General features: G+C 72.6%; 79 protein-coding genes and 3 rRNA genes (2 of these 82 only partly in view). 18 read left to right on the top strand and 64 right to left on the bottom strand.

The features are described from left to right. Nucleotides 1–714 carry the beginning of a DUF4192 domain-containing protein gene (locus ACF9IK_RS11475; protein WP_395294134.1) on the bottom strand. It extends 1,011 nt beyond the left edge of the window, so 714 of the gene's 1,725 nt are visible here — the first part of the coding sequence; its start codon is at nucleotides 712–714; its stop codon lies beyond the left edge, outside the window. Between the two features lie 240 nt (nucleotides 715–954). Here ACF9IK_RS11475 and ACF9IK_RS11480 point away from each other — a divergent pair, with 240 nt between their 5' ends. Together ACF9IK_RS11480 and ACF9IK_RS11485 are read left to right on the top strand one after the other, a co-directional pair. After that, a complete protein-coding gene (locus tag ACF9IK_RS11480; RefSeq protein ID WP_395294135.1) occupies nucleotides 955–3,204 on the top strand; it encodes a RecQ family ATP-dependent DNA helicase in 2,250 nt (749 codons plus the stop codon). Between the two features lie 468 nt (nucleotides 3,205–3,672). After that, a complete protein-coding gene (locus ACF9IK_RS11485; RefSeq protein WP_395298543.1) occupies nucleotides 3,673–4,305 on the top strand; it encodes a hypothetical protein in 633 nt (210 codons plus the stop codon). A 269-nt stretch (nucleotides 4,306–4,574) separates the two neighbouring features. Here the strand turns inward: ACF9IK_RS11485 and ACF9IK_RS11490 are convergent, their stop codons facing one another. The 3 genes from ACF9IK_RS11490 to ACF9IK_RS11500 form a co-directional block, all read right to left on the bottom strand. Beyond that, on the bottom strand, nucleotides 4,575–5,018 hold the full coding sequence (locus ACF9IK_RS11490; RefSeq protein WP_395294136.1) for a hypothetical protein: 444 nt from the start codon (nucleotides 5,016–5,018) through the stop codon (nucleotides 4,575–4,577). A gap of 344 nt (nucleotides 5,019–5,362) precedes the next feature. After that, nucleotides 5,363–6,073: a ribonuclease HII gene (locus ACF9IK_RS11495; protein WP_395294137.1), complete on the bottom strand. Its 711-nt coding sequence runs from the start codon at nucleotides 6,071–6,073 to the stop codon at nucleotides 5,363–5,365. Between the two features lie 177 nt (nucleotides 6,074–6,250). Then, nucleotides 6,251–7,072, bottom strand: coding sequence for a TetR-like C-terminal domain-containing protein (locus ACF9IK_RS11500; protein WP_395294138.1), 822 nt, complete (start codon nucleotides 7,070–7,072; stop codon nucleotides 6,251–6,253). 195 nt (nucleotides 7,073–7,267) lie between these two features. On the opposite strand from ACF9IK_RS11500, the gene ACF9IK_RS11505 reads away from it, so the two are divergent. After that, nucleotides 7,268–8,815 (top strand): MFS transporter, encoded by a 1,548-nt coding sequence (locus ACF9IK_RS11505; RefSeq protein WP_395294139.1) that lies wholly within the window; start codon nucleotides 7,268–7,270, stop codon nucleotides 8,813–8,815. Between the two features lie 137 nt (nucleotides 8,816–8,952). On the opposite strand, the gene ACF9IK_RS11510 is transcribed toward ACF9IK_RS11505, so the two are convergent. The 13 genes from ACF9IK_RS11510 to ACF9IK_RS11570 all read right to left on the bottom strand — a co-directional run bounded on the left by ACF9IK_RS11510 (nucleotide 8,953) and on the right by ACF9IK_RS11570 (nucleotide 25,083). Continuing rightward, complete coding sequence (locus tag ACF9IK_RS11510; protein ID WP_395294140.1) at nucleotides 8,953–10,752, bottom strand: DUF4153 domain-containing protein; 1,800 nt, start codon at nucleotides 10,750–10,752, stop codon at nucleotides 8,953–8,955. Between the two features lie 197 nt (nucleotides 10,753–10,949). Beyond that, nucleotides 10,950–14,096, bottom strand: coding sequence for an Ig-like domain-containing protein (locus ACF9IK_RS11515; protein WP_395294141.1), 3,147 nt, complete (start codon nucleotides 14,094–14,096; stop codon nucleotides 10,950–10,952). A 97-nt stretch (nucleotides 14,097–14,193) separates the two neighbouring features. Next, complete coding sequence (locus ACF9IK_RS11520) at nucleotides 14,194–15,129, bottom strand: carbohydrate ABC transporter permease (protein WP_395294142.1); 936 nt, start codon at nucleotides 15,127–15,129, stop codon at nucleotides 14,194–14,196. Next, entirely contained in the window at nucleotides 15,126–16,244 is a 1,119-nt protein-coding gene (locus ACF9IK_RS11525) for a carbohydrate ABC transporter permease (RefSeq protein ID WP_395294143.1), read from the bottom strand. Before ACF9IK_RS11525 ends, ACF9IK_RS11520 begins: the two co-directional genes overlap by 4 nt. A 206-nt stretch (nucleotides 16,245–16,450) precedes the next feature. Further along, the gene (locus ACF9IK_RS11530; RefSeq protein WP_395294144.1) at nucleotides 16,451–17,839 is read right to left on the bottom strand and encodes an ABC transporter substrate-binding protein; all 1,389 of its coding nucleotides are present in this window, start codon (nucleotides 17,837–17,839) and stop codon (nucleotides 16,451–16,453) included. 348 nt (nucleotides 17,840–18,187) lie between these two features. Then, nucleotides 18,188–19,393: a cytochrome P450 family protein gene (locus tag ACF9IK_RS11535; RefSeq protein ID WP_395294145.1), complete on the bottom strand. Its 1,206-nt coding sequence runs from the start codon at nucleotides 19,391–19,393 to the stop codon at nucleotides 18,188–18,190. Nucleotides 19,394–19,483: 90 nt separating this feature from the next. Next, nucleotides 19,484–20,728, bottom strand: a complete 1,245-nt coding sequence (locus ACF9IK_RS11540) for a cytochrome P450 (RefSeq protein WP_395294146.1) — start codon at nucleotides 20,726–20,728, stop codon at nucleotides 19,484–19,486. Then, nucleotides 20,725–21,414 (bottom strand): GTP-binding protein, encoded by a 690-nt coding sequence (locus tag ACF9IK_RS11545; RefSeq protein WP_395294147.1) that lies wholly within the window; start codon nucleotides 21,412–21,414, stop codon nucleotides 20,725–20,727. Before ACF9IK_RS11545 ends, ACF9IK_RS11540 begins: the two co-directional genes overlap by 4 nt. Beyond that, a complete protein-coding gene (locus ACF9IK_RS11550) occupies nucleotides 21,395–21,763 on the bottom strand; it encodes a DUF742 domain-containing protein (protein ID WP_395294148.1) in 369 nt (122 codons plus the stop codon). Before ACF9IK_RS11550 ends, ACF9IK_RS11545 begins: the two co-directional genes overlap by 20 nt. After that, nucleotides 21,760–22,230, bottom strand: a complete 471-nt coding sequence (locus tag ACF9IK_RS11555) for a roadblock/LC7 domain-containing protein (RefSeq protein ID WP_395294149.1) — start codon at nucleotides 22,228–22,230, stop codon at nucleotides 21,760–21,762. The genes ACF9IK_RS11550 and ACF9IK_RS11555 overlap by 4 nt, the downstream gene beginning before the upstream one ends. Nucleotides 22,231–22,240: 10 nt before the next feature. Then, the gene (locus tag ACF9IK_RS11560; protein ID WP_395294150.1) at nucleotides 22,241–24,040 is read right to left on the bottom strand and encodes a sensor histidine kinase; all 1,800 of its coding nucleotides are present in this window, start codon (nucleotides 24,038–24,040) and stop codon (nucleotides 22,241–22,243) included. Nucleotides 24,041–24,267: 227 nt separating this feature from the next. Continuing rightward, nucleotides 24,268–24,834, bottom strand: coding sequence for a Clp protease N-terminal domain-containing protein (locus tag ACF9IK_RS11565; RefSeq protein WP_395294151.1), 567 nt, complete (start codon nucleotides 24,832–24,834; stop codon nucleotides 24,268–24,270). 3 nt (nucleotides 24,835–24,837) lie between these two features. Continuing rightward, nucleotides 24,838–25,083 carry an RNA polymerase subunit sigma-70 gene (locus ACF9IK_RS11570; protein ID WP_395294152.1) on the bottom strand — a complete coding sequence of 82 codons (246 nt, stop codon included), beginning with the start codon at nucleotides 25,081–25,083 and terminating at the stop codon, nucleotides 24,838–24,840. Between the two features lie 380 nt (nucleotides 25,084–25,463). On the opposite strand from ACF9IK_RS11570, the gene ACF9IK_RS11575 reads away from it, so the two are divergent. Further along, nucleotides 25,464–26,030, top strand: a complete 567-nt coding sequence (locus tag ACF9IK_RS11575) for an SMI1/KNR4 family protein (protein ID WP_395294153.1) — start codon at nucleotides 25,464–25,466, stop codon at nucleotides 26,028–26,030. 227 nt (nucleotides 26,031–26,257) lie between these two features. Here ACF9IK_RS11575 and ACF9IK_RS11580 read toward each other — a convergent pair whose 3' ends face one another. Both ACF9IK_RS11580 and nrdR read right to left on the bottom strand, forming a co-directional pair. Further along, nucleotides 26,258–29,137, bottom strand: coding sequence for a vitamin B12-dependent ribonucleotide reductase (locus tag ACF9IK_RS11580; RefSeq protein WP_395294154.1), 2,880 nt, complete (start codon nucleotides 29,135–29,137; stop codon nucleotides 26,258–26,260). A gap of 237 nt (nucleotides 29,138–29,374) precedes the next feature. Next, a complete protein-coding gene (gene nrdR / locus ACF9IK_RS11585) occupies nucleotides 29,375–29,872 on the bottom strand; it encodes a transcriptional regulator NrdR (RefSeq protein WP_395294155.1) in 498 nt (165 codons plus the stop codon). A 562-nt stretch (nucleotides 29,873–30,434) separates the two neighbouring features. Between nrdR and lexA the strand changes: the two genes are divergently transcribed. Then, on the top strand, nucleotides 30,435–31,097 hold the full coding sequence (gene lexA, locus ACF9IK_RS11590) for a transcriptional repressor LexA (protein WP_395298544.1): 663 nt from the start codon (nucleotides 30,435–30,437) through the stop codon (nucleotides 31,095–31,097). A gap of 190 nt (nucleotides 31,098–31,287) precedes the next feature. Here the strand turns inward: lexA and ACF9IK_RS11595 are convergent, their stop codons facing one another. Genes ACF9IK_RS11595 through ACF9IK_RS11615 form a run of 5 tightly spaced genes read right to left on the bottom strand, consistent with a single transcriptional unit; the run spans nucleotide 31,288 to nucleotide 39,222 of the window. After that, entirely contained in the window at nucleotides 31,288–33,411 is a 2,124-nt protein-coding gene (locus ACF9IK_RS11595) for an ATP-dependent DNA helicase (protein WP_395294156.1), read from the bottom strand. 12 nt (nucleotides 33,412–33,423) lie between these two features. Beyond that, the gene (locus tag ACF9IK_RS11600) at nucleotides 33,424–35,250 is read right to left on the bottom strand and encodes an IucA/IucC family protein (RefSeq protein ID WP_395294157.1); all 1,827 of its coding nucleotides are present in this window, start codon (nucleotides 35,248–35,250) and stop codon (nucleotides 33,424–33,426) included. Next, entirely contained in the window at nucleotides 35,228–36,739 is a 1,512-nt protein-coding gene (locus tag ACF9IK_RS11605; RefSeq protein ID WP_395294158.1) for a lysine N(6)-hydroxylase/L-ornithine N(5)-oxygenase family protein, read from the bottom strand. The genes ACF9IK_RS11600 and ACF9IK_RS11605 overlap by 23 nt, the downstream gene beginning before the upstream one ends. Before the next feature lie 15 nt (nucleotides 36,740–36,754). Then, nucleotides 36,755–37,405 (bottom strand): GNAT family N-acetyltransferase, encoded by a 651-nt coding sequence (locus tag ACF9IK_RS11610; RefSeq protein WP_395294159.1) that lies wholly within the window; start codon nucleotides 37,403–37,405, stop codon nucleotides 36,755–36,757. Further along, a complete protein-coding gene (locus ACF9IK_RS11615) occupies nucleotides 37,402–39,222 on the bottom strand; it encodes an IucA/IucC family protein (protein WP_395294160.1) in 1,821 nt (606 codons plus the stop codon). The genes ACF9IK_RS11610 and ACF9IK_RS11615 overlap by 4 nt, the downstream gene beginning before the upstream one ends. A 349-nt stretch (nucleotides 39,223–39,571) precedes the next feature. Between ACF9IK_RS11615 and ACF9IK_RS11620 the strand changes: the two genes are divergently transcribed. Together ACF9IK_RS11620 and ACF9IK_RS11625 are read left to right on the top strand one after the other, a co-directional pair. Next, entirely contained in the window at nucleotides 39,572–40,762 is a 1,191-nt protein-coding gene (locus tag ACF9IK_RS11620; protein WP_395294161.1) for a hypothetical protein, read from the top strand. Nucleotides 40,763–40,809: 47 nt separating this feature from the next. Beyond that, nucleotides 40,810–42,018 (top strand): trypsin-like serine peptidase, encoded by a 1,209-nt coding sequence (locus tag ACF9IK_RS11625; protein ID WP_395294162.1) that lies wholly within the window; start codon nucleotides 40,810–40,812, stop codon nucleotides 42,016–42,018. A gap of 86 nt (nucleotides 42,019–42,104) precedes the next feature. Here ACF9IK_RS11625 and hflX read toward each other — a convergent pair whose 3' ends face one another. The 5 genes from hflX to miaA form a co-directional block, all read right to left on the bottom strand. After that, on the bottom strand, nucleotides 42,105–43,604 hold the full coding sequence (gene hflX / locus ACF9IK_RS11630; RefSeq protein WP_395294163.1) for a GTPase HflX: 1,500 nt from the start codon (nucleotides 43,602–43,604) through the stop codon (nucleotides 42,105–42,107). A 109-nt stretch (nucleotides 43,605–43,713) separates the two neighbouring features. Continuing rightward, nucleotides 43,714–46,104 (bottom strand): RelA/SpoT family protein, encoded by a 2,391-nt coding sequence (locus tag ACF9IK_RS11635; RefSeq protein ID WP_395294164.1) that lies wholly within the window; start codon nucleotides 46,102–46,104, stop codon nucleotides 43,714–43,716. Between the two features lie 174 nt (nucleotides 46,105–46,278). Further along, the gene (gene dapF, locus ACF9IK_RS11640; protein WP_395294165.1) at nucleotides 46,279–47,187 is read right to left on the bottom strand and encodes a diaminopimelate epimerase; all 909 of its coding nucleotides are present in this window, start codon (nucleotides 47,185–47,187) and stop codon (nucleotides 46,279–46,281) included. Nucleotides 47,188–47,293: 106 nt separating this feature from the next. After that, a complete protein-coding gene (locus ACF9IK_RS11645; RefSeq protein ID WP_395294166.1) occupies nucleotides 47,294–47,815 on the bottom strand; it encodes a hypothetical protein in 522 nt (173 codons plus the stop codon). A 228-nt stretch (nucleotides 47,816–48,043) separates the two neighbouring features. Continuing rightward, the gene (miaA, locus tag ACF9IK_RS11650) at nucleotides 48,044–49,012 is read right to left on the bottom strand and encodes a tRNA (adenosine(37)-N6)-dimethylallyltransferase MiaA (protein ID WP_395294167.1); all 969 of its coding nucleotides are present in this window, start codon (nucleotides 49,010–49,012) and stop codon (nucleotides 48,044–48,046) included. A gap of 173 nt (nucleotides 49,013–49,185) precedes the next feature. Between miaA and ACF9IK_RS11655 the strand changes: the two genes are divergently transcribed. After that, entirely contained in the window at nucleotides 49,186–49,455 is a 270-nt protein-coding gene (locus tag ACF9IK_RS11655) for an antitoxin (protein ID WP_395294168.1), read from the top strand. A gap of 16 nt (nucleotides 49,456–49,471) precedes the next feature. Here the strand turns inward: ACF9IK_RS11655 and ACF9IK_RS11660 are convergent, their stop codons facing one another. Beyond that, a complete protein-coding gene (locus ACF9IK_RS11660) occupies nucleotides 49,472–50,170 on the bottom strand; it encodes a hypothetical protein (protein ID WP_395294169.1) in 699 nt (232 codons plus the stop codon). Between the two features lie 159 nt (nucleotides 50,171–50,329). After that, on the bottom strand, nucleotides 50,330–51,829 hold the full coding sequence (gene miaB, locus ACF9IK_RS11665; RefSeq protein ID WP_395294170.1) for a tRNA (N6-isopentenyl adenosine(37)-C2)-methylthiotransferase MiaB: 1,500 nt from the start codon (nucleotides 51,827–51,829) through the stop codon (nucleotides 50,330–50,332). 150 nt (nucleotides 51,830–51,979) lie between these two features. Between miaB and ACF9IK_RS11670 the strand changes: the two genes are divergently transcribed. After that, nucleotides 51,980–52,996: a TAXI family TRAP transporter solute-binding subunit gene (locus ACF9IK_RS11670; RefSeq protein WP_395294171.1), complete on the top strand. Its 1,017-nt coding sequence runs from the start codon at nucleotides 51,980–51,982 to the stop codon at nucleotides 52,994–52,996. Nucleotides 52,997–53,037: 41 nt separating this feature from the next. Here ACF9IK_RS11670 and ACF9IK_RS11675 read toward each other — a convergent pair whose 3' ends face one another. Both ACF9IK_RS11675 and ACF9IK_RS11680 read right to left on the bottom strand, forming a co-directional pair. Next, complete coding sequence (locus tag ACF9IK_RS11675) at nucleotides 53,038–54,480, bottom strand: sensor histidine kinase (protein ID WP_395294172.1); 1,443 nt, start codon at nucleotides 54,478–54,480, stop codon at nucleotides 53,038–53,040. 6 nt (nucleotides 54,481–54,486) lie between these two features. Continuing rightward, nucleotides 54,487–55,239, bottom strand: a complete 753-nt coding sequence (locus tag ACF9IK_RS11680) for a response regulator transcription factor (RefSeq protein ID WP_238863978.1) — start codon at nucleotides 55,237–55,239, stop codon at nucleotides 54,487–54,489. Between the two features lie 410 nt (nucleotides 55,240–55,649). On the opposite strand from ACF9IK_RS11680, the gene ACF9IK_RS11685 reads away from it, so the two are divergent. The 5 genes from ACF9IK_RS11685 (at nucleotide 55,650) to ACF9IK_RS11705 (ending at nucleotide 61,038) form a co-directional block, all read left to right on the top strand. After that, the gene (locus ACF9IK_RS11685) at nucleotides 55,650–56,423 is read left to right on the top strand and encodes an amino acid ABC transporter ATP-binding protein (protein ID WP_395294173.1); all 774 of its coding nucleotides are present in this window, start codon (nucleotides 55,650–55,652) and stop codon (nucleotides 56,421–56,423) included. Between the two features lie 133 nt (nucleotides 56,424–56,556). Then, on the top strand, nucleotides 56,557–57,468 hold the full coding sequence (locus ACF9IK_RS11690; RefSeq protein WP_395294174.1) for a glutamate ABC transporter substrate-binding protein: 912 nt from the start codon (nucleotides 56,557–56,559) through the stop codon (nucleotides 57,466–57,468). 69 nt (nucleotides 57,469–57,537) lie between these two features. After that, on the top strand, nucleotides 57,538–58,188 hold the full coding sequence (locus ACF9IK_RS11695; RefSeq protein ID WP_238863980.1) for an amino acid ABC transporter permease: 651 nt from the start codon (nucleotides 57,538–57,540) through the stop codon (nucleotides 58,186–58,188). 73 nt (nucleotides 58,189–58,261) lie between these two features. Beyond that, nucleotides 58,262–59,113: an amino acid ABC transporter permease gene (locus ACF9IK_RS11700; RefSeq protein ID WP_395294175.1), complete on the top strand. Its 852-nt coding sequence runs from the start codon at nucleotides 58,262–58,264 to the stop codon at nucleotides 59,111–59,113. 146 nt (nucleotides 59,114–59,259) lie between these two features. Continuing rightward, on the top strand, nucleotides 59,260–61,038 hold the full coding sequence (locus ACF9IK_RS11705; RefSeq protein ID WP_395294176.1) for an FAD-dependent monooxygenase: 1,779 nt from the start codon (nucleotides 59,260–59,262) through the stop codon (nucleotides 61,036–61,038). On the opposite strand, the gene rny is transcribed toward ACF9IK_RS11705, so the two are convergent. The 7 genes from rny to ACF9IK_RS11740 form a co-directional block, all read right to left on the bottom strand. Further along, complete coding sequence (rny, locus tag ACF9IK_RS11710; RefSeq protein WP_395294177.1) at nucleotides 61,019–62,473, bottom strand: ribonuclease Y; 1,455 nt, start codon at nucleotides 62,471–62,473, stop codon at nucleotides 61,019–61,021. The two genes, ACF9IK_RS11705 and rny, sit on opposite strands and share 20 nt — an antisense overlap. 186 nt (nucleotides 62,474–62,659) lie before the next feature. Continuing rightward, the gene (locus ACF9IK_RS11715) at nucleotides 62,660–63,877 is read right to left on the bottom strand and encodes a RecX family transcriptional regulator (protein ID WP_395294178.1); all 1,218 of its coding nucleotides are present in this window, start codon (nucleotides 63,875–63,877) and stop codon (nucleotides 62,660–62,662) included. Between the two features lie 4 nt (nucleotides 63,878–63,881). Beyond that, nucleotides 63,882–64,994 (bottom strand): recombinase RecA, encoded by a 1,113-nt coding sequence (gene recA, locus ACF9IK_RS11720; protein WP_395294179.1) that lies wholly within the window; start codon nucleotides 64,992–64,994, stop codon nucleotides 63,882–63,884. A gap of 215 nt (nucleotides 64,995–65,209) precedes the next feature. After that, the gene (locus ACF9IK_RS11725) at nucleotides 65,210–66,562 is read right to left on the bottom strand and encodes an AI-2E family transporter (RefSeq protein WP_395294180.1); all 1,353 of its coding nucleotides are present in this window, start codon (nucleotides 66,560–66,562) and stop codon (nucleotides 65,210–65,212) included. 85 nt (nucleotides 66,563–66,647) lie between these two features. Continuing rightward, the gene (locus ACF9IK_RS11730; RefSeq protein WP_395294181.1) at nucleotides 66,648–66,842 is read right to left on the bottom strand and encodes a DUF3046 domain-containing protein; all 195 of its coding nucleotides are present in this window, start codon (nucleotides 66,840–66,842) and stop codon (nucleotides 66,648–66,650) included. After that, nucleotides 66,839–67,429 carry a GNAT family N-acetyltransferase gene (locus ACF9IK_RS11735; RefSeq protein WP_395294182.1) on the bottom strand — a complete coding sequence of 197 codons (591 nt, stop codon included), beginning with the start codon at nucleotides 67,427–67,429 and terminating at the stop codon, nucleotides 66,839–66,841. The genes ACF9IK_RS11730 and ACF9IK_RS11735 overlap by 4 nt, the downstream gene beginning before the upstream one ends. 107 nt (nucleotides 67,430–67,536) lie before the next feature. After that, nucleotides 67,537–69,183, bottom strand: coding sequence for a S8 family serine peptidase (locus ACF9IK_RS11740; RefSeq protein ID WP_395294183.1), 1,647 nt, complete (start codon nucleotides 69,181–69,183; stop codon nucleotides 67,537–67,539). 214 nt (nucleotides 69,184–69,397) lie between these two features. Between ACF9IK_RS11740 and ACF9IK_RS11745 the strand changes: the two genes are divergently transcribed. Further along, nucleotides 69,398–74,125 carry an ATP-dependent helicase gene (locus ACF9IK_RS11745; RefSeq protein WP_395294184.1) on the top strand — a complete coding sequence of 1,576 codons (4,728 nt, stop codon included), beginning with the start codon at nucleotides 69,398–69,400 and terminating at the stop codon, nucleotides 74,123–74,125. A gap of 485 nt (nucleotides 74,126–74,610) precedes the next feature. On the opposite strand, the gene ACF9IK_RS11750 is transcribed toward ACF9IK_RS11745, so the two are convergent. From ACF9IK_RS11750 to ACF9IK_RS11785, 8 genes are all read right to left on the bottom strand, one after another. Beyond that, entirely contained in the window at nucleotides 74,611–74,979 is a 369-nt protein-coding gene (locus ACF9IK_RS11750; RefSeq protein WP_313765720.1) for a helix-turn-helix domain-containing protein, read from the bottom strand. 402 nt (nucleotides 74,980–75,381) lie between these two features. Further along, nucleotides 75,382–75,858, bottom strand: a complete 477-nt coding sequence (locus ACF9IK_RS11755) for a CinA family protein (RefSeq protein ID WP_395298545.1) — start codon at nucleotides 75,856–75,858, stop codon at nucleotides 75,382–75,384. A gap of 35 nt (nucleotides 75,859–75,893) precedes the next feature. Beyond that, nucleotides 75,894–76,532 carry a CDP-diacylglycerol--glycerol-3-phosphate 3-phosphatidyltransferase gene (gene pgsA, locus ACF9IK_RS11760; RefSeq protein ID WP_238863990.1) on the bottom strand — a complete coding sequence of 213 codons (639 nt, stop codon included), beginning with the start codon at nucleotides 76,530–76,532 and terminating at the stop codon, nucleotides 75,894–75,896. Continuing rightward, nucleotides 76,529–78,034: a 30S ribosomal protein S12 methylthiotransferase RimO gene (rimO, locus tag ACF9IK_RS11765; protein WP_395294185.1), complete on the bottom strand. Its 1,506-nt coding sequence runs from the start codon at nucleotides 78,032–78,034 to the stop codon at nucleotides 76,529–76,531. The genes pgsA and rimO overlap by 4 nt, the downstream gene beginning before the upstream one ends. Before the next feature lie 97 nt (nucleotides 78,035–78,131). Next, on the bottom strand, nucleotides 78,132–78,995 hold the full coding sequence (locus ACF9IK_RS11770; protein WP_395294186.1) for a helix-turn-helix domain-containing protein: 864 nt from the start codon (nucleotides 78,993–78,995) through the stop codon (nucleotides 78,132–78,134). 262 nt (nucleotides 78,996–79,257) lie between these two features. After that, nucleotides 79,258–81,963, bottom strand: a complete 2,706-nt coding sequence (locus tag ACF9IK_RS11775; protein WP_395294187.1) for a DNA translocase FtsK — start codon at nucleotides 81,961–81,963, stop codon at nucleotides 79,258–79,260. A 122-nt stretch (nucleotides 81,964–82,085) separates the two neighbouring features. Further along, the gene (locus ACF9IK_RS11780; RefSeq protein ID WP_395294188.1) at nucleotides 82,086–82,721 is read right to left on the bottom strand and encodes a response regulator; all 636 of its coding nucleotides are present in this window, start codon (nucleotides 82,719–82,721) and stop codon (nucleotides 82,086–82,088) included. Nucleotides 82,722–83,014: 293 nt separating this feature from the next. After that, nucleotides 83,015–87,532 carry a hybrid sensor histidine kinase/response regulator gene (locus ACF9IK_RS11785; protein WP_395298546.1) on the bottom strand — a complete coding sequence of 1,506 codons (4,518 nt, stop codon included), beginning with the start codon at nucleotides 87,530–87,532 and terminating at the stop codon, nucleotides 83,015–83,017. Nucleotides 87,533–88,103: 571 nt separating this feature from the next. Between ACF9IK_RS11785 and ACF9IK_RS11790 the strand changes: the two genes are divergently transcribed. Further along, nucleotides 88,104–90,671 carry a SpoIIE family protein phosphatase gene (locus ACF9IK_RS11790; RefSeq protein ID WP_395294189.1) on the top strand — a complete coding sequence of 856 codons (2,568 nt, stop codon included), beginning with the start codon at nucleotides 88,104–88,106 and terminating at the stop codon, nucleotides 90,669–90,671. 329 nt (nucleotides 90,672–91,000) lie between these two features. After that, a complete protein-coding gene (locus ACF9IK_RS11795; RefSeq protein WP_395294190.1) occupies nucleotides 91,001–91,564 on the top strand; it encodes an acetate uptake transporter in 564 nt (187 codons plus the stop codon). Nucleotides 91,565–91,635: 71 nt separating this feature from the next. Here ACF9IK_RS11795 and ACF9IK_RS11800 read toward each other — a convergent pair whose 3' ends face one another. The 13 genes from ACF9IK_RS11800 to ACF9IK_RS11860 all read right to left on the bottom strand — a co-directional run bounded on the left by ACF9IK_RS11800 (nucleotide 91,636) and on the right by ACF9IK_RS11860 (nucleotide 108,904). Next, entirely contained in the window at nucleotides 91,636–92,487 is an 852-nt protein-coding gene (locus tag ACF9IK_RS11800) for a phosphatase PAP2 family protein (protein ID WP_395294191.1), read from the bottom strand. A 96-nt stretch (nucleotides 92,488–92,583) separates the two neighbouring features. Further along, a 5S ribosomal RNA gene (gene rrf / locus ACF9IK_RS11805) occupies nucleotides 92,584–92,700 on the bottom strand. Nucleotides 92,701–92,779: 79 nt separating this feature from the next. Next, nucleotides 92,780–95,897, bottom strand: a 23S ribosomal RNA gene (locus ACF9IK_RS11810). A gap of 279 nt (nucleotides 95,898–96,176) precedes the next feature. Beyond that, a 16S ribosomal RNA gene (locus ACF9IK_RS11815) occupies nucleotides 96,177–97,692 on the bottom strand. The 16S, 23S and 5S rRNA genes sit together here, the layout of an rRNA operon. Nucleotides 97,693–98,346: 654 nt before the next feature. Then, a complete protein-coding gene (locus ACF9IK_RS11820) occupies nucleotides 98,347–99,870 on the bottom strand; it encodes a CoA-acylating methylmalonate-semialdehyde dehydrogenase (protein ID WP_395294192.1) in 1,524 nt (507 codons plus the stop codon). 102 nt (nucleotides 99,871–99,972) lie between these two features. Then, complete coding sequence (locus tag ACF9IK_RS11825) at nucleotides 99,973–100,917, bottom strand: nucleotidyl transferase AbiEii/AbiGii toxin family protein (protein WP_395294193.1); 945 nt, start codon at nucleotides 100,915–100,917, stop codon at nucleotides 99,973–99,975. A gap of 85 nt (nucleotides 100,918–101,002) precedes the next feature. Then, nucleotides 101,003–101,455, bottom strand: a complete 453-nt coding sequence (locus tag ACF9IK_RS11830) for a hypothetical protein (protein WP_395294194.1) — start codon at nucleotides 101,453–101,455, stop codon at nucleotides 101,003–101,005. Between the two features lie 225 nt (nucleotides 101,456–101,680). Beyond that, nucleotides 101,681–103,075, bottom strand: a complete 1,395-nt coding sequence (locus ACF9IK_RS11835; RefSeq protein ID WP_395294195.1) for an NAD(P)/FAD-dependent oxidoreductase — start codon at nucleotides 103,073–103,075, stop codon at nucleotides 101,681–101,683. A gap of 82 nt (nucleotides 103,076–103,157) precedes the next feature. Further along, complete coding sequence (locus ACF9IK_RS11840) at nucleotides 103,158–103,961, bottom strand: ABC transporter permease (RefSeq protein WP_395294196.1); 804 nt, start codon at nucleotides 103,959–103,961, stop codon at nucleotides 103,158–103,160. After that, nucleotides 103,961–104,905, bottom strand: a complete 945-nt coding sequence (locus ACF9IK_RS11845) for an ABC transporter permease (RefSeq protein WP_395294197.1) — start codon at nucleotides 104,903–104,905, stop codon at nucleotides 103,961–103,963. The genes ACF9IK_RS11840 and ACF9IK_RS11845 overlap by 1 nt, the downstream gene beginning before the upstream one ends. After that, nucleotides 104,902–106,044 carry an ABC transporter ATP-binding protein gene (locus ACF9IK_RS11850; protein WP_395294198.1) on the bottom strand — a complete coding sequence of 381 codons (1,143 nt, stop codon included), beginning with the start codon at nucleotides 106,042–106,044 and terminating at the stop codon, nucleotides 104,902–104,904. Before ACF9IK_RS11850 ends, ACF9IK_RS11845 begins: the two co-directional genes overlap by 4 nt. 38 nt (nucleotides 106,045–106,082) lie before the next feature. Next, nucleotides 106,083–107,339, bottom strand: a complete 1,257-nt coding sequence (locus tag ACF9IK_RS11855) for an ABC transporter substrate-binding protein (RefSeq protein WP_395294199.1) — start codon at nucleotides 107,337–107,339, stop codon at nucleotides 106,083–106,085. 53 nt (nucleotides 107,340–107,392) lie between these two features. Next, nucleotides 107,393–108,904 carry a gamma-aminobutyraldehyde dehydrogenase gene (locus ACF9IK_RS11860; protein WP_395294200.1) on the bottom strand — a complete coding sequence of 504 codons (1,512 nt, stop codon included), beginning with the start codon at nucleotides 108,902–108,904 and terminating at the stop codon, nucleotides 107,393–107,395. A gap of 425 nt (nucleotides 108,905–109,329) precedes the next feature. Between ACF9IK_RS11860 and ACF9IK_RS11865 the strand changes: the two genes are divergently transcribed. Further along, the gene (locus ACF9IK_RS11865; RefSeq protein WP_395294201.1) at nucleotides 109,330–110,982 is read left to right on the top strand and encodes a PucR family transcriptional regulator; all 1,653 of its coding nucleotides are present in this window, start codon (nucleotides 109,330–109,332) and stop codon (nucleotides 110,980–110,982) included. A gap of 84 nt (nucleotides 110,983–111,066) precedes the next feature. On the opposite strand, the gene ACF9IK_RS11870 is transcribed toward ACF9IK_RS11865, so the two are convergent. The 3 genes from ACF9IK_RS11870 to ACF9IK_RS11880 all read right to left on the bottom strand — a co-directional run. Further along, on the bottom strand, nucleotides 111,067–112,266 hold the full coding sequence (locus ACF9IK_RS11870) for a polyamine ABC transporter substrate-binding protein (protein WP_395298547.1): 1,200 nt from the start codon (nucleotides 112,264–112,266) through the stop codon (nucleotides 111,067–111,069). 82 nt (nucleotides 112,267–112,348) lie between these two features. Beyond that, nucleotides 112,349–113,707, bottom strand: coding sequence for an aspartate aminotransferase family protein (locus tag ACF9IK_RS11875; RefSeq protein ID WP_395294202.1), 1,359 nt, complete (start codon nucleotides 113,705–113,707; stop codon nucleotides 112,349–112,351). Between the two features lie 182 nt (nucleotides 113,708–113,889). Further along, on the bottom strand, nucleotides 113,890–115,343 hold the 3' portion of the coding sequence (locus tag ACF9IK_RS11880; RefSeq protein WP_395294203.1) for a gamma-aminobutyraldehyde dehydrogenase. Its footprint extends 22 nt past the window's final position; only the last 1,454 of its 1,476 coding nucleotides appear in the window; its start codon lies off the right edge, out of view; it ends in the stop codon at nucleotides 113,890–113,892.

The following is a 115,343-nucleotide window of genomic DNA, read 5'->3' on the forward strand; positions in this document are numbered from 1 at the left end:
GGCCTGGTCGACCAGCGCGGCGCCCCGCTGCTCGGCCCGCTGCCGCCCGCGCGCAGCGCCCATGGCGCGCTCCGCCCGGGCGAGCGCGCGCCGCTGGACGTCCGAGCCGGGCGGGCCGATCGGAGCCAGCCCGGCGACGATCGACTTGCGGCTGCCGCGCGGCGCCAGGCCCGCGACGGTGGCCGCCACGGCGGCCGGGCCCGGGCCGGGGGTGTGCCGGACCGGGTGGCCGGCCGGATCGCAGCACCCCTGGCGGCGGCAGAGGAACGACCACCAGCGGCCGCCAGAGACGCAGAGCGACTCCTTCACCGCCACCCCCCTGGTCTCGAAGGCCGTCTGCAGCTCCGCCGCCAGCGGGCCGAGCCGCTCGCGGACGGGCGGGCCGTGCGTGGTGCCCGGATCGGGGCCGGGATCCTGGCAGAGGTAGAGGAGCACCTGGGCCGGGCGGTGGTCACGCCGCTCGGACAGGCCGACCAGCAGGGCGGCCGTCTCGGCGGCGGCGGCGGGCCACTCCCCGGGCGAGTCGGGGAGATCCAGCCGGATCACCCCGCCCTGGTGGAGGTCCGGCCCCTGGAGACCGACGGCGACGATGCTGTCGTCGGGGTGGAACCCCAGCAGGTAGGGCAGCAGCTCGGCCATGTCGGCCGGGCCCCGCATGGTGACCGTTCGCGGCCCGGCGGGGCCGAAGGGCAGCGGAATGCGTGCGTCGTTCATGGCGGGAAGAGTGCAGCCATTTCGCGAACGGTCCCGAATCTTTCGGATTCCCTGTGGACAACTCCCGCCTGTGGATAAAACGTCCTCCTTTCGAGCCACCCTTCGCCACTCTCCCGAGGGATATCTGACGCCGATTCAGCTGGAGAGCGGATGAAATGATGCGGTGCTCCGCCCGGCCGTGAACCGCCGTGGCCCCTCGCCGTTCGCCCGTTGTCGGCACCTCGGGGTTTCATGGACGGCATGAAGCAGCCGCAGACCCACAGCACCGACAGCGCGGCCCCCGCCACGGCCGGTACCGGTCCGACCGACGCCGGGGGCGCGACGGACGCCGACCGCACCGAGGTCCGAGGGCGGGCCGAGGCCGTCCTGCGCGAGCTCGCCGGCCCCTCCGCCACGCTCCGCGAGGACCAGTGGACGGCCATCGAGGCGCTGGTCGTCGACCACCGCCGCGCCCTCGTGGTGCAGCGCACCGGGTGGGGGAAGTCCGCCGTCTACTTCATCGCGACCGCCCTGCTGCGTGCCCGCGGGGCCGGGCCGACGGTGATCGTCTCGCCGCTGCTCGCCCTCATGCGCAACCAGGTGGAGTCGGCGGCCCGGGCCGGCATCCACGCCCGCACCATCAACTCGGCCAACACCAACGAGTGGGACGCGATCCAGGCCGAGGTGGCGGCCGGCGCGGTGGACATCCTGCTGGTCAGCCCCGAGCGGCTGAACAACCCCGACTTCCGCGACCAGGTGCTGCCCAAGCTCGCCGCCTCCACCGGCCTGCTGGTGGTCGACGAGGCCCACTGCATCTCAGACTGGGGCCACGACTTCCGCCCCGACTACCGCCGGCTGCGGACCATGCTCGCCGACCTCTCGCCGGGCGTCCCGGTGCTCGCCACCACCGCCACGGCGAACGCCCGGGTCACCGCCGACGTCGCCGAGCAGCTCGGCACGGGCGGCACCGACGAGCGCGCCCTGGTGCTGCGCGGCCCGCTGGACCGCGAGAGCCTCACCCTCGGCGTCCTCGGCCTGCCCGATCCGGCCCACCGGCTGGCCTGGCTTGCCGACCACCTCGACCGGCTCCCCGGCTCCGGCATCGTCTACACCCTGACGGTCGCCGCGGCCGACGAGGTGACGGCCTTCCTGCGCGAGCGCGGCTTCGCGGTGGCCTCCTACTCGGGCCGCACCGAGGACGCCGAGCGCCGGACGGCCGAGGCCGACCTGCTGGCCAACCGGGTCAAGGCGCTGGTCGCGACGTCCGCGCTCGGCATGGGCTTCGACAAGCCCGACCTCGGCTTCGTGGTCCACCTGGGCTCGCCCAGCTCGCCGATCGCCTACTACCAGCAGGTGGGCCGGGCCGGCCGCGGCGTCGACCGGGCCGAGGTCCTGCTCCTCCCCGGGCGGGAGGACGAGGCGATCTGGCGCTACTTCGCCTCGCTGGCCTTCCCCCCGGAGGAGCAGGTGCGCCGTACCATCGACGCGCTCGCCGAGGCCGGCCGGCCGCTCTCCACGGCCGCGCTTGAGCCCCGGGTGGATCTGCGCCGCGCCCGGCTGGAGACCATGCTCAAGGTGCTCGACGTGGACGGGGCGGTCCGCCGGGTCAAGGGCGGCTGGACGGCCACCGGGCAGAGCTGGGAGTACGACACCGCGCGCTACGCCAAGGTCGCCGCCTCCCGCGAGGCCGAGCAGCGGGCCATGCGCGAGTACGCGGCGGCCACCGGCTGCCGGATGGAGTTCCTGCGGCGGCAGCTCGACGACGAGCAGGCCGCGCCGTGCGGCCGCTGCGACAACTGCGCCGGGCCGCTGCACACCCCGGAGGTCTCCGCCGAGGCCCTGGAGGCGGCCCGGGCGGCGCTCGGCCGACCGGGCGTGAGCTTCGAGCCGCGCCGGCTCTGGCCCACGGGCATGGACGCGCTCGGAGTGCCGCTCAAGGGCCGCATCCCGGCCGGCGAGCAGGCCGAGACCGGGCGCGCCCTCGGCCGGCTCTCCGACATCGGCTGGGGCAACCGGCTGCGCACCCTGCTGGCCGGCCAGGCCCCCGACGTGCCCGTGCCCGGCGAGGCCGTGGACGCACTGGTGGCCGTGCTGGCCGACTGGGCGCGCGGCCCCGGCGGCTGGGCCGGGACCGAGACGGCCGAGGGCACCCGACTGGACCGGCCGGTCGGCGTGGTGACCATGGCCTCGGCCACCCGCCCCCGGCTGGTCGGCAGCCTCGGCGCCCGGATCGCCGAGATCGGCCGCCTGCCGCTGCTCGGGCGGATCGAGTACGCGACCGGCCAGCCCCCGCACGGCGCGCGCAGCAACAGCGCCCAGCGGCTGCACTCGCTGGCCGGCACGCTCGTGCTGCCCCCGGAGCTGGCGGACGCAGTGACGGCGGCGGGCGGGCCCGTGCTGCTGGTGGACGACCTGGTCGACTCGGGGTGGACGGTCACCGTGGCCGCACGGCTGCTGCGCAGGGCCGGGGCGAGCGCCGTCCTGCCGCTGGTGCTGGCCGTGCAGGGCTGAGCTGGCCCGGCACCGAGGGGAAACAGCGGGCGGCACGGTCCCGCGGAAAGATCTGGAGGTGGCGCCATCACCCGAATGGAGTAATGGCGTCCGGCACTGTACTGCGGCGGCCACACGGCCGAACGGAACGCAAGGCGATCCACGAATGGGAGGAAGAGCCCGTGCTCCAGGCACTTCGCGGTGCCCTTCAGGTCGCCGGGACCACAATCCCGTGCCGCCCGAGTGGTTTCCGCCCAAGCGTGGAATATATCCGGCAGAACGATGACTTTCGGGCGGCGTTCATCATTTCATCGTTGCCGCTCCGCCCCGTCTGCCCTGAGAATTGGACGGTACCCGTAACCCGGTCCGACGGACCAGGCCTTTGGCGTACGTGCGCACCAGCGCGCCCGTGGGTCGGGAAGGAGGATCGTGATCAACGGTATCGGCCGAGGTCAGTATCCCCTCGCCCGGAGCTCGTCGCCCAGACGGGTGCTGGATCTGGAGGCGTGGGCGACCGCGGGGACCCCGTTGCTCCGCGATCCGCACGAGTTCGTCCTGGAGCTCCACCAGCGGCACCTGCCACAGCCGGGCACAGTCGTGATCGCCGTCCTGGACGCCTCGCACCGGCTGACCGCCTCGGCCTCGTTCGCGCCCTGGCCCCACGACACCGACGGCTGGCAGCACCGCAACGCGCTCCTCGGACACCTGCGCCAGGTCACCCCGCACGACCTGCGACAGCCGGCGCCGAGCCGGACGGCCGTCCTCCTGCGCTGCCGGGAGGGTGCGGCCGGCTGGACGGAGCAGGACGGCGCCTGGATGTGGGCGCTGCAGGACGCGGCCGTCCTGCACGGCCTGCGCTGCGGCTCCTACATCACGCTGACGCCGGCGGGCTGGCAGATCCTCGGCGACGGGCGGAGCGGGCGCAACCCGCACGCGGGCTCCTGGGCGGACGGGCCGGTCCACACCGTGACGGAGCTGGCGCCACGGTCGGCACTGCGCCAGACCTCGGAGCGGGCGGCCCAGCACGGGGACCGCTCGCAGCGCTCCCGGCCGGCCGAGCTGCCCTGGACGCCGGCCCGGGTTGCGGCGATCGAGCCGGCCCGGCGCACCGGCACCCGCTGACCCGACCGGCGGGCACACCGGGGAGCACACCGGGGGGCGCTGCAACCTCGCCACGGCCCACACCGCGGCACGCACGGCGGGGCGACCAGGGCGGCCGGCCGAGCAGCGCGGCCGCGGCGCCGCCGCCCGGGACGGACGGCCCGGAAGCGCGCCGCGCGCGATCCGGGCCCGGTGCCACTCGGCACCGGGCCCGGGCGGCCGGCAGGACTCGTGTGCTCAACCGGCGCTCGGCCGGTCGCCGGCACCGGACGTCAGGCGCGCACCGGACGTCAGGCGCGCACCGGACGTCCGGCGGGCGCACCGGCGGCGGCCGCGGCGGCCGGACCGGCGTCGCCACAGACCACCAGGAGGCCCACGGCGTGGCCGAGCGCCTTGGTGAACGCCTCGGCGGCACGGCGGGCGGTACCGCCGTTGACGGCCAGCACGACGACCTCGCGGCGGGCCGGGCGGGTCAGCGCGGCGTCGGCGTAGAACACGTCACCGCCCTCCGCGAGCTGCGCCCAGTAGCGCTCCTCACCGAAGGTCAGCTCGTGCTGCTGCCAGGGGTGCGCATCACCCACGGTCAGGACCAGGATGTCGCCCGGCTCGCGGCCGGCGTCCAGCAACAGGTCTACCGCCTCGTCGGCGCGCTCCACGGCCTCGGCCGCGGCGGCGGCCACGAGCCGGACCGCGACCTGCGGAGCGGCGGGCGCGGTACGGCGCGGGCCGGGCATGGGGATCTGGCCCGGGCGCGGCGGCGGAGCGGACCGGGCGGCACGTGGCGGAGCCGGCCGGGGAACCCCGGGACGGGGGCCCGGTACCGGGGCCGGCGCGGCCGCGACGGCCGACGGTGCGGAAGGGGTCGAGCTGCCGGCGGCAGCCGTGCGGAGGGCTTGTGCGTCCGACTCTCGGGGGAAGGGAACGCCGGGGCCCGGGAGGCTCTCGTGAATCTCCGGCTCCTCGGGGAAGACAGGCATACCCGGATATCTATCAAATGCCGGTCGGACGCGCACGGGCGCCCCACCTATTGGGCCCCACGAACCTTCCGCCCCCACCCCGGGCAATTCCCGACGGACCGTCAGAAACCGAGCGTCAACTGCTCGCCCGCCGGAGCCTCCGGACCGGCACCGCCGCCCCCCTCGACGACCCGGATCCGCTTCAGGTGGCGCCACTTGGGGAGGCCGTCCATGAAGGCCCAGGAGACCCGGTGCTGCTCGGTGGGCCCGAACTCCTCCAGCGCCGCCCGGTGGACGGGGGACGGGTAGCCGGCGTTGTCACCGAAGCCGTACTCGGGGTGGAGCTCGCCCAGATCGGCCATCAGACCGTCGCGGTGCACCTTGGCGAGCACCGAGGCGGCGGAGACGCAGATGCAGGACTGGTCGCCCTTGATCACGGTGCGCACCCGCCAAGGGCCGCCCAGGTAGTCGTGCTTGCCGTCGAGTATCACCGCGTCGGGCTCCACCGGCAGCGCCTCCAGGGCGCGGACGGCGGCCAGCCGGAGGGCCGCGGTCATCCCCAGCTCGTCGCACTCCGGAGCCGTGGCGTGACCGAGCGCGTACGCGGTGACCCAGTCGGCCAGCACCGGGGCCAGCGCCTCGCGGCGCAGCTCGGTGAGCAGCTTGGAGTCGGTCAGGCCCTCCGGGGGCCGGCGGAGCCCGGTGACGGCCGCACCCACGGTGACGGGGCCGGCCCAGGCTCCGCGCCCGACCTCGTCCAGGCCTACGACGATCTTGGCGCCGGCTCGGCGGAGCGAGCGTTCGACGGAGTGGGTCGGCGGGACGATGGGCATCTCGGTGTCCGTTCAGCGGTGGCGACACCAGCCTAAGCCCCGCCCGAGGCCGCCCCGACCGCCTTCCGGCGACGGCGACGGCGACGGCGGCGGCAGGCCCGGGCGATCCGGGCGACCGACAACGCCCGCCCCGCGAACCCCACGACACCCCGGGCCCCGGCGCGAGCCCTCAGGCCTTCAGGGCCGGATCATCGGGACCAGCACGTCGTCCACCAGCTCCACCGCGAACTCCGGGCCGAACTGCCGGCCACAGGTCTTCACCCGGTACATCAGCATCGCCGGGGCCACGTCGACGGCCATCGAGGTGTCCGCGCCGGGCCGGACCTCCCCGCGCTCGACGCCCCGCCGGAGGATGTCCACGATGGTGCCCCGGGTCGGCACGATCACCCGCTGGATGATGAAGTCCTTGAACAGCTCGGCCTGTTCGTGGTCCAGCTCACCCATCAGCGCCTGCATCGCACCGCCCGCCCTGGAGTTGATCGCCCCGGCGAAACCCTCGATGAGCAGCAGCAATTCACGACGGGTGGACCCGAGGTCGGGGGTGTCCGTGGGCCGTGGGAGAGTGGAGTCCAGGGCGTCGATGACCAGTTCGACCTTGGACGCCCAACGCCGGTACAGCGCGGCCTTCCCGGTCCGCGCGGCAGCGGCGACGCCTTCCATCGTCAGCCGCGCAAATCCGCCGGAGGTGAGCTGGTCGAGCGCAGCCTCGAAGATCGCCCGCTCCAACTCCTTCCCCCGGCGGCGCACCGGCCGGGACAGCACCTCGGCCGCCTTCTGCACCGCGCAGCGCGCGACGGGCACGGCGGCGGCCGCGACGGGCACGGCGGCGGCCGCGGCGGGCACGGCGGCGGCCGCGGCGGGCCCCGACCCGGGCCCGTCGACCCTCGGCCCGGGTGCGGCCGCAGGTCCGGCCGGGGACTCGGCGACTCTCCCCGCGGCCTGCTCCGCCGCCCGACCGCCCGTCCGGTCCGCCGCCTGGCGCCGCACCAACTGATCCATGCTCACCAACCTTAAGGAACGCTTGCGTTCACAATCTCGCCCAGGATATCGTCCAGAGTAGTGAACGATCCCGTTCCTTCCTAGCTCGCGGGACGCCGCAGGGACCGCGCCGGGCCCCGGGTCCACAGCACACGAAGCAACCCGGGCCGACGGCATACGCAGCACACGTAGCAATAGCCAGCAGGGGGCATCAACTTGGCTATCTCCGACACGCTCAGCAAGAACTCTCCACCGCAGGGCAGCCAGGGCCGGAACAAGGGCATCACCCTGGCCGTCATCGCGGCCACGCAGCTGATGGTGGTGCTCGACGCCACCATCGTGAACATCGCGTTGCCGCAGATCAGGGACGCGCTGGAGTTCTCGACCACCAATCTGTCGTGGGTGATCAACGCCTACACGCTGACCTTCGGCGGCCTGCTGCTGCTCGGTGGCCGCGCGGGCGACATCCTCGGCCGCCGCCGGGTCTTCATCGCCGGCACGCTGCTCTTCGGGCTGGCCTCGCTGCTGGGCGGCTTCGCACAGGACGGCGGCATGCTGCTGGCCGCCCGTGCGCTCCAGGGCATCGGCGGGGCGATCTGCTCGCCCACGGCGTTCGCCCTGATCGCGACCAACTTCGACGAGGGCCCCGAGCGCAACAGGGCCTTCGGCGTCTTCTCCGCGGTGGCGGGTTCGGGTGCGGCGATCGGCCTGCTGGCCGGCGGTCTGCTCACCGAGTACCTGGACTGGCGCTGGGTGTTCTTCGTCAACGTGCCGATCGCGGTCCTGATCGCCGTGGCCGCGCCGCGCTACATCGCCGAGTCGGAGCGCCACCCGGGCCGCTTCGACCTGCCCGGCGCGCTCACCTCCACGCTCGGCCTGGTCGGGCTGGTCTACGGGTTCATCCGGGCGGCCTCGGACGGCTGGACGGACCCCGTGACGCTCGGCTCCTTCGCCGCCGGCATCGTGCTGGTGGCCGCGTTCGTGGTGATCGAGAACCGAACCGCGCAGCCGATCACCCCGCTCCACCTCTTCGCCGACCGGAACCGCACCGGCGGCCTGGTGATGATGCTCTGCCTGGCCGCGGCCATGTTCGGCATCTTCTTCTACATCACGCTGTTCGTGCAGGGACCGCTCGACTACAGCCCGCTGAAGGCCGGCTTCGCCTTCCTGCCGATCAGCGTGTCGATCATCATCGCCGCGCAGATCGCGTCGACCCTTCAGGCCAAGTACGGCCCCAAGCCGTTCATGGCCGGAGGCTCGGTGCTGGTCACCATCGGCCTGAGCTGGCTGACCCTGATGGACGCCGACAGCGGCTACCTGGACGGGGTCCTCGGCCCCACGGTGGTGTTCGGCTTCGGCATGGGTCTGGTCTTCGTCCCGGTGATGCTCCTCGCCGTCGCGGGCGTCGCCGGCGAGGACACCGGAGCGGCCTCCGGCCTGCTCAACTCGATGCAGCAGATCGGCGGTTCGCTGGGCCTGTCGATCCTGACCACCGTCTTCGCGCACTACGCGACGGCGGAGGCCAAGGTGCAGCTGCCCGGCTTCCTGGCCACGGCCACGCCGGAACAGAAGGCCGCGTTCCTGGAGAAGCACGAGTTCCCCAAGGGCACCGGAGCGGCGAACGAGGTGCTCGCCCAGGGCATCTCGCACGGCTTCATCGTCGGCGCGGTGCTGGCCGCCCTGGCCGCCGTGATCGCGCTCGTCGTGGTCAGGGCCAAGGCCGAGGACCTGGCCTCGAACACCTCGGGCGTCGCGCTGCACTGACCGCGCGTCCCGACCTGCCGGCCCGGCGTCGGACGCCGGGCCGGGTACGACCGGCGAGGGCCGGCCGGGAGCACCCGCTCCCAGCCGGCCCTCACGGCCCTCACGGCCCTCCGGACCGGAGGCACCCCGGCCGGCCGTCAGTACCGGTCGAAGACGGAGCTCTCCCGCAGCCCCGCCTTGTCGCAGGCGTTGCGCGCCGCGAGCGAACCGGCGGGCAGCGGGCGCTCGGCGACGATGCCCCGGGCCCGTGCGGCGGCGCGGCTGGTCGCGTACCACGGGGTCGAGTCGTCGGCGAGCTCCACCCGCATCAGGTCCAGCGCACAGGTGCGGTAGTCCTCGGGCAGCCGGTCCAGGGCCGGAACGGCGTCGAGGGAGAGGTCGCGGACGTTGCGCAGGTCGATCTGGTGGGTGCGCTCGAAGCGGGCCACGTTCTGCTCGGCGACGATCGCGTCCGGGCCCATCAGACCGTAGACGGCGGCGGTGAGCATCCCGCTCAGGACGACGGCGCGCGGCAGCCAGGCCACCGAGCGGACCAGCCCGGCCGTGATCAGCATCAGGAAGACGACGCCCAGCCAGACCTCGACGACCAGCACCCAGAGCCGCAGCCTGGTCAGCCCGGAGGCGTCGACGTAGAACCACATCCGGCCGAGCGCCGAGGCGACCACGACCAGGGTGAGCAGGCAGAGGACGCCGAGCAGGATGCGCGCCAGCCGGCGGTCGGCCTCCGAGCTGCGCGGGGCCCAGCGCTTGGCCACGCCGACCACCACCAGGGTCAGCACGGTGACGGCCATCAGCTGCCAGAAGCCCTGCCGGGCGTACTCGGAGCGGCTCATCCCGGTGTTCTCCATGATCGAGTCCCGGCCGCCGAGCACGACCACGGCCTGGACCAGCGCGAAGGCACCGAACATCAGGTTGAGCGCGCCCAGCGGCAGCGCCCACTCCAGGCGCCCGCGCTCGCGGCCCGGCCGGACGACGGTGCGGTCCCAGCGGCGCGGACCGGCTGCGATATGGGCGAAGCCCAGGGCGGTGAGCAGGCCCAGCAGGAAGAGCACGAGGCGCAGCGGGAGTTCACCGGCCTCCAGGCTCGGGGCGAGGCTCGTCATGACGTCCGCCATCGCTGCGTCGGCGCTGGCGAAGAGCCAGCCGAAGACGGTCAGCAGCACGGCCGTCACCGCCACCGCCTTGAGCACCGGCACCGCCTTGCCCCGGCCTGGCAGACTGAGCCGGCGCAGGCCGTCCCGGGCCCAGAGCAGGCCGGGGCCGAGCTGCCAGAGGATGCCCGGCAGGGCGAGCAGCACCCCGGCCCAGCGTCGGCCGCCGTGCAGGGCGAGCGAGGCCAGGCCCAGCGCGCAGGCGGTGGCGAGGGCTACCGGCCAACCGGCCTCGAAGAGTGCGGGCACGGTGAGCAGGGCCAGTGCGAGGACGCTCCACACCAGCGTCCAGGCGCGCGGCTTCCGGCCTGCCGACCGGGCGGCCAGGCCGGCCCCGGCGGAGGTGACCGCGCCGCAGATCAGCAGGTTGACGCCGAGGCCGTCGCCGAGCAGCCAGGCCGTCAGCAGGCCGGTCAGCAGGGCGGCGAGCAGGGCGCGGGGCCCGGCCGGGGCCTTGGCGGGCGGGTCGCTCGGCCGCAGCCACTGGTGGGGCTTCGGCGGCGGTCCGACCGGTGGCCGGTACGGGTTGGCGGGATCAGCCGGACCGCGGTACGGGTCGAACCCGGCGGCCGCTCCGGGCGCGGCGAAGGAGTCGCTGCCGGACGTACCCGCGGCCCCGCGCGGACCCGCACCGCCGGGCCCGGGCACGGCCGCCTTCGGCCCGGCCGGACCGGACGCCTCCGGAGCAACCTCCTCGGGCGCCCCGGGCCCGCCCGGCCCGGAAGCCTCGGATACCGCCGGTTCGGACGGCTCGTCGGCTGGAGCGGGCGTGGAGAGGCCGGACATGGGTTCCCCCTCGGAGGTTGGGTGGGCATGCGGAAGCCGCCCCGGGGGCAGTCCGCTGAAGTCGCCTCGGGCACCGCGGCTGCAGCCGACTGTAGACCATTCTGAACAAGTTCAAAAACGTCGAGGCGCCTCCGTCACGCGGCTGTGACGGAGGCGCCCCGCGCCGTTCGCCCCGTTCCTGAGGTCGGGTCAGCGGCTCAGTAGGATCCGTAGAGCGAGTACAGCAGCGTGTCCTTCACCGCCGGCCCGAAGTCCGTCGGCCACGTTCCGAAGGGCACCACCGCATTGCTGTAGGCGCCGGAGCCGGCCGGGCCGGTGGAACAGTTCATGTTGTTGACCGTGGCGCCCGTGCCGTTGCTGTTGTAGACGAACCAGTAAGCGGTGTTGGCGCTCAGCGTGGTGGTGACCGGCAGCGAGTTCCAGGCGTTGGGAGTGAGCGTGCCGACCGCCGCGGTCGTCACCAGGGTGCCGGGCGAGCCGCCCGCGTCGGTGTAGACGGCCAGCTGGTACTGGTTGTTGGGGGCCGCGCTGACCGGCCCGACGTGAACGCTGAGCGCCGTGAGCGGCACCGGGCTCGACCCCGTGGTGACCCGGCTGCCGTTGAGGTGGTTCGAGTCGGTGTCGTCGACCAGCGAGCCCACCACCGTGCTGCCGAGGGTCCGCGGCGGCGCTCCCCCGGTGGTGAAGGAGAGCGTGAACGGACTCGCCAGGGCGTTGCCCGAGGTGTCCCGCACGCCCTGCACGGTCGCGGTGTGGCCGGTGGTCTGGGCCAGCGGGGAGCCGGGTGTGAAGACCACGCCGTTGGCGGCCGCGTCGTACGCCACCGTCCCTGCGACGGCGCCGCCGCTCGCGGTGCGCAGGGTGACGGAGGAGGCGGTGACGCTCGCCGGGTCCAGCGGCTCGCTGAACGAGAAGCGCACCGCCGTGCCGGGGGCCACCCCGGTGGCGCCGGCGGCCGGGGTGGTGCCGGTGACGGTCGGCGCGGTGGTGTCCCGGCCGTAGGAGGCGGTGTAGGAGCCCACCGCGCCGTCGAAGAAGGCGTACGACACCCCCTTCACCGTCTCGATGCGGTACGGCACCGCGCGGCCGCCCGACGTGATGCCGGTCAGCGTGCCGGAGGCGGCGGAGACCGGCACCATCGCGCGGAGCCCGTTGGCCCCGCCGGTGATCTCGAAGGTCAGCGCACTCCCGTTCCAGGAGAGCCCGGAGAAGGCCGAGCCGTTGCGCCCGTCCAGCCAGGTGAGCATCTGCCGCCCGGAGACCACCGGGACGCCGCGGGCCTTGGCGGCGGCGACGACCGCGTCCGAGGCGGCGGAGGCGGCGTAGTCGGTGTGGATGTTGGCGGTCAGCGCCGCGTAGTAGCCCTTGGCGCCGTAGGCCGCATCGAGCAGCGTGCTGATGGTGCCGGGGTAGGACTGGCCGGACTCGTCGGTCAGCTGGGTGGTGGCCTGGTACTCGTCGATCACGCTGCCGTCGGTGTCGGCGAAACGCATGATCTGGGCGGTGCCGTTGAAGTAGCCGGGCCGGTCCTTGGTGAAGTTGGACGGGTAGAAGTAGTAGTCGGTGTCCAGCCGGATCCCGTTGGCCAGCTTGGTCTTCGCCTGGGTAGCCCAGTCGTCCCACTCGACGCAGTGCGTTCGGCTGCTCGAAGGGGCGGGCAGCGCCGCGTACTTGGCCCGCCAGTTCGCCAACTGGTCGCGGTAGTAGCCCTGGAGGGCGGCGGCGGTGCCCCACGGGCGGCAGTTGGTGGTGACGTGAACGCCCACCTCGAAGCCCTGGTCGGTGTAGGCCTCGGCCTGCGCCGGGGTCAGCGGGTCGTCGGTGTAGATGTACGAGGAGCCGCGCACGCACTCCCAGTTGGCCACGTTGCAGCCGGGCGGGCTCTGCGCGATGTAACCGTTCCAGCGCCCGGCGGTGCCGCCGATGCCGTGGTCGTCGCCGGTCATCACGACGACCGCCTTGACGTCCCGGGGGAAGTACCAGAACCGCGGCAGCGGCTTGTTGGCGGCGTCGACCAGGGCGATCAGGTTGGCCAGCAGCCGCTGCTGCTCGTCGGCGACCGGGATCAGCGCCTTGTCGAGGTTGTTCCAGTCCGGCTGGCCGCCGGTGCCGAAGAACATCTCGCTGGCCTCGTAGCCGTCGGTGCCGTCCCGCTGCTGGCCGGCCCAGGCGGCGTTGCCCTGCCGGGTCTGCACCACCGACCTCGCCAGGTCGTAGCTGAACGCGGCGGCCCGGCCGCTGCCCGCCGTGCGCAGGGTGACGGCCGGATTGGCGGTGGCCGTGCCGGCGTCGCTGTAGAGGGCGGCGACGGCGGTGGCGCCGCTGAGTGTGTAGAGGTCGGCGGGGCCGTGGTAGCCCATGGTGTCGCCGGTGATCCCCGTGCCGGGGGCGGCGCCGGTGTCCACCTTGAGGTAGGCGTCGGAGCGGGTGCCGCCGGCCGGGGTGAGGCCGAACAGCGGGGCGAGCTGGCGGTCCGGCCGCATCGCCACCAGGCGGCCCCCGCCGTTGGTCCAGGTGGTGAACATCGCGGCCTGCGCGGCGGTGAGCGGCGTCTCTCCGAGCAGCACCACGTCGGAGGAGGCGAGCAGCGAACCGGTCACCGCCGAGACGTCCACCGTGCGGTAGTAGTTGAGGCCCTCCGCCTTCAGGATCTCGCCGAGGTAGCGGGTGTACGGGTTGGCCTGGCTGGTGACCAGCAGGATCGGTCCCTCCCCGCCCGGGCCGGAGCCCGGCGGCGGGGGCGGCGGGGTCTCGTCCGCGGTGTACGTCGCGTAGATCGAGAAGCTGAGGCCGCCGGAGGTCGCCGCGCCGAAGTCGGCGGGCCAACTACCGAACGCCCGACCGCCGTTGCCGTACACGCTGGTGCCGCCGGGGCCGTACCGCAGGTTGTTGACGGCGGCGCTCCCGCCGTTGCTGTTGTAGGCCAGCCAGTACGCGGTGTTGGCGCTCAGCGCGGCCGTCAGCGGCACCGTGTTCCAGCTGTCGGCGGTGAGCGTCGCGGACGAGCTGGCGGCCAGCAGGGAGCCCGGGCTGCCCGCGTTGTCCCGGTAGACCGCCACCTGGAACCGGTTGTTCGGCGCCGCGTCCACGGCGCCCACGTACACGCTGACGCTGCTGACCGTGCCGCCCGCCGCGCCGGTGACGTACCGCGACGCGTTCAGGTAGTTGGAATCGGCGGTGTCGGTGGACGGACCGACCGCCGTGGTGCCCAGGGTGGCCGTGGCAGCCGCCGCCGTCGCGGCCCCGGGGCCGGCGGTCAGCGCCGCCGCCGTGCCGAGGACCGCCAGCAGCGCCCCGATTCTCCTCCGCCACCGGCTGCCCGAGCATACGACTGCACCTGCCATGACCGCCCCCTCGCGCTTCGGCAACTGCCTTTACCGGTGTACCGGTTGCGCTTCGGCCCTGTCCACGGAACCGCCGCAATCCCTCCGCCGGTCCGTCCTACCCCTTGACGGATCCGGCCAGCAGACCGCGGACGAAGTACCGCTGCAGGCCGAAGAAGACCGTCAGCGGAACGATGATCGAGAGGAACGCCCCCGCCGTCAGCAGCTCCCAGCGCCCGCCGAAGGAGCCGGAGAGCTGCGCCAACCGGACCGTCATCGGCGCCACCTCGGGGGTACCGCCGGCGAAGGTGAGCGCCACCAGCAGGTCGTTCCAGACCCAGAGGAACTGGAAGATGGCGAACGAGGCCAGCGCCGGGGTGCAGAGCGGCAGCACGATCGACCGGAAGATCTTGAAGTGCGAGGCGCCGTCCACCACCGCCGCCTCCATCAGGTCACGCGGCAGCTGGGCGATGAAGTTGTGCAGCAGGAAGATCGCCAACGGCAGCGCGAACATGGTGTGCGCCAGCCAGACCGGCGCGTAGGTGCCCTTGAGGTCCACCGCCGGGATCAGCGTCAGCGGACCCAGGTGGGCGCCGCCCGAGAACAGCTGCAGCAACGGGATCAGCGCCATCTGGATCGGCACCACCTGCAGGGCGAAGACCACGAAGAAGACCGTGTCGCTCCCCCGGAACCGCACCCAGGCCAGGCCGTACGCGGCCATCGCCGCCAGCACCAGCGGGAAGAGGGTGGCCGGGATGCTGATCGCCAGCGAGTTCACCAGGAACGGCATCAGCCCGGTGGAGACGCCGGAGCCGCCCTCGAACAGCACGGTGTGGTAGTTGGAGAGGCCGAGGTCCGGGTGGAGGAGGACGTTCCACCAGCCGTCGGCCGTCACGTCCTGCTTGGGGCGCAGCGAGGTGGCCAGCAGGCCGAGGGTGGGGACGGTCCACAGGACGGTCACCGCGATCACGAAGCCCGACGCGAGCGGGCTGCTGAAGGCCTTCCGGACCGGGCCGCGCCCGGTCCGGACGCCCGTCGGGCGGTGCACGCTCATCGGACCCCGCGCTCCTTCCGCAGCTGGACGATGTTGTAGGCCACCAGGGGCAGCACCCCGAGGAAGAGGATCACCGCGAGCGCGCTGCCCCGCCCGGTGTTGAACTGCACGAAGGACTGCGAGTACATCTCGTTGGCCAGCACCTGCGTGCCGAAGTTGCCGCCGGTCATGGTGCGGACGATGTCGAAGGCCTTGAGAGTGGTGATCATGACGGTGGTGAGGACCACCACCACCGTGGTGCGGATCATCGGCACGGTGACGTACCAGAACAGCCGCACCCCGCCCGCGCCGTCCAGCCGGGCGGCCTCGGTGACCTCGTCGGGGATCGCCTTGATCGCCGCCGAGAGGACGACCATCGCGAAGCCGGTCTGCACCCAGACCATCACCGCCATCAGCAGGAAGGTGTTGAGCGGCTGGGAGAGCATCCAGTTCGGCGGGTGCTCCCAGCCGAGGGAGATCGCCACCTGGCTGAGCAGGCCGATCTGCTGCTGGGAGGCGTCCCGGGACTCGTAGACGAACTTGAAGATGATCGAGGCACCGACCAGCGAGATCGCCATCGGCATGAAGATCAGCGACTTGTAGACCGCCTGGCCGCGCATCCGGTCCACCAGCAGCGCCAGCACCAGGCCGAGTCCGGTCGCGGCCAGTGGGGCGACCACCAGCCAGAGCAGGGTGGTGACCAGGACCTTCTGCACCGAGTCGGTGGTGAAAGCCCAACCGAAGTTCTCACCGCCGACGAATCCGGTGCTGTCGTCGTTCTGCAGGCTCAGGTAGACGGTGCGCACCAGCGGCACGACCAGGCCGACCAGCAGCAGCACCACCGCCGGACCGAGGAAGACGGCGACGGACAGCGGCCGGGCGAGCCGCCCGGAGGCGCGGCCGGCGATCAGGAAGACCAGCAGCAGGATGCCGAGGAACCCGGCGACGGCGCCGACGGTGTTGCCGAACTTCACGGCCGCGTCGCCCCAGGCCCCCGCGGCCAGGGCGGTGCCGCCGAAGCCCGGGGCGCCGCCCACGGACGTGGCGTCGCCCAGGGGCGTGGCGGTGCCGAAGGGGGCCGGCGCGCCGAGCGAGGCGGCGCCGGCCGTGGCGAGTGCGGTGCCGGATAAGGACATGGCGGTGCATCCTCCCGTCCGGAGGGGAAGGGGGCGGGCGGTGCGGGTGGGTGGTCCCGCACCGCCCTCGGCAGGTGGTCCCTGGCGAACCTGGTCGGTGAACCTCGTCGGTGGACCTCGTCGGTGGACTTCGTCGGTGGACTTCGCCGTGCCTTCGCCGGCGAGCCCCGCGGCCGTGACGAGCCGCGCCGCCGCTGGTGCTAGTGCTAGTGCGGCCAGGCGGCGTCGATGTCGGCGGCCGTCTTCTGGATCGACTGCCCCTCGGCGAACCAGGCCGTCAGCGACTTCCACTCCTGCCCGGAGCCGACCGCCGCGGGCATCAGGTCCGAGCCGTCGAAGCGGAAGGTCGCCGCCGGGTCGGTGAGCGCGTCGGCGGAGAGCCGGTCGATCGGGTCGGTGTAGAGGCTCTTGTCGACGCCCTGGTTGGCCGAGACCCAGCCGGTGGCGGTCCTCACCCGGCTGCTCGCCCACTCCGGGCTGGACAGGTAGTTCTGCACCGCCTGCACTTCGGGCCGGCTCGCGAACGCCGTCAGGAACTCACCGCCGCCCTCGACCGGGTTGGGTACGCCCGGGTTCACCGCCGGCAGCTGGAAGGCGAAGACGTCGCCGTCCGGACCGACCTTGGTGTCCTTGGGCCACTGCGCCTTGTAGAAGGACGCCTGCTGGAGCATGAAGCACTTGCCGGTGAGGATCGGCGCGCCCGCGTCCTGGAAGGTCGTGGTGGCGATCGACTTCACGTCACCGTAGCCGCCGTTGACCCAGGCGGGGTTCTGCATCCAGCCCGCGACCGTCTTCATCGCCGCGGTGATCTTCTCGTCCGAGAACTTCACCTCGTGGCTCACCCACTGGTCGTACACCTCGCCGCCGTACGAGCCCAGCACCACCTCCTCCAGCCAGTCGGTGGCCGGCCAGCCGGTGGCGGTCCCGGAGGCGATGCCGCCGCACCACGGTCGGCCGCCGCCCGCCCCGGCGATCCGGTCGCTGAGCTCCATGAGCGCCGACCAGCTCTTCGGCACTTCGTAGCCGGCCTGCTTGAACGCCTTCGGCGAGTACCAGACCAGCGACTTCATGTTGGCGCTCATCGGCGCCGCGTAGAAGGTTCCGTTCACCGAGCCGTAGGTCTTCCAGACCGGGCTCCACTTGTCCTGGTTGGCCACCGTCTGCGCGGGCGGCTTCACCACCTTGCCGCTCTTGACCATCTGCGCCAGCAGACCGGGCTGCGGGATGATCGCGAAGTCCGGCGCGTTGCCGCCGGTGACCCGGACCGGCAGCTGGGACTCGAAGTCGTTGGAGCCCTCGTAGCTGATCCTGATGCCGGTGCACGAGCTGAACCCGGACCAGGACTTCTCCAGGTTGTCCGACTCGGGGCTGAGGATCGAGGCGAAGACGGTCACCGTGGTGCCCGCATGCCCGGCGTACGGCTGGAACTCGGCGCAGTCGCCGGTCAGGGCCCTGCCCCCGCCGTCACCACCGCCCGAGCCGCCGGAGTCCGAACTGTTGGAACAGGCCGCGGTCAGCGCCAGTGCCGCCAGCAGGGCGGGCACGGCTGCCAACCGTCGGGAACGGGTGGACGGCACGGTCGGGGTCGGGGTCAATGCGGTCCTCCTCGCCAGGGCGCGAAACGCCGGCAGTACGACGGAACGACATTGCGCTGTACCGGAGATCGACATGAACGCGGCGGCAGGCCGATTTGACGACGTTAACGCAGCCGGCACCCCGCGCCAAGGTCCGCGTTCGACCTTCATCGGCAGGTTCCGCGGTCGTGACCCCGTTCGCCCGGCGTGGAACGCCGCCGGCCCCGTCCGGGAGCGGACGGGGCCGGCGGGGCGCAGGCGCGCGGCACCGGGCGCCGGTCCGGGCACGGGCGCGGCCCGGGGCACGGCCCCGTTCGCAGGGCCCGTAGGGGGCGCACCGCCACCGGGGACGCGGCGGCGCGGCCGGTGTCAGTACAGCCGGACCGGCAGCTCCCGCAGCGAGTTGACCACCAGCGACGGGCTCGGCCGCAGCTGCTCGTCCGGCACCGCCAGCTGGAGCTCCGGGAACCGCTCGAACAGCGCGGGCAGCGCGACCCCCGCCTCCAGCCGGGCCAGCGGCGACCCCGGGCAGACGTGCGGGCCGTGGCCGAACGACAGGTGCCGGATCGGGTCCCTGGTGACGTCGAACAGTTCGGCCGTCACGCCGTGCTGGGCAGGGTCCCGCCCGATCGCGTTGTAGGAGATCAGCACCGGTTCGCCCGCGGGGATGACCGTCCCGCCGACCGCGACGTCCTCGGTGGTGAACCGGAACAGGAAGTTGCTGGTCGGCGGCGTCCAGCGGAGCGACTCCTCGACCACCGCGTCCCAGCCGACCTGCCCCGACCGGACCAGCTCCAGCTGGTCCGGGTGGGCCAGCAGCGCCCGGACGGCGTTGCCGATCAGGTTCACCGTGGTCTCGTGGCCCGCCGCGATGATCACCCGCAGCGTGGCCGCCGCCTCCGCGTCGCTCAGCGCCCCGCCCTCGGTGTCCGCCGCCAGCAGCACGCTCGCCAGATCGTCGCCCGGAACCGAACGGCGCTGCGCCACCAGGTCGTTGACGAAGGCGTTCAGCCCGGCGATGGTCGCCTGGATGCCCTCCGGGTTCGGGCGGATCCCGAAGAACTTCTCGTAGAGGTCACGCAGGTGGCCGTGGTCGGACTCCGGTACCCCCAGCAGCGAGCAGATCACCGTCATCGGCAGCGGGAAGGCGAAGACCGACTTGAGGTCCACCACCCGCTCCCCCGCTGCCAGGGCGTCCAGCAGACCGTGGGTGATCTCCTCGACGCGCGGACGCATCAGCTCCACCCGGCGCGGCGTGAACGCCTGCGCCACCAGGGCCCGCAGCCGGCGGTGCTCGGCGCCGTCGGTGGTCACCATGCTCGGGCCGGGCACCGCCAGGCCGATCAGCGGCCAGGTCTTCGGCACCTCGCCGCGCTGGTAGGCCGCCCAGTGCGCGGCGTCCTTCACCAGCCGGGTGTCCGTCAGCAGGTCACGGGCGGCCGCGTGCTGCGTCACCGCCCAGGCGGCGACGCCGCCGGGCAGCTCCACCGCCACCGCCGGCCCTGCGGCACGCAGCAGCGCACCCTCGGCGGCGTTGTCGCGGGCCAGCGGGTCGAGGGCCATCAGCGCGGTCATCGGCACAACTCTCCTTCGGTTCCTCGTTCTTGAACAGTCATGCACGGGCGCGGACGGGCGGTGGCGACGCGGCGGACCGCCCGGCCCGGATCAGCCCCGGTAACCCGGCGTGAACGACACCGGCAGCGCCACCAGCCCGCGCACCCACGCCGACGGCCGCCACACCAGCGCGTGCTCGGCCACCGCCAGCCGCAGGTCCGGCAGCCGGTCCAGCAGCACCTCGATCGCGGTGGCGGCGATCACCTCGGCCGCCTCCTGCGCCGGGAACGGACAGCCGTGCTCGCCGTACGAGTAGCTCATGTGCGCCCGGTTGCCCTCGGCCGGGCGCCCGTCCGGCTGCCGCACCGACGGGTCCGAGTTGGCCCCCGCGAAGCCCAGAAGCACCATGTCACCGGACGCGATCCGCTGACCGGCGAGCTGGGTGTCCCGGGTCGCCCACCGGCCGGCGAAGATCTGCGTCGGAGTGTCCTCCCAGAGCGCCTCGTTCAGCGCCTGGCTGATACTGCGCCGGCCGCCGGAGAGCGAGGCGGCGAACCGCTCGTCGGTGAGCATCAGCCGCATCGCGTTCGAGATCCAGTACGAGGTGGGCTGGTGGCCGGCGATCAGCAGCACCCGCAGGTCGCGCATGACCTCCTCGTGGTCCAGGCCCGCGGCGTGTGCCAGCATCCGCGAGGCGATGTCCTCGGTCGGGTGCTCGGCCTTCTCCCGCACCAGGTCGAGCATCACGCCCAGCAGCCGCTGCGCGCCGGCGGGCGCGTCCGGCCCGCCGTCCAGCATCGCCAGCAGACCGTCGGTCAGGACCGGCGCCTGCTCCTCGCTCAGCCCGAGCAGCCGGCAGAGCACCAGCAGCGGCATCCGGTGTGCGTACTCGGCGACCAGGTCGGCCTCGCCGCGCCCCGCGAACTCGTCGATCAGCCGGTCGGCGATCTCCTCGGCGTGCTTGCGCAGCTCGTACGGGTCGACTGCGGCGAGCGCGTCGGTGACCGCCCGGGAGCGGCGGACGTGCTCCTCGCCCTCGGCGTAGAGGATCGACGGCACCGGGGCCATCATCGGCCGCAGCGGCCAGTCCTCGGGGATCGACTCCCAGGCGTTCCAGCGGGTGGAGTCACGGCCGAACAGCTGCGGCTGGCCGGTCACCAGCTGCAGCTCGCGGTAGCCGATCACCAGCCAGGCCGGCACGCCGCCGGCCAGCTCGACCGGGGCGACCGGGCCATGGGCGGCCCGCAGCTCGCGGTAGAGCTGAGCCGGGTCGGTCTGGAAGCGCGGCCCGTACAGCGGGGTGGCGCCGGCGTGCGCCGGGCAGCCCGGCGGCGGGGTGGCGGCGGGCTCGGTCACGGGGTGCTCTCCTCGTACGGGGACGGGTCGGTGGTGCCTTCGGCGGTGAGCGGGGCGACCGGAGCCCCGGCCTGCGCGGCGGCCTCCACCCGGGCGGCCAGGTGGCGGACCAGCTCGATCAGCACCTGCTTGCTCGACTCGCGGTCCCGCGCGTCGCAGTCCACCAGCGGCACCTCGGCCGGCAGGTCGAGCGCCTCCCGGACCTGCTCCAGGGTGTGGGTCGGCTCGCCGAAGTTGTTCCGGGCGACGATGAACGGCGTGCCGTGGTGCTCCAGCCGGTCGATGGCGTACCAGGATTCCTCCAGCCGCCGGGTGTCGACCAGGACGACGGCGCCGAGCGCGCCGCTGAACAGCCGGTCCCAGAGGAACCAGAACCGCTCCTGCCCCGGCGCGCCGAACAGGTAGAGCACCTGGCGCTCCGAGAGCGTGATCCGGCCGAAGTCGAACGCGACCGTGGTGGAGCGCTTGCCCCAGGCGCCCGAGGGGTCGTCGATCCCCTCGCCCGCCTTGGTCATGGTCTCCTCGGTGTTCAGCGGACGGATCTCGCTGACCGCGCCGACCAGGGTGGTCTTCCCCACGCCGAAGCCGCCGACCACGACGATCTTCAGAGCGTTGTCGGCGGTACCGCGCAACGGGGTCCGCCCGGCCGGACGGGCGTCCGGCAGCTCAGAGCCGTTGGAGTCCATGCAGCACCTGCTTCAGCGTGTCGAGATCGGGCAGCCGGGCCTTGGTGGGCGCGAACCGGGGGTGACGGGCGGTGACCGCCCCGCTCTCCAGCAGGTCGCCGAGCAGGATCTTCACCACCGAGACCGGCAGCGCCAGCTCTGCGGCGACCTCCACGACGGCGGTCGGGGCCCCGCACATCTGCAGGATGCGGACGTGCTCCGACTGCATGCCCGGGGCCGGCTCCCGCTCCGAGACGATCAGGGTGACCAGGTCGAAGGCGTTCTCCGGGGACCGGCTTCGGCCGCGGGTGATGGTGTAGAGGCGGTCCGGGTCGTCGTCACGGCCCGGCATGACCGGCCGGCCGGTCATGCCGGCGCGTCCTCGCGGGCCGCCGTGCCGACGTCCCCGCCGGTCCGTGCACCGTCGCCGTCGGCCACGGCCTCCCGGGCCGGGGCGCTCAGGTGGACGCCGATCTGCTCGATCAGCCCGTGCATGTTGTGGCCGACCACGCCGACGTCCGCGTCGTCGTCGGTGACCACGGCGAGGTGCGCGCCCTCGCCGGCCGCCACGATGCAGAGGATGCCGCCGTGGAACTCGGTCATCGACTGCCGCACACCGCCGCTGCCGTCGCCGAACTCGATCGAGGCGCCGTGCGCCAGGCTCTGCATCCCGGAGGCGATCGCGGCCAGTTGGTCCGCCTGGTCGGCGCCGAGGCCGGAGGTGTGGCAGAGCTTCAGGCCGTCGGCGGAGAGCACCAGGGCGTGCCGGGTGCCGGGGGTGGCCGTCAGGAGGTTTTCCAACAGCCAGTCGAGGTCACGATCGGTGGCGCTGCTCATCAGGAGTCCTTCACTCGGCGACGGGGGAGGCGTCGGGGGTGGTGGGGGGTGCGGTGGCGGGGGAGGCATCGGTGGCGGCGGCCGGGGCGGCGGAGGTGACCGGAACGGCGGCCACGGGCGCCGGGCTGGCGGCCGCGGGCGGCGGTGCCTCCCCGGCCGGGGTGGCGCCGGTCCTGGCCTGCTGGGCGGCCCTGCGGAACGCGCCGAACCGGGCCGCGGCGGTCGCGCTGTCGCTGCGCGCCGGCTCGGCGGCCGGGGCCGTGGCCGTGGCCGCCGGGGCGGTGGCGGCCAGCGTCTGACCGCGGCGGCGCTGCGGCAGGCCGCTGTCGGTGACCCGGACGGGCGCCGGGGCGGCCGACGCGGCGTCGGCCGGGGTCACCGGGGTGACGGGCTCGGCCGGGGGCACCGGGGCGGCCGACGGCACGGCGCGCGCGGGGGCCGGGGCCGGAGCGGGCACTGGGCCGAGCGCCGGGCGTGCAGCGGTCTGGACGATCGCTCGGGCCGGCACGGGCGCCGGGGCGGGCTCCGGCGCGGGGTGCGTCACCAACTGCTGCGGGATCAGCATCACCACCCCGGTACCGCCACGTGCCGATGGTCGGAAGGAGACCTGCAACCCGTGCTTGCGGGCCAGCGAGCCGACCACCGCGAGGCCGAGCCGTGTCCCCGCGGAAAGCGTGGTGAGGTCCAGCGGCTCGGCGGAGACGGCCCGTTCGGCCCGGCGCAGCCAGCTCTCGCTCAGCCCGAGGCCGCTGTCCTCGACGGCGATCGCCAGCCCGGCCGGCACCTCCTCGACGTAGACGTGCACCTCTGCCGGCGGGGCGGAGAAGTTGGTGGCGTTGTCGAGGATCTCGGCGAGCGCGTGCATGACGCCCTCGGCGGCGAACCCGGCCACCGCGGCCGTGCTGGCGTTGTGCAGCCGGACCCGCTGGTAGGCGCCGATCCGGCCGAGCGCACCGCGCAGCACCGACTCCACGGCGATCGGCTTGGCCCAGCGGCGGCCGGAGCGGGCGCCGGTGAGCACCGCGATGCCGTCCGCCATCCGGCCGGCCTGTGCGGTGGAGTGGTCCAGCCGCAGCAGGTCGCCGAGCACCTCCTCGTCGTGCCGGTGCTGCATCTCGCGCAGCTCCGCGTGCATGCTCGTGGCCAGCGCCTGGACCCGCCCGGCGGCCGTCGCACAGACCGCGAGGGCCGCGGCCCGCAGCCGCTCGCCCCGACCGATCTCCTCGGCGACGACGCGCAGCAGCGCGTACTGGGGATGCTTGCGGTGCGCGGCGAGCGCACTGTCGACGGACGCGCCGTCACGCAGCCGCTTCACCACCTCGGGCAGGACGTCCTCGGCCAGCCGGTCGAGCTGGGCGCGCCCGGCCCTCTCGGTCTCGATCTCGGCCCGCGCGGCGGCCAGGTCGGCCCGGACGGCCGCGGCGTCCGCCTCGGCCCGGGCCACCTCGGCCCGGGCGGCTTCGCGCTCGGCCTCCGCGGCGGAGGCCCGCGCCTTCGCGGCCGCCTCCGCCTGCTTCGCGGCGCCGGCCACGACCAGCGCGGTCATCGCCTCTTCCTCGCCCACGCCGAGCTCGCCGTCCAGCCGGCGGGCGCGCTCGGTGGCGGTGGCCGCCGTCCAGACCGCGATGAGCCAGAGCACGGTGACGGCACAGACCGCGACGGCGGTCAGCGGCTGGTGGGCGTCCACCGCCCGGAGGACCGCCACCGGTCCGGCGATCGCCGCCAGCAGACAGGCCGCCGCCGTCAGGGCCGCGGTCCGCGGGGCGATCCGCCGCCACGACGGGGCGACGGGGCTGGTGCGTTCTCTCATCGGTGCGGTCCTCGGCAACAGCGGCGTCCACGAACGGACGCCGACAGCGGGGGCGGGCGAACGCGCCACCGCCCGGCCGACGTGGTGAAACGTCTCCGGGCGGGCTGATCGGTTCACACTTTCGGCCGATCATATCCATTCAGCTGTTCGCCTCAACTGGAGAGTTGACGCTCAGTCTCGTTCAGGCACGCTCCGCACACACGACCACCGCCACTCCCCCACGGGGTTCAGCCGGTCTTCGCCTCGATCGCCCGCCGCAGCTCCGCGGCGTCCAGGCCGTGGTCGGCGATGACCTTCGCACCGAGGCCCTCGCCCTCCCGGATCACACCGAGCACCAGGTGCCCGACCGCGATGTGACCCGACTTCAGCCGCAGCGACTCCCGCAACGAGAGCTCCAGCGCCTTCCTCGCCCGGGCAGTGAACGGCACCCGCCCGGCCTTGGCGTCGGAGCGGAACCAGCCCCGCCGCCGCGGCTCCGGCTCCTCGGCCGGCGCATCCAGCACCCCCGCCCCGAACACCGACTCCACCGCCTCCCGGACGGCGTCCAGGTCCACGCCGATCGAGGCGAGCGCCTGCGCGTCGCGCCCCTCCCCCAGCAGCCGCCGCACGGCCTGCCGGGCGGTCGCGTGGTCCAGCCCCGCCTCGACCAGCACCGCGGCCGACGGGTCCTCCGGCCAGGCGAGGACCGACAGCAACAGGTGCTCCGTCCCGATGTACCCGTGCCCCAGCCCCGCCGCCTCCTCCCGCGCCTGCACCACCGCACGCCGCGCATCCTCGGTGAACCGCTCGAACATCGCTCAGTCTCCGTCCCTGTCCCCACCGGATCCCCCGGCCCCGCGCCGGGCGTACTTCTTGTGCACCGCCTGCCTGCTCACCCCGAGGCAGACCGCGATGTCCTGCCAGGACCACCCCTGGTCCCGGGCGTTCCCGACCTGCAGCCCCTCCAGCCGGTCCGCCAGATCCCGCAACGCCCGGACCGCACGCAGCCCGACCGCCGGATCCCGACTGCCGGCGGCAGCCGCAAGCTCACCGTTCTCGCTCATGCCGTCAACATAGGTTGACAACCGGGATGGTGTCAACCCTGGTTGACGCGGAGCGCGCGAAAGAGGCGGCTGCCCCCTGTCGAGCCGGACCCCGCCCGGCCCTCGCCTTCAGCCGTCCACCCGCCCGCCTGCCTGCCCGCCTGCCCCGCGAGTCTGCGGTTCCGGACGCCATCGCCCCTCGCCGGTCGCTCGATCCCGCCCACGGCCCTCGCCCTCCAGACCGGGATCCGCCTTCGCTCCGGCACTCGGCCGGCCGGGGGCGGCGGTCGACCACCGGCCGGATCCGAACAGGCCCCGCACGTCCTGCCGCCGCGGGCGTCCGCGGCCGCGTCCGGGCGCCGACCGCACAATCGCCGGGCGAGGAGGCAGAAGGGGGCGAAGTGGGACGGTTCGACGGCTTCGACGCTGCCGGGTTCTGGGACGACTCCGCGTACGCGCTGGCGGAGTACGTGGAGGAGGCCCCACCCTCACCGGAGTTGATCGCGTCGCCGGAGGAGGAGCTCGGCGGATACCGCCCGCCCGACTCCTGCGTGGCCCTGATGGCCGCGCACAACGGCGGCGTTCCGGCCCGAAACCACTTCCCCATGCCGCAGGCGGCCTCCCGGGCCGTCGACCACCTGGAGATCAACGGTCTCCGGGGCATCGGACGGGACCGGCCCCACTCGCTCGGCGGCGAGTTCGGCAGCCGGTTCTGGATCGACATGTGGGAGCACCCCGACATCGGCGTCTACTTCGGCGACACGCCCTCGGCCGGCCACGACATGCTCGCCCTCGACTACCGAGCGCGCGGCAGGCACGGCGAGCCCGCGGTGGTCCACGTCGACCAGGAGAACGACTTCGCGATCACCTTCGTCGCGGAGAACTTCGAGGCGTTCGTGGCGGGCCTGGTCGACAGGCCCGTCCACGACACCTCGGGGCGGGACCGGGTCGCCGCCCCGCGAGGGTAGCGGGGTGAGCGGAGGAGGCCTCCGAGGACGGTCTCGATGACGGCGGCGACCGGCTCGCGCGTCCGCACCACCGGACCCACGTCTTCCCCACCCCCCTCAACAGGAGTGTCCCCCCGGAGATTCAGTACTCCGGGGGGACACTCCTGCCGGCCGGGCTCCGGGGCCCGACGATCAGTCAGGCGACCGCCGGGCCGGAGAGGCAGGGTCCAATCGGTGGACGGCCGGACTCAGCTGCAGCCGCTGGTGGAGCCGCAGCCCTCGCAGAGGTAGCAGCTGCCGGCGCGACGCATCTTGGTGCCGCAGGAGAAGCAGAGCGGCGCGTCGGCGTTGAGGCCGAGCTGGATCTCCAGCAGCTCCGTGGAGTTGTGGGCCTGCGCCGGGGCGGCCTTGGGGGCCTCGACCGCCGGGGCCGCCGGAGCGGCCGGCTTGGTCACCGGCGCGGACTGGGCCAGGGTCTCGGTGTCGAGCTCCTCGGCCTCCAGCGGCTCGTAGGAACCGGTCTCCAGGTGACGCTGGCGCTCCTCGACGGAGTGGATGCCGAGCGCCGAGCGGGTCTCGAACGGCAGGAAGTCCAGCGCCAGGCGGCGGAAGATGTAGTCGACGATCGACTGCGCCATCCGCACGTCCGGGTCGTCGGTCAGGCCGGCCGGCTCGAAGCGCATGTTGGTGAACTTCGAGACGTAGGTCTCCAGCGGAACGCCGTACTGGAGGCCGACCGAGACGGCGATCGAGAAGGCGTCCATCATGCCCGCGAGGGTCGAACCCTGCTTGGACATCTTCAGGAAGACCTCGCCCAGGCCGTCGTCCGGGTAGGAGTTGGCGGTCATGTAGCCCTCGGCCCCACCGACCGTGAAGGAGGTGGTGATGCCCGGACGGCCCTTGGGCAGGCGCTTGCGGACCGGGCGGTACTCGACGACCTTCTCGACCGCGGCCGGGGCGGCCTCGGCGGCCTTCTCCTCGTCCTTCTTCTTGGCCGAGAGCGGCTGGCCGACCTTCGAGTTCTCACGGTAGATCGCGAGCGCCTTCACGCCCATCTTCCACGCCTCGAAGTAGATCTCCTCGACGTCCTCGACGGTCGCGGAGGCCGGCATGTTCACCGTCTTGGAGATGGCGCCCGAAATCCACGGCTGGATCGCCGACATCATCCGCACGTGGCCCATCGGGGAGATGGTGCGCTCGCCCATCGCGCAGTCGAAGACCTCGTAGTGCTCGCCCTTCAGACCGGGCGCGTCGACCACGTTGCCGTGCTCGGCGATGTGGGCGACGACCGCCTCGATCTGCTCGTCCTGGTAGCCGAGGCGCTTGAGGGCGCGCGGGACGGTGCCGTTGACGATCTGCATCGAGCCGCCGCCGACGAGCTTCTTGAACTTGACCAGGGCCAGGTCGGGCTCGACGCCGGTGGTGTCGCAGTCCATCATCAGGCCGATGGTGCCGGTCGGGGCGAGAACCGAGGCCTGGGCGTTGCGGAAACCGTTCTCCGCACCGATGCGGAGCACGTCCTGCCAGGTGTCGTTCGCCGCGGCCCAGACCGGGGCGTCCAGGTCGTCGACCGAGACGGCGGCAACCGAGGCGTCGGCGTGCTGCTTCATGACCCGCTGGTGCGGGGCGGCGTTGCGGGCGTAGCCGTCGTACGGGCCGACGACGCCGGCGAGTTCGGCGCCGCGGCGGTAGGCGGTGCCGGTCATCAGCGAGGTGATGGCGCCGGCCAGGGCGCGGCCGCCCTCGCTGTCGTACGCGTGGCCGGTGGCCATCAGCAGGGCGCCGAGGTTGGCGTAGCCGATGCCCAGCTGGCGGTAGGCGCGGGTGGTCTCGCCGATCTTCTCGGTCGGGAAGTCGGCGAAGCAGATGGAGATGTCCATCGCGGTGATGACCAGCTCGACGACCTTGGCGAAGGTGACGGCGTCGAAGGAGTCGTCGTCGCGCAGGAACTTCATCAGGTTCAGCGAGGCGAGGTTGCAGCTGGAGTTGTCCAGGTGCATGTACTCGGAGCAGGGGTTGGACGCGTTGATGCGGCCGGACTCCGGGCAGGTGTGCCAGTGGTTGATCGTGGAGTCGTACTGGATGCCGGGGTCGGCGCAGGCCCAGGCGGCCTCGGCCATCTTGCGGAAGAGCCTCTTCGCGTCGACGGTCTCGATGACCTCGCCGGTCATCCTGGCACGCAGGCCGAATTCGGTGCCGTTCTCGACCGCGGTCATGAATTCGTCGTTGACGCGGACCGAGTTGTTGGCGTTCTGGTACTGGACGGAGGTGATGTCGTCCCCGCCGAGGTCCATGTCGAAGCCCGCGTCGCGCAGGGCGCGGATCTTCTCCTCCTCCTTCACCTTGGTCTCGATGAAGGCCTCGACGTCCGGGTGGTCGACGTCCAGGACGACCATCTTGGCCGCGCGGCGGGTGGCGCCGCCGGACTTGATGGTGCCGGCGGAGGCGTCGGCGCCGCGCATGAAGGAGACCGGGCCGGAGGCGTTGCCGCCGGAGGAGAGCAGCTCCTTGGAGGAGCGGATCCGGGAGAGGTTGAGGCCGGCGCCGGAGCCACCCTTGAAGATCATGCCCTCTTCCTTGTACCAGTCGAGGATCGACTCCATGGAGTCGTCGACGGCCAGGATGAAGCAGGCGCTGACCTGCTGGGGCTGCTTGGTGCCGACGTTGAACCAGACCGGCGAGTTGAAGCTGAACACCTGGTGGAGGAGGGCGTGGGTCAGCTCGTGCTCGAAGATCTCGGCGTCGTCCGGGGTGGCGAAGTAGCCGTTCTTCTCACCGGCGGCGCGGTAGGTGAGCACCACGCGGTCGATGATCTGCTTGAGGCTCCACTCGCGCTGCGGGGTCCCGACGGCGCCGCGGAAGTACTTGGACGTGACGATGTTGACCGCGTTCACCGACCAGAAGTCGGGGAACTCGACGCCGCGCTGCTCGAAGTTGATCGACCCGTCGCGCCAGTTGGTCATCACGACGTCGCGGCGCTCCCAGCGGACCTCGTCGTACGGGTGGACGCCAGGGGTGGTGTAGATGCGCTCGATCCGCAGACCGCCCTTGGGGGCCTTGCCGGCGCCCTTGGCCGCGGTCTTGTCGGACTTCGACCCGCGTGCGGAACCGCTCGTGGTGTCTGTCACTTCTCGCTCCTCCTCCTGGGCAAACGCCCAAAGTGCCCCGAAAAGTCCGGGCACCGCTGGTTCGCTCTTCCGGTGTGCGGACAGGCGAGGACCCGCCTGGTACCGCACGGTTTGTGATGTTCCGTGCACCGCTTCCGGGCACGCGTCGACCCCGGTAGGGGGCCGGTGTGTCGCCGACCCCCGCCGGGGGCCGGTTGTGGTGATCGGCCCCGTGGGGCCGTGTGCTCCGCCGGGCCGCTAGGGCGCGGCGGCGGGGACGGGCACGGGGGTGCCGTCCGCCGCGGGGGCGGGCCGTTCGCGGCGGAGTTCCGCGATGGCGGCCTCGAAGTCTTCCAGTCCGTCGTACGCCTGGTACACGCTGGCGAACCGCAGGAAGGCGACCACGTCGAGCTCCTTCAGCGGTCCGAGTATGGCCAGCCCGACGTCGTGGGTGGTGAGCTCGGCGTTGCCGGTGGCCCGTACGCACTCCTCGACCCGCTGGCCGAGCTGGGCGAGGGCGTCCTCGGTGACCGGGCGGCCCTGGCAGGCCTTGCGGACTCCGGAGATGACCTTCTCCCGGGAGAACGGCTCGGTGACGCCGCTGCGCTTGATGACCATCAGCGCGGCCGTCTCCACCGTGGTGAAGCGGCGGCCGCAGTCCGGGCACTGCCGACGACGGCGGATGCAGCTGCCGTCCTCGGTGGTCCGGCTGTCGACGACGCGGCTGTCGGAGTGCCGGCAGAAGGGGCAGTGCACCTGAGGATCCCTCCCTGGCGGAACGTGCGGACTTGTCGAGTCTATGCGATGCCGACCCGTCCTCGGCAAGCTGATCATGCGACGTGACCACTAGTACTGGGCACGATGTGGACTGTAGCCACTACATGTAGGTCTTCGGGGGAAGTGACACCCCTGGCGTGTCGGCGCGGACTAGACTTCCGGCGTCGATCTCGGATCGAACATTTAATCGATGTACAACAAAGCCTTGATCGAGTCAGCCAACTCCCGAATAATTCACTCGAACGTGTGTTTGGCGCAACCTTTCGATAGGAGGTGCCGTTGGGCTGGAAAAGGGAGAGGACAGCCGTCGAGAGGGGCCGCCGTGAACACGATCGAAAGCAACACCATCCCGGTGCAGGAACACTCCCAGCTCAAGGTGGGCCAGCGCACCACGAACCAGCAGAGTGTGGACGTCAGCATGGACCGTAGCGAACAGCACCGACTCTCCGGCCCGGCCATTCCCCACGCGAGCCGCGTTCCCGACCAGGCCATCGAGCACGCCCCCGCGCTCGACGACACCCACCCGGCGCCGGCGCGTTCGATGCCCGGGCGCCCCCCCGGCATCCGCACCGACGAGGCCGGGCTGACCGAGCGGCAGCGCCGGGTGATCGAGGTCATCAGGGACTCCGTCCAGCGCCGCGGCTACCCGCCGTCCATGCGCGAGATCGGCCAGGCCGTCGGCCTGTCCAGCACCTCCTCGGTCGCCCACCAGCTGATGGCCCTGGAGCGCAAGGGCTTCCTCCGGCGCGACCCGCACCGCCCGCGCGCCTACGAGGTCCGCGGCGTGGAGGTGGCCCGGCCCAACACCGCCGAGACGGCCGGCCGCCCGTCCACCTCGTACGTGCCGCTGGTCGGCCGGATCGCCGCCGGCGGGCCGATCCTGGCCGAGCAGACGGTCGAGGACGTCTTCCCGCTGCCCCGCCAACTGGTCGGCGAGGGCGAGCTGTTCGCGCTCACCGTGCGCGGCGACTCGATGATCGAGGCAGCCATCTGCGACGGGGACTGGGTCACCGTCCGGCGCCAGCCTGTCGCCGAGAACGGCGACATCGTGGCCGCGATGATCGACGGCGAGGCCACCGTGAAGCGCCTCAAGCGCGAGGACGGGCGGATCTGGCTGATGCCGCACAACCCCGCGTACGAGCCGATCAACGGCGACCACGCGACCATCCTGGGCAAGGTCGTCGCGGTCCTGCGCCGCCTCTGAGCGGCCTGCCGGGGCGCAGACCGGGAAGGGGCTCGACCGCACTGCGGGGAGCCCCTCCGGCGTTTCCGGACCGTGCAGCGGCCCCCTCCGCGGGAGCCCGCCGGCCGCTCTCCGGGCCGGCGGCCCGGCGCCCGGCCGTCCCGCCCGGCCGTCCCGCTCGGCCGGGCAGCACCGGCCCGGGGCCGCGTCCTCAGCCCCGCCGGACCACCGGCCGGATCGGCGGCGCCGAGGCGTCGATCGCCGCCAGCGAGCGCCGCACCTGGTTACGGTCGGTGGTGTACCAGAACTCCGGCATCGACGAGCGGAAGAAGCCCCCGTACCGCTTGGTCTCCACCCGCGGGTCCAGTACCGCGACCACACCGCGGTCGTCCGCCGCGCGGACCAGCCGGCCCGCGCCCTGCGCCATCAGCAGCGCCGCGTGCGTCGCCGCGACGGCCATGAAGCCGTTCCCGCCGCGCTGCTCGACGTCCTTCTGCCTGGCGCTCATCAGCGGGTCGTCCGGGCGCGGGAACGGGACCCGGTCCATCACCACCAACTGGCAGGCCGAGCCGGGCACGTCGACGCCCTGCCAGAGCGAGAGCGTGCCGAACAGGCAGGTGGTGGCGTCCGAGGCGAACTCCCGGATCAGCTCGCCCAGGGTGTCCTCCCCCTGGAGCAGGATCCGGTTGTCCAGCCGTTCGCGCATCGCCTCCGCGGCCGCCTGGGCGCCGCGCATGGAGGAGAACAGGCCGAGCGTCCGCCCACCGGCCGCGCCGATCAGCTCCGCCAGCTCGTCCAGCATGTCCGGGCGTTCCGGGTCGCGGCCCGGGTCGGCCAGGTGCCTGGCGACGTAGAGGATGCCCTGCTTCGGGTACTTGAACGGCGAGCCGACGTCGATGCCCCGCCAGAACGGCACCGGGTCGTCCCCGAAGCCACCGGGATCCGGCTCGTCCCCCGGGGTGCGGACGTCCGGCAGCCGGGCGTCGGAGGGCAGCCCGACCGAGGCGGCCACGCCGTTGAAGTCCCCGCCGAGCTTGAGGGTGGCCGAGGTGAGCACCACCGAGCGCTCCTTGTAGAGGCCCTCCCGCAGCAGTCCGGAGACGCTCAACGGGGCGACCCGCAGCGAGCCGGTGCCCAGACCGAACCGGTCGCTGCGCTCGATCCAGACCACGTCGTACTCGGAGTCGGCCAGCAGCCGCTCCGCCGTCTCGTGCAGCGTCTCGGCGGCGGCCATCGTCTGCTTGCGCACGGCGTCCTCGTCGCTGAGCCCCTTGTCCCTGGTCTCGCCGAGAGAGGTGATCACCTGGCGGCTGGCGTCCCGGATCGCGGTGACGGCGTACGCCAGGTACTCGGGCAGTTCCTCCACCCGGCCGGGCTGGGCGGTCTCCATCAGGCCGTGGTAGTTCTCGGCTGCGGCCTGGAGGGCGTCCACGGCCTTCTCGTTGGCCAGCCGGGCGGCCCGCTTGACCGCCCGGTTGACCGCGCCGACGGTCAGCTCGGCGGTGGCCGCGCCGGTGACCCGGTTGACCAGCTCGTGGGCCTCGTCGACGATCAGCAGCCCGTGCTCGGGCAGCACCGGCGCGCCCTCGATGGCGTCGATCGCCAGCATCGCGTGGTTGGTGACCACGACGTCGGCCAGCTTGGCCCGCTCGCGCGCCTTCTCCGCGAAGCACTCCTGCCCGTACGCGCAGCGGGTCGCGCCCAGGCACTCCTTGGAGGTGACCGAGAGCTGCGCCCAGGCCTTGTCGGAGACGCCCGGGGTCATGTCGTCCCGGTCCCCGGTCTCGGTCTCGTCCGCCCACTCGCGCAGCCGCAGCACCTCCTGGCCGAGCTTGCCGGCGGGCCCGCCCATCGCCTCGACCGGGTCGAACAGGCCCTCGCCCTCGTCGCTCGGGGTGCCCTCGTTGGCCCGGTGCAGGCAGAGGTAGTTGGAGCGGCCCTTGAGCATCGCGAAGAGCGGGCGGCGGCGCAGCACCGGGTGCAGGGCCTCCACCGTGCGCGGCAGGTCCCGCTCGACCAGCTGCCGCTGGAGCGCCAGGGTGGCGGTGGCGACCACCACGCGGTCCCCGTGGGCGAGGGCCGGCACCAGGTAGGCCAGGGACTTGCCGGTGCCGGTGCCGGCCTGCACCAGCAGGTGCTCGCCGTGGTCGACGGCGTCGGCGACGGCCTCGGCCATCCGGACCTGGCCGGGGCGCTCGACGCCGCCGACGGCGGCGACGGCAGCGTGCAGCAGCTCGGGGAGCTGGGCCCGCGGGACGGCGTCGTGGGCGGCCGAATCGTCGGCGGCGTCCTCGGCTGCGTCGGCGGGGAGCTGGGATTCGGAGTCGTTCGTCATGACCCTCCCACCCTACGGGGCGGGGGTGACAATCCGGTCCCGTCGTCCGGGCAGCGCGGCCGGTCCCTCCGGGGCCAGCGCGTTGGGGACGGTGCCGTGCCGGGCGGCGTGCGGGCGGTGCGGGCGGTCGCCGTAGCCGTCCAGCAGCAGCCGGTTGCGGTTGAGGCAGAGCCGGTCGATCCGCGGGCGGAAGAGGTCGAAGAGCGCGAACCGCTCCGCCAGTTCGGGGAAGCGTTCCTGGTGGCGGAGGATCTCGGCGCGCAGCAGGGCCCAGAACTCCGCCTCGGGCAGGCCGGTCTGGGCCTCCAGCAGCGGTGCGAGGTAGCGGTAGACGCCGATGAAGAGGCCGGAGTGGAGGAACTGGCAGAGGCCCTGCGGGTCCTCGCGCAGCAGCACCTCGGCCACCTCGGCGGGCAGGCCGCGCAGTTCGGGCAGGTCCTGGTCGCTGAGGTTGACGTCGTCGACGAAGTCCTTGACGGCCAGCCGGACGGGGGTGTCTGCGGCGTCGAAGACCACGATGGCGTTCTCGCCGTGCGGGGAGAAGACCAGACCGTAGCGGTAGAGGAAGTGCAGCAGCGGCGGCAGCATGGCGGCGAACAGCCGGGCGGTCCAGGCCGCGGGGGCGAGCCCGGAGCGGGAGATCAGCTCGGCGGCCAGGGCCCGGCCGTCGGAGCCGGTCTGCAGCAGGGCGGCCAGGGTGCGGCCGCGCTCGCCGGGGTCCAGGGCCGGGCCGAGCGGCTCGCGCCAGATGGCGCCCAGCAGCTCCTTGTACTGGTACGGCGCCTCGGGCAGCTCACGGTAGAGCGGGTGGTCGACGGTGACGGAGGCGATCTCGCCGAGCAGGACGACCCGGCACTCGTCGCGCAGGAACGGGTCGGCGTCGCGCAGGCCGTGGATCCAGGCGGTGACGGCGGGTGCCGCCAGCGTGCGCTCGGTCGGGAGGCCGCGCCAGACCAGGGTGTTGAGGACGGCGAGCGGCAGCTTGACCGTGCAGCGGTCCGGGCGGCTCTGGTTGAAGAACGAGCGGATGGACTGCTGGGGCAGTCGCAGGTCGCCGTCGGAGGGCAGCGGGACGATCTCGCCGGAGGCGATCCACGGCGCGAACAGCGGGACGACGGTCTCGTCCCACTGCCAGGGGTGGACGGGCAGCAGCAGGTAGTCGTCGGCGTCCGGGCCGAGGGCGGCCCGGAGGGCCTCGGGGTCGTCGAGCTCGCGGGCGTAGAGCAGGTCGGGATCGGCGAGGCCGGGGACGCCGCGGTACTCGGCGAGCCGGCGGTGGACCGCGATCCAGGGGAGCGGCCGCGGGGTACGCGCCTCGGGGGCCCAGCGGGCGGCGTCGCGGGCGGAGAAGCCGAGCCGGCCCTTGTTGGGGACGATCCAGGGATGGCCGCCCTGCCGGCCCTCCAGGTCGGTGTGGCCGAGGTCGGCCAGCTCGGCGGCGGTGAGCGCGGTGGCGAGCTGGTGGGCGTCGGAGATCAGGGTGGCGGTGAGCTCGCGGACCAGGTGGCCGGTGGTGTCGCCGGGCATGCCCAGCACGCGCCGGGCGTACGGGAGGAAGCGCAGCGGGTCGAGGCCGTCGGGCACCGAGCAGCGGACCGAGTCCTCGTCGACCTGCCAGCTGCCGTAGGCGCCGCGGCGGGCGAGGAAGCGGTACTCGGCGCCGTCCAGCCGGAGCAGGTAGGTGCCCTCGGCGGTGCCGGGCTCGGGGGTGATCAGCTCCTCGTAGGCGAACTCGCCGAGCATCTTGGCCAGGAGCGTGCGCCCGGCCCGCTGCCAGTGCCCGGGGGTGAGCTGCGGTGGCAGGTAGAGCGGCGGTTCAGCGGCCGGCGGCTGCGGCACGGGTCGACTCCTGGGGACGGGGAACGGCAGGGGCGGGTTGGTGGGCGGCCGGTTCGGGGGTGGGTGCCGCGGCGCGCGGCGGGGTCTTCGGCTCGTCCCGCTGCCCGGTGCCCGGCGCCGCCGGTCCCCCGGCGTGCGGTGCGGCCTGCGGCTCGGCGCGCGGTGGGGCGAAACCGGTCCAGGCGGTGCGGGTGGGCAGCCGGTGGAGGGTGCGGCCGGTCACGGCGTTGAGGATGACGGCGGCCCGGTGGGCGCCGAGGCCCAGGTCGGGCGTGCCGACGCCGTGGGTGTGCAGCTCGGCGTTCTGGACGTAGAGCCCGCCGGTGAGCTCGGACCGGGTGGCCACCCGGTGGTCGAGGTCGACCCGGTAGCGCCCGGACCGGTCCCAGTCGATCAGGTGGGCGAGCGGTTCGAGGGCCGCCGGGCGGGCGGCGCGGTAGCCCGTGGCGAGGACCACGGCATCGGTGCGCAGCAGGTGCCGCGTGCCGGAGTCGGTGTGCCGGCAGTCCAGTTCGAGGCCGCCGCAGGGCCCGGGTCGGGCCTCGGCGACGGCCGTGCCGGGGGTGATCTCGACCGGTGCGGCGTCCATCGGCCGGCCGATCGTCCGCTCGTACAGGTGGTCGTGGATCTCGGCCAGGGTCTCGGCGCTGGCGGCCTTGTGCAGCTGCCACTGGGCGTCGATCAGGGTGTCCCGGACCGGCTCGGGAAGGCCGTGGAAGTAGCGGGTGTAGTCGGGGGTGAAGTGCTCCAGCCCGAGCCTGGAGTACTCCATAGGCGCCAGCGCCCTGGTCCGGGTGAGCCAGCGCAGCCGGACGCCGTCGTCGCCGTGGCGGCGCAGCAGGTCGAGGAAGACCTCCGCGCCGGACTGGCCGCTGCCGACCACGGTGATGTCGCGGGCGCCGGCGAGGTCGCCGCGGCGGTCCAGGTAGTCGGCCGAGTGGAAGGCGCGCGGGTGCCCCGCGAGGGCGGCGAAGGCCTCGGGCAGGACCGGCCGGGTGCCGACGCCGAGCGCGAGGTTGCGCGCCCACACCTCCTCGCGCCGCCCGGTGGCGGTGTCCCGCAGTTCGACGCGGTAGCGGTCGCCGGCCCAGTGCAGGGCGGTGACCTCGGTGCCGAAGCGGCAGTTGGCGAGCCGCTCGGCGGCCCACCGGCAGTAGTGGTCGTACTCCCGGCGGGGCAGGTGGAAGCGCTCGGCGAAGTAGAAGGGGAAGAGCCGGTCCTGCTCGCGCAGGTAGTTGAGGAAGGACCAGCGGTTGGCCGGGTCGACCAGGGAGACCAGGTCGGCGAGGAACGGCACCTGCATCCGGGCCCCGTCGACCAGCATGCCGGGGTGCCAGCGGAACTCCGGGCGCTGGTCGCAGAAGAGGGTGCGCAGGCCGGGGACGGGGTCGGCGAGCGCGGCGAGCGAGAGGTTGAAGGGGCCGATGCCGACGCCGAGCAGGTCGTACGGCGCCGGCCGGGATTCCGGGGTGTCCTCTGGGGTGTCCATGGGGTGGGCGGTGTCCTAGGCGGGTCGGTTCGGGTCGGGGCGGCCGGGGCGGCCGGGCCCGGGGCCGGGACCGGGACCGGGACCAGAGTCACGGTCGCGGTCGCGGTCGCGGACCATCAGGGCGGCGCGCTTGCCGGGCAGGTCGAGCTCGGCGGCCGGCCTGAACCCGGCCCGTTCGAAGGCGCGGACGGAGCGCCGGTTCCGGACGTCGGGCTCGGCCACCACGCGCTCACAGCCCGGCCGTTCGCGCAGGATGCGGTCGGCCAGAGCGGCGATCAGGATGGCACCGAGGCCCCGGCCGCGGTGGTCGGCCGGGCCGAGCAGGAGGTGCACCCCGGTGTCCTGGGGGCGGGCCGGGTAGTACCCGGCGAGCGGGTCGAGGTCGGCGCGGTAGACCTCCCAGTAGCTCATCGGGGTGCCGTCGAGCAGGCCGAGGCAGGGAGCACTGCGGCCGTCGCCGTCGAGCTGACCGCGAACGTGCCGCTCGGTGGCGGCGGTCGGGCCGGCCAGCTCCCAGAACGCGGCGGTCTCGGGGTCGTTCATCCAGCCGGCGAGGAGCTCCAGGTCTGCGGGGAGCCGGACCGGGCGGAGCCGGAACTCGCCGGCGCCGGTGGGCATGGCGCCCCAGCCGGCGACCTCGCCGGCCAGGGTCGGGGGAGTGCTCACGCGCCGGCCACCGGGTTGGGGATGTCAACGTAGACGGACTGGGTGGCGACCGGCCCGACCAGTTCGTCCATGCCGTTGATCCGGGTCAGCAGGTTGGCCTTGCACGGCAGCGTGGCGGCGTCCAGCAGGAGGCCGGGCAGCGCGGAGCCGGTGGCGGCGGCCCGGGGGCCGGCCAGGAAGCCGCGGAGCGCGGCCAGCAGCACCGCCTCGTCGGCCAGGCCCTGGGAGCCGAGGGCGCCGATCAGGCCCAGCACGTGGTTGATGCCGAGGTAGTAGGCGAAGTGATGGTCGATCACCTCGTCGGCGAGGAAGGTGTCGCTGCGCACACCGAGGCCGGGCAGCCGGTCGGTGAGCCGGTCGGCGGCGCTCTGCCGGTAGTAGAAACCCTGGTTGTCGCGGTAGCGCCCGCCGCTCGGCCAGCCGTCGGCGTCCAGCAGGACGAGGCTGTTCTGCTGGTGGGCTTCCAGCGCGATGCCGGCGCGGCCGTCGAGCCAGAGGACGGGCAGCACGACCGCGTCCAGGTAGCGCAGGAACCATTCGGCGGCCACGGTGCGCAACGGGCGCCCGCTGCGGGCGGCGAGGGCCCGCAGGGTGTCGCCGAGCCGGGAGGGGACGGCCTCGCCGGTGCCGAGCGGTTGCTCGGCGACCAGTCCGGCGACGCAGAGCGCGCGGTCGGCGGGGGCGAAGGGCTGGGCGCGCAGCACGGTGTCCAGTCCTCCGGGGTCGCCGAGGGCGGGGTGGTCGACCCCGATCCAGGCCGGGTCGCGGACGACGTCGAAGCCCGGGTGGGCGGCCCGCCACTCGTCGGCGAGGCCGCTCTCCAGCAGCCGGTGCATCTCCAGGCCGCGGTGCAGCTCCTTGCGGAGGTTCTCCCGGCGGGAGTTGGTGATCCGCAGGCCGAGCGAGAGCTTCAGCATCCACGGTGTGCCGGGCCGGTAGACGGTGCGCACCGACGAGGTCGGGTACCAGGCCTCGCCGGCCGGGCCGAGGTCGTGCAGCAGGCCGTCGGCCAACAGATCCGCGACGGCCGGGCGCAGTGCCAGTTCGCGGGCCTGCCAGGGGTGTAGCGGCAGGGCGGCGGTGCCGGGGGGCAGCGCCGTGCGTCCGCCGAGCAGCTCCGCGGTGATCCGGTCGGCGCTCTCGGTCAGCGCGGATCCGGCGGCGAGCAGCTCGCGTTCGACGGCGTACCAGTGGAGTTGGAAGGAGCCGTGGAGTTCCGGGGAGTATGCGGCGCTCTGGGCCGGGCCGAGCCCGTCACGGCTCTTGGGCGTGGGGTGCAGCGGGTGGCCGAGCAGCAGCGACTGCTCGGCGGCGAGGAAGTGCGAGGCCTCCGGCCCGCCGGGGGCGGCGGCGGTCCGGCGGTGGGCGAGGATGTCGGCGGTGCGGACCACCGAGTCGGCGACCCGCGCGGCGAGGTCCGCGACCTGGCCGGGGTCGGGCCGGTCGGCGGCCGCGGCGGCGATCAGGGCGGCGGCGGTGACGGCGTCCACCGGAGCGTCGGCGGTGGCCTCGCCGGCCGAGAGGGTGGCCGGGCCGAAGCGGTGCCAGCCGGCCGGAGACCAGTACCGGACCGGTGCGCAGAGCCGGGCCGCGCCGCCGAGGACGGCGATCCGCAGCCGGCCGTCCGCGCCGGGCACGGCGCCGGTCTCCCGGGCCCAGCACCGCAACAGGGCTTCCAGGCCGGCCTGTTCGGCGGCGACGGCCGGATCCGGGTGCAGCAGCGGGTCGGGGCCGACGGCGGCGGCCGCGACGGGGCGGGCCGGGGCGGGACGGCGCGCCGCAACGTCGGGCGGGGCTCCGGTGAGGGCGGTGCTCAAGGCTGCTCCTTGGGGCGCGTGGGTGCGGACGCGCACGGGTGGTGGAGGGGCTGGCGGGCGCTCGCACCGTCGCGTCAGGTAAGGGTTACCTATCCCTGACGGGTGATCACAAGAACGACTCACTCGTCCGGGTGAAGACCGGTGATTGTTCACCCGTGGGATGATCGCCCCTGCCTGTCGCGGCAACGAGCCGGCCCGGCGTTCGTCACAGATCGATGACCTCCCGTCGGTTCCGGAACCCGGGGGCCGCCCGGGGCCGTCCTGGTGGCCAGTGGGAGACTCCAAGGCGGCCGGCCGGCGCCGCAGCGGAACGGCCGGGAAACAAGGACTAGCTGGGGGAAGCGACACCATGCCATCGATCCACAGGTCAGCCGTGGCCGCGGCCCTCGCCGCCGGAACGCTGTTCGCCGTGAGCGCCTGCGGCCCGGACGGTCCGTCCGGGGACGCCGGCGGCACGAGCGCCGCGCCTCCGCCGGCCTCGGCGAGCGCCACCGGCTCCGCCGCGGGCGGCGGCGGCGTGATCGGCGGCCTCACCCTGCCGACGGGCATCCCGACCAGCCTGCTGGAGGGCCTGCCGAAGAGCTGGGACGACCTGAAGAAGTGGAAGTTCGAGGACTGGGACAACTGGGCCTCCAAGCACGTCTTCAACAACCCGGTCGTCAAGGACTTCTGGAACCCGGACAAGATGGGCGACTCCAAGCCGGCCGACCCGGCGCCGCCCACCGCCAAGCCGGCCGGCGACGCCGGGGTCACCGACCCCGAGCCGCCGGTGGTCAAGGCCGTCCCGATGGCCCGCCCCTACACCAAGCAGCCGTCCGGGAAGGTGTTCTTCAGCGCCGAGGGCGGCCGGGGCAACTGCTCGGCCACCGTGATCGCGGACCCGGCGCACCCCGGCAAGAGCAACCTGGTCTGGACGGCCGGGCACTGCGTGCACCAGGGCAAGGGCGGCAACTTCTTCAAGGACCTCGTCTTCGTGCCCGCCTACAACAACTCCGGTGCCTCCAGCGGCGGCAAGAAGGCCCCCCTGGCGGAGCTGGCACCGCTGGGCACCTGGTGGGCCAAGGACGTGGTGACCTCGCCGCAGTGGACGGTCGAGGGCGGCGGCACCGGTGACGCGGCCAGCCAGTACGACTTCGCGGTCATGCGGGTGCAGAACCAGAACGACACCGGCAAGTCGTTGGAGGAGACGGTCGGCTCGGCCGTCCCGGTCTGGTTCGACGCCCCGCGCGACAAGCTCTCCGTCTCGGCCGTCGGCTACCCGCTCTACAAGCCCTTCGACGGGCAGGAGCTGTACAAGTGCGACGGCGGCAAGCCGGTCCGGCTCTCCTTCGACCCGAAGCGGCCGTCGATGCTCACCATCGGCTGCAACATGACCCAGGGCTCCAGCGGCGGCGGCTGGTTCGCGAAGATGCCCGACGGCAAGCTCGCGCTGGTCAGCAACACCTCCATCGGCACGCAGGACCACACCTCGCTGAGCGGCCCGTACCTGGAGACGGTCGCCAAGCAGGCGCTGGAGTACATCTCGCGGAAGCAGAAGTAGCGCCACCCGCGTCCGACCGACCGCACGACCGACGGGGACCGACCACCATGCGACTGACCATCAGGGCACGGTCGACCAGGGCACTGACCACCGCGGTGCCGGCGCCCGGGGAGCCGGACGGCCGACCGCGGGGCGGCCGCCGGGCCGCGCCGGCGGCGGCCGTGCTGGCCGCGCTCGCGCTCACCGCGACCGCCTGCGGACCGGACAACGAGAAGAGCACCGACGCCGGGGGGCCGCCGGCCTCGGCCACCGCGGCCGCGCCCGGGGGCGGCAAGCCCGCGCTTCCCACCGGCCTGCAGGACGTCGCCGGCTGGAAGCTGGACGACTGGGCGCGGTTCATCGGCGACAACGCCTTCGTCAACGAGGTCGCCCAGGGCTTCTGGTCGATCGCCAAGATGGAGGACGCCAAGGGCCGGGCCACCCCGGAGTACTCGCACAAGTCGGCCGGCAGCTCGGTCCAGCGCGACGAGCCCCCGGCCGCGATCCCGGCCAAGCCGCAGCCGCACCCGTACAGTCCGGCGACGGCCGTCGTCGGCAAGATCTTCATGACTGCGCCCGAGGGCGACTCGATGTGCTCGGGCACCGTGGTCTCCGACCCGGCCAACCCGGGCCGCAGCAACCTCGTCTACACCGCCGCGCACTGCCTGCACGACGGCAAGGGCGGCACCTGGCTGAAGAACATCGTCTTCGTCCCCGGCTACAACCGGGACGGCCAGGCCAGCCGGGGCAAGCGGTACACCGAGCAGCAGGTCTCCCCCTACGGCCGGTGGACGGCGGTCAAGGCACTGGTCTCGCCGAACTGGGTGAAGGAGAGCGGCGTCGGCGCGAACTCCCAGTACGACTACGGGATCATCCGGGTCCGCAACGAGAACGGCTCCGGCCTCTCGCTGGAGGAGGCGGTCGGCGGCTCGATCCCGATCTGGTTCAACGCACCGCACGAGCAGATCACCTCGGCGTTCTCCTACGGCTACCCCGCCGAGCGGCCGTTCGACGGCATGGAGCTCAACCACTGCGACTCGGCCGTCCGCCCGGGCAGGCTCTCCTTCGACCAGACCCGCCCGCCGATGTACGTGATCGGCTGCACCATGACCGGCGGCTCCAGCGGCGGCGGCTGGTTCATCACCAAGGACGGCAAGCCGAACCTGATCAGCGTCAACTCGATCGGCAACCGTAACCCGTCCGAGTACATGGCCGGCCCCTCCCTCCAGGAGCAGGCGAAGCAGGCCTTCGACTACTTCTCCAAGAACGCCAGGTAACGCCGGTCGGCCTGCACGCGCGGACGCCCGGCCCAGGCGCTCGGCCCGGGCGGCCCGGAGCGCTCGGCCCGGGCATCCGGCCGGCCCTACGCGGTCGCGACCGCGAAGTGCTCCAGCTCGGCGGCCAGCTCGGCCGGGACCTTGGCGTGCACCAGGGTGCCCTCGGCGGTGTGCTCGGTGGAGAGCAACTCGCCCTCGGCGTGCACCCGGGAGACCAGGCCCCCCTGGGTGTACGGCACGAGCGCCTGCACCTCGACGGCGGGCCGCGGGAGCTCGTCGTCGATGAGCTTCAGCAGCTCGTCCATGCCCTGGCCGCTGCGGGCCGACACCACGATGGCGTGCGGCTCGCGGCGCAGCAGCCGCTGCAGCACGAGCGGGTCGGCCGCGTCGGCCTTGTTGATCACCACGATCTCCGGCACGTTCTGTGCGTCGACCGAGACGATGACCTCGCGGACGGCCGCCAGCTGCGTCTCCGGCTCGGGGTGCGAGCCGTCCACCACGTGCAGGATCAGGTCGGCGTCGGCGACCTCCTCCATGGTCGAGCGGAACGCCTCGACCAGGTGGTGCGGCAGGTGCCGGACGAAGCCGACGGTGTCGGCCAGGGTGTAGAGCCGGCCGCTCGGGGTCTGCGCCCGGCGCACGGTCGGGTCCAGGGTGGCGAACAGCGCGTTCTCCACCAGCACGCCCGCACCGGTGAGACGGTTGAGCAGGGAGGACTTGCCGGCGTTGGTGTAGCCGGCGATGGCCACGGACGGCACCTGGTGCCGCTTGCGCTCCTGGCGCTTGGTGTCGCGGCCCTTCTTCATGTCGGCGATCTCCTTGCGGAGCTTCGCCATCTTCTCGCGGATCCGGCGCCGGTCGGTCTCGATCTTGGTCTCACCGGGGCCACGGGTGGCCATGCCGCCGCCGGACGAGCCGGAGCCACCACCACCCATCTGCCGGGAGAGCGACTGACCCCAGCCGCGCAGGCGCGGCAGCATGTACTGCATCTGCGCGAGCGAGACCTGCGCCTTGCCCTCGCGGGACTTGGCGTGCTGGGCGAAGATGTCGAGGATCAGGGCCGTCCGGTCGACGACCTTGACCTTGACCACGTCCTCCAGGTGGATCAGCTGGCCCGGGGTGAGCTCACCGTCGCAGACCACGGTGTCGGCACCGGTCGCCGCGACGATGTCGCGCAGCTCCCTGGCCTTGCCGGAGCCGATGTAGGTGGCCGCGTCGGGCTTGTCACGGCGCTGGATGACGCCGTCCAGCACCTGGGAGCCGGCGGTCTCGGCGAGCGCGGCGAGCTCGGCGAGCGAGTTCTCCGCCTCCTCGACCGTGCCGTCGGTCCAGACGCCGACGAGCACCACGCGCTCCAGACGGAGCTGGCGGTACTCGACCTCGGTGACGTCCTGGAGTTCGGTGGAGAGTCCGGCGACGCGCCGCAGGGCGGCACGCTCACTGCGGTCGTACTGGTCGCCGTCGTAGTGGTGGCCGAGGTCCTCGTCGATGGCCGCGAGGTCCTCGTCCATGAGGGCGTCCGCTCGCCGGCCGTCGATGCGGCGCGGGGCGTCGGCGTGGTCGCGGGTGTCGAACGTGGAGGTCATTCTGTCCTTTGGCTGCTGGTCGGAAGGCCTGTCTGCGTGACCGTACCGGACGGTCACACCCGGAGTCTGCCCAGCTGCCGCCCCGTCTACCGCTCGGGCGAGGTGTGAGCTACCCCTCGGGACCGCGGACCCGTGCGGGCAGGTTCTCCCATTGCCCGGTGAACGCCGCGGACCGGCCGTGAATTCCCCCTGATGGTCGCACGCCCGGCGCGGGCGGGTCACCCCCATTTCCCCCGGACGCCGCCCCCGCCCCGGGCTCCGCACCCTCTCCGGGCGGCGCCGGCTCGGCCGCACCGGCCGGGGTGCGCGCGGAGGCGCCGCCCTCGGGGGCGTGCGGCCGGCTGACGTCGTACACCCCGGAGACCCGCAGCATCGCCCGCATCACCACGGCCAGCACCGCCGGGTCGGGCAGCTCCAGGGTGTAGGTGTGCCGCACCCGCAGCTCCTGCGGCGGCTCCACCTCGGCCGAGACGATCCCGACGCCCTCGCCGGAGATCGCCGCGGTGAGGTCGGCCAGCAGCCGGGGCCGGTTGAGCGCCTCGGCCCGCAGGGTGGCCCGGTAGCCGGACGGCGGGGCGCCGCCGGGCTGCCAGTGGATCTCCAGGGCGCCGCGACCGTCCGCCCGCATCCGCTCCCCGGCCGGGCAGCCGGTGCGGTGCACGGCGACCGTGCCGCCGCGGATCGCGAAGCCGCTGACCTCGTCCGGCGGCACCGGGGTGCAGCACCGGGCCAGCCGGACCGGCGCACCGGGCCGGCCGGCCACCGCCACCGGGGCGGCGCCGCGCTCGGCGGCCCGGTGCGCGGGCGGCGCCGGCTGGCCGGCCGAGGGGCCGGTGCGGACCACCGGGACGCGGGCCGGGTGGTCCGCCAGCCACCGCTCGATGGCCAGCCGGGCGGCCGGGGTCCGGGCGTGCGCCAGCCAATCGGGCGCCGGGCCGGACGGCCGGGCCGCCGGGTCGCCCTGCTCGGTCAGGATGGCGACCAGGTCGCCGTCCTGGAGCACGGTGGAGAGCGCGGTGAGCCGGCCGTTGACCCGGGCGCCGATACATCGGTGGCCGGTCTCCTCCCCGAGCAGGTAGGCGGCGTCGACGCAGCTGGCGCCGGCCCTCAGCTGAAGCGTTTCGCCGGTCTCCGTGACGACGGTGATCTCGCGGTCCCCGGCGAGGTCGGCGGTGAGGGCGGACCAGAAGGCGTCCGGGTCCGGCGTCTCCTGCTGCCACTCCAGCAGCCGGCTGAGCCAGCCGGGCCGGGCCGGGTCGGTGCGGTCCAGCTCGTCACCGCCGCCCTGGTCGGCGCCGGCCCCCGGCTGCCGCGGGTCGCCCAGGGCGACCACGCCGGTCTCGGCGACCTCGTGCATCCGCCGGGTGCGGACCAGCACCTCCACCACCGCGCCGCCCTCCAGCGCCACCGCGGTGTGCAGCGACTGGTACAGGTTGAACTTGGGGGCCGCCACGAAGTCCTTGAACTCGCCCGGCAGCGGCGTCCAGCAGGTGTGCAGCTCGCCGAGGACGGCGTAGCAGTCCGCGTTCTCCTCCACCACCACCAGCAGCCGGCCGAAGTCGGCGGGCTGCGGCCCCTGCGGCCGCCCGTCCGGACCGGGCGCGGCGGCCCGTTTGAGCAGTACCCGGTGCAGCGAGACGCAGTGCCGGGGGCGGACGGTCACCTCGGCGGCCACCCCCGCCTCCGCCAACTGGCGGGCGAGGGTCCGGGCGAAGGGTTCGAGCAGGGTGTCCGGTCCGTTCTCGTGCCCGGCCAGCAGGGCGCGGGTGCGCCGGCACTCCTCGGGGTGGAGGGTGGCGAAGACGATGTCCTCCAGCTCCGCCTTCAGCACCTGGATGCCGAGCCGCTCGGCGAGCGGGATCAGCACGTCCCGGGTGACCTTGGCGATCCGCAGCTGGCTGGCCGGCTTCATGTGCCGGATGGTGCGCATGTTGTGCAGCCGGTCGGCGAGCTTGATCACCATCACCCGGACGTCGTCCCCGGTGGCGACCAGCATCTTGCGGAAGGTCTCGGCCTCGGCGGCCGCGCCGAAGTCGACCTTCTCCAGCTTCGTCACCCCGTCGACCAGGTAGGCGACTTCGGGCCCGAAGCCCTCGCCCACCTGATCGAGCGTCAGATCGGTGTCCTCCACGGTGTCGTGGAGCAGAGAGGCGACCAAGGTGGTCGTCCCGGCGCCGAGTTGGGCCAGGATCATGGTGACGGCCAGCGGGTGGGTGATGTAGGGCTCGCCGCTCTTGCGCTTCTGCCCGCGGTGGCTCGCCTCGGCCAGCCGGTAGGCCCGGCCGAGCAGGCCGAGGTCGGCCTGCGGGTGGTGGCGGCGGTGGACCCGGACGAGCGGCTCGATCGCGTCCGGCACCGGCGGGCGGCCGGTGGCCAGCAGGGCGGCGCGTCCGGCCCGGCCCAGCGCGACCCGGCCGAGCCCGCCCAGGGGGCGCCTGGCCCCGGCCTGCCGTGCGGACGTCGGCTGCCCCGCCAGGGGCTGCCCGGCTTCGATGGTCATCAGCGCCTCCGGCAGCAGTCACCGGTTGCCTGCTACCCCGACGCGGGGTGATCGACCCGGTGGTCCATGCTACCGAGCAGACCACGTTCCGCGACGCCCTACTTCCCTTCCGCGAGCCGGATCACCCGAACGGGGGGATTCACCGCCGCGCGAAATGGGCAAACCGCCCGCGGTTCAGCCCTGAAGAGCCGCCAGCCACCCCGCGTCGAGCTCGCCGCGGGCCACGATCACCGCCGGGCCGGTCTTCTCCACCCGGCCGTCCGGGTACTCGGTGATCACCAGCCGCCCGCCCGGCACGTCCACGGTGTAGCTGACGGCCTCACCGGTGACCGCCGGGTCGAGGCCGTCCCGGCGGATCGCGGCGACCGCGACGGCGCAGGCGCCGGTGCCGCAGGAGAGGGTCTCGCCGGAGCCGCGCTCGTGCACCCGCATCGCGACGTGCCGCGGCCCGCGGTCCACCACGAACTCGACGTTGACGCCGTCCGGGTAGGCCCCGGCGGGGCTGGTGAGCGGCGCGCTGCGCAGCTCACCGGCGTGGTCCAGGCTCTCCACGAAGGCGACCGCGTGCGGGTTGCCCATGTTGACGTTGCGGGCCGGCCAGCGCCGCTCGCCGACCGCGACCTCGATCCCGTCCGGGCCGGGCAGCTCCGCGCGGCCCATCCCGACGGTGACGTCGCCCGGCGTACCGTCCGCGGCGTCCGCCGCGATCCGCACCGTCCGCACGCCGGCCCGGGTGGCGACGGCCAGCTCGCCGGGCTCGGCCAGCCCGGCGTCGACCAGGTAGCGGGCGAAGACGCGTACGCCGTTGCCGCACATCTCGGCGATCGAACCGTCGGCGTTGCGGTAGTCCATGAACCACTCGGCCCGGTCGGCCTGGTCGGCCGCGGCCGGGTCCGCGGCCGAACGCACCACGCGCAGCAGTCCGTCGGCGCCGATGCCGGCCCGGCGGTCGCAGAGCGCGGCGACGGCCTCGGGACCGATCACCAGCCGGCCGTCCGGGTCCGGCACGATGACGAAGTCGTTCTGGGTGCCGTGCCCCTTGAGGAAGGGCAGGCCGGCGGGCTGCTGGGAGGATTCGCTCACCCTCCCGATGGTACTGAGCGGGCGCCCGTCCCGGCCCGGCGGACCACCTGTCGGACCGCGCACCGGACGGCCTGTCGGGCGGCCCGTACGGCTACCCGGAGCGGGGTCAGCGCAGGTGGACGACGCGCCAGAGCGCCAGCGCGCAGGCGGCCAGCACGATCAGGGTGTAGATCACGATCGCCTTCCAGCCGGCCCGCCGGCCGGAGCCCCGGCGGGGCAGGCCCGGCCACTTGTACCCGGCGTGCCGGGCGGCCATCGCACCCCAGCCGACCGAGGCGGCGGTGAGCAGCAGGCCGAGCATCCCGACCATCGCCGAGCCCGCCCCGGCGGAGCCGAAGGCGAGCGGGAAGGCGAACATCAGCGAGCCGGCGGTGGCCAGCAGCGCGATCGGCAGCGTCTGCCACCAGCGCAGCCGGCGGCGCGGACGGATCTCGCGCTCGTGCACGGCACCGGAGGAGGCGCCGTCCAGCACGGGCAGCGCGACGGCGTACGACGTGGGGGCGTCGAGTCCCGGCAGCACGGGCAGATCCGGCAGGGTGGCCGCGTCGAGGTCGTCGGCCTGCGCGGTGGCCCCGCCACTCGTCGGCCTGCCGCTCTGGCCGGCTTCGGGGCCGGTACCCGTGGACACGCGGCCTCCCCTGACAGTTCGACACGAGTGTGCACTCGCGGCCGGGCACGGTCGGCCCGTCCGGACCGACCCTTATGACCTCGATGATGGCATGTCCAGGGGTGCGTTCCGGGCCTGACCGGGGTCGTCGGGTGATCCGTGGCCATCACGTGATCGGGCCGTAACCCCCGGTTCGTCCTGCACGGCCACCTGCGCGCGCAGGTGCACCGCCGATTGGCCGGATCCCGTCTACGGCGCGGCGGATTCCTGACGGTCGATCAGCTCCAGGGAGCGGGCGAGCAGCTCGGCGGGGTCGGCGCCGGCCGGGCGGGAGAGCCAGTGGATCCGGTCGTCGCGACGGAACCAGGACTCCTGACGGCGGGCGAAGCGCTTGGTCGCCCGGACGGTCTCGGCCCGCGCCTCGTCCTCGGTGCACTCCCCGGCGAAGTGGTCCAGGACCTGCTGGTAGCCGAGCGCCCGGGAGGCCGTCCGGCCCTCGCGCAGCCCGCGCTTCTCCAGCGCACGCACCTCGTCCAGCAGTCCGGCCTCCCACATCCGGTCGACCCGCAGGGTGATCCGCTCGTCGAGTTCGGGGCGCGGCACCGCGACCCCGATCTGCACCGCGTCGTAGACGGCGGTGTTGCTCGGCAGGCTGGCGGTGAACGGCTGCCCGGTGATCTCGATGACCTCCAGGGCCCGGACGATCCGCCGCCCGTTGCCCGTCAGGATCGCCTCGGCGGCCGCCGGGTCCAGATCGGCCAGCCGCCGGTGGAGCGCGTAGGGGCCGAGCTCCTCCAGCTCGGCCTCCAGTCGGGCCCGGACCACGGGGTCGGTGCCGGGGAACTCCATCTCGTCGATCGCCGCCCGGACGTACAGCCCGGAGCCGCCGACCAGGACGGGGGTGCGGCCCGCGGCGAGCAGCCGGTCCATCTCGGTGCGGGCGAGCCGCTGGTACTCGGCGACGCTCGCCGCCTCCGTCACGTCCCAGATGTCCAGCAGGTGGTGCGGGACGCCGCCGCGCTCGTCGAGGGCGAGCTTGGCGGTGCCGATGTCCATGCCGCGGTAGAGCTGCATCGAGTCGGTGTTGATCACCTCGCCGCCGAGGCTGCGGGCGATGGCGACGGCCAGGTCGGACTTGCCGGCGGCGGTCGCGCCCACGACGGAGACCACGCGGGGCCGGGCGGGACGGGGCGGGACGGTGGTACGGGAGGTGCTCACCGGACCAGTCTCGCAAAACCGCCGCCGCGCCGGTGACCTCCGCGCCAAGCCGGTCCCACTGGACGACGATATGACTGATTTCGGCCATTTCCGCAGTTGCGAACGGTTCGGCCACGACGAACGTTGAGCAAGAGCAGGAGACGGAGAGGAACGGTGAGAGCACCATGGGTCTGATGGACAACCTCAAGGGCAAGGCCGGGGAGCTGAAGGAGAAGGCCAGTGAACTGGCCGGCAAGCACAGCGACCAGATCGAGCACGCGGTGGACAAGGCCGGCGGGGCGATCGACAAGGCCACCAAGGGCAAGTACACCGAGAAGATCGAGCACGGCACCATCAAGGCCAAGGGTGCGGTGGACGACTTCGCCCACAAGCCCAAGGGGACCGGTGCTCCCGGCGACCCGACCGGCCCGGCCCCCGACGGCGGCCGGGGCCCGAACGCCTGAACCGGCGGGGGCGGCGTCAGTCCCAGGTGGCGACGACGTACCCGACGCCGTACGGCGCGTCTTGGTAGCCGAGGCTCGCGGTGAGGCCGGCGCCCTCGGCGGCGCCGGCCAGGACCTGCCAGGGGGCGCGGCCCTCCGCCTGCAGCTCCGCGGCCAGGCCCGGCTCCAGCGCCGCCAGTGCGGCCAGGTCCGCCGAGCCCAGCGCCGCGGCGAGGGCCGCGTCGAAACCCTCGGCCCGCTCGTCCAGGTAGCCCGGCGCCTTCAGCGAGCGGCAGGCGCTGCCGTCGCCCATCACCAGCAGGGCGACCCGGTCGGCCAGCTGGGCCAGGCCCTGGCCCAGCCCGAGCATCCGGTCGGCGGGCGCGTCCGCGGGGACGGCGCAGGCGTGCGTGGGCAGCTTCACGCCGGCCCGCTCCAGCAACCAGGCGCCGACGGTCAGCGAGGGTGCCAGCTCCGGCCCCTCGACCCCGCCGACCGGGAGCCGGACCACCAGCGGCACGCCGTAGCGGTGGAAGGAGCCGGCCCCACCCTCGGTCCACACCTCGGCCTCGGGCCCGGTGCCGACCACCACGACCAGCTCCGGCCGGGCCGCGACCAGCGCGGCCAGCGCCTCGTCGCAGGCCGCGCGCAGCGCCTCCAGCTCGGCGGCCGCACCGGCGGCGACCTCCGGGACGAGCAGCGGCGGGCAGGGACAGACGGCAGCGGCAACCAGCATGTGGATCACTTTAGGGCCTGTCCCGTGGATCGGGCCGGACCAGGCCTGATCCACCGGACGGGCCCCGGCCGGGAACGGAGGCGGGGGGGGGAAAAAAACCCCCCCCCCCCCCCCCCCTCACCCACCCCCCCCCCCCCCCCCGCCCGGTGTCCGGAGCCGTCAGTCGCCGCAGCAGCCGCCCGCCGGGGCGGCCGACGGCAGGGCCGCGGGGGCGCCGACGGTCGGCAGGCCGAGCATCACGCCGGCCGGCTTGGCGGCGGGCGCGGCCCGGCGCTTCTCCCAGGCGTCACCGGCCCGGGTGCGGCGCACCGCGAGCGTGGGGCCCTCGGCCAGCAGGTGGTGCGGGGCGGCGTAGGTGATCTCGACGGTCACCGTGTCGCCCGGCCGCACCGGCTCGGCGGGCCGGGTGAAGTGCACCAGCCGGTTGTCGGGGGCGCGGCCGGAGAGCCGGTCGGTCCGGTCGTCCTTCTTGCCCTCGCCCTCCGCCACCAGGACCTCCAGGGTGCGGCCGACCTGCTTCTTGTTCTCCTCCCAGGAGATCTCCTCCTGGAGGGCGATCAGCCGGTCGTAGCGGGCCTGGACGACGGCCTTCGGGACCTGGTCCGCCATCTCGGCGGCCGGGGTGCCGGGGCGCTTGGAGTACTGGAAGGTGAAGGCGTTGGTGAAGCGCGCCTCGCGGACCACGTGCATGGTCTGCTCGAAGTCCTCCTCGGTCTCACCGGGGAAGCCCACGATGATGTCGGTGGAGATCGCGGCGTCCGGCATCGCCTCGCGGACCTTCCGGATGATCCCCAGGAAGCGCTCCTGCCGGTAGGAGCGGCGCATCGCCTTGAGCACGGCGTCGGAGCCCGACTGCAGCGGCATGTGCAGCTGGTGCATCACGTTCGGGGTCTCGGCCATCGCGGCGATCACGTCGTCGGTGAAGTCGCGCGGGTGCGGCGACGTGAAGCGGATCCGCTCCAGGCCCTCGATCTGCCCGGCTGCGCGCAGCAGCTTGGAGAAGGCCTCGCGGTCGCCCAGGTCGGAGCCGTAGGCGTTGACGTTCTGGCCGAGCAGGGTGACCTCGATGACGCCCTCGTCCACCAGCGCCTCGATCTCGGCGAGGACGTCGCCGGGGCGGCGGTCCTCCTCCTTGCCGCGGAGCGCGGGGACGATGCAGAAGGTGCAGGTGTTGTTGCAGCCGACCGAGATGGAGACCCAGGCGGCGTAGGCGGACTCGCGGCGGGTCGGCAGGGTGGAGGGGAAGGTCTCCAGCGACTCCAGGATCTCGACCTGGGCCTTCTTCTCGACCGCGGCCCGCTCCAGCAGCGCCGGCAGGTGGCCGATGTTGTGGGTGCCGAACACCACGTCGACCCAGGGGGCCCGCTGGACGATGCTGTCGCGGTCCTTCTGCGCCAGGCAGCCGCCGACGGCGATCTGCATGCCCCGGTTGCGGCTCTTGGCCGGCGCCAGCTGGCCGAGGTTGCCGTACAGCTTGTTGTCGGCGTTCTCCCGCACGGCGCAGGTGTTGAACACCACCAGGTCCGGGTCGCCGTCGGTCCCGGCCTTGACGTAGCCCGCCTCCTCCAGCAGGCCGGCCAGCCGCTCGGAGTCGTGGACGTTCATCTGGCAGCCGTGCGTGACGACCTTGTAGCTCTTCAATCCGCTCTCACCGCTCACCAGACCAGGGTACGGGCAGCCGCGAAGCGGATTTCCCCTGGCTTTCCCCGGGGCTCCGCTCCGGCGCGAGTGCGCCGAGTACCCGCGCCCGGGTGTCCGTCCTCCGGTTCGCCCCTCCCGTTCGCCCGGCGCGCCTGGCACTATCCCTGCATGGCCCCCAGCTCCCACCCCCGACCCGGCGCCCTCCGCGCAGCGGCCCGCAGCCCGCTGTGGCGGACGGTGCTGGTCCTGGTGCTGGTGCTGGCGGGGATCGGCGGCTGGTGGCTGTCGGCCGGCCGCCCGGCCGGTTACCCGCGCGGCGAGACCGGCTTCGCCACCGGCGTGCAGCGGGGCGTCTACGACCGCTACGGGCAGCTGCTGGAGTCCCACATCGGCAGGGCGATGCCCGGGGTGCAGCTGCGGCTGGACAACACCCAGGGCTCGATCGACAACCTGGCCCGGGTGACCAGCGGCCAGGACGACTTCGCGATCGCCACCGCCGACGCGGTGGCGGAGTACTCCGGCCCCGGCAAGGACCGGTTGCGGGCGATCGCCCGGCTCTACGACGACTACCTCCAGCTGATCGTCCCGGCGTCCTCACCGGTGCACCGCACGGCCGATCTCAAGGGCCTGCGGGTGGGCGTGGGCCTGCCGCAGTCGGGGGTGAACCTGGTGACCCGCCGGCTGCTGGCCTCGGCCGGGCTGGACCCGGACCGCGACATCCGGCCGGTGATGCTGGGCGTCGGCGACGCGGCCGACCGGCTGCGGTCCGGCGAGCTGGACGCCTTCTTCTGGTCCGGCGGGCTGCCCACCAGCGCGCTCACCGACCTCTCCGACCACGTCCGGATCCGGCTCGTCCCGCTCGGCGACCTCGCCGAGGCCGTGCACATGGTCGAGGGCGGCGGCACCGACGCCTACCGGGCGGCCACCATGCCGAAGGGCACCTACCCCAACGCCGAGCCCAAGGAGCCGGTCGCCACGGTGGCCGTGCCCAACCTGCTGATCACCCGCAGCGACGTGGACACCGCCCTCGTCGAGGGCATGACCCGGGCGGTGATAGACAGCCGCGACCAGATCGGCTCCCAGGTGCACGCCGCCCAGCTGGTGGACCTGCGCACCGCGGTCTACACCGACCCGCTCCCGCTGCACGAGGGCGCCATGCGCTACTACCGCTCGGTGAAGCCCTAGAAGCGGCCCCGCCGGGCGCGCCCAGGCCCCGCCGGGCCCGCTCAGGCCCGACCCGGGCCCTCCGCCCGCGGCACCGCCAGGGTCACGGCGAGACCGGTCGGCTGCACCGGGGCGAAGGTGAGCGAGCCGCCGGCGGCCTGCAGCAGGGTGCGGGCGATCGAGAGGCCGAGGCCGGAGCCGTCCACGTTCTGGTGGCGCGCACTGCGCCAGAAGCGGTCGCCGGCCCGGGCCAGCTCCTCCTCGGTGAGACCGGGCCCGCCGTCCGAGACGGTCACCGCGACCTCGGCGCTCCGGACGGCGACCAGCACCCGCACCCGGCTGCCGGACGGCCCGAACTTCAGGGCGTTGTCGACCACCGCGTCCAGGGCGCTGCCGAAGCCGATCGGGTCGGCCATGCCGAGCGCCACCGCCGGCCCCTCCCAGGCGAGCTCGATCCCGCGCTGGACGGCCACCGGCCGCCAGGCGTCCACCCGGGCCAGGCTGAGCGCGGCCAGGTCGGTCGGCTCGGGCGCGGGGCGGGCGTGCTCGGCGGTGGCCAGGCCGAGCAGGTCGTCCAGCACCCTGGCCAGCCGGGCGCCCTCCTCGCGCACCCCGCCGAGCTCCTCCTCGTGCCCCTCGGGCAGCTCCAGGCCGAGTACCTCGACCCGCAGCAGCAGTGCCGCGAGCGGGTTGCGCAGCTGGTGCGAGGCGTCCGCGACGAAGGCCTTCTGCTGGTCCAGGGCGAGCACCACGTGGTCGGCCATGTCGTTGAACGAGTGGGCCAGGCGCTGTAGTTCGGGCGGTCCGCCGCCGGGTGCGACCCGGGCGTTCATCCGGCCGGTGGCGATGTCGTGGGTGGCCCGGTCCAGCGTCCGGACCGGGCGCAGCACCCACTCGGTGAGCCGGACGGCCAGCAGCACCGCGACGATCATCGCGGCCGCCTCACCGGCCCCGATCACCAGCCAGCTGTGCAGCATCCGGGTGCGCAGCGCACCGGTCGGGGACTCGCTGAGCACCACCGCGACCACGTCGCCGTCGCGGACCACCGGGGTGGCGATGGTGAGCGTGCGGTCAGAGGTCCACGGCCAGACCTGCGGCGGGTTGTGGCTGCGCCGCCCGTCCAGCGCCTCCTGGAAGGCCTGCTCGCCCCAGCCGCCGGCGGGAACCCGCCAGTCGGCCGGCGCGGTGGCGATCGGGATGCCGTCGCGCTGGAAGATGCCGAGCCGTACGCCGTACAGCTCGTGGTAGCGGGCCACCTCGGCGTCCAGGGCGTGCCGGCGGCTGAGGTCGCCGGGGGCCGGCTCGGGGTCGCCCTTGAGGGCGGACTCCAGGCCGGAGACGCCGGAGGTGGGCAGGTCCTGGGCGAACCGGGCGGCGTCGTCGAGCCGGTCGACCACCACCCGGCTCTGCTCGGCGGCCGCGACCGCCGCGGCGAGCGGCAGCCCGAGGGCGGCCAGGACGCAGAGCATCAGCGCGAGCAGGATGCCGAGCAGGCGGGTGCGCACGTGCGGTCAGTGCTCCGCGCGGGCCTGGGGGGCGTCCGCGGCAGCCGCCGGGGACTCGGGGATCAGCCGGTAGCCGACGCCCCGGACGGCTTCGACCAGGCCGGGCAGGGCGAGCTTGGTGCGCAGCGAGCCGATGTGCACCTCCAGGGTGCGGCCGTTGCCCTCCCAGCCGCTGCGCCAGACCTCGCTGAAGATCTGCTCGCGGCGGTAGACCACGCCGGGGCTCTGGGCGAGCAGCGCCAGCAGGTCGAACTCCTTGCGGGTGAGCGGGACGTCCCGGCCGTCGACGCTGACCCGGCGACGCTCGCGGTCGATCGTGATGCCGCGGGACTCCAGCGGGCCCCGCTGCTGCGGGACGGCGTCGGGCGTGGGGACCGAGACCGCGGCGGGGGCGGCGCCGCGGCGGGCGACGGCGTGGATCCGGGCGAGCAGCTCGCCCATGTCGTAGGGCTTGGTGACGTAGTCGTCGGCGCCGAGGTTGAGGCCGTGGATCCGGGAACGGATGTCGGCCCGCGCGGTGACCATGATCACGGGCACGCCGCTGCCGGCCCGGATCCGGCTGCACACCTCGAAGCCGTCGCGGTCGGGCAGCCCGAGGTCGAGCAGCACCACCCGGTACGGGTCGTTGCCGTCCGGCACCAGCGCGTCGAGCGCCTCGTGCCCGCTGCGGGCGTGCCTGACCTGGAAGCCGTGCCGTCCCAGCACCGCGACCAGCGCGGCGGCCACGCGTTCGTCGTCCTCGACGAGCAGCAGTCGCATCGTTCCTCCTTTCCCCGACGTTCCCCGGGGTGTTGCGTGGTGTTCGCGGGCCCCACCGGGCAGGTCCCGGTCCTGCGCAGTATGGGCCAGTGGAGCGCCGGACGCCAGGCTCGGCCACGTCCCGGGACCCTCCGGGACGGCGTGCGCCGGGGCGGGCGCCCGCTGTCACCACGCGGCGCCACCGGTGTCACACGCCCCTGCGGGGACGGGGTGAACGGTCCGCGCCCGGCGTGTGGCCGGATCGTGATCCTCAAGTTCCGCTCAGATCTGCTGGCGTGCCATCGTCATGGCTCCTATGGTCACCTTCCACCGGGGGCCGCGGCTCCGCCGGCCGAGGCCCCCGGCTCCACCCACCACCATTGCCGCCCAAGGGAGTTCAGCTCTCGGGCCGAACCCAGGGAGCAGGCACGATGACCGAGAGCTTCGCCAGGGACTCCAGCGCTGCGAACGCCCCCCTGGTGGTGCTGAGCGGGGTGAACAAGCACTTCGGCGCGCTGCACGTGCTCCAGGACATCAACCTGGAGATCGCGCAGGGCGAGGTGGTCGTGCTGATCGGCCCGTCCGGCTCCGGCAAGTCCACGCTCTGCCGGACGATCAACCGGCTTGAGACCGTCGACTCCGGAACGATCACCATCGACGGCCGGCCGCTGCCCGCCGAGGGCCGCGAACTGGCCCGGCTGCGGGCCGAGGTCGGCATGGTCTTCCAGAGCTTCAACCTCTTCGCGCACAAGACCGTGCTGGAGAACGTGGTGCTCGGCCAGGTCAAGGTCCGCAAGATCAACCGCGACCGGGCGGTGCGGACCGCCCGCGAGCTGCTGGAGCGGGTCGGTGTCGGTGCGCAGGCGGACAAGTTCCCGGCCCAGCTCTCCGGCGGCCAGCAGCAGCGCGTCGCGATCGCCCGGGCCCTGGCGATGAACCCCAAGGTGATGCTCTTCGACGAGCCCACCTCGGCGCTGGACCCGGAGATGATCAACGAGGTGCTGGAGGTCATGCGCCAACTGGCCGCCGACGGCATGACGATGGTCGTCGTCACCCACGAGATGGGGTTCGCCCGCTCCGCCGCCAACCGCGTGCTGTTCATGGCCGACGGCCGGATCGTCGAGCAGAACACCCCCGAGGCCTTCTTCACCGCGCCGCGCAGCGACCGCGCGAAGGACTTCCTCTCCAAGATCCTGCACCACTGACCCCCACCGGACCCATCGGGCCGGCCAACGGGCGACGACGGCGAGAACGCCGCCGCCACCCCGGCCTGCCCGGCCAACTTCCTGTCGCCAGAGCCCGGTCGATCCGTGGCTTCGCCCGAGGAGAGCTACCCCCATGAGGACTCGTCGCACCTTCGCCGTCGCGCTCTGTGTCATCGCGCTCACCGCCACCGCCGCCTGCGGCAAGGACGGCTCGCCGAGCAGCACCGCGGCCACCGGCGCCGGCGGCACGCCCGCTCCCCAGCTGCCCACCTACACCGTCAAGACCGACGTCACGGTGGACTCGCCCCGGCTCGCCGAGGCCAAGAAGCGCGGTCAGCTGATCATCGGCGCCAAGGCCGACCAGCCGTTCCTCGGCTTCGAGGACGTCGCCACCGGCGACCGCAGCGGCTTCGACATCGAGATCGCCAAGATGATCGCCGCCGACCTCGGCTTCACCCCGCAGCAGATCAAGTGGCAGACCCTGGTCTCCTCGCAGCGCGAGCCCGCCATCGACAAGGGCCAGATCGACTTCTACGTCGGCACCTACAGCATCAACGACGAGCGCAAGAAGACGGTCTCCTTCGCCGGCCCGTACTACATCGCCGGCCAGGACCTGCTGGTCAAGGCCGACAACACCACGATCACCGGCCCGGAGTCGGTCAACGGCAAGAACGTCTGCACCGCGACCGGCTCGACGTCGATCAAGAACATCCAGCAGTACTCGCCGAAGATCACCCAGTTCGACAGCTACTCCGCCTGCGTCGACAAGCTGCTGGCCGGCGAGGTCGACGCGGTCACCACCGACGACGCGATCCTCAAGGGCTACGCCTCCAAGTTCGCGCCCAAGCTCAAGGTGGTCGGCAAGGCGTTCACCAAGGAGAACTACGGCGTCGGCCTGGCCAAGGACGACGCGGCGCTGCGCGGCGCCATCAGCGACGCCCTGAAGGCCCACCAGGACAACGGCGACTGGAAGAAGGCCTACGACGCCACCCTCGGCCTCTCCGGCTCCACCGCGCCGGAGCCGCCGGCCCTGGAGCGCTACTGATCCCCCGTCGGGCCCGACCCACGTCGGACCTGATCCGTTCCTGACCGATTCTGAGAGGAGGGCCGCCAGATGGGCATACTGTTCGAGGACGACAACTTCGCTCTGTTCCGCGACGGTTTCCTGCAGACGATCGAGCTGAGCGCACTCAGCGCGCTGCTCGCCCTGCTGCTGGGCACCCTGCTGGCGGCCTTCCGGGTCTCCCCCGTGCCGGTGCTGCGCGGCTTCGGCACCGCCTGGGTGACGCTGTTCCGCAACACCCCGCTGACCCTGCTGTTCTTCGCCGTCGCGTTCGGGCTCCCCCGGCTCGGCGTGCACTTCAGCCACCTCGTCTTCGCGGTGCTGGCGCTCGGCGGCTACACCGCCTCGTTCGTCTGCGAGGTGCTGCGCTCGGGCATCAACACCGTGCCGCTCGGTCAGGCCGAGGCGGCCCGCAGCCTCGGCCTGACCTTCGGCCAGACCCTCACCTCGGTCGTCCTGCCGCAGGCCGCCCGGACCGTGCTGGCCCCGATGAGCAGCGTGTTCATCGCGCTGCCGAGGAACTCGGCGATCGCCGGCGCGTTCAGCGTCCCCGAGCTGTACAGCGTGCAGCAGACGCTCTCCGAGCGCGGCTACTCGATCTTCGCCATCTTCTTCTGGGTGGCCTGCGCCTATCTGGTGATCAGCGCCACCGTCGCCCTCGTGTTCCGCTTCCTGGAAGACCGCCTGGCGGTGGCCCGATGAGCGAGCGGAGCGAGCGAACCATCGAAAGGTGCGCGCCGGTGACTGCCCCTGCCGAGCGGAACGAGGTGGCCGCATGAGCTCCCTCTTCACCCGCGCCTCCGCGGCCAGCGTCCTCTACGACGCCCCGGGCCCCCGGGCCCGCAGCCGCAACCGGATCCTCGGCGTGCTGGCACTGGCCGGCATCGCCGGACTGCTCTGGTACGCCTACTCGGCACTCGACGAGAACGGCCAGTTCGACCCCCAGCTCTGGGACGCGTTCCAGTACAACGCCGTCCAGCAGCGGATCGTCGACGGCCTGCTGGCCACCCTGGAGGCCTTCGGGCTGGCAGCGCTGTTCTCGCTCGTGCTGGGCGCACTGCTCGCCGCCGGGCAGCTCTCCGACCACAAGCCGGTGCGCTGGGCGACGGTCTCGGTCGTCCAGTTCTTCCGGGCGATGCCGCTGCTGATCCTGATCGTCGCGCTCTACTACGCGTTCTTCGCCAAGGAGCCGATGTGGGCCCTGGTGCTCGGGCTCACCCTCTACAACGGCTCCGTCCAGGCGGAGATCATCCGCAGCGGTGTCAACGCCGTCCCGCGCGGCCAGGGCGAGGCCGCCTACGCGCTCGGCATGGGCAAGACCCAGGTGATGACCCTCATCCTGGTCCCGCAGGCGATCCGCTCGATGCTGCCCTCGATGATCGGCCAGCTGGTCGTCACCCTCAAGGACACCTCGCTCGGCTTCATCATCACCTACCATGAGCTGCTGTTCGTCGGTAAGGCGATCGCCAGCCAGCCGCTGAACGCCGCGGGCTTCCCCTACATCCCGGTGGTCCTGGTGATCGGCCCGATCTACATCGCGATGTGCCTGCTGCTCACGGCGCTCGCCCGGTGGATCGAAGCACGTGGCCGTCGCGGCGCGAACCGGCGCACATCAGCTGCTGCTTGACGGACACGCAGGTGAACTGTTGCATTGCTCTTCGTGACACCATCCGGGACCATCCTCGCGGCATATGACGCCACCCCGTCGGCCCGGCCGTGCCCGGAGGTACGTGAGCACACCGCCCCGGCCCGGCCGTGTCCGGAGGGCCCGGCATGGACCCGGTGATCGTCGTCGGGGCCGGACCGGTCGGTCTGGCCCTGGCGCTCGCACTCGCCCGGCACGAGGTGCCGTCCGTCGTCCTGGACGAGGGCTCCGGGCTCTGCCCCGAGGGCCCGCGCAGCGTCGTCCTCGGGCCCGACACGGCCGGCTTCCTGACCCGCATCGGCTACCCCCGGGCCGTCTCCGACGCCGCCCGGTGGGACGCCTTCACCGTCTGGCGCCGCCGCCAGGAGGTGCTGCGGATCGACCTCGCCGACAGCCCCGTCCTGCACCTGCCCCAGCACCGGCTCCAGCGCGGCCTGCGCGACGCCCTGACCGGCACCCCGCTGGTCAGACTGGTCCCGCTGAGCCGGGTCGGCAAGCTCGAACAGGACCGCGACGGCGTCAGCGTCCACACCCGCAACCCGCAGGACGGCACCGAGACCTGGTGGCGCGGCAGCCACCTGGTCGGCTGCGACGGCGCCCGCTCCACCGTCCGCAAGCTGCTGAAGATCCGCTTCCCCGGCCGGCCCGCCGTCGACCGCAACGCCGTCGCCACCGTCCGGGTCGACCTGCCCTTCACCGAGGCCCGGCTGCACCGCGAGCCGCCGTGGCGCGGCGACCGCGAGGCCTCCGCCCGCCCGCTGCCGGACGGCGTCTGGCGGATCGACTGGCGGCTGCCCCCGGGCAGACCGGCGCCCAGCGAACCGGTCGACCCGCACGCCACCTGGCCCGGCATCGTCACCGGCGACACCCTGCTCACCCGTGTCACCGCCACCCTCACCGCCTGGTGCGGCGAACTCCCCCGGTACGAACTGCTCGCCGCCGCCGACCACACCGCCCAGCAACGACTCGCCGCCCGCTTCCGTGACGGCCGCTGCTTCCTCGCCGGCGACGCCGCCCACCTGCACGGCGCGCTCGGCATGCAGAACCTCGCCGACGGGCTGCGCGACGCCGACAACCTCGCCTGGCGCCTCGCCCTCGCCTGGCACCTCCACACCGGCGGCCCCCAGCCCGGCGGTACCCTGCTGGACGGCTACGAGGCCGAGCGGCGCGGCGCGGTCGGCGCCCGGCTGCGCGCCGTCGACCAGGCCATGCCGCTGCTGCGCCCGCTGCGAGGCTGGCAGGCCACCCGCCGCTCGCTGCTCACCGGCTCGTTCCGCAAGCACGCGCCGCTGCTGGCCGACGGCCAGCTCGGCACCGGCCGGTTCGGCGGCCCCCCGGCCTACCCGGCGGCCCCCTCCGGCGTTCCCGGGCGGGTGCCGGTCCAGCGCGGCGGCCGCAGCACCACCTCGCTCAGCGAACTGCTGCCCGCCACCGCGCCCGGTGTCCTGGTGCCGGACCTCCCGGTGCTGGCCACCGACGGCACGCCGGACCGGCTGCACGCGCGGCTCGGCTCGGCCTTCCTGCTGCTGCTGGTCGCTCCCGGCACCGCCGTCTGGTCCACCGAGCACTGGCTGGGTGCCGGGCTGATGCCCCGGCTCGCCGAGGTCGCGGCGGCGCTGCCGGTGCCGGCCGAGGTCCTGGTCACCGAGGAGTACCCGGGGGCGGGGCCGCACACCGTGCTGCTGATCCGGCCGGACGGCCATCTGGTCGGCGTCACCCAGGGCGCGGCGGCCGAGGACCTCCAGGCGCTGGCCGACGGGGCCCGCGGCGGGCCGCAGCCGCTGAGCGGGACGGCCGAGGCCGCGGCGGACGGCGGCCGTCCCGGTTCGACGGACGGCACGCCCGGCGACGCCGTGGCCGAGCCTGCCGCCCCCGCGGTGGACTCCGCTAGCGGGCCACCTCGGTGACCCGGCTCTCCCGGACCACCGTCACCCGGATCTGGCCCGGGTAGGTCAGCTCCTCCGACACCTGCTTGGCGACCTCGCGGGCGATCACCTGCGCACCGAGATCGTCCACCACCTCCGGGCGCACCATCACCCGCACCTCACGGCCGGCCTGCATCGCGTACACCGCGGCCACCCCCTCGTGTGCCCGGGCGATCTCCTCCAGCCGCTCCAACCGGCGGACGTAGACCTCCAGCGACTCCTTGCGGGCCCCCGGCCGGCCGCCCGAACACGCGTCCGCCGCCTGGACCAGCACCGCCTCGACCGTCTGTGGCTCCACCTCGCCGTGGTGCGCGGCGATCGCGTGCACCACATCCTCCGACTCGCCGAACCGCCGGGCGCACTCCGCCCCGATCGCCGCGTGGCTGCCGTCGACCTCGTGCGTCATCGCCTTGCCGATGTCGTGCAGGAGTGCCGCACGCCGCGCCGGCTCCGGGTCCACCCCGAGTTCGGCCGCCATCATCCCGGCCAGGTGCGCCGACTCCACCAGGTGCCCCAGCACGTTCTGCCCGTACGAGGCCCGGTAGCGCAGGGTGCCGAGGGTGCGGACCAGCTCCGGGTGCATCCCGCCGACCCGTACCGCCAGCAGCGCGTCCTCGCCGGCCCGGACGCACCGCCGCTCGACCTCCTCGCGGCTGCGCTCGTGGACGTGCTCGATCCGCAGCGGATGGATGCGGCCGTCCTCGACCAGCTGTTCCAGGGTGAGCCGGGCGGTCTCCCGGCGAACCGGGTCGAAGCAGGACAGCTGCACCGAGGCCGGGGTGTCGTCGATGATCAGGTTGACGCCGGTGACCGCCTCGAAGCTGCGGATGTTGCGGCCCTCGCGGCCGATGATCCGGCCCTTCATCTCCTCGTTGGGCAGCCGGAACACCGACACCGCGGTCTCGGCGGTCTGCGCGGCCGCCAGCCGCTGGATCGCCCCGGCGACGATCGTCCGGGCCCGCTCCTCGCCCTCCTCCTTGGCGGTCCGCTCGATCTCCCGGACCGTGACGGCCGCCTCCCGCCGGGCCTGTGCCTCGGCCTCCCGGACGAGCTGGGCCCGTGCCTGGTCGGCCGAGAGCCCGGCGGTGCGCTCCAGCTCCGCCTCCCGGCGCCGCAGAAGTTCGTCGGCCTCGCCCCGGGCCCGCGCCACGTCGGCGGTCCGCTCGGCGAGTTCGCCCTCGCGGAGGTCCAGTCGGCGCAGCTCCTCGGTCAACCGCTCCTCGCGCCGGTCGAGTTCGGCCCGCAACTGGGCGGCCTGACCCTCGGCCCACCGCCGGGCCCGCTCGGTCTCGGCCGCGGCGCGCCGCTGCGCCGCCTGGAGCCGCCGGACCATCAGCCAGGCCGCCGTCACGACGGCGATCAACGCCACCGCCGACAGCAGGGAGGTGACCGATCCGGTGCTCAGCGCGATCCTCATCCTGGCCACTCCCCGTCCCTGCACGGCACGCCGTCCGGGGCAACCGCGACCGGGTCCGGGCAGGCCTGCCCGAGGCGTGGCCGAGGAGTGATCGACGCGCTCCCGCACTGAGTGCGAGGCTAAGCGCAGGTTACGAAACGGTCAAGACTGGCCCGGGAGTTGGCGAACCCTCACACCGAGCCGCCATCAGTCCCACCCGTGGGCGGACGGTCCGTCCACGTCCTCTCCGTCCGGACCGGCCCCGGTCCTCTCCGCATCCAGCGCCTCGCGCACCACCCGGAAGGCCAGACCCTCGGAGTAGCCGCGGCGGGCCAGCATGCCGACCAGCCGGCGCATCCGGGCCTGCCGCTCCAGGCCCCGGGTCGTCCGGAGCCGGCGCTCGACGAGCTCGCGGGCCGCCTCGGTCTCGTCGTCCTGGTCGAGCTGCGCGAGCGCCTGCTCGGCGAGTTCGCCGGCCACGCCCTTGGTCCGCAGTTCCTGGGCCAGCGCACGCCGGGACAGCCCGCGCACGGTGTGCCGGGACTCCACCCAGGACCGGGCGAAGGCCGCGTCGTCGATCAGCCCGACCTCTTCCAGCCGGCTCAGCACCCCGTCGGCGACGTCCTCCGGGATCTCCCGCTGGCGCAGGGCGTCGGCGAGCTGCTTGCGGGTCTTGGCCGCTCCGGTGAGCAGCCGCAGACAGATGTCCCGCGCCCGGGCCTCCGGGTCGGCCGACTCCTCCGCGGCAGCCCGGCGGGGCTGCTCCGAGCGGCGGGAGCGCTGGGCCCCGCGCCGCCCCGCGTGCCCGCGCGACCCGGCGCCGCCCGGGTCGTCGCTGTCCGGGTCGCAGGTGCCCGGGCCATCGCTGTCCAGGGTGTCGTCGCCGGGGGGCACGTCGCCGGCCGGAAGGGCGCTGCCGCGGTCGCCCCGGCCCGGAGCGCGCCCCGGGCCGAACCCGTACTCCTCGTCGACCGGCTCGGACCGCTTGCGGGCACGCCGGCCACCCGGCCGACCGGACGCGGGCGGGAACGAGGCGGCCGCACCCCCGTGACCGGCCGCCTCACCCACCGTCCGGTGGTCGGCGATCGTCTCCTCCGCGAGCGCCGAGCGGCGCCGTCGCCGCCCACCGGGCAGCTCGGACGCCGGCACCAGCCCGAGCCCGCCGCCCAGCAGCCCGGGGCCGTCCTGGACCTCCGGCACGCCCGGACCGCGCCGCGCCGAAGGCCTCACCCGGCCCGGCGCACGAGCGGACTCGGGCCGGGGGTCGGGCTCGGCTTCCGGCCCACGCCCGTACCTGCGCCCGCGCGAGGACTGCGGCTCGGCTTCCGGCTCGGGCTCCGGTTCGGCCACCGCGGCGAACCAGTCCGGCGGGCCGTGGTCGTCGTCCGCCGGGCCGCCGCCGGCCGCCGTGCTGTGCTGCGTCAACGGCTCAGGCCTTCGCGGCCGCCGCCGTCTTCTTCGCCGCGGCCGTCTTGGCGGCGGTCGCGGTGATCGGCTTGGCAGCGGCGTCGGCGGCCGGCTCCTTGCCCTCGGCGGGCTCCTCCGTCTTCGGGCCGATGCCCAGCTTGCCCTTGATCTTGCGCTCGATCTCGTCGGCCAGCTGCGGGTTGTCGCGCAGGAAGTTGCGGGCGTTCTCCTTGCCCTGGCCGAGCTGGTCGCCCTCGTACGTGTACCAGGCACCCGACTTGCGGATGAACCCGTGCTCGACGCCCATGTCGATCAGGCCGCCCTCGCGGCTGATGCCCACGCCGTAGAGGATGTCGAACTCGGCCTGCTTGAACGGCGCGGCGACCTTGTTCTTGACGACCTTCACCCGGGTGCGGTTACCGACCGCCTCGGTGCCGTCCTTCAGGGTCTCGATCCGGCGGATGTCCAGCCGGACGGAGGCGTAGAACTTCAGCGCCCGGCCGCCGGTCGTGGTCTCCGGCGAACCGAACATGACGCCGATCTTCTCGCGGAGCTGGTTGATGAACACCGCGGTGGTGTTCGACTGGTTCAGCGCACCGGCGATCTTTCGCAGCGCCTGGCTCATGAGCCGGGCCTGCAGGCCGACGTGGGAGTCGCCCATCTCGCCCTCGATCTCGGCGCGCGGGACGAGCGCAGCCACCGAGTCGATGATCACCAGGTCGATCGCGCCGGAGCGGATCAGCATGTCGGTGATCTCCAGGGCCTGCTCGCCGGTGTCCGGCTGGCTGACCAGCAGGGCGTCGGTGTCCACGCCGAGCTTCTTGGCGTACTCCGGGTCGAGCGCGTGCTCCGCGTCGACGAAGGCGACCGTGCCACCGGCCCGCTGGGCGTTGGCCGCCAGGTGCAGGGTCAGCGTGGTCTTGCCGGAGGACTCGGGGCCGTAGATCTCGATCACTCGGCCGCGCGGAATGCCGCCGACGCCGAGGGCGACGTCCAGGGCGGTGGACCCGGTGGAGATCACGTCGATCGGCTCGTTGGCCTTCTCGCCGAGGCGCATCACCGAGCCCTTGCCGAACTGCCGCTCGATCTGGGCGAGTGCGGTCTCAAGGGCCTTCTCGCGGTCCGTACCTGCCATGGCTTCCACCCTCGGGTTCTGTGCTGTGCGCTTCATCGTCCTCGACGCTAGCGCGTCCCACTGACAAACGGCCCCGACCGGGCTCGGCCTGTGGAAAACTCCTCGCCGGAGAGTACAAAGAACATCTGTTCGATTCAAGCCGGAGCCCGTTCGACCCGGACCCGTTCGACCCGGACCCGTCCGGGCCGGACCCGTTCGACCCGGCCCGGCCCGCCCTAGCGCTCCCCGCCGCCGCCCTGCGACTCCCGACCCGCGCCGGCACCGGCGGCCGGGTCCGAGCCGGAGCCGGGCTCCGCGCCCGCCCCGACCATCCGCCGCAGCCGGCGCGCGGCCTCCCGGCGCAGCTCCCGCCGGGCCCGCCGCTGCGCCCCCCGGTCGATCCGCGGGTCGGTCGCCACCTCGTAGCGCCGGACGTAGGTGCCGACGAAGCCCTGCAGCGTGGCCGCCGCCGGGATCGCGATCAGCGCGCCCACCGCGCCCAGCAGTGCCGCGCCCGCGATCACCGAGCCGAACGCCACGGCGGGGTGCACGTCCACCGTCCTCGCGGTGATCCGCGGGTGCAGCAGGTAGTTCTCGACCTGCTGGTAGACCACCACGAACACCAGCACCCACAGGGCGTCCACCGGCTCGACGGTGAGCGCGACCAGCACCGGGAGCGCGCCGGCCAGGTACGTCCCGATGGTGGGCACGAACTGCGACATGACGCCGACCCAGACGGCCAGCGCGGCCGAGTACGGGAGGTCCAGGAGGGCGAACATCACCCAGTGCGCGGCCGCCGACGCGACCGCGAGCAGCGCCCGCGAGTACAGGTAGCCGCCGGTCTTGGCCAGCGCGATCTCCCAGGCCCGGAGCACCTCGCCCTGCCTGGCGGGCGGCAGCAGCGAGCAGACGGTCCGCCGCACCCGGGGGCCGTCGGCCGTGAAGTAGAAGGTGAAGAGGCCGACGGTGAAGGCCTGGAAGAGCCCGCCGATCAGGGTGGAGGAGACGCCCCAGACGTTGTCGGCGGCCTGCTGGGCGTAGGACTCGATCGCGCCGGAGTCCTTGAGCAGCTTCTTCTGCAGTTCGTCCAGCGAGAGGTCCTGGTGGAAGGTCCGGTTGATCCAGCCGATCAGGTTGTCGAGCAGGTGCGGGAGGTCGCCGGCGATCTTCGCGACCTGGTCGACCAGCAGGGTGCCGAGCGCGGCCAGGAAGCCCGCCACCGCGATCGCCACCGCGACGAAGACCAGGAAGGTGCCGACGCCCCGGCGCACGCCGCGGGCCGCCATCCGGTCCACCGCCGGCTCCAGCGCCAGCGAGAGGAAGAAGGAGACCAGCAGCATCACGAAGAGGTCGATCAGCTGGTGGAAGGCCCAGTCGGCGAGCTTGAACAGCCCGACCATCACCAGCGCGAGCACCATCGCACGCGGCAGCCAGCGCGGCATCCCCGCGCCCCAGAGCCCGCCGGCCGCGCCGGGATCGGCGACCACGCCGGGATCGGAGGCGGCTTCCGGAGCGGGCTGCGGGCCCGCGGCCTCGTCGGCGACCCGCGCCGGCCTGTCCGAATTCTGGGGTTCTGCGCTGCTTGCCACCCGAACAGTCTGGCCCATGCCCGCAACCCGCCCGGGCACCGGGCACCGGCCGCCGCGGGCACCCGGCGGCCGGTGCCCGGACGCGTCAGCGCAGCAGCGCCGAGACGCCCTGGGTGTCGCAGACCACGCGCCAGACGTCCTTGGCCTCCCAGCCCGCGTCCAGCGCCTGGCGCACCGTCCGCCCGCCCAGCTCGGCCATCACGTGGTCGGTGGCGAAGGACTCCGCGTACGCCTCGCCGAAGTGGGCGTACATCCGTCGCCAGAACTCGGTCAGCCTCATGCCGACCAGTATCCCGGACCGGTCCCCGGCGCGGGCGGCCGCCAGTCCGCCGCGTCCAGCGCGTACTCGACCTCGCCCAGCTCGGTGCCCGGGATCGGCTCCGGATGGTCCTCGTGGAAGGTCCGGACGTAGCGGAGCCCGGCCTTCTCCATCACCCGGCGCGAGCCGCTGTTGACCGCCATCGTGTACGCCACCACCCGGCGCACGCCGAGCCGGGCGAAACCCTGGTCGACCAGCGCCCGCGCGCCCTCGGTGGCGTAGCCACGCCCCCAGGCCGGCCGGCGCAACCGGTAGCCGAGCTCGATCTCGCCCGGGTCCTCCCGGTCCGGCGGACGGAACTCGAACCAGCCGAGGAAGGCCCCGCCGTCCCGCTCCTCGGCCGCCCACCAGCCGAGGTCGCCGTAGCGCTCGTAGTGGTCGAAGTAGAGCGGCAGCAGGGTGTCCTCGACCTGCTGCCGCGGAGTGGCCCGGCCGCCGGTCAGGTAGCGCATCACCTCGGGATCGCCGTCCAGCTCGACCAACCGGTCGGTGTCGGCCGCGGTGAACCGGCGCAGGACCAGCCGTTCGGTGGTGAGGTGGACGTCCATCCCCCGATCCTCGCCCACGGCCCGCCCGCCCGTCACCGGGTTTTCCGCCCCCGACCCGCCGCCCTCCGGCGCCCGCCCGGCACCCCGCCGTCAGGCCCCTCCGACGCTCAGTGCGGGAGCATCAGCGTGCCCGCCCCGTAGTACTGGCGGTCCCCGCAGGCCTGCGGCCCCGGCGGACAGGAGGCGGCCGCGGTCGTCGCCAGCAGTTCGGCGAGCCGGTCCGAGCCCCAGTCCGGGTGGAGCGCCGCGGCCACCGCGACCGCGCCGGTCACGTGCGCCGCCGCCATCGAGGTGCCGGCCAGGGCCGCGTACTGCCCGTCGGGCCAGTCGGAGACGATCGCGCCCTGCGGGCCGCCGTCCGGGTCCCCGCCGGGCGCGGCCAGCGAGACCCGGCCGCGTCCGTAGTTGGAGTACGCCGAGGGGTGGCCGTCCCGGTTGAGGGCGGTCACCGTGACCACCCCGGGCAGCTCGCCCGGCAACCGGACGCACTCGGTGCCGAGGTAGCGGGACTGCGCCGGACCGGACGTACGGTCGTTGGGGCTGCGGTCGTCGGCGCGGGGGGCGCCGAGGTCCTGCCCGTCGTTGCCGGCCGAGGCCACGACCACGGCGCCCTGCCGCCGGGCGTAGCCGACCGCGCGGTCCACCGCTGCGGTCAGCGCGGCCTGGTCGCGGTCCTGCGGGCAGTTGTACTTCCACGGGTCGGCGAAGTAGCTGTTGTTGATCGCCTTGGCGCCGTGGTCGGCGGACCAGAGCATGCCGCAGACGATGTTCTCCGCGTAGTACTGGCCGAGCGGGCCGAGCAGCCGGACGGCGGCGATCCGCACACCCGGCGCCACCCCGCTGACGCCGTGGCCGTCCCGGGCGGCGCCGACGATCCCGGCGACGTGGGTGCCGTGGCCGCTCTCGCCCACTCCGGGGTCGGGCCGCCAGGCGCCGGTCCGGGCGTCGGGGCGGCCGTCGGCGCAGGAGGCGGAGCTCTTCGGGTCGACGGCGGCCCGCAGGTCCGGGTGGGTGTCGTCGACGCCGGAGTCGAGGACGGCGACCAGCACCCGACGCAGCGCGTCGGCCGCCGGTGCGCCGGGGCCGGGCGAGGGCGTGCGCAGCACCGTGGGTGAGGTGTCGCCGCCCGGGCCGCCGACGACGCCGAGCATGGCGAGGTTCCAGGCGTCGCGCTCGCCGGGGTCGGCCACGGTCGCGGTGGTGTCGTCCGCGCCGTCCGCCGTGCGGCTGCCGCCGAAGTCCCCGGACCCTTCGGTGCCGTGTCCGGCGAGGACGCCCGGTCCCCCGGCGCCGTGTCCGTTCTCGGCTCCGCCGTCGGTGCTGCGCCCGCCGTCGGCGCGGTCGACGCCGATCCCCGCGCGGAAGTCCCCCGCGCCGTCGAGCGGTCGGGGCGGACTGGGCACCGGAGCGGTCCGGGTGGCGCCGACCATGGCCACCCCGGGCCTGGCCCGGACCTTGTCGGCGAACCCCCCGGTGCCGTACGCGAGCACCACCCCGATCTGCGGGTACTCCTGGACGACCTGGCCCCCGGCCGCCCGGGCCTCGCCGCCGACCCGGGCCGCGCCGGCGGCGTCCGCCTGCTCGGCCAGCACGAGGTAGCTGAGGTAGGACCGACCCGGCCCGGCCACGTACGGGACGGCGCCCCCGACCACCAGCGCGGTGAGCAGCATGGCGAGCAGCGCCCGGAGGGGCCCCTGGGCCCGCCCCCGGCGGCGCCGGGCGGGACCACTGCCGGACGGGTGCGCCTGCGCCATCGCACGGTCTCCGCTCGTCGGTCCCGGTGGTCAGGGAGGGTCGGGCCACCGGGGAGGCCCGGCGGCCACGGAAGGATCATGTGTCTGAGTCATCACCATATGAGCTGTTTGTCCATTCTGCCTTCCCGGCTGCTCTGCCCGTCCCGGCCCGACCGCATCCGCTCGGTGACGACGGCCGGCCCCCGATGTCGGTGCCACCCGGCACCATGGGGGCATGGCGCCGCAGAACCGCACCCAGCCGCCCGCCGACCCGCTGGCCGGCTTCGCCCCGGCCACCCGGGCCTGGTTCACGGGCGCCTTCCACGCGCCCACCACCGCGCAGGCCGAGGCCTGGCAGGCCATCGGCCGGGGGACGGACGTCCTGGTGGTCGCCCCCACCGGCTCCGGCAAGACGCTCGCGGCCTTCCTCTCCGCACTCGACCGCCTCAGCAGCACCCCGCCTCCCGCCGAACCCAAGCGCCGCTGCCGGGTGCTCTACGTCTCGCCGCTCAAGGCCCTCGCCGTCGACGTCGAGCGGAACCTGCGCGCCCCGTTGGCCGGCCTGCACCAGGCCGCCGTCCGGCTCGGCCTGCCCGAGCCCGACGTCGAGGTCGGCATCCGCTCCGGCGACACCCCCGCCGCCGACCGCCGACGCTTCGCCACCCACCCGCCGGACATCCTGATCACCACCCCCGAGTCGCTCTTCCTGCTGCTCACCTCCGCCTCCCGCGAGGCTCTGCGCGGCATCGACACGGTGATCCTGGACGAGGTGCACGCCGTCGCCGGCACCAAGCGCGGCGCCCACCTCGCGCTCTCGCTTGAGCGGCTGGACGAACTGCTGGACCGCCCGGCCCGCCGGATCGGCCTCTCCGCCACCGTCCGCCCGGTCGAGGAGGTGGCCCGCTTCCTCAGCCCGCGGCGCGGCGCCGCCGTGGTCCAGCCGGCCGCCGCCAAGGAGTTCGACCTCTCCGTGGTCGTCCCCGTCCCGGACCTCGACGACCTGCCCGCCGCACCGGCCGGCCCGGGTGCGGAGACCGACCCGGCCCGGCAGGCGTCGATCTGGCCGCACGTCGAGGAGCGGATCGTCGACCTGGTCGCGGCGCACCGCTCGACCATCGTCTTCGCCAACTCCCGCCGCCTCGCCGAGCGGCTCTGCAACCGGCTCAACGAGATCGCCCACGAACGGGCCACCGGGTCCACCGCACCCGAGGCCCACGCCCCGGCCCAGCTGATGGGCGGCTCCGGCGCCGCCAGGGGCGTCCCGGCAGTGATCGCCCGGGCCCACCACGGCTCGGTCTCCAAGGAGCAGCGCGCACTGGTCGAGGAGGAGCTCAAGGCCGGCCGGCTGCCCGCCGTGGTCGCCACCTCCAGCCTGGAGCTCGGCATCGACATGGGCGCCGTCGAGCTGGTGGTCCAGGTCGAGTCCCCGCCCTCGGTCGCCTCCGGCCTCCAGCGGGTCGGCCGGGCCGGCCACCAGGTCGGCGCCGTCTCCACCGGCGTCTTCTTCCCCAAGTACCGGGGGGACCTCGTCCAGTCGGCCGTCGTCACCGAGCGGATGCGGTCGGGCCGGATCGAGGCGCTGCGCATCCCGCGCAACCCGCTGGACGTGCTCGCCCAGCAGCTGGTGGCGATGACGGCGCTGGACGCCTGGCCGGTCGACGACCTCCTCGCCGTGGTCCGCCGGGCGGCGCCGTTCGCCACCCTGCCGCAGTCCGCCTTCGACGCCGTGCTCGACATGCTGGCCGGCCGCTATCCCTCGGACGCCTTCGCCGAGCTGCGCCCCCGCCTGGTCTGGGACCGGGTGGCCGGCACCGTCACCGGCCGCCCCGGCGCCCAGCGGCTCGCCGTCACCTCCGGCGGGACGATCCCCGACCGCGGCCTGTTCGGCGTCTTCATCGCCGGGGCTGACCCCAAGAAGGGCGGCGGCCGGGTCGGGGAGCTCGACGAGGAGATGGTCTACGAGTCCCGCGTCGGCGACGTCTTCACCCTGGGCACCACCTCCTGGCGGATCCAGGAGATCACCCACGACAAGGTGCTGGTCACCCCGGCCCCCGGCGTGCCCGGCCGGCTCCCGTTCTGGAAGGGCGACACCCTCGGCCGCCCGCTCGAACTGGGGCGGGCCCTCGGCGCCTTCACCCGCGAGCTGGGCGCCCTCGCCCCCGAGGCCGCCACCGCGCGGCTCAAGCAGGCCGGGCTGGACGACTGGGCCGCCGCCAACCTGCTCGACTACCTCGCCGAGCAGCGCACCGCCTGCGGCCACCTCCCGGACGACCGCACCATCGTGGTGGAGCGCTTCCGCGACGAACTGGGCGACTGGCGGATCGTCATCCACTCCCCCTTCGGCGCCCAGGTGCACGCGCCCTGGGCCCTCGCCCTCGGCGCCCGGCTGCGCGAGAAGCACGGTCTCGACCCGCAGGTCATGCACGCCGACGACGGCATCGTGCTCCGGCTCCCGGACGCCGACCTGCTGGCCCCCGACTTCGACTTCGGCCGCCCGGCCGGGAGACCGGCCGGCGACGACGCCCCGGTCGGCGCCGACGCCGCCCTCTTCGACCCGGGCGAGATCGAGCAGCTCGTCACCGACCAGGTCGGCGGCTCGGCGCTGTTCGCCTCCCGGTTCCGCGAGTGCGCGGGGCGCGCGCTGCTGCTCCCGCGCCGCAATCCCGGCAAGCGCACCCCGCTCTGGCAGCAGCGCCAGCGCGCCGCCCAGCTCCTCGAAGTCGCCTCCGAGTACGGCTCCTTCCCGATCGTCCTGGAGGCGGTCCGGGAGTGCCTCCAGGACGTCTTCGACGTCCCCGGGTTGGTCGAGCTCATGGGGGACCTCGAATCCCGGGCCGTCCGCCTGGTCGAGGTCACCACCCCCGAGCCCTCCCCGTTCGCCCGCTCCCTGCTCTTCGGCTACGTCGCGCAGTTCCTCTACGAGGGCGACTCCCCGCTGGCGGAGCGCCGCGCCGCCGCCCTCTCGCTCGACTCGCGCCTGCTCTCCGAGCTGCTCGGCCAGGCTGAGCTGCGCGAACTGCTCGACCCGCAGGTCCTCGCCGAACTGGAGGCCGAGCTCCAGCGCCTCACCCCCGACCGACGGATCAAGGACGCCGAGGGCGTCGCCGACGCCCTGCGGCTGCTCGGCCCGCTCTCCGAGGCCGAGCTCACCGCCCGCGGCGCCGAGCCGTTCTGGGCCCTGGAGCTGGAGGCCGCCCGCCGGGTGATCGCGGTCCGCATCGCCGGCGAGCAGCGCTGGGCCGCCGTCGAGGACGCCGGGCGCCTGCGCGACGCCCTCGGCACCCCGCTGCCGGTCGGCGTCCCGGAGGCCTTCACCGAGCCGGTCAAGGACCCGCTCGGCGACCTCCTCGCCCGGTACGCCCGCACACACGGCCCGTTCACCGCCTCCGAGGCCGCCGCCCGCTTCGGCCTGGGCGCCGCCGTGGTCACCGGCGCCCTGCACCGGCTCACCGCCTCCGGCCGCCTGGTCCAGGGCGAGTTCCGCCCGCCCGGCGCCCACCTCCCCGCCGGGGAGACCCCGGGCGCGGGCGCCCTCGACGGCCGCACCGCCACCGTCGAGTGGTGCGACGCGGAGGTGCTGCGCCGGCTGCGCCGCCGTTCGCTGGCGGCACTGCGCCAGGAGGTCGAGCCCGTGCCGCCACGCGCCCTGGCCGCCTTCCTCCCCCAGTGGCAGCACCTGGCCGGCCACCGGCTGCGCGGCCCCGACGGGCTGCTCCGGGTGGTCGAGCAGCTCCAGGGCACCGCCCTCCCCGCCTCCGCGCTGGAGAAGCTGATCCTCCCGGCCCGGCTCGCCGACTACACCCCCGGCCTGCTGGACGGGCTGATGGCGGCCGGCGAGATCGGCTGGTCCGGCGCCGGCGCCCTGCCCGGCAAGGACGGATGGATCAGCCTGCACCTCGCCGAGAACGCCCACCTGCTGCGCCCCGATCCGGTGGCGCCCGCCGTCACCCCGGTGCACACCGCGCTGATGGAGGCGCTGGCGGGCGGCTACGGCCTGTTCTTCCGCCAACTGGTCGCCCACCTCCCGGACACCCCCGAGCCCGAGCTCGTCGAAGCCCTCTGGGACCTGGTCTGGGCCGGCTACGTCAGCAACGACACGCTGGCCCCGCTGCGCGCCCTGCTCGGCTCGGGCCGCACGGCCGGGTCGACGGCCCACCGGGCACCCCGGGCCGCCCCGCGCGGCCGCTACGGCGGGGCGGGCCGTCCGTTCGGCCGGGCCGGCGGAGCCCTGCGCGGCGGCCCGCCGTCGGCGGCCGGCCGCTGGTCGCTGCTGCCGGCGCTCGCCGCCGACCCGACCGTCCGGGCCACCGCCCAGGCGCAGAACCTGCTGGACCGGCACGGCCTGCTCACCCGGGGCACGGTGGCGGCCGAACGGGTCCCGGGCGGCTTCGCCGGCGTCTACCGCGTGCTGGCCGCGATGGAGGAGCGCGGTCGGGCCCGCCGGGGGTACTTCGTGGAGGGGCTGGGCGGCGCCCAGTTCGCCATGGAGGGCGCCGCGGACCGGCTGCGCTCGGTCAACGGGCGGCTGGAGCGGGCCCGGGCCGCCGAGTGGCCGGCCGGCCCGGCGGCCGAACCGCCCCAGGTGCTGGTGCTGGCGGCCGCCGACCCGGCCAACGCGTACGGCGCCGCCCTGCCCTGGCCCGATCCGCCCACCGCCCCGGGCGCCAGGGAGGCCAAGGCGCACCGGCCCGGCCGCAAGGCGGGCGCCCTGGTGGTCCTGGTCGACGGCGAGCTGGCCCTCTACGTCGAGCGCGGCGGCAAGTCCCTGCTGGCGTGGGCGCAACAGGAGGCCACCGTCGCGGCGGCCGCCGCAGCGCTGGCCTCGGCCGTCCGGCAGGGCGCGCTCGGCAGCGTCACGGTCGAGCGGGCCAACGGCGAGCAGGCCCTGGGCTCGGCGCTCGGCACCGCGTTGGAGGAGGCAGGCTTCCACGCCACCCCGCGCGGGCTGCGCCTACGGCCCTGAGCTCGGGCCCGCCAGGGGCTCAGGGCGGGCCCGGCAGGCCCCGGCCCGGAACGAACCGGTTCCGGACACGACGAAGGCCGTGAGGCGGGATCCCGCCTCACGGCCTCAGGACGCACGACTGCGCCCCAGTACCGCACGACTCCTGGTCACCCGATCGGAGGCTCCGCCTCCGTCCGGGCCTCCGGCTCACCCGTTCGGCGCCGCACCGGACCGGTGGAGCACCAGTCCGCATGGATCGGGATCAGCCCCAGCCCCCAACCGCCGGCCGCGAGCAGCCCCAGCGCGGCACCGTCCGCCGGCTGGCCCTGGATCACGAACAACCAGAGACCGGACCCGACCGCCAACAACGGAAGGACCAGCCTCAGTGGCCGGGGCACCGGCCGCCGCACCCGTATTCGGGCACCGCCTCGCGCTGTCGCAGCTCTCCGCACGACCGCCCTCCTCGGCTCGTCCCGGGCACCGGGCGCCCGGGCATCGAGGCCGGATCAGGCGGCGACCACGTCCATCGCGGCGGTCTTGGGCGAGAGGTTCGCCCGGTCGGCGCCGGGGGCGGGCAGCGGTACCGGTTCGAGCACCGGCCTCAGCAGTTCACCTTCGGAGAGGGTGGCCATCGCCGCAAGTTCGGCGAGCGACAGTTCGTCGCTGACCTCGCGCATGACCTCGGACATACGGACGTCGAGTGCGTCGCAGATCGCGGAGAGCAGCTCCGAGGAGGCCTCCTTCTGTCCCCGCTCGACCTCGGAGAGGTACCCGAGCGAAACCCTGGCGGCCGCCGACACCTCGCGGAGTGTGCGGCCCTGGCGCTGGCGCTGCCGACGCAGTACATCGCCCAGTAGGCGACGGAGCAGGATCATCGGTGCCTCCCTCCTCGGACTGCGGATCGAGATGTCACGCCCCCACCGTACCGCCTTGCCCGCTTCGCGTGCGGGGACCATGGTCGTGTTCACTCTGGGCTGCAAGGCTGTCCCCTCCCCTGTCTCGGTGTCGAATCCGGACCGACGGGCACGTCCCCGCGCCCTCCGCGCGGCACCCGGCCACCGCCAAGCCACTCGTTCGCCACCTGGTTTCTGCCCAACCAGGCCCTTCGATGTAACACGATCCTCCCGTCGCACCGTGCCCGGATGCCGGTTCGGCAGATCTCGGTTCGGTGGAGATCTGCCCCAGCAGGGGGTTTCCTGAGAAGTTCCTGCGAAGCTCCGGCGAAACCGGCGCGGTACCGGGACCGTTGGAGCAGCGCAGAGGCGTCTGGCGACGGGTCAGCGTGCGGACGATCCGGACGGGAGCCGCCCGACGAGCAGCTCCAGGGCGGCGGTCACCGCCCCGTGACGGATTGTGGCACGCTCGCCCGTCAGCCGGGGCGAACTGACCAGAGTTCCCCCCGGACCGGCGACCGCCAGGTGTACGGTGCCCACCGGCTGCCCGTCCTGCGGCTCCGGACCGGCGACCCCGGTCGTCGCGAGCCCGTACGTGGCCCCCAGCAGCAGCCGCACGCCCTCCGCCATCTGCCGCGCCACCACCGGGTGGACGGCGCCGTGCACGGCCAGCAGTCCCTCGTCGACGCCCAGCACCGAGGCCTTCAGCTCGGTCGCGTACGCGGTGACCGACCCCCGGAAGGTCGCGGACGCCCCGGGGACGTCCACCAGTGCGGCCGCCAGGAGCCCGCCGGTGAGCGACTCGGCCACCGCCACCGTGCTGCCCTCGCCGCGCAGCGCGGCGTGCGCCTTCGCCGCCAGCTCGAAGTCCCTGTCGTCCACCCCGTCCGCCCCTCTCACCTGCCGGCGCGCTCCGCGGCCAGCCCCTCGCGGCGCAGGCGCAGCGCCTGACCCACGTAGTCCAGTGCGGTGCCGACGGTCAGCAGCACCGCCAGCCCCATCAGTACGGCCCGGGCGGTGGCCAGCCAGCCGGTCAGCTCCAGGACGTACATGCCGACCGCGATGCCCTGGGTGAGCGTCTTCAGCTTGCCGCCCCGGCTGGCCGGGATGACGCCGTAGCGGATCACCCAGAACCGCATCAGGGTGATGCCGAGCTCGCGGGCCAGGATCACCACGGTGACCCACCACGGCAGGTCACCCAGGATCGACAGCCCGATCAGCGCCGAGCCCATGATCGCCTTGTCGGCGATCGGGTCCGCGATCTTCCCGAAGTCGGTGACCAGGCCCTTGCGCCGGGCCAGCTCGCCGTCGAACAGGTCGGTGATCATCGCGATGGCGAACGCGGCCCAGGCGACCGAGCGCCACTTCGGGTCGTGCCCGCCGTCGGCGAAGAGCAGCGCCACGAAGACCGGCACCAGCAGCAGCCGGAGCATCGTGAGCATGTTGGCGATGTTCCAGATCCCCGGCGACGGCGGCACCGCGGCCGCCGGTCTGCCCGGGTGGGCCGCGGTCGGGGCGCCTGGCCCCTGGATCATGCCCCGACCCCCGGCGCCTCGGCCCCCGACGTCCTCGGCAGCCGCACCTGCTCCAGCGCCTCGGCGACCAGGTCGACGCCCTCGCTGGCGACCACGCGGGCCCGGTAGAACTGGCCGACCTCGGGGTGGTCCACGCCGGTGAGCGTGGTCTGGCCGTCCGTCTCGGGCGCCTGGTGGGCGGCGCGGCCCTCGACCAGGTCGCCGTCCACGGACTCGATCAACACCTCGACCTCGGTGCCGATCCGCTGCTCGGCCCGCTGGGCGGTCATCTCCTCGGCGAGCCTGGAGAGCCGGTTCAGCCGGTCCGCGACCACGTCCTCGGGCAGCTTGCCGTCGTAGGTGGCGGCCTCGGTGCCGTCCTCGTCGGAGTAGCCGAAGACGCCGATCGCGTCCAGGCCGGCGTGCGTGACGAACCGCTCCAGCTCCGCGAAGTCCTCCTCGGTCTCACCCGGGAAGCCGACGATGAAGTTGGACCGGGCGCCGGCCTGCGGGGCCTTGCCGCGGATGGTCCCGAGCAGTTCCAGGAACTGGTCGGTGGAGCCGAAGCGGCGCATCCGGCGCAGCACGGCGGGCGCCGAGTGCTGGAACGAGAGGTCGAAGTAGGGCACCACGTCGGTGGTGCCGGTCATCGCGTCGATCAGCCCCGGCCGCATCTCGGCCGGCTGCAGGTAGGAGACCCGGACCCGCTCGACGCCCTCGATGGCCGAGATCTCTCCGAGCAGCGTCTCCAGCAGCCGGATGTCGCCGAGGTCCTTGCCGTACGAGGTGTTGTTCTCGCTGACCAGGACGACCTCGCGGACGCCCTGCGAGGCCAGCCACTGGGCCTCCTGCAGCACGTCGGAGGGGCGGCGCGAGATGAAGGAGCCGCGGAAGGCCGGAATGGCGCAGAAGGAGCAGCGGCGGTCGCAGCCGGAGGCGAGCTTCACGGAGGCCACCGGGCTGTCGTCCAGCCGCTTGCGCAGGGTGCGCGGGCCGGAGGCGGGGGCGAGGCCGTCCGGGAGGTCGGCGATGGGCTCGGCCTCGGACTGGGCACCGTGGCCCGGCAGGGCGACCTCGGCGGCGGCCGCCTGGCGCTCGACCGGGCTCAGCGGCAGCAGCTTGCGGCGGTCGCGCGGGATGTGCGGGGCGTGGTGGCCACCGGAGAGGATGGTCTGCAGGCGGTCGGAGATGTCGGAGTAGTCGTCGAAGCCGAGCACGCCGTCGGCCTCGGGGAGCGCGTCGGCGAGTTCCTTGCCGTAGCGCTCGGCCATGCATCCCACGGCCACGACGGCCTGGGTACGGCCGTGGCCCTTGAGGTCGTTGGCCTCCAGCAGGGCGTCCACGGAGTCCTTCTTGGCGGCTTCGACGAAGCCGCAGGTGTTGACGACGGCGACGTCGGCTTCGGCGGCGTCGTCGACCAGCAACCAGCCGTCGGCTTCCAGTCGCCCGGCGAGTTCCTCGGAGTCCACCTCGTTGCGGGCGCATCCGAGCGTGACAAGGGCGACAGTACGGCGTTCAGGCATAGGGCCAAGATTAACGCGCGGCCGCCGGAGCCGTTTGCCCCGGAGGCCGCGCGCCACCGATTACCGGATCTTCACAGGGCTCGCAGGGCCCCTGCGGTCAGCCCGCCTGCGGGTCGCCGGGGGTGTACGTGACGTGCACCACCTGGCCGTTCTTGCCCGCCGGACCGAGGTCCTTGCCGTTGACGTACACGTGCACGGCTCCGGCGTTGCCGATCACCAGCTTGATCTGCTTGGGGTCGGTGAAGGTCTGGTCCTGACCCTCCTCGATGTTGTTCTGGAAGAGCGACTTGCCGTTGCCGTCCAGCGCGGAGACCCAGCTGGTGTCCTTCTCGGCCACCAGTTTCACGGTGACCTTGTCCGCCGGGGCGGCCGCGATCGCCGCGACGCTGGGCGCCGGAGCGGGCGGCTGGACGCTGGGCGACGGCGCCGCGGCGAGGGAGCCGGTGCCGGAGCCGCTGGGCAGCGGCGCGCTGGCGGAGCCGGCCGTGGTGCCGCCGGTCTTGCCGCTCACCAGGTTGAAGCCGATCAGGGCGACCACCGCGACGATCGCGGCGACCATCGCGACGGTCCAGTTCGGCCGGCCGCGGTTGGGCACCTTGATCGGGGCGTTCTCGATCAGCTGGGTCGGGCGCTTGGAGGCCGGGGCACCGCCGTGCGCGGCGTCGTAGCGCTCCACCAGGGCCTCGCCGTCGACGCCCACCGCCCGGGCGATGGAGCGGATATGGCCACGGGCGTAGAAGTCGCCGCCGCAGCGGGCGAAGTCGTCCTCCTCGATGGCATGCACGATCGGCACCCGGACCCGGGTGGCGGTACTCACCTGATCCACCGTGAGTCGGGCCTCGATCCGGGCAGCGGAGAGCACCCGGCCGATGCTCACGGCATCGGCCGTCTGCTCCGCGCCGCCGGACGGCTGGGCGGACGACGGGGCGTTCTCGCGGTCGGGGGACTTGCCGATGGTCACGGGGCACGCCTTTCGAGCGGATGGCCACCTGCTGGGGAACAGTCTAGGGGCGTGGGCGGATCGTTTCTCAAGCGGAACAGGACCGAATGCGCGCGGCCGGCCGGACCGGGCCCCGGCCCGCCGCCGAACGGTCGTCAGGGGTGGCGGCCGCGGTACACGGAACCGTTCCTTCCGCCCTGGGACGCGATGTCTCCCCGCTCGGTTCCGCTCACCGTTCCCCCCTCCTCCGTCCGGGTGAAGAACGGCCCCGGGGGACGCCCCGTCAGCCGCGGATGCTCAGGAGCACCCCGTCCAGCTCGTCCGGCTTCACCAGGACGTCCCGGGCCTTGGAGCCCTCGCTCGGCCCGACGATCCCGCGCGACTCCATCAGGTCCATCAGCCGGCCCGCCTTGGCGAAGCCGACCCGCAGTTTGCGCTGGAGCATCGAGGTGGAGCCGAACTGGGTGGAGACCACCAGCTCGGCCGCCTGGATGAGGAGGTCCAGGTCGTCGCCGATCTCCTCGTCGATCTCCTTCTTCGGACCGCCGCCGACCGTCACGTCGTCCCGGTAGACCGCGGACAGCTGGTCCTTGCAGTGCTGCACCACCGCGGCGATCTCCGCCTCGGTGACGAACGCGCCCTGCATCCGGATCGGCTTGCTCGCGCCCATCGGCAGGAACAGCGCGTCGCCCTTGCCGATCAGCTTCTCGGCGCCCGGCTGGTCCAGGATGACCCGCGAGTCGGCCATCGCCGAGGTCGCGAACGCCAGCCGGGACGGCACGTTGGCCTTGATCAGGCCGGTCACCACGTCGACCGAGGGCCGCTGGGTCGCCAGCACCAGGTGGATGCCGGCGGCCCGGGCCAGCTGGGTGATCCGGACCACCGAGTCCTCGACGTCGCGCGGGGCGACCATCATCAGGTCGGCCAGCTCGTCGACGATGACCAGCAGGTACGGGTACGGCGTCAGCTCGCGCTCACTGCCGGGCGGCGGGGTGACCTTGCCGGCCCGCACCGCCGCGTTGAAGTCGTCCACGTGCCGGAAGCCGAACGCGGCGAGGTCGTCGTAGCGCAGGTCCATCTCGCGCACCACCCACTGGAGGGCCTCGGCGGCCTTCTTCGGATTGGTGATGATCGGCGTGATCAGGTGCGGGATGCCCTCGTACGCGGTCAGCTCGACCCGCTTGGGGTCGACCAGCACCATCCGGACCTCGTCCGGGGTGGCCCGGGCCAGCACCGAGGTGATGAGGCAGTTGATGCAGGACGACTTGCCCGCGCCGGTCGCGCCGGCCACCAGGATGTGGGGCATCTTGGCGAGGTTGGCCATCACCGTGTGGCCCTCGACGTCCTTGCCCATCCCGACCACCATCGGGTGGGTGTCCTCGGCGGCCGCGCGCGAGCGCAGCAGGTCGCCCAGGTTGACCATCTCGCGGTCCCGGTTGGGGATCTCGATGCCGACCGCGGACTTTCCCGGGATCGGACTGATGATCCGCACGTCGGGACTGGCCACCGCGTACGCGATGTTCTTGGCGAGCGCGGTGATCCGCTCGACCTTGACCGCCGGGCCGAGCTCGACCTCGTACCGGGTGACCGTCGGACCGCGGGTGAAGCCGGTGACCCGCGCGTCCACCTTGAACTCGGCGAAGGTTCCGGTGAGCTGGGCCACCACCTCGTCGTTGAGGGCGCTGCGGGCCTTGGCCGGGCCGCCGCGCTCCAGCAGGTCGAGCGAGGGGAGCCGGTAGGTGGTGTCGCCGGAGAGCCGGAGCTGCTCCATCCGCACCGGCGCCGGGCCGTGCTCGTCCGGGGCCCCCGGGCCCGTGCCGCCGCTGCGGGCGGCCGGGACGGCGGGCTCCTCCGGCGCAGCGGTGCGGTCCTGCACCTGGTGCATCATGTCCGCCACCGCCGAGGAGGCGGGCACGCCGTAGACCAGCGCGCCGTCCAGATCGGCGGCGGCGCCGGCGGCGAGGTCCCGGGTGGCGTAGGGGTCCTCGGTGTCGGGGGCGAGCGGCTCCTTGGTGAACATGTCGGGGACCGCGGCGTCCGGCCCGGCCTCGGCCGCCTGCTTGCGCCGGCGGCGGCGCCGGCGTGCGCCCACCTCGTCCTCCGGGGTGTCACCGGTGTCCACGGTGAACGGCAGCGCCGACGGGTCGGCGTCCTCGGGCGGCTCGGTGGAGAACTCGCGCTCCGGCGCACGCCCCCCGGGAAGCCGGTCCTGCGGGCCGGGCTCGACCACGCCGAGCCGGACCCCGACGGCGCGCAGCCGCTCCGGGATCCGGTTGACCGGGGTGGCGGTGGTGACCAGCAGGCCGAAGAAGGCCAGCAGCAGGAGCAGCGGCACCGCGAGCGGCGGCCCGGCGGCGGCCATCATCGGGGTCGAGACGGCCCAGCCGACGATGCCGCCCGCCGCCCTTATCCGGGTCGCGCCGCTGCCCATCATGGGGGCGCCGCAGCCGATGTGGACCAGGCCGAGCACGCCGACCACCAGTGCGCTCAGGCCGATCATGATCCGCCCGTTGGCCTCCGGCAGCTCCGGATGGCGCATCAGCCGGACCGCGATCGCCAACAGCAGGAACGGCACCAGCACGTCCAGCCGGCCGAACAGGCCGGAGACCACGTTGGTGGCCGCCTCGCCGAGCCAGCCCTGGGGGCTGAACCAGGTGCCGGCGGCGGTGACCAGCGCCAACGCGAAGAGCAGCAGGCCGACGCCGTCCTTGCGGTGCGCCGGATCGAGGTTCTTGGCGCCGTCGCCGAAGCCGCGGAAGACCGCGCCCAGGGCGTGCGCCAGGCCCAGCCAGACGGCCCGGACGGCGCGGAAGAGCAGCGGCTGCGGGGGCGGCGGCGGTGCGGCCTTGGCAGCGGCCTTCTTCGCCGGAGCGGCCTTCTTGGCGGCAGCCTTCTTCGCGGGCGGCTTGGCCGGAGCCTTCGCCGCGGCCTTCTTGGACGGTCCCGGGCTCGATGTGCTTGCCGCGCTACCGGGCGAACGTGTGGCCATGGCTCAGCAGCCTACCGGGGTCGGCGGACTGAGCACATGTGACCGACCCTGCTCCCCGGACGTGTCGCAGACACACCGTCACAGCGGTCGGAATCCACCCGAAGGTGTGAAAGGGGCCGCGCTCACTCGACGCCGGGACGGAGCGCGTCCAGCGCCCGGCGCAGGCCGCCCAGCTTCCGCTCCAGGTGGGCCGCGGTGGCGGCCACCCCGCCGTCCTCGGTGCCGTCCAGCTGTTTGACCAGCGCCTCGGCCTGCTCCTCCACCGAGGCCAGCCGTGCCGACAGCTCGCCCAGCAGCGCGCCGCCGATGGCCGGCTGCCCGCCGCCGGCCTCCAGCTGCAGCCGCAGCAGCGCGGCCTGCTCCTTGAGCTGGCAGTTCTTCATGTAGAGGTCGACGAAGACGGAGACCTTGGCGCGCAGCACCCAGGGGTCGAAGGGCTTCGAGATGTAGTCGACGGCACCGGCCGCGTAGCCGCGGAAGGTGTGGTGCGGCCCGTGGTTGATCGCGGTCAGGAAGATGATCGGGATGTCCCGGGTGCGCTCGCGCCGCTTGATGTGGGCGGCCGTCTCGAAGCCGTCCATGCCGGGCATCTGGACGTCCAGCAGGATCACCGCGAAATCGTCGGTGAGCAGCGCCTTGAGCGCCTCCTCACCGGACGCGGCGCGCACCAGCGTCTGGTCCAGCGCGGAGAGGATCGCCTCCAGCGCCAGAAGGTTCTCCGGCCGGTCGTCGACCAGGAGGATCTTCGCCTTCTGCATTCCGACCCGCCCTCCTGTCGCCTGCCTGCCTGGGGAAGGCACCCGCGTACTGCCCACCATTACCCCGGTCATGCTAGCCGCACCCCCTCGCCCGGCACACCGCTCCGTCGCGACCCGGTTCGGAACAGCACGCAGCCAGTGCTCCGGCGCACGCTCAGCAGTGCGTTGCCGACCGGTCACTGTTCGCAACGATCGGTGACCCTACCGGGTTCCCGGCCCTCCCCGCCAGCAAACCGGCCGCCGAGTGGCGCGAACCCCGGAGCGGGCCCCGGTGTTCGCGCCCCTGCGGACGTTCAGGGCCGCCCGCCGTTCAGCCAGTCGTGCATCACGGACAACAGGTGGTCGGTCTCGACCGGCTTGGTGATGTGATCGGTGGCGCCGGCCTCCAGCGACTTCTCCCGGTCGCCCTTCATCGCCTTGGCGGTCAGCGCGATGATCGGCAGACCTGCGAACTGGGGCATCCGGCGGATCGCCTCGGTGGTCGCGTAGCCGTCCATCTCCGGCATCATGATGTCCATCAGGACCAGCGCGACGTTCTCGTGCTGCTCCAGCATCTCGATGCCCTCGCGGCCGTTCTCGGCGTACAGCACGGTCAGACCGTGCTGTTCCAGGACGCTGGTGAGCGCGAAGACGTTGCGGACGTCGTCGTCCACGATCAGCACCTGCTGGCCGTCGAACCGGGCGTCCACGCGGCCGGCCGGGCGGACCGCCGGCGCGGCGGCCGGGGCGCGGACCTCGGCGGGGACGGCCTGCGCGACGGCGCGACGGCGCTCCACGGCACCGCGGCGACGCTCCTCGGCGAGTTCGCGGACCTCCTGCGCCCAGTGGTCGGCCGGGTTGTCGCCGACCGGGACGGGCGTACCGGCCGGGGTGACCGCCACCGAGGCGCGCACCGGCGAGGCGTTCGCCGCGGGCGGCGGCGCGGTGGCCGGGCCGGCGTCCGGGGCCTGGGTGTACAGCGGCAGGTACAGCGTGAACGTGGAGCCCCGGCCCAGCTCGCTCTCGGCGTGGATCTCACCGCCGAGCAGGCGGGCGATCTCGCGGCTGATCGACAGGCCGAGGCCGGTGCCGCCGTACTTGCGGCTGGTGGTGCCGTCGGCCTGCCGGAACGGCTCGAAGATCTCCCGCAGCTTGTTGCCGGGGATGCCGATGCCGGTGTCCGAGACGGCGAAGGCGATCAGCGCGTCGTCCGGGCCCTGGATCGTGCCGGCCTCCAGCAGACGCTCCCGCACGTGCTGCGGGACGCCCGGACCGGCCGGCCTGATCGAGAAGTCGACCGCGCCGGCGTCGGTGAACTTCACCGCGTTGGAGATCAGGTTGCGCAGCACCTGCTGGAGCCGCTGCTCGTCGGTGTGCAGGGTGACCGGCAGGGCGGGCGAGACCCGGACGGCGAAGTCCAGGTTCTTGTCCAGCGCGACCGGCTGGAAGGTGGCCTCCACGTAGTCGACCAGCTGGACCAGGGCGATCCGGGCGGGGCGGACGTCCATCTTCCCGGCCTCGACCTTGGAGAGGTCCAGGATGTCGTTGATCAGCTGGAGCAGGTCGGAGCCGGCGCCGTGGATGGTGTCGGCGAACTCGACCTGCTTGGGCGAGAGGTTGCCCTCGTTGTTGTCCGAGAGCAGCTTGGCCAGGATCAGCAGCGAGTTGAGCGGCGTGCGCAGCTCGTGCGACATGTTGGCGAGGAACTCGCTCTTGTACCGGGACGCCAGCGCCAGCTGCTCGGCGCGCTCCTCCAGGACCTGCCGCGCCTCCTCGATCTCGCCGTTCTTGATCTCGATGTCGCGGTTCTGCTGGGCGAGCTGCGAGGCCTTCTCCTGCAACTCCTCGTTGGTCCGCTCCAGCTCCTCCTGGCGCGCCTCCAACTCGGCCGACCGCATGGAGAGTTCCGCGGTCAGCCGCTGGGACTCCAGCAGCAGGCCCTCGGTCTTGGTGTTGACGCTGATGGTGTTGACGGTGACGCCGATCAGGTCGGCGATCTGGTTGAGGAAGTCCAGGGCGACGGTGGTGAAGGAGCTGAAGGTGGCCAGCTCGATCACGCCCAGCAGCCGGCCCTCGAACAGCACCGGCAGCACCACGATGTGGGCCGGCGAGGCCTCGCCCAGACCGGACGCGATCTTGAGGTACCCGGGCGGGGCCTCCTTGAGGATGATCGCCCGCTTCTCCACGGCCGCCTGGCCGATCAGCGACTCGCCGGGCCGGAAGGTGGTCGGCATCGCCCGGCGCTGATAGCCGTAGCTGCCGATCAACCGCAGCACCGTGTCGTTCTCGTCGTCGTCCTCGGTGATCAGCTCGGCGGTCCGGCCGGCCGGCTGGGCCAGGAAGAACGCGCCGTGCTGGGCCGAGACCACCGGCGTCAGCTCGGTCATGATCAGTGAGGCGACCGCCTCCAGGTCGCGGCGGCCCTGCAGCAGGCCGGAGATCCGGGCCAGGTTGGTCTTGAGCCAGTCCTGCTCCTGGTTGGTACGGGTGGTCTCGCGCAGGTTGGCGATCATCTGGTTGATGTTGTCCTTGAGCTCGTCGAGCTCCCCGGCGGCGTCCACGTCGATCCGCAGCGACAGGTCGCCCCTGGTCACCGCCGTCGCGACCTGCGCGATCGCCCGCACCTGCCGGGTCAGGTTGTTGGCCAGCTCGTTCACCGACTCGGTGAGGTCCTGCCAGGTGCCGTCCACGCCCGGCACCCGGGCCTGGCCGCCGAGCCGACCGTCGGTGCCCACCTCGCGGGCGACCCGGGTCACCTCGTCGGCGAACGAGCCCAGCTGGTCGACCATCGTGTTGATGCTCGTCTTGAGCTGGAGGATCTCGCCCCGCGCATCCACGTCGATCTTCTGCGAGAGGTCGCCGCGGGCCACGGCGGTGATCACCAGCGCGATGTTGCGGACCTGGCCGGTGAGGTTGTTGGCCATCAGGTTGACGTTGTCGGTCAGGTCCTTCCAGATGCCGGCCACCCCCGGCACGCTCGCCTGACCGCCCAGCGTGCCGTCGGTACCCACCTCGCGGGCGACCCGGGTCACCTCCACCGCGAAGGCGGAGAGCTGGTCGACCATCGTGTTCAGGGTGCCGGCCAGCGCCGCGACCTCGCCCTGCGCCTCGATGTCGATCTTCTTGGAAAGATCACCGCGGGCGACCGCGGTGGCGACCTCGGCGATGTTGCGGACCTGACTGGTCAGGTTGTTCGCCATCAGGTTGACGTTGTCGGTCAGGTCCTTCCAGATGCCCGACACCCCGCGCACCCGCGCCTGGCCGCCCAGGATGCCCTCGGTGCCCACCTCGCGGGCGACCCGGGTCACCTCGTCGGCGAACGCCGAGAGCTGGTCGACCATCGTGTTGACGGTGGTGACCAGCTCCAGGATCTCGCCCCGGGCGTCGACGGTGATCTTCTTCGACACGTCGCCGCGCGCCACCGCCGTGGTCACCTCGGCGATGTTGCGCACCTGGCTGGTCAGGTTGTTGGCCATCAGGTTGACGCTGTTGGTGAGGTCCTTCCACGTCCCGGACACCCCCGGCACGCTCGCCTGACCGCCGAGGATGCCCTCGGTGCCGACGTCCCGGGCGACCCGGGTCACCTCGTCCGCGAAGGCCCCGAGCTGGTCCACCATCGTGTTGATGGTGTTCTTCAGCTCCAGGATCTCGCCGCGCGCGTCCACCTGGATCTTCTGCGACAGGTCGCCCCGGGCGACCGCCGTCGTCACCTGGGCGATGTTGCGGACCTGGTCGGTGAGGTTGTTCGCCATGAAGTTGACGTTGTCGGTCAGGTCCCGCCAGACCCCGGCCGCGCCCGGCACCTGCGCCTGACCGCCCAGCCGGCCCTCGGTACCGACCTGGCGGGCCACCCGGGTCACCTGCTCGGCGAAGCCCGACAGCTGGTCCACCATCGTGTTGATGGTGTTCTTCAGCTCCAGGATCTCGCCGCGCGCGTCCACCTCGATCTTCTGCGAGAGGTCCCCGCGCGCCACGGCGGTCGTCACCTGCGCGATGTTGCGGACCTGGCCGGTCAGGTTGTCGGCCATGAAGTTCACCGAGTCGGTCAGGTCCCGCCAGACCCCGGCGACGCCCGGCACCTGCGCCTGACCGCCCAGCCGGCCCTCCGTACCCACGTCCAGAGCCACCCGGGTCACCTGCGCGGCGAAGCCGTTGAGCTGGTCCACCATCGTGTTGACGGTGTTCTTCAGCTCCAGCATCTCGCCGGCCACCTCGACCGTGACCTTGCGCGACAGGTCGCCCTTGGCCACCGCGGTCGTCACCTGGGCGATGTTGCGCACCTGCGCGGTCAGCCGGCCGGCCATCGTGTTGACCGAGTCCGCGAGGTCCTTCCAACTGCCCGAGACGCTGCGCACCTTGGCCTGGCCGCCGAGCTTGCCCTCGGTACCGACCTCACGGGCCACCCGGGTCACCTCGTCGGTGAACTCCGACAGCTGGTCCACCAGGCCGTTGACGGTCCGGCCGATCTTCAGGTACTCGCCGCGCAGCGGGTGGCTCACCCCGTTGCCGTGCAGCGAGCGCAGCTCCATCTTCTGGTCCAGATCGCCCTCGGCGATCGACGCCAGCACCCGGCCGACGTCGGCCATCGGCCGGGCCAGGTCGTCGATCAGCGAATTGCAGTTGTCGACCGCCGCCATCCAGGCGCCCTCGCCGGCACCGGTCTCCAGCCGCTCGTTCAACCGGCCCTCGCGGCCCACCGCCCGGCGCACCCGGGCCAGCTCGCCCGTCAGGTGCTGGTTGCGCTCGGCGACCTCGTTGAACACCGCGGCGATCTCCGCCAGCGGTCCGTCACCCGGCACCGTCAACCGCCGCCGGAAGTTGCCGTCCCGCATCGCGGTGAGCGCCGCCAGCAGCTTGCGCAGCTCGGCGGGCTCGGCTCCCCGGCTGTGGTTGGCTCGCCGGCCGGCCGCGCTCCGCGGCGCGGCCCCGGACCGCCCGCCACGCTGAGCGGGCGGCGTCGTACCGGTTGCGTCCTTGGTGGCCGAACTCAACGGGCCCCTCCCAGATCGTGAACTGCCCGGCGTCCGACCGCGGCCCGTACGGGCCCGGAACCGGACACCGGTCCGGCGTATCTGCGTCCCGGCGACCGCGCGGCCGACCGGAACCCGCATCGACCGTACTGCTCCGGACGGCCGTCGCGGACCCCCCAGTCTGGCAGCACCTGCGCCGGGTATACGGCCGGTTGCGCTCGGTTGGTACCGCCCCGGCCGAAACAGGTGGGCAGAATCACCCTCAGGTGCCCGTTTCGACGCCCCGCCCCCGCGGGGAACCAACCGGAAAGTAGGGTGGAGCGCTGCACCGGGCCACAACCCGACCCAGCGCCGCCGCTCACCCCGCCGGCGCGTCCGGGGAGTCGGCGCCGCACCCGGACAGCCAGGGCCAGAGCAGAGGAGAAGTGGCAACGTGGTCACCGCGCGCGCAGCCGCCACCTTCGAACCCGTCGGCCGGTCCGCCGGGGCCGCACGGGCGTTCGTCCGGGACGCGCTGCTCGGCTGGGGCCTGCCCGAGGTGGTCGACGACGCCGTGGTCCTGGTCAGCGAACTGGTCACCAACGCCGTCGTGCACGCGGGCACCGCCGCCGAGGTCTGCTGCCTGCGCGAGGCGGAGACCGTCCGGATCGAGGTCACCGACCACCACCCCGAACGCGGCCTGCCCGCCTACGCCGACGTCCCCGTCACCGCCTCCGACCGCTACGCCGATCCCGACGGCGAGGGCGGCCGCGGCCTGCTGATGTGCTCCGCCCTGGCCGAACGCTGGGGCGTCGAGTACGGCGCGGGCAGCAAGACCGTCTGGTTCCGCCTCCCGCTGCCGGCCCACGTCACCGGCACCCGGTACGCCGTGCCCGCCACCCCCGGCAGCGAACTTCCCAGCAGTACCAGCCCACTGCGCGTCGCCGTGGTCCAACTCGACGACGACGGCCGTGTCCTCGCCTGGAACCCCGACGCCGAGGCGCTCTTCCAGCACCCGGCCGACACCGTCCTCGGCCGCCCCTGGGCCGACCTCGCCGTCTGGCCCCAGGGCCCCGGCACCGGTCTCGGCCTCGGCCTGGCCGCCACCCTCCGGCTGGCCCGCTGGGAGGGCAGCTTCGGCCTGCGGCGTTCCGACGGCCGCACCGTCGAGGTCTACGGCGTGCAGGTCCGCGTCCGCGACACCGACGGCATCCCCTCCACGCTCTGTCTGCTCGTCCTCGAACCCGACCGCGCGGTGCTCCGCTCCCCCGCCCGCACCCTGCCCGGCGACAAGACCGAACAGGGTGGCGCGCGGCTCGACCTGCTCACCGGCTCGGCCGGCACCGACGACCTCGGCACCCTGCTCCAGCGCACCGTCGAACGCGCCCGCGACCTCCTCGACGCCGACGCCGCCTACGTGCTGCTCACCACCGAGGACGAGACGGAGTTCGAGGTCCGCGCCGCCACCGGCCTCACCACCGGGCACCGCCGCCACGCCCGCTTCCCGGTCGAGACCGGCAACCGCTACGACTCCGCCCGGATGCCGTCCGTCCACGAGGACCTCAGCACCCGCCCCACCGGCCTCGCCCTCCTCGCCAACAGCGGACTGCGTTCCCTGCTCACCGTCCCGCTCAAGGTCGAGGGACGGCTGATCGGCTCGCTCGGCATCGCCGCCGCGGCACCCGGCCGCTACGACAACGAGGACGCGCTGCGGCTGCAGTTCGCCGCCGACCGGGTCGCCCTCGCCATCGAGAGCACCCGGCTCACCGAGCTCGAACGGCTCCGCCGCGGCTCGCTCTCCTTCCTCGTCGAGGCCTCCGACCTGCTGGCCGGCACCCTGCAGCACGAGCAGACGCTCGCCCTGATGGCGCAGATGGCCGTCCCCACCCTGGCGTCCTGGTGCGCCGTCTACACCAACGGCGACCACGGTGCCCCGGCCTCCCTCGCCTTCGTCCTGCACGAGGACGAGGACCGGATCGACCCGCTGCGCGCCCTGCTCGACAAGACCTCGGTCCCCGAGTCCGGCCCCACCCACGGCGTCCGCTTCTGGACCGCCCCGAGCGACACCGCCCGCGCCGGCGGACTCGCCGACAGCCCCGAACTCGGCGGTCTGCTGGGCGAGACGGTGGTCCTGCCGCTCACCGCCCGCAACCGCGTCATCGGCCTGCTCGCGCTCGGCTCGCCGGCCGGCATCCGGTTCCGCCAGGAGATCCTGGAGCTCGCCGAGGACCTCTCCCGCCGGGCTGCCCTCGCGCTCGACAACTCCCGGCTCTACTCCGAGCGCACCGCCACCAGCCAGGCCCTGCAGCGCAGTCTGCTGCCGCCGGACCTGCCCGAGATCCCGGGCGTCGAGGTGGACGTCTACTACCAGGCCGCCGGCGAGGGGAACGAGGTCGGCGGCGACTTCTACGACCTCTTCACCATCCGCGAGGGCACCTACGGCTTCGCCATCGGCGACGTCTGCGGCACCGGCCCCGAGGCCGCCTCCGTGACCGGCCTCGCCCGCCACTCGCTGCGCCTGCTCGCCCGCGAGGGCCTGGACGCGCCACAGGTCCTCAGCCGGCTCAACGCGGCCATCCTGGACGAGGGTTCGCGCAGCCGCTTCCTCACCCTGCTCTACGGCGAGCTGACCCCGCAGCCGGACGGCAGCACCGAGCTCTCGCTGGTCTGCGCCGGCCACCCGCTGCCGCTGCGGCTGCGCACCGACGGCCAGGTCGACCGGGCCGCCACCCCGCAACCGCTGCTCGGCGTCCTGGACGAACTCGAGCTCACCGCCGAGCGGTTGGTGCTCGCCCCCGGCGAGGTCCTGCTCTGCGTCACCGACGGCGTCACCGAGCGTCGGGAGGGTCGACGGATGCTTGGCGACGACGGCCTCGCGGAGGTCCTCACCGGCTGCACCGGGCTGACCGCGGGTGCGGTGGCCCTGCGGGTGCAGCGGGCGGTCGAGCGGTTCGCCCCGGAGCCGCCCTCCGACGACATGGCGATCCTCACCCTGCGGGTGCCCACCCAGCGCACCGGCTGAGGTCCGGGCTCTTCTCCCGGGCTCTCCGTGGCCCCGTCCGGGACCTTCGGCGTGCCATCGATGAGCGATCGTGAGCGTTCCACAGCTGACAGCGTGACAAATTGTACGATTCACAAGGGTACAAGCTCGCCGGGCCGGGTACACCGATCTCACCGGGGAATCCCCCGGCGGGGACACGACCAGCGGTTCTCCGCTGAGCCGTCATTCTGACCGCAGCCGTCGCACGCTCCAGCCGTGCGCCCTCGGCGCGGTCGCGCGCATCCACCTCATCGAACATCCCCCTGTGGTCGATCGCGCCCTGCGCGCGCCCAGAGTGAAAGGAGCCTCCGGTGAGCAACGACGCTACCGGGGCACAGAACGCCCGCTCCACCGGAGCCGACGCGGGTAACCTCGGCTACCTCGCCCTCGGCCTGACTCTCCTCGCCTACGGTCTTCTCTCCACCGGCCTCCTCAGTGGCACCGGGGTAGGGGACTCGGCACACCTCGCCCACCTCGTCGGCGGTCTCACCCTGTTCGTCGCCGGTATCTGGCAGCTCCGCGGCGGCGAGGGCTTCACCGGGACGGCCTTCACCAGCCTCGGGGCCTTCTGGGCCACCTGGTCCGCGGCCGGAGGTGCCGGCAAGAACGCCGCCGGGCTGTTCCTGCTCCTGTGGGCCCTGCTCGCCCTCACCCTCACCGCGGCCAGCTGGAACGCGGGCCTGTTCGGCCGTGCCGTCTACGGGCTGCTGACCGTCTCCCTGGTGCTCTCCGCCTTCGCCAGCTTCAACACCTCCGGCGGTCTCGCCAAGTTCGCCGGCTGGGTCGCCGCGGCCTCCGGGCTCGTCGCCTGGTACTGGGCCACCGCGTCGCTGACCAACAGCGCGTGGGGCCGGACCGTCCTGCCGGTCAAGTAGCCGGAGAAACGCCGGTGGGCCGGACCTCCCCGCGCGGGGAGGTCCGGCCCACCGGCGTGTGTCGCCGCGGCTCAGCCGCGGGTGTCGGCCCGCTCCGCGGTGGACGCACCGGCCGCCCGGCCGGCCGTGGCCCGAGCCGCCGCCCGGCGGTCCTGCCGGCGGGCGAAGCCCGCCTGGGCCGCGTAGGAGAGGAGCAGGATGGCGACGGCGACCAGGCCGTCCGCCCAGAAGTGGTTGGCCGTGACGACCACGACCGCGACCGTCAGCACCGGATGCAGCACCACCAGCCAGCGCAGTGGACTCGGCGACACCTTGATCACCGCCACCGCCGCCAGCACGCACCAGGCCACGTGGACCGAGGGCATCGCCGACAACTGCGCGGGCACCACCCCGCCGACCGCGCCGCCGTACACCGACTGCCCGTACTCCGCCGCCACGTCGACGAACCCGTCCTGCGGCAGCATCCTGGGCGGCGCCACCGGGATGAACTGCACGAGGAGGCAGACCGCGGTCGTGATCACCACGGTCGTCCGTACCCACGTGTACCGCGTCCGGTGCCGGAGGTACACCCAGGCCAGCACCGCCAGCATCACCGTGAAGTGCATGGCGGCGTAGTAGTAGTTCGCCGCCCGCACCAGGACCGGGTAGGGCGTCACGGCGGCCTGCCAGGCCGCCTCGTCCGGCAAGCCGACCACCAGCTCCGCCCGGTGGATCCAGCGCGCCCGGTCCAGCGCGTGCTCGGTGCTCATCAGCGAGAGCTTCCCCACCAGCTGCCACAGCGCGAACAACGCCAGCAGCGTGCCGGCCTCCCGCAGCAACGCCGGCAGCGGACCACGCCGCCACCTCGCCGCCGCGTAGGAGCCCCCGTAGAGCGCGGCCGCGGCGCCCCCGGCGGACTGCCAGGTAAGGGTCAGATTCTGCAACGGTGCGCGCCTCTCCGCCGAGCCGAGGTGTGGTGGCAGAGACGTTAACGCAAAATGGCCCCCTCCAACATTGGAGGGGGCCATTTCGGAATGATTGTTCGGCGGCGTCCTACTCTCCCACAGGGTCCCCCCTGCAGTACCATCGGCGCTGTGAGGCTTAGCTTCCGGGTTCGGAATGTAACCGGGCGTTTCCCTCACGCTATGACCACCGAAACACTATGAAACTATCTACCGCCCACCCATCGATGGCGGGGGTCGTTGTTTCAGAACAACACAGTGGACGCGAGCAACTGAGGACAAGCCCTCGGCCTATTAGTACCGGTCAACTCCACCCCTCACAGGGCTTCCATATCCGGCCTATCAACCCAGTCGTCTACTGGGAGCCTTACCCTCTCAAGGAGGTGGGAGTGCTCATCTCGAAGCAGGCTTCCCGCTTAGATGCTTTCAGCGGTTATCCCTCCCGAACGTAGCCAACCAGCCATGCCCTTGGCAGAACAACTGGCACACCAGAGGTTCGTCCGTCCCGGTCCTCTCGTACTAGGGACAGCCCTTCTCAACACTCCTACGCGCACAGCGGATAGGGACCGAACTGTCTCACGACGTTCTAAACCCAGCTCGCGTACCGCTTTAATGGGCGAACAGCCCAACCCTTGGGACCTACTCCAGCCCCAGGATGCGACGAGCCGACATCGAGGTGCCAAACCATCCCGTCGATATGGACTCTTGGGGAAGATCAGCCTGTTATCCCCGGGGTACCTTTTATCCGTTGAGCGACGGCGCTTCCACAAGCCACCGCCGGATCACTAGTCCCTACTTTCGTACCTGCTCGACCCGTCAGTCTCACAGTCAAGCTCCCTTGTGCACTTACACTCAACACCTGATTGCCAACCAGGCTGAGGGAACCTTTGGGCGCCTCCGTTACCCTTTAGGAGGCAACCGCCCCAGTTAAACTACCCACCAGACACTGTCCCTGATCCGGATCACGGACCCAGGTTAGACATCCAGCACGACCAGAGTGGTATTTCAACGACGACTCCACAACAACTGGCGTTGCCGCTTCAAAGTCTCCCACCTATCCTACACAAGCCGAACCGAACACCAATATCAAGCTATAGTAAAGGTCCCGGGGTCTTTCCGTCCTGCTGCGCGAAACGAGCATCTTTACTCGTAATGCAATTTCACCGGGCCTATGGTTGAGACAGTCGAGAAGTCGTTACGCCATTCGTGCAGGTCGGAACTTACCCGACAAGGAATTTCGCTACCTTAGGATGGTTATAGTTACCACCGCCGTTTACTGGCGCTTAAGTTCTCAGCTTCGCCAGAGCGAACTCTAGCTAACCGGTCCCCTTAACGTTCCAGCACCGGGCAGGCGTCAGTCCGTATACATCGCCTTACGGCTTCGCACGGACCTGTGTTTTTAGTAAACAGTCGCTTCTCGCTGGTCTCTGCGGCCACCCCCAGCTCAGACAGCACGTGTCATCACCAGGAATGGCCCCCCTTCTCCCGAAGTTACGGGGGCATTTTGCCGAGTTCCTTAACCATAGTTCACCCGAACGCCTCGGTATTCTCTACCTGACCACCTGAGTCGGTTTGGGGTACGGGCCGCCATGAAACTCGCTAGAGGCTTTTCTCGACAGCATAGGATCATCCACTTCACCACAATCGGCTCGGCATCAGGTCTCAGGCTACATGTTGTGCGGATTTGCCTACACAACGCCCTACACCCTTACCCCGGGACAACCACCGCCCGGGCTGGACTACCTTCCTGCGTCACCCCATCGCTCACCTACTACCCCGTTGGGTCACCGGCTCCACCACGTCCCATCATCCGAAGACTCCGGGCCGGCTTCACGGGCTTAGCATCAAGAGGTTCAGCGTTGGCGCTTCAAAGCGGGTACGGGAATATCAACCCGTTGTCCATCGACTACGCCTGTCGGCCTCGCCTTAGGTCCCGACTTACCCTGGGCAGATCAGCTTGACCCAGGAACCCTTGGTCAATCGGCGCAAGAGTTTCCCACTCTTGTATCGCTACTCATGCCTGCATTCTCACTCGTATACCGTCCACGACTCGATTCCTCGGCCGCTTCACCCGGCACACGACGCTCCCCTACCCATCCACACAGCCGTTGGGCCTATTATGTGAATGACACGACTTCGGTGGTGTGCTTGAGCCCCGCTACATTGTCGGCGCGGAATCACTTGACCAGTGAGCTATTACGCACTCTTTCAAGGGTGGCTGCTTCTAAGCCAACCTCCTGGTTGTCTCTGCGACTCCACATCCTTTCCCACTTAGCACACGCTTAGGGACCTTAGTCGGTGTTCTGGGCTGTTTCCCTCTCGACCATGGAGCTTATCCCCCACAGTCTCACTGCCACGCTCTCACTTACCGGCATTCGGAGTTTGGCTAAGGTCAGTAACCCGGTGAGGCCCATCGCCTATCCAGTGCTCTACCTCCGGCAAGAAACACGTGACGCTGCACCTAAATGCATTTCGGGGAGAACCAGCTATCACGGAGTTTGATTGGCCTTTCACCCCTAACCACAGGTCATCCCCCAGGTTTTCAACCCTGGTGGGTTCGGTCCTCCACACGGTCTTACCCGCGCTTCAACCTGCCCATGGCTAGATCACTCCGCTTCGGGTCTTGGGCATGCAACTGGGTCGCCCTATTCGGACTCGCTTTCGCTACGGCTACCCCACACGGGTTAACCTCGCTACACACCGCAAACTCGCAGGCTCATTCTTCAAAAGGCACGCAGTCACGGCCACCAGCAAGCTGATGACGACGCTCCCACGGCTTGTAGGCACACGGTTTCAGGTACTATTTCACTCCGCTCCCGCGGTACTTTTCACCATTCCCTCACGGTACTATCCGCTATCGGTCACCAGGGAATATTTAGGCTTAGCGGGTGGTCCCGCCAGATTCACACGGGATTTCTCGGGCCCCGTGCTACTTGGGAGATGAGCAAGCAAGCCGTACAGATTTCGCCTACGGGGGTCTTACCCTCTACGCCGGACCTTTCGCATGTCCTTCGACTATCCATACGGTTTCTGACTCGCCCAGCCGCCGGCAGACGACTGAAGCTCATTCCCACAACCCCCAAGCGGCAACCCCTGCCGGGTCTCACACCACCTAGGTTTAGCCTCATCCGGTTTCGCTCGCCACTACTCCCGGAATCACGGTTGTTTTCTCTTCCTGCGGGTACTGAGATGTTTCACTTCCCCGCGTTCCCTCCACACTGCCTATGTGTTCAGCAGCGGGTGACAGCCCATGACGACTGCCGGGTTTCCCCATTCGGACACCCCCGGATCAAAGCTCGGTTGACAGCTCCCCGGGGCCTATCGCGGCCTCCCACGTCCTTCATCGGTTCCTGGTGCCAAGGCATCCACCGTGCGCCCTTAAAAACTTGGCCACAGATGCTCGCGTCCACTGTGCAGTTCTCAAACAACGACCAGTCACCCACCTCCAAGAACCCGAAGGCACCTCTTCAGTGAGACCGGCAACTCTGAAGCAACGACCATACAGCCGTTCCCTCAGGACCCAACAACGTGCCCGACACACCCGATCAACAATCCGCGTTCCACGCCGAAGCAGTACTAACGAATCCCAACCCAGTGTGCCGAATAGTCAACGTTCCACCCATGAGCGAGCACTCCGGGACATTCGCCCGAAGCTGCTATGTGCTCCTTAGAAAGGAGGTGATCCAGCCGCACCTTCCGGTACGGCTACCTTGTTACGACTTCGTCCCAATCGCTGGTCCCACCTTCGACGGCTCCTCCCCTTACGGGTTAGGCCACCGGCTTCGGGTGTTACCGACTTTCGTGACGTGACGGGCGGTGTGTACAAGGCCCGGGAACGTATTCACCGCAGCATGCTGATCTGCGATTACTAGCAACTCCAACTTCATGGGGTCGAGTTGCAGACCCCAATCCGAACTGAGGCCGGCTTTTTGGGATTCGCTCCGCCTCGCGGCATCGCAGCCCTTTGTACCGACCATTGTAGCACGTGTGCAGCCCAAGACATAAGGGGCATGATGATTTGACGTCGTCCCCACCTTCCTCCGAGTTGACCCCGGCAGTCTCCTGTGAGTCCCCGACATTACTCGCTGGCAACACAGAACAAGGGTTGCGCTCGTTGCGGGACTTAACCCAACATCTCACGACACGAGCTGACGACAACCATGCACCACCTGTATACCGACCACAAGGGGGCGCCTATCTCTAGACGTTTCCGGCATATGTCAAGCCTTGGTAAGGTTCTTCGCGTTGCGTCGATTAAGCCACATGCTCCGCTGCTTGTGCGGGCCCCCGTCAATTCCTTTGAGTTTTAGCCTTGCGGCCGTACTCCCCAGGCGGGGAACTTAATGCGTTAGCTGCGGCACCGACGACGTGGAATGTCGCCAACACCTAGTTCCCAACGTTTACGGCGTGGACTACCAGGGTATCTAATCCTGTTCGCTCCCCACGCTTTCGCTCCTCAGCGTCAGTAATGGCCCAGAGATCCGCCTTCGCCACCGGTGTTCCTCCTGATATCTGCGCATTTCACCGCTACACCAGGAATTCCGATCTCCCCTACCACACTCTAGCCTGCCCGTATCGAATGCAGACCCGGGGTTAAGCCCCGGGCTTTCACATCCGACGCGACAGGCCGCCTACGAGCTCTTTACGCCCAATAATTCCGGACAACGCTCGCACCCTACGTATTACCGCGGCTGCTGGCACGTAGTTAGCCGGTGCTTCTTCTGCAGGTACCGTCACTTGCGCTTCTTCCCTGCTGAAAGAGGTTTACAACCCGAAGGCCGTCATCCCTCACGCGGCGTCGCTGCATCAGGCTTTCGCCCATTGTGCAATATTCCCCACTGCTGCCTCCCGTAGGAGTCTGGGCCGTGTCTCAGTCCCAGTGTGGCCGGTCGCCCTCTCAGGCCGGCTACCCGTCGTCGCCTTGGTAGGCCATTACCCCACCAACAAGCTGATAGGCCGCGGGCTCATCCTGCACCGCCGGAGCTTTCCACCAACCCCCATGCAGAGGAAGGTCATATCCGGTATTAGACCCCGTTTCCAGGGCTTGTCCCAGAGTGCAGGGCAGATTGCCCACGTGTTACTCACCCGTTCGCCACTGATCCACCCCGAAGGGCTTCACCGTTCGACTTGCATGTGTTAAGCACGCCGCCAGCGTTCGTCCTGAGCCAGGATCAAACTCTCCGTGAATGCTTGCCCGTAATCGAGCGAAACACCCGCGTTGAGCGGCACGGCAACCACCGGAATAGGGCGGCCCCGCGCACTGCGTCCTCGCTAGTGTTATTTCAAAAGGAATCTCCAACCCCGGATAATCCGGGGCCGGGGATGTCAACATATCTGGCGTTGACTTTTGGCACGCTGTTGAGTTCTCAAGGAACGGACACTTCCTTCAGGCGGCTCTCACACCGGCCCTCCGGGCGCTTCGTTCTTTCGTGTTTCCAGCTTATCAGACGATTTCCGCTCCGTTTTCCGGGGCTTCCTTCATCCAACTCGCCAGCGCCTTCCCGGGCTTGACGCCCCGTCCGACGTTTCAAACTCTAGCCGATCCCCGCCCCGAAAGGCGAATCCGGCCGCAATCCCCATAAACGCACACACCGAATAGACCCCGCCCCGAACAGGAAAGCGACAAGACGCAATCCAGCCCGAAAGGGAAGGAGTGGTGTTCCAAGGGATTGGCCGCCCCGGGACCGTCCGCGCCGATGCGTGTCCGGTGCTCCCTGCCGAGCGACTAGGGAACACTACGCCGATCCCCGGTCGGATGCAAACGGTGCTTGGAGACGCCGCCGGCCGGACCTCCGAGGGGAACGGGGTCCGGCCGACGGTTTCGGGGGGTTTCGGGGTGGTTCAGCTGTTGGTCGGGAAGCCGAGGTTGATGCCACCGTGCGACGGGTCGAGCCAGCGCTGGGTCACGGCCTTGCCCCGGGTGAAGAAGTGCACGCCGTCCGGGCCGTAGGCGTGGGAGTCGCCGAACAGCGAGGCCTTCCAGCCGCCGAAGGAGTAGTAGGCGACCGGGACCGGGATCGGCACGTTGATGCCGACCATGCCGACCTCCACGTCGTGCTGGAACCGCCGGGCCGCGCCGCCGTCGTTGGTGAAGATGGCGGTGCCGTTGCCGTACGGGTTGGCATTGATGAGGTCGATGCCCTCCTCGTACGAGGCGACGCGCACGACGGACAGTACGGGGCCGAAGATCTCGTCGTTGTAGACGGACATGCCGGGCTTCACGTGGTCGAACAGCGTGGGGCCGAGCCAGAAGCCGTCCGCGGTCGGGGCGCCGTTCTTGTCCTCGGTGGCGACCGGGTGCTTGCGGCCGTCGACGGCGAGCTCCGCACCGTCGGCGACGCCGGACTCCACGTAGGAGGTGACCTTGTCCCGGTGCTGCCCGGTGACCAGCGGTCCCATCTCGGAGTCGCCGTTACAACCGGGGCCGACCTTCAGGGTGGCCATTCGCTGCTTGATCTTCTCGACCAGCTCATCACCGATCGGATCCACCGCGACCAGGACCGAGACGGCCATGCAGCGCTCGCCCGCCGCGCCGAAGCCTGCGTTGATGGCAGCGTCCGCGCTGAGGTCGAGGTCGGCGTCCGGCAGGACCAGCATGTGGTTCTTGGCGCCGCCGAGCGCCTGGACGCGCTTGCCGTAGCGGGTGCCGGTCTCGTAGACGTAGCGGGCGATCGGGGTCGAACCGACGAAGCTGACCGCCTTGACGTCGGGGTGCTCCAGGAGGCGGTCGACGGCGACCTTGTCGCCGTGGACCACGTTGAAGACGCCGGCCGGCAGGCCCGCCTCCTTCCACAGCCCGGCCAGGAAGTTGGCGGCGGACGGATCCTTCTCCGAGGGCTTCACGACCACGGTGTTGCCGGCCGCGATGGCGATCGGGAAGAACCACATCGGCACCATGGCCGGGAAGTTGAACGGCGAGATGATCGCGACCGGGCCGAGCGGCTGGCGGATCGAGTAGACGTCGATACCGGTGGAGGCCTGCTCGCTGAAGCCGCCCTTGACCAGCTGCGGGATGCCGCAGGCGTACTCGACGACCTCCAGGCCGCGGGCGATCTCGCCGAGCGCGTCCGAGTGCACCTTGCCGTGCTCGGACACGATGATCGAGGCCAGCTCGTCCCGGCGCGCGTTGAGCAGCTCACGGAAGTTGAAGAGCACCGTGGTGCGCCTGGCGATCGAGGCGTTGCGCCACTCGGCGAAGGCCGAGGCCGCGGCGGCGACCGCCTGGTCGACCTCGGCGATCTCCGCGAAGTCGACGTGGCCCGTGACCTGGCCGGTGGCCGGGTCGAAGATGTCACCGCGACGGGGCGTGGCGCCGGCGGTGGCGACCGGCTCGCCGCCGATCCAGTGGGTGATGTGCTTGCTCAAGGTCCGTCTGCCTCCGAAGTCCCGGGCGGCATCGTGCCGCCGGTCCCTTGTCTGGCGCCGCCCGCGGGTGGGCCGGGCGACGGGATCACGGGGCTACCGCGCTCACCACCCAGTCTGGTCTCCGTCGACGCGCGCCTCAACGAACAGGCTGACGGGGATCCGGGATTCAGCCTTACAGGTCGTCGGCCGACTCCGCCGAACGGGCGCGGGCGGAGCCGTCGAAGGAAGTCCGTCAGGCGTCCGCGGACTTGTGGGCGTCCCCGCTGGGTCCCCGTCGGCGTCCTCCTCCGCGGCCTCCAGGTAGGGGTCGTGCAGCCCGTCCGGTGCCTCCTGGGTCTCCAGCAGATCGAGCCGGAGGTCCTGCGACCAGGCCAGGGCCCACCGCTTCAGCCCGTCGACCGCGCCGGCCGGGAGCCCCCGGGCGCGGAACCGCCCGTCCGCGGCCTCGGCCAGCGTCTCCAGGCGGTCGGCAAGCACGGTGAGCTGGAAGTCCGCGTCGAGCGCGGTGGCCAACGCCACCAGCTCGCCCTCCCGGTACCAGGCGGTCAGCGCGTGGACGTCGATCAGGTCCCGCGGCATGCCACGGTCGACGAGCAGCGCGGTGGTCAGCGCCGCCGCGTCCTCCAACGCGACGACCGGCACGGCCACGGCCGGCTCCCCGGGCGCGGGAACGCCGAGGTCGAGCCGGACCGGCCGGTGGCCCAGCGGTTCCTTGCGCAGCTCCACCGTGTGCGACCGCCCGCCGAGGGTCAGCCGCACCGAGAGCTGTTCGAGGCGCGGGGTGCCGGGGCGGTCGGCGACCTCGCCGCCGGCCGCCCGGTAGGCGGTGGCAAGGTCGGCGGCGGCCTCCGGCAGGTCGGTCGCGCCGCTCGTCACAAGGGTGAGCCCGTCCTGGGCGCAGGCCCGCACCCCGTGGGCGCGCAGCGCGTGCCCACCGGCGAGGGCTAGCCCGAGCCGGTCGCAGACGGGCGCGGCCAGGTCGGCGAGCCGTAGCTGAGGCGGGCCCGGGTGGGGGGCGGCGTCGACGGCGTCCGGGACGGTGGTCACGCTTCCAGTCTGACGCGGCAGGCCGCTCCGCGCGTCCACGGTCGACCGCCGCGGGGGAGGCCGACCGCAAGGGCACCCGTGAGCCTCACAGGTCGCTGAGCCGGGCGGCGGCCTCGTGCAGGGCGAGTTCCAGCAGCACCGGGTCGTTGAGCCGGCCGGAGCCGTCGGGCGGGACGAGCCAGCGCACGCCCCGGCTGCGCCGCTCGGGGTGCGGGACGACGATCCAGGTGCCCCTGCCCGCGGTGCGCACGCCGGTGCCGACCCAGCGGGCGGCGGTTCCGACGGGCACCAGGAAGCCGACGCTCTCGCCGGCGGGGTCGGTGAGAGCCGGTCCGCAGAAGCCGGTGTCCAGGATGTCGAGGGCCGGGTGGCCGAGCCGGCCGGGCACCGAGAGGACGTCCCAGCGGTGGCCGGCGGGCAGCAGCACCGGTCCCGCCCCGATGCGCTCCCACTGCGCCCGGCAGGCCTGCGGGTCCGGTGCGGCTTCGGCGAGCCAGTGCAGTCCGGCGTGCTCCGTGTCGTGTCCCTTGCGCTCCATGGCGTCTCCCGTCCCCCAGCGTGACTGCTGGCCGTCGTGCGGCGGGAACGAGAGACCCGCCGTCAACGACGAGAGGCGGACGGCGGGCATCTCTTACACGGGTACAGGGGCTTGCCCGGGGAACGGCGGCCGGTGGTCCCGGAAGCCACGTTCACCTGCGCGGGAGCCGGTCGGCGTCCCCCGCGCAGGTGAGCCGACCGAACGGTGCGGACGGGTCCGAGCGGATCAGCTGTCGAAGCCGAGCCCGAGCCGGTCGAGCGTGCGCAGCCAGAGGTTGCGGTGGCCGCCGGTGCGGTCGGCCCGCTCCAGGGAGCGGGTGGTGATCTCGATGCCGGCCCAGCGCACCGGCTCGGGCGGGAACGGCAGCGGCTTGCTGCGGACCATCTCCAGCGAGGTGCGCTCGGTCCGGGTGCCCTCCAGCAGGTCGAGCATCACCTCGGCGCCGAACCGGGTGGCGCCGACGCCGAGTCCGGTGTAGCCGGCGGCGTAGGCGACCCTGCCGCGGTAGGCGGTGTCGAAGAAGGCCGAGAACCGGCTGCAGGTGTCGATCGCGCCGCCCCAGGCGTGCGTGAAGCGCAGGCCCTCCAGCTGCGGGAAGCAGCGGAAGAAGTTGTGCGCCAGGGTGCGGAAGGTCTCCGGCCGCTGGTCGTACTCGTTCCGGACGTGCCCGCCGTAGTGGTAGACCGCGTCGTAGCCGCCCCAGAGGATCCGGTTGTCGGCGGAGAGCCGGAAGTAGTGGAACTTGTTGGCGCTGTCGCTGAGGCCCTGCCGGCCCTTCCAGCCGATCGCGGCCAGCTGCTCGGCGCTGAGCGGCTCGGTCATCAGGGCGTAGTCGTACACCGGGACGATGTACGGGCGGACGCGCTTGACCAGGGACGGGAAGGCGTTGGTGCCGAGCGCGACGCGGCGGGCGAAGACCTGTCCGTAGGGGGTGCGGACGGCCATGCCGCTGCCGTGCTCGCTCAGGGCGTTGGCCGGGGTGTGCTCGAAGATCCGCACGCCCTGGCCGAGGCAGGCCTCCTTGAGGCCCCAGGCCAGCTTCGCCGGGTGGACCATCGCCACGCCGTCCCGGTCCCAGATCCCGCCGAGGAAGGTCGGCGAGTCGACCTGGGCGCGCAGCTCGTCGCGGTCGAGCACGGTGACGTCGAGGCCGTGCCGGGCGACGGCCTCGGCCACCTCGTGCAGTTCGTCGAGCTGGTGCGGCTGGGTGGCGACGTCGATCTCGCCGGTGCGCTCCCACTCGGCGTCGATGCCGTAGCGCCCGAGGGTCGCCTCGATGCCGTCCAGGTTGGCGGCACCGAGGCGCTCCAGGTGGCCGAGCTCGGCGGGCCAGCGCTGCAGGCCGTTGCCGAAGCCGTGGGTCAGGCTGGCCGCGCAGAATCCGCCGTTGCGCCCGGAGGCCGCCCACCCCACCTCCTTGCCCTCGACCAGGACGACGTCCAGCGAGGGGTCGCGCTCCTTGGCGATGAGGGCGGTCCAGAGGCCGGAGTAGCCGCCGCCGACGACCAGCAGGTCGCAGGTGGTGCCGCCGACCAGGGCGGGCAGTGCCGCCGGCCGGCCCGGGTCCTCCAGCCAGAAGGGGGTGGGCCTGGCGTCACTGAGTGCGCGGGCGGAGTCCATGCATTATCAGCCACTTTCTGCACATTGGTGGTGGTTGTCCGGCCGTCTCCCCGACGGTACGCCGGGGAGACGGCCGGGGTGGTCAGGCAGCGGCCTTCCGGCGGTTCCCGAGCCACTGACCGGCGACGGTGAGCACGACGGCGGCGATGAACATCGCGGTGCCGATGACGTTCACCTGCACCGGGATGCCGCGCTGCGAGGCGCCCCAGACGAACATCGGGAAGGTGACCGTGGTCGGGCCCGAGTTGAACTGGGTGATGATGAAGTCGTCGAAGGAGAGCGCGAAGCTGAGCAGCGCGCCGGCCGCGATGCCGGGGGCGGCGAGGGGCAGGGTGATCCGCAGGAAGGTCTGGGTCGGCGTGGCGTAGAGGTCCTGGGCGGCCTGTTCGAGCCTCGGGTCCATGCTCATCACGCGGGCCTTGACCGCCGTCACCACGAAGCTCAGGCAGAACATGATGTGCGCGATGAGGATCGTGGTGAAGCCGAACGGGATGCGCATGTTGAGGAACAGCGTGCCGAGCGAGGCGGCCATGACCACCTCGGGCATGGCCATCGGCAGGAAGATCATCGCGGTGGTGGCGGAGCGGCCGCGGAAGCGGTAGCGGGCCAGCGCGAAGGCGACCATGGTGCCGAGCACGGTGGCGCCGATCGTGGCGAGCACGGCGACCTGGAGGCTCAGCGAGAGCGACTGGCACATGTCGGCGACGCCGCAGGGGTCGGTCCAGGCGTCGGTGGAGAACTCGTTCCACTCGTAGTTGAACTTGCCGACCGGCTTGTTGAACGAGAAGGCGAGGACCACCAGGTTGGGCAGCACCAGGTAGGCCAGGGCCAGCAGGCCTGCCAGCACCACCAGGTGGGCGCGGATCCACGTGAACACTCGGGACATCAGACCAGTTCCTCCGTCCCGGCCTTGCGCATGTAGACCGTCACCATGCCCAGGATCAGGGCCATCAGGATGAAGCTGAGCGCGGCGGCCGTGGGGTAGTCGAGCACGTTCAGGAACTGCTTCTGGATGCCGTTGCCGACCATCTGCTCGCTCGGCGAGCCCAGCAGCTGGGCGTTGATGTAGTCGCCGGAGGCCGGGATGAAGGTGAGCAGCGTGCCCGCGACCACGCCGGGGAGCGAGATCGGGAAGGTCACCTTGCGGAAGGTGGTGAACGGGCGGGCGTAGAGGTCGCCGGCCGCCTCGTGCAGGCGCGGGTCGATCCGCTCCAGCGAGGTGTACAACGGCAGGATCATGAACGGCAGGAAGTTGTAGGTGAGGCCGCAGACCACGGCGAGCGGTGTGGCCAGCACGCGGTCGCCGGAGGTGAGGCCGAGCGCACTGGTGACGTCCAGGACGTGCAGCGCGTTGAGGGCGCCGACCACCGGGCCGCCGTCCGAGAGGATGGTCTTCCAGGCCAGCGTGCGGATCAGGAAGCTGGTGAAGAACGGCGCGATCACCAGGATCAGGATGACGTTGCGCCAGCGCTTCCCGGCCTTGAAGGCGATCGTGTACGCGAGCGGGTAGCCGACGGCCAGGCAGAGCAGGGTCGCGGTGGCGGCGTAGCCGAACGATCGGACGAAGTGCCAGCGGTACTCGACCAGGGCGTCCCAGTAGGTGGAGACGTGCCAGGTGACGCGGAAGCCGTCCTCCAGCGAGCCGGTCTGCAGCGAGGTGGAGGCCTGGTAGACCATCGGCACCGCGAAGAAGACGACCAGCCAGGCGATGCCGGGCAGCAGCAGCCAGTACGGGGTGAGCTTGCGCCGCGTCCTCGGGGCGGGCGCCGGGGGCGTGCCGCCGTCGGGGGGTATGGCCTGCGGCGGCGCGGCCGCGGTGGTGGTGGTCATGCCGCGGCCTCCCCGGTGCCCGCGTCGATCGCCTGGGAGGCGTCCAGGGCGAAGGAGTGCGCGGGGTTCCAGTGCAGGACGACGGGCGCGCCTGGGACGATCCGGGCGTCGCGCTCCATGTTCTGCTCGAAGACCGTCACCTCCTGGCCGCCGTCGGTGCGCACCACGTACTGGGTGGAGACGCCGATGAAACTGGAGTCGAGCACGGTGCCGGCCAGCCGGTTGCGGCCGTCGCCGACCTCGGCGGAGGCGTGCTCGATGGTGATCTTCTCCGGCCGCACGCCGAGGTGGACCTTGGTGGCGTCGGTGGCGCAGCGGGCCTTCGGGACGGCGAGCCGGACGCCGGCGGCGGTGAGCAGCAGGTCGCCGCCCTCGCTGCCGCTGACGTCGGCGGGCAGCAGGTTGGACTGGCCGAGGAAGTTGGCCACGAAGGTGGTGCCGGGGTTCTCGTAGAGGTCGGCGGGGGCGCCGAGCTGCTCGACCTGGCCTCCGTTCATCACCGCGATGGTGTCGGCCATGGTCATGGCCTCCTCCTGGTCGTGGGTGACGTGGACGAAGGTGATGCCGACCTCGGTCTGGATCCGCTTGAGCTCCAGCTGCATCTGGCGGCGGAGCTTGAGGTCGAGGGCGCCGAGCGGCTCGTCGAGGAGCAGCACCTGCGGGTGGTTGATCAGCGCGCGGGCGACGGCGACGCGCTGCTGCTGGCCGCCGGAGAGCTGGTGCGGCTTGCGCCGGGCGTACTGGCCGAGTTCGACGAGTTCGAGCATCTCGTCGACCTGCTTCTTGACGTCCTTCTTGCCGCGCCGGCGCAGGCCGAAGGCGACGTTCTCGAAGATGTCGAGGTGCGGGAAGAGCGCGTAGCTCTGGAAGACGGTGTTCACCGGCCGCTTGTACGGGGGCAGGGCGGTGACGTCCTGGCCGCCGATCAGGACGGTGCCGGTGGTGGGCTCCTCCAGGCCGGCGATCATCCGCAGCGTGGTGGTCTTGCCACAGCCGGAGGCGCCGAGCAGGGCGAAGAAGGACCCCTGCGGGATGGTCAGGTCCAGCGGGTGGACCGCGGTGAAGGAGCCGTAGGTCTTGCCGATGCCGGTGAGGCGGACGTCGCCGCCGGCGGCCGCGGAGCTCTGCTGCTCTGTCATGGGTGCTGTCTCTCTGGTTTCTCTGCCGTCAGTGGGGGTCAGGCGCCGATGAGCTTGGAGAACTTCTCCTCGAAGTCGCTCTCCTCGGTCTCGGTGAGGCTCCGGAAGACGTGCGCCTTGGCCGCCATCTCGGGGGTGGGGACGACCAGCGGGTTGGCCGCGCTGTCCGGGGCGAGGGTGGCCAGTTCCTCCTTCACGCCGGTGACGGCGGAGACGAAGCCGATGCCCGCGGTCAGCTGCGCCGCGATCTTCGGCTGATAGTAGAAGTCGATCAGCTTCTCGGCGTTCGTCTTGTGCTGGGCCTTGGCCGGGACCAGCAGGTTGTCGGTACTGGTCACGAAGCCCTTCTCGGGGATGACGAACTCGATGTCCGGGTTGTCGGCGCGCAGTTGGATCAGGTCACCGCCCCAGGCGACGCAGGCGGCGATGTCTCCGGAGGAGAGCTCCTGGCCGTAGTCGTTGCCGGTGAAGCGACGGATCTGCTTGCTGTCGACGGCCTTCTGCAGCCGGGCGATCGCGGCGCCGTAGTCGTCGGCGGTGAACTTCGCCGGGTCCTTGCCCATGTCCAGCAGGGTGATGCCGATGCTGTCGCGCATCTCGGAGAGGAAGGTCACCCGGCCCTTGAGGTCGGGGTCCTCCAGCAGCTGGGAGACGCTGGTGACCTCCTTCCCCTTGGTGGCCTTCTTGTTGTAGGCGATGACCACCTGGATGCCGGCCCACGGGTAGCTGTAGAGCCGGCCCGGGTCCCAGTCCGGGGCGCGGAAGCGGGACTCGACGTTGGTGATGGCGGTGGTGAGGTTGGCCGGGTTGAGCTTCTGCGCCCAGCCGAAGCGGATCAGCCGGGCGGCCATCCAGTCGGTGAGCACCATCAGGTCGCGGCCGGTGTCCTGGCCCGCCGCGAGCTGCGGCTTCACCTTGCCGAAGAACTCGACGTTGTCGTTGACGTCCTCGGTGTACTTGACCTTGATCCCGGTGGCGGCGGTGAAGGCCTCCAGGGTGCCGTGCTTCTCCGTGTCGTTCTCGTCGGTGTCGACGTAGAGCGGCCAGTTGGAGAAGTTCACCTCCTTCTCGCTGTCCGAGAGGTCCTCGGCGGCGTTCGCGGTGGACTCGCCGGTCCCGTCGGTGCTCCTGGCCGGCGGGATACCGCAGGCGGCCAGCGAACCCGCGCCGGCGGTGAGGGCGGCGGCGCGCAGCACGGTGCGCCGGCTGAGGGCGGCCCGGCCGCTGGTCAGACTGCGTTCCCAGGCCTTGCGGACCGGTTCCGACAATCCGTCGGTGAGCTCGTTGAACGCCATGGGACGGGCCTCCTGGGGGGCGAAGGGGGGGTGTGGGGACCACCCGGGTCCGGTTATCTGTCTCCGAAGACGGTGCGGTGCCAGTCCTTGCGGGCGACCGCGGTGGTGTCGAACATGACGTGCTTGACCTGGGTGTACTCGTCCAGCGAGTACTGCGACATGTCCTTGCCGTAGCCGGAGGACTTGTAGCCGCCGTGGGGCATCTCGCTGATGATCGGGATGTGGTCGTTGACCCAGACGCAGCCGGCCGCGAGCTCGCGGGTGGCCCGCAGCGACCGGTGGACGTTGCCGGTCCAGGCCGAGGCGGCCAGGCCGTAGGGGGTGTCGTTGGCCAGCCGCAGGCCCTCGTCGTCGCCGTCGAAGGGCAGTACGACCAGGACCGGGCCGAAGACCTCGCCCTGGACGACCTCGCTGTCCTGGGCGGCGCCGGTGATCAGGGTGGGGCGGTAGTAGGCGCCGCGGGTGAGGTCGGTGCCGTCGTGGCCCTTCTCCGGCGCGGCGCCGCCGGTGACCACGGTCGCGTACCCGCGGGCGCGCTCGACGAAGCCGGCCACCCGGTCGCGGTGGGTGAAGGAGACCAGCGGGCCGAGGTCGGTCTGCGGGTCGAGCGGGTCGCCCAGCCGGATCGCGCCGTACAGCTCGGCCACGCCGGCCACGAACGCGTCGTAGAGCGGCCGCTGGACGTAGGCGCGGGTCGCCGCGGTGCAGTCCTGACCGCTGTTGATCAGCGAGGCGGCGACCGCGCCGTGCACGGCGGCGTCCAGGTCGGCGTCGTCGAAGACGACGAACGGGGCCTTGCCGCCGAGCTCCAGGTGGGTGCGCTTGACGGTCGCGGTGGCGAGTTCGGCGACCCGCTTGCCGACCTGGGTGGAGCCGGTGAAGGAGACCATCGCGACGTCCGGGTGCACGACCAGGTGCTCCCCCGCGACCCGGCCGGCACCGGTGACGACGTTGACCACGCCGTCCGGGACGCCGGCCAGGGTGCAGGCGCGGGCGAACATCAGCGAGGTGAGCGGGGTCAGCTCGGCCGGCTTGAGGACGATCGTGTTGCCGGCGGCGATCGCCGGGAGGATCTTCCAGGCGGCCATCTGCAGCGGGTAGTTCCAGGGCGAGATCGAGCCGACCACGCCGATCGCCTCGCGCCGCACGTACGAGGTGTGGTCGCCGGAGTACTCGCCGGCCGCCCTGCCCTCCAGGTTGCGGGCGGCCCCGGCGAAGAAGGCGGTGTTGTCGATGGTGCCGGGGACGTCGAACTCGGTGGAGAGCTTGATCGGCTTGCCGGTCTGCGAGGTCTCCACCCGGGCGAGGTCGGCGGCCGCGTCGGTGAGGACGGCGGCCAGCCGGGTCAGCACCTCGGAACGCGCAGCGGGCGTGGCCCCGGCCCACCCGGGCAGGGCGGACCGGGCGGCGGCGACGGCCTCGTCGACCTGGCCGGCGGAGGCCAGCGCGAGCTCCTCGACGACGCTGCCGTCGGCGGGGTTGACGACCTGGAAGGGATCACCGCTCCCCCGGCTCTGCCGGCCCGCGATGTACTGCGCGCCCGCGCCGAAGTGGGTCAGGTCCATCTGGTTCCTCCAAGTCCCGGTGGTTCGAGTGCCGCACGGACGGCCGCGTCGGCCCCCGTCGTGCTGCACGCGCCGACGGGCCGAGGGCCCGCACCGGCGTCGTACGGCTGGTCGAGCCGCCGCGCTCGGGGTGCGGGGGAATCCGTCCGGTCGATCACCGGGGAGCGCGATCCTGGCAGGCCCGCCGGACACCCGACAAGGGATTCCGCCGTTGCGTTCTGGTCACGCGACGGATTCCGACGGTGCTGTCCGGGGCTCGCCACAGCCGACCCGCTGACCATGCCCGCTGCCGCCGCCGCGTGACAAGGGTCACTCCGACAACCTCGGGGCGAAGCGCCTTACAAGGTGCAAGGCTTCGGGCAGGGCAACAGGTCGTCGCCGCGATGGATGATTTACCTGACACTCTGAACCCTGGAGGCCCCGCGATGCTCCCCACCGTCGCCCGTGTGCTCGACCTGGAGGTGATGCGCCGCGGCCTCCCCCAGGTGGTGGCCGGCGCCGACCGGCTGGAGCGCCCCGTCCGCTGGGTCCACGTCAGCGAGCTGCCCGACGTCGCCGGCGTGCTCCAGGGCGGCGAGCTGGTCCTGACCACCGGGATCGCCCTGCCCGGGGACCGCGAGGGCCTGGCCCGGTACGTGCGCGAGCTGGACGAGGTCGGCGTGGCCGGGCTGGTCATCGAGTTCGGCCGGCGCTACTTCGACTCGCTGCCGCGCGCCCTGGTCCACGCCGCCGAGCAGCGCGGCCTGCCGCTGATCGCCCTCCGCCGCGAACTGCGCTTCGTCGCCGTCACCGAGGCCGTGCACGCGCTGGTGGTCAACGCCCAGCTGGAGCAGCTGCGCACCTCGGAGGCGGTCCACCAGGTCTTCAACGAACTGGTGGTGGAGGGCGCCGAGCCGGCCGAGGTGGTGCGGCAGGTGGCCCGGATGGCCGGCGCACCGGTGGTCCTGGAGAACCTCGCCCACCAGGTGCTGGCGCACGACGCCGCGGGCCGGCCGGAGACCGAGCTGCTGGAGGACTGGGAGCGCCGCTCACGCGGTGTCCGCCCGGCCGGGCGGACCGGCCACGACCCGCGCAGCGGCTGGCTGGTGACCACGGTCGGCGCCCGCGGCCAGGACTGGGGGCGGCTGGTGTTGGTGCAGGACCCGGGGGCGTTGCCGGACGGCGACCCGCACCCGCACACCATGCTGCTGGAGCGCGGGGCCTCCGCCCTGGCGCTGAACCGGCTGGTGGTCCGGGACCGGGAGAGCCTGGAGCGGCAGACCCACCGCACCCTGCTCTCCGGCATCCTCACCCACGCGCTGACCGTCTCCGAGGTGGCCCTGCGCGCGCAGGCGCTGGGTGTGCCGCTGGAGGGCCGGCGCCTGGTCGGCGTGGTGCTGCGGCAGCGGCGCGGGCCGATCCCGGCGGCGCTGGAGGCCCAGGCCCGGCTACGCGACTTCACCGAGCTGGCCGCCGGTGCCGTCCGCGGCTGCCGGCTGTCCGCCCTGGTCGGCGCGCTGGACGACGAGGGCGTGGGCGTGCTGATCGCGCTCGGTGCCCAGCAGGACGAGCACACCGCGCTGGACGCCTTCGCCGCCGCGCTGCGCCGGCTGACCGCGGAGTCCTCCCGGGACGCCGCGCCCGCGCCGGCCCCGGTCATCGCGGTCGGCTCCTCGGTCGGATCGGTCCGCGACGCCCGGCGCACCCTGCTGGAGGCCACCCAGGTCGCCGACGCCGCGCTGCACGACGCGCCCGGCGGCCGGGCGGCCGCGTACTACCGGCTGCCCGACGTCCGCCTGCGCGGCCTGCTCCACCTGCTGCGCGACGACGCCCGGCTGCAGACCTACGTGGAGCGCGAGCTGGGCCCGCTGCTCGCGTACGACGCGGAGCACAACGGCCAGCTGGTGCAGATGCTGCGGATCTACCTGGAGCAGGGCCGGAACAAGTCCGCGGCGGCGGACGCCGCGCACCTGTCCCGGCCGTCCTTCTACGACCGGCTGCACAAGGTCGAGCGGATCCTCGGCGTCGACCTCGACCAGGTCGAGTCCTGCCTCTCCCTGCACGTGGCCCTGCTGGCGCTGGACGCCGTGCGCCGGTAGCCCTGGGCCCCGGCGCGCCCCCGGCGGGCCCGGTGACCCCCGGCCCGGGACGACGGGCCGGGACGACGGGCCGGGACCGGGCGGCTACACCCCGGTGATGCGGGTCCAGACCTTGTGCAGGTCCGGCCGCTCGGCGGCGGAGACGTCGCGCATGGTGTGCAGCCGGGCCCGCATCTCCTCGGTCGGGAAGACGAGCGGGTGCTCCGCCAGCTCGGCCGTCTCCCGGTCCCCGCTGTCGGCCAGCACCTCGCGGGCGGCCGGCACCGGGCAGATGTACTGCACGGCGGCGGCCAGCTCGGCCGCCACCTCCGGCCGGTAGTAGTGGTCGATCAGCAGTTCGGCGTTGCGCTTGTGCCCGGCCCGGTTGGGGACCAGCAGGCTCTCCGCCCAGAGCTCGCCGCCCTCCTCGGGCACCACGAAGGCGATGTCCGGGTTCTCGGCGGTGAGCTGGACGGCGTCGCCGGAGTACGCCTGGCAGGCCAGCGCGGCGCCGGAGGCGAGGTCGCTGGTGTAGTCGTTGCCGGTGAAGCGCCGGATGTGCCGGCTGTCGACCATCCGCTGCACCTGGTCCATCGCCCGGTGCGCGTCGTCCCCGGTGAAGGCCGAGATGTCGGCGCCGTGGGAGAGCATCAGCAGGCCGAGCGCCTCGTCCAGCCCGGCGAAGAGGGTGACCCGGCCCTTCAGGTCCGGCGCCCAGAGGTCGGTGACGGACGCCAGCTCCCGGCCGAGCTCCTTGCGGTTGTAGGCGATGCCGGTGATCCCGGACTGCCAGGGCACGCTGCGCCGCCGGCCGGGGTCGAACGCCGGGTCGGCCAGCTGTGGGTCCAGCTGGGCTGTGACGTTGGGCAGGTTGGCCCGGTCCAGGGTCTGCACCCAGCCGAGCGAGACGTACCGGCCGGCCATCCAGTCGCTGACCACCATCAGGTCGCGGCCGGGGTCGGTGCCCTGGGTGAGCACCGGGCCCATCTTGCCGAAGAACTCGTCGTTGTCGTTGATGTCCTCGGTGTAGGTGACCTCGATCCCGGTCCGCTCGGTGAAGGCGTCCAGGGTCGGGCGCCGGCCGTCGTCGTCCGTGTCGATGTACTGCGTCCAGTTGGAGAAGCCCAGCCGCTTCTCGCCCTCCGAGCGGTCGGGGACCGAGCGGCGGTCCTCGGCCACGTAGGCGGCCGGGATGCCGCAGCCGGTCAGGGCGCCGGCCCCGAACAGTCCGGCGGCGCCGAGGACGCCGCGGCGGCTCGGACGGCGGGCACCGGTCGGGCGGCGGGGCAGGGTGGTGCTGGGCATGGTGGGGCTGGGCATGGTGGGGCCTCCGGAGCGTGGGACGGCCCCGGGCGCACGGGCACCCGGGGCCGTCCTCTTCGGTGTGTCAGACAGCGTGCGCGTCGGTCAGCGACAGCACCTCGTCGAGGACCGCGAGGCCGGCCTTCGCCTCCTCCTCGGTGACGGTGCACGGCGGGACGACGTGGAAGCGGTTCATGTTGACGAACGGCCAGAGCCCGCGCTGCTTGCAGGCGGCGGCCAGCTCGGCCATCGGCGCGTTGGCGGCGCCGGCCGCGTTGTACGGCACCAGCGGCTCACGGGTCCCGCGGTCCTTCACCAGGTCCAGCGCCCAGAACACGCCGAGGCCGCGGACCTCACCGATCGACGGGTGACGCTCGGCCAGCTCGCGCAGGCCGGGGCCGAGGACGTTCTCGCCGATGCTCCGGGCGTTCTCGACGATGCCCTCCTCCGCCATGGTGTTGATCGTGGCGACGGCCGAGGCGCAGGCGAGCGGGTGTCCCGAGTAGGTGAGCCCGCCGGGGAACGGCCGCTCGGCGAAGGTCGCGGCGATCTCCCCGCTGATCGCCACGCCGCCGAGCGGGACGTAGCCCGAGTTGACGCCCTTGGCGAAGGTCAGCAGGTCCGGGGTGACGCCCCAGTGGTCGGCGGCGAACCAGGCGCCGGTGCGGCCGAAGCCGGCCATCACCTCGTCCAGGATGAAGACGATCCCGTACCGGTCGCAGATCTCCCGGACCCCGGCCAGGTAGCCGGCCGGCGGGATCAGGATGCCGGCGGTGCCGACCACCGTCTCCAGGATGATCGCCGCGATCGTCCCCGGGCCCTCGAACGCGATCACCTGCTCCAGGTGCTCCAGCGCGCGCTCGCACTCCTGCGCCTCGTTCTCGGCGTGGAAGTTGGAGCGGTAGGCGTACGGGCCCCAGAAGTGGACCACGCCGGAGACGCCGGTCTCGTTGGCCCAGCGGCGCGGGTCGCCGGTGAGGGCGATCGCGTTGGCGGTGGCGCCGTGGTACGACCGGTAGGTCGACATGACCTTCTGCCGCCCGGTGTGCAGCCGCGCCAGCCGGATGGCGTTCTCGTTCGCCTCGGCGCCGCCGTTGGTGAAGAAGATCTTGTCGAGGTCGCCGGGCGTGCGCTCGGCGATCAGCCGGGCCGCCTCGCTGCGGGGCTCGACGGCGAAGCCGGGCGCCATGGTGCAGAGCTTCGCGGCCTGTTCCTGGATCGCGGCGACGACCTTCGGGTGCTGGTGCCCGATGTTGGTGTTCACCAGCTGGGAGGAGAAGTCGAGGTAGCGGTTGCCCTCGTAGTCCCAGAAGTACGAGCCCTCGGCGCCGGCCACCGCGAGGGGGTCGATCAGCGCCTGGGCGGACCACGAGTGGAAGACGTGCGCGCGGTCGGCGGCCTTGACGGCCTGGCCGGCGGCTGAGTCAGCGGTGGGGATGCTCATGCGGCAAGGCTATGGAGTCCGGCCCCCGAGGGGCAGGTCCATCTTGTCAGGCGGTCGGGCGGGCAGCCGACAGGGTGACAAGACACAGGGCCCGGGTCGAAACGACCCGGGCCCGTTGTCGGATCACCTGATCGGGGGATCGGCGATCACACGGTCGGCGATCACACGGTCGGCAGCCGCACTCAGATGGCCGTCATCACGTGCTTCACGCGGGTGTAGTCCTCGAAGCCGTAGGAGGAGAGGTCCTTGCCGTAGCCGGACTTCTTGAAGCCACCGTGCGGCATCTCGGCGACCAGCGGGATGTGGGTGTTGATCCAGACGCAGCCGAAGTCCAGGCGGCGCGACATCCGCATGGCGCGGGCGTGGTCCTTGGTCCACACCGAGGAGGCCAGGGCGTACTCCACCCCGTTGGCGTAGCCGACGGCCTGGTCCTCGTCGGAGAACTTCTGCACGGTGATGACCGGGCCGAAGACCTCGTTCTGGATGATCTCGTCGTCCTGGTTCAGGCCGGAGACGACGGTCGGGGCGTAGAAGTAGCCCTTGTCGCCGACCTGGTGGCCACCGGCCTCGACCTTGGCGTGGGAGGGCAGGCGCTCGATGAAGCCGGAGACCTGCTTCAGCTGGTTGGCGTTGTTCAGCGGGCCGTAGAGCACGTCCTCGTCGTCCACGCCACCGGTCTTGGTCTCGGCCGCGGCCTTGGCCAGCGCCTCGACGAAGGCGTCGTGGATCGACTCGTGCACCAGCACGCGGGTGGCGGCGGTGCAGTCCTGGCCGGCGTTGAAGAAGCCCGCGACCGAGATGCCCTCGACGGCCTCGGCGATGTCGGCGTCCTCGAAGACCACGACCGGCGCCTTGCCGCCCAGCTCCAGGTGGACACGCTTGACGTCCTTGGAGGCGGACTCGGCGACCGAGATGCCGGCGCGCACCGAGCCGGTGATGGAGGCCATCGCCGGGGTCTTGTGCTCGACCATCAGCTTGCCGGTCTCGCGGTCACCGCAGATGACGTTGAAGACGCCGGCCGGCAGCTCCATGTCCTTGAGGATGCCGCCGATGATCTCGGCCAGCAGAACGGTGGAGGCCGGGGTGGTGTCGGACGGCTTGAGCACGACGGTGTTGCCCGCGGCGATGGCGGGGGCGAACTTCCAGACCGCCATCATCATCGGGTAGTTCCACGGTGCGACCTGGGCGCAGACGCCGACCGGCTCGCGGCGGATGATCGAGGTCATCCCGTCCATGTACTCGCCCGCGGCCTTGCCCTCCAGCAGGCGGGCGGCGCCGGCGAAGAAGCGGATCTGGTCCACCATCGGGCCGATCTCCTCGGAGAGGGTCAGCCCGCGGGGCTTTCCGGTGTTGCGCACCTCGGCGTCGACGATCTCGTCGGCACGGGCCTCGACCGCGTCCGCGATCTTGAGGAGCAGCTTCTGCCGGGTGCTCGGGGTGGCGTCGCGCCAGGCCGGGAAGGCGGCGTCCGCCGAGGCCATGGCGGCGTCCACGTCGCCCGCGCCGGACAGCGGAGAGGTCGCGTACACCTCACCGGTGGTGGGGTCGACGATGTCGAGCGTGCGGCCGTCCGCCGCATCGACGAACTCACCGTTGATGTAGTTGCGCAGCGTGCGAAGGTCGCTCACGGGTCTCT

This window comes from Kitasatospora hibisci (assembly GCF_043950205.1).
Taxonomy (GTDB): Bacteria; Actinomycetota; Actinomycetes; order Streptomycetales; family Streptomycetaceae; genus Kitasatospora; species Kitasatospora hibisci.

What these genes read in the sequence shown, in the direction of transcription:
- ACF9IK_RS11480 (WP_395294135.1), top strand. Translation starts at nt 955, where the DNA reads ATGAAGCAGCCGCAGACCCACAGCACCGACAGCGCGGCCCCCGCCACG.
- ACF9IK_RS11490 (WP_395294136.1), bottom strand. Translation starts at nt 5,018, where the DNA reads ATGCCCGGCCCGCGCCGTACCGCGCCCGCCGCTCCGCAGGTCGCGGTC.
- ACF9IK_RS11495 (WP_395294137.1), bottom strand. Translation starts at nt 6,073, where the DNA reads ATGCCCATCGTCCCGCCGACCCACTCCGTCGAACGCTCGCTCCGCCGA.
- ACF9IK_RS11500 (WP_395294138.1), bottom strand. Translation starts at nt 7,072, where the DNA reads ATGGATCAGTTGGTGCGGCGCCAGGCGGCGGACCGGACGGGCGGTCGG.
- ACF9IK_RS11510 (WP_395294140.1), bottom strand. Translation starts at nt 10,752, where the DNA reads ATGTCCGGCCTCTCCACGCCCGCTCCAGCCGACGAGCCGTCCGAACCG.
- ACF9IK_RS11515 (WP_395294141.1), bottom strand. Translation starts at nt 14,096, where the DNA reads ATGGCAGGTGCAGTCGTATGCTCGGGCAGCCGGTGGCGGAGGAGAATC.
- ACF9IK_RS11520 (WP_395294142.1), bottom strand. Translation starts at nt 15,129, where the DNA reads ATGAGCGTGCACCGCCCGACGGGCGTCCGGACCGGGCGCGGCCCGGTC.
- ACF9IK_RS11525 (WP_395294143.1), bottom strand. Translation starts at nt 16,244, where the DNA reads ATGTCCTTATCCGGCACCGCACTCGCCACGGCCGGCGCCGCCTCGCTC.
- ACF9IK_RS11535 (WP_395294145.1), bottom strand. Translation starts at nt 19,393, where the DNA reads ATGACCGCGCTGATGGCCCTCGACCCGCTGGCCCGCGACAACGCCGCC.
- ACF9IK_RS11545 (WP_395294147.1), bottom strand. Translation starts at nt 21,414, where the DNA reads ATGGACTCCAACGGCTCTGAGCTGCCGGACGCCCGTCCGGCCGGGCGG.
- ACF9IK_RS11550 (WP_395294148.1), bottom strand. Translation starts at nt 21,763, where the DNA reads ATGACCGGCCGGCCGGTCATGCCGGGCCGTGACGACGACCCGGACCGC.
- ACF9IK_RS11555 (WP_395294149.1), bottom strand. Translation starts at nt 22,230, where the DNA reads ATGAGCAGCGCCACCGATCGTGACCTCGACTGGCTGTTGGAAAACCTC.
- ACF9IK_RS11560 (WP_395294150.1), bottom strand. Translation starts at nt 24,040, where the DNA reads ATGAGAGAACGCACCAGCCCCGTCGCCCCGTCGTGGCGGCGGATCGCC.
- ACF9IK_RS11565 (WP_395294151.1), bottom strand. Translation starts at nt 24,834, where the DNA reads ATGTTCGAGCGGTTCACCGAGGATGCGCGGCGTGCGGTGGTGCAGGCG.
- ACF9IK_RS11570 (WP_395294152.1), bottom strand. Translation starts at nt 25,083, where the DNA reads ATGAGCGAGAACGGTGAGCTTGCGGCTGCCGCCGGCAGTCGGGATCCG.
- lexA (WP_395298544.1), top strand. Translation starts at nt 30,435, where the DNA reads ATGCCCGGGCGCCCCCCCGGCATCCGCACCGACGAGGCCGGGCTGACC.
- ACF9IK_RS11595 (WP_395294156.1), bottom strand. Translation starts at nt 33,411, where the DNA reads ATGACGAACGACTCCGAATCCCAGCTCCCCGCCGACGCAGCCGAGGAC.
- ACF9IK_RS11605 (WP_395294158.1), bottom strand. Translation starts at nt 36,739, where the DNA reads ATGGACACCCCAGAGGACACCCCGGAATCCCGGCCGGCGCCGTACGAC.
- ACF9IK_RS11620 (WP_395294161.1), top strand. Translation starts at nt 39,572, where the DNA reads ATGCCATCGATCCACAGGTCAGCCGTGGCCGCGGCCCTCGCCGCCGGA.
- ACF9IK_RS11625 (WP_395294162.1), top strand. Translation starts at nt 40,810, where the DNA reads ATGCGACTGACCATCAGGGCACGGTCGACCAGGGCACTGACCACCGCG.
- hflX (WP_395294163.1), bottom strand. Translation starts at nt 43,604, where the DNA reads ATGACCTCCACGTTCGACACCCGCGACCACGCCGACGCCCCGCGCCGC.
- ACF9IK_RS11635 (WP_395294164.1), bottom strand. Translation starts at nt 46,104, where the DNA reads ATGACCATCGAAGCCGGGCAGCCCCTGGCGGGGCAGCCGACGTCCGCA.
- ACF9IK_RS11655 (WP_395294168.1), top strand. Translation starts at nt 49,186, where the DNA reads ATGGACAACCTCAAGGGCAAGGCCGGGGAGCTGAAGGAGAAGGCCAGT.
- ACF9IK_RS11660 (WP_395294169.1), bottom strand. Translation starts at nt 50,170, where the DNA reads ATGCTGGTTGCCGCTGCCGTCTGTCCCTGCCCGCCGCTGCTCGTCCCG.
- ACF9IK_RS11670 (WP_395294171.1), top strand. Translation starts at nt 51,980, where the DNA reads ATGGCCCCCAGCTCCCACCCCCGACCCGGCGCCCTCCGCGCAGCGGCC.
- ACF9IK_RS11680 (WP_238863978.1), bottom strand. Translation starts at nt 55,239, where the DNA reads ATGCGACTGCTGCTCGTCGAGGACGACGAACGCGTGGCCGCCGCGCTG.
- ACF9IK_RS11685 (WP_395294173.1), top strand. Translation starts at nt 55,650, where the DNA reads ATGACCGAGAGCTTCGCCAGGGACTCCAGCGCTGCGAACGCCCCCCTG.
- ACF9IK_RS11690 (WP_395294174.1), top strand. Translation starts at nt 56,557, where the DNA reads ATGAGGACTCGTCGCACCTTCGCCGTCGCGCTCTGTGTCATCGCGCTC.
- ACF9IK_RS11695 (WP_238863980.1), top strand. Translation starts at nt 57,538, where the DNA reads ATGGGCATACTGTTCGAGGACGACAACTTCGCTCTGTTCCGCGACGGT.
- ACF9IK_RS11700 (WP_395294175.1), top strand. Translation starts at nt 58,262, where the DNA reads ATGAGCTCCCTCTTCACCCGCGCCTCCGCGGCCAGCGTCCTCTACGAC.
- ACF9IK_RS11705 (WP_395294176.1), top strand. Translation starts at nt 59,260, where the DNA reads ATGGACCCGGTGATCGTCGTCGGGGCCGGACCGGTCGGTCTGGCCCTG.
- rny (WP_395294177.1), bottom strand. Translation starts at nt 62,473, where the DNA reads ATGAGGATCGCGCTGAGCACCGGATCGGTCACCTCCCTGCTGTCGGCG.
- recA (WP_395294179.1), bottom strand. Translation starts at nt 64,994, where the DNA reads ATGGCAGGTACGGACCGCGAGAAGGCCCTTGAGACCGCACTCGCCCAG.
- ACF9IK_RS11730 (WP_395294181.1), bottom strand. Translation starts at nt 66,842, where the DNA reads ATGAGGCTGACCGAGTTCTGGCGACGGATGTACGCCCACTTCGGCGAG.
- ACF9IK_RS11735 (WP_395294182.1), bottom strand. Translation starts at nt 67,429, where the DNA reads ATGGACGTCCACCTCACCACCGAACGGCTGGTCCTGCGCCGGTTCACC.
- ACF9IK_RS11740 (WP_395294183.1), bottom strand. Translation starts at nt 69,183, where the DNA reads ATGGCGCAGGCGCACCCGTCCGGCAGTGGTCCCGCCCGGCGCCGCCGG.
- ACF9IK_RS11745 (WP_395294184.1), top strand. Translation starts at nt 69,398, where the DNA reads ATGGCGCCGCAGAACCGCACCCAGCCGCCCGCCGACCCGCTGGCCGGC.
- ACF9IK_RS11750 (WP_313765720.1), bottom strand. Translation starts at nt 74,979, where the DNA reads ATGATCCTGCTCCGTCGCCTACTGGGCGATGTACTGCGTCGGCAGCGC.
- pgsA (WP_238863990.1), bottom strand. Translation starts at nt 76,532, where the DNA reads ATGATCCAGGGGCCAGGCGCCCCGACCGCGGCCCACCCGGGCAGACCG.
- rimO (WP_395294185.1), bottom strand. Translation starts at nt 78,034, where the DNA reads ATGCCTGAACGCCGTACTGTCGCCCTTGTCACGCTCGGATGCGCCCGC.
- ACF9IK_RS11775 (WP_395294187.1), bottom strand. Translation starts at nt 81,963, where the DNA reads ATGGCCACACGTTCGCCCGGTAGCGCGGCAAGCACATCGAGCCCGGGA.
- ACF9IK_RS11780 (WP_395294188.1), bottom strand. Translation starts at nt 82,721, where the DNA reads ATGCAGAAGGCGAAGATCCTCCTGGTCGACGACCGGCCGGAGAACCTT.
- ACF9IK_RS11785 (WP_395298546.1), bottom strand. Translation starts at nt 87,532, where the DNA reads ATGCGGGACGGCAACTTCCGGCGGCGGTTGACGGTGCCGGGTGACGGA.
- ACF9IK_RS11830 (WP_395294194.1), bottom strand. Translation starts at nt 101,455, where the DNA reads ATGGAGCGCAAGGGACACGACACGGAGCACGCCGGACTGCACTGGCTC.
- ACF9IK_RS11835 (WP_395294195.1), bottom strand. Translation starts at nt 103,075, where the DNA reads ATGGACTCCGCCCGCGCACTCAGTGACGCCAGGCCCACCCCCTTCTGG.
- ACF9IK_RS11840 (WP_395294196.1), bottom strand. Translation starts at nt 103,961, where the DNA reads ATGTCCCGAGTGTTCACGTGGATCCGCGCCCACCTGGTGGTGCTGGCA.
- ACF9IK_RS11845 (WP_395294197.1), bottom strand. Translation starts at nt 104,905, where the DNA reads ATGACCACCACCACCGCGGCCGCGCCGCCGCAGGCCATACCCCCCGAC.
- ACF9IK_RS11850 (WP_395294198.1), bottom strand. Translation starts at nt 106,044, where the DNA reads ATGACAGAGCAGCAGAGCTCCGCGGCCGCCGGCGGCGACGTCCGCCTC.
- ACF9IK_RS11855 (WP_395294199.1), bottom strand. Translation starts at nt 107,339, where the DNA reads ATGGCGTTCAACGAGCTCACCGACGGATTGTCGGAACCGGTCCGCAAG.
- ACF9IK_RS11860 (WP_395294200.1), bottom strand. Translation starts at nt 108,904, where the DNA reads ATGGACCTGACCCACTTCGGCGCGGGCGCGCAGTACATCGCGGGCCGG.
- ACF9IK_RS11865 (WP_395294201.1), top strand. Translation starts at nt 109,330, where the DNA reads ATGCTCCCCACCGTCGCCCGTGTGCTCGACCTGGAGGTGATGCGCCGC.
- ACF9IK_RS11870 (WP_395298547.1), bottom strand. Translation starts at nt 112,266, where the DNA reads ATGCCCAGCACCACCCTGCCCCGCCGCCCGACCGGTGCCCGCCGTCCG.
- ACF9IK_RS11875 (WP_395294202.1), bottom strand. Translation starts at nt 113,707, where the DNA reads ATGAGCATCCCCACCGCTGACTCAGCCGCCGGCCAGGCCGTCAAGGCC.